The sequence below is a fragment of the Rhodanobacter sp. A1T4 genome (assembly GCF_014207185.1).
Classification (GTDB): domain Bacteria; phylum Pseudomonadota; class Gammaproteobacteria; order Xanthomonadales; family Rhodanobacteraceae; genus Rhodanobacter.
Map to the genome: position 1 here is coordinate 115,344 of NZ_JACHCP010000008.1, position 115,343 is coordinate 230,686.

Sequence of the window (115,343 nt, forward strand, 5' to 3'; positions counted from 1 at the left end):
GCGTGATATCCGTTTTGCTGATACCGATGACGAATTTGAGGTTCGGGTCGATGTGCGCCAAACTTTCAACGACGGCACAGCAATCGTCGCTGAGCGATGAAGATGAGGCATCGAGCAGCAATACAGCTCCGAGTGCGCCGCGTCCGACAATCGGACCCATGAAATCAAGGTAATCCTGACCAGGCAGACCATAGACGTGCAAGGTCTCATTCGGGCTCAGCTGGATCGTGCTGTAGTCGAGGGCGACGGTCGTTGTGACTTTCCCCCCGGGCCTGGCATCCATCCATGGCCTCTCGGAAGAGACGGGTGCGGTATCGGAGATAGCGCGTATGGCTGTCGTTTTGCCGGAACCGACCGGGCCAACAAATAAGAGTTTGATCGTTTTTTCAGAATCAAACATGCGAATAACCGAGCTTCAACCCGAAATGCCTTGCAACGCGCTGAATGACGGAGGCAGTGGCGGGAGAGGGGTGAGATTGAGTGAGCGTTGTGGCGATATTGCCGTCGTCGCACACCAATGCGCCACTGGCCAGCGTCGCCCAAAGAAAAGCGTTGATGCGTTTTGCGGAGACATTGGTGTGTTGTTTCAACGCTTCAACAGGCCGGCCCGAACGATAGAGCAAGGAAGAAAGGCGCAACGAGTCCAGATCATCCGTAACATTGCCGAGATCGGGCCATCGAGTCAGCCGATACATGTTCCCCCCCAAGGTTGGCAAACTGGACTCATGCCGCAGGCAGGCGTTGACCAGAAAACTATCCAAGCTGCGGGAGACCAGCCATTCGTGTTCATGGGTATCCATGGCAGGTTTCGTACTGCATAACCACGTGTTGTCCAGCAGGCGTGCTTCTGCTGCGTGCAGATCGCTGACCGAGCGCGCATGAATACGGCTGGCCACATGCCGCAATACCAAAGCAATGCCGCTGCGTCTGACGAGCAGATCCTGGCCGCATTCAACCTCTCTCAGGCAGATGCCCAGCAACCCTTGAAAACTATCGGGCGAAGTCGTTGATGCTGGCAGCAGCCTCTCCTGCAACGTCCGGGCGAGAACTGCCGCTGGGGCTTGCCGGTCCAGTCGCGACTCGCTCGCATGTTCGGCGCCATCGCTGCGTGCAAAAACGAGTACAGGCAGCTTGCGCCGCGTTGCTATTTCGTGCGCGAGTCGTCCATAGCCGCTGTCCAGATCGACGATCAGGATGTCACTTTCCCGCCCCTTCCACTCTTGTACGTCGACATGAATATGGGAAGCCGCCAACAGTCCACAAGCCAGCGACAAGCGAAGCTCAAGCTCTTCCGGTAGACCTGCTACACCTATCTGGATATTCATGATTGCCTTCCTTACACCCGTATTACAGGGTGCTTATCTCAGGAGAAATCCAGCGCTTTCTCGAAAGCCTTGAGGTGGTGCCTGGCCATTGCCAGGTTCGACTTCTGACGGTCGATGATCACGTACAGGAAGACATTCTTGTTCGACACTAGCGGGCGAATAAGGTGATATTGACGCTCAAGACTGATGAGTATGTCTTCGATCGTGTCATTGAGCTTGAGGGATGCAGCCACCTTGCGCTTGGCACGTACGACTTCAGCATTGCCGGCCGCCGCCAGTTCCAGATCTATGCTGGACACACTGTCGCCAGCCATCAACATGCCACTGTCCTCGTCGACCAGGGCGCTGGCGACATACCCATCTATGCTTCGTAGCGACTCAAGGCTGAAATTTTTCATGTGATGCTTTCCATAGGGAATAGAACGAAGAGAGTACGTATCTGATCAGGCTCACGAGGAGCCATACATGCGCGAGGAAATACGTGTGGCCAGATCCAAGGCAACGCGGCGTGAAAGCGCGAGCATGATGCTATGGTCAACACCGATCGCTAGAACCAACGGATACTGAGGTCCTTCGATATGCACAATGATGCAGGTATAGTCGTCCATAGAGACAATGGTGGACCGGCAAGCGCCCGCCGACAGTTCCCTGGCCATGGATTCACACAGACCAAGTAATGCCCCGGTCATGGCTGCAAGGCGATTGCCATCTCTCGTTATTGCCGACTTGAAACTGATCAATCGAGCATCAGCACTCGCTACTACGGCCAAACTTATTTCAGGGTAGTTCTGAGAGAGTTCGGCCAGCTCTCTATCGCAGATAACACGAAGCTCCGCCATTTCTTTATTGGCGCTAGTGGTGGTGATGTTTGAATCATGCATGGGTGTAACCGAGCGATAGTTATCGCTGTGAGTGACGTCGACGAATGCGGTGACGCTTGGTTTATCCCCACCTCGTTATCCCGATGTCTTGGTAGGTCGGAATGATCGCGTTAGACCTTCAAGTTGACCATCGCATTTGAGGGTCGAATAGCTGTCAATTGAGGTCACCTTTATTCCGAAGCGTGAGATACGTCTAAATTGCACTGTGTCGTATGTCTCGCGATGGCATACATTGGGTTGCGCACCGGCATTGAGCGTTTCGCCAATGCAGGGATGTGGTATCCAAATGTAGAAAGCCGGGAGCCCGAGGACATCGATGGTCATATCGGAGAACTTCTTGCGTAGCTCACGGACGACCTCTACGCCTGGGCTGCCCTCGGCGAGTATTTCGAAATCGAAACGCACTCGGGTTGCAAACGACCAACCGACTCTGTGCAAGAGTCCGCTTTTTTATATTTCTGGCAATTTCATTAGTTGAGTATCTCGCGCCAGTTGACGCGCTTTATCTGATTTTGAACCGGACTGATACTGAGATTCTGCAGTCCGTTCTGCCCTGACGATGTACTCGATGAAAGAGTGGCGGCCGTCGAGCCGCTGCTGGTTGTCCCCTGCAGCAACTGCACACCGGTCACGGCGGATTGCGTCGTGAGATAGGGTACCGCCGCGCCGCTATTGCTGAGCAACAACGATTCGCCCGCGAAACTCGTAGCGTATACCGCACCTTGCAGCGAGCAGGGATTGCTGGACGGTATGATGGTGCCCCATGCAACGATATTCAGTCCGGCGGTGGCTGTCGGATTGACCACGATGCGTTCGGTACCGCCGCCGCTGCCGGCCGTGCCAGTCAAGTCGTAATACCAGCCGAGCGAGCTGTCGCTCAATGTGAGGCCGGTGGTTAGATTGGTATTGGCGACCAGGTTACTTCGCACCAGCGGCAAGCCGGTCGTCGACGGTGTGGTGCCGCTGCCATCGCGCAGTGCATACATGGTCTGCTGCTGTGTATTGGTGAGGTCGGTGATGTTGAGGAACTGGCCTGTGCCGACAAACACCCATCGGAGTGTGCTCAGTTGATTGGAGCTGAGACTCAGCTCGATGCGCGGCGCGGTAGTGATCGGCTGCGGATTGCCGGACGGATCGGCCAGCGTGGCGAGCAGTGTCGGCGAAGGATAGTTTCCTGTGCCCGCGCCTTCAGTCAGATCGAAACGCCAGACATTGCCCAGCAGATCGCCCGCATACACCTGATCGATGGTGCTGTCGGTGACATCTTGCGTATAGGCCGCGGCCTGGGCGAGGCCGGCCGGATTGCTGGTACCGCCTACACCTGTATCGATCTTTTGCAGCAGCGCACCGGTTTTGGCATTCAGTACGTACAGAATGCCGTGGCCTTGCAGCGCATCCGAGCCTGACGTGTTGTCGTAGCCCGACGTCATGATCACCACCCAGCCATACTTGCGAGTTTTCACCACCAGAGGCGCGCCGTAGCTGTAGCCCATGTCGGCATCGGTGAATTCCCACAGTACCTTGGCCGCCTGCGTGCTTTCCACGCTGTTGCTGCTGGTGGTGTCGAGCGCCTTCGGTACATTGGTGATATCCAACACGTAGATACCCTTGCCGCCCTTGCCAAGTCCGCCGACCAGGATCGTGTGCCAGTTGGCGCTAGCTGCCGTGCTAGTGGGCGCGGTACTGCCGCTACCGCTCAGGGTAAAGTCGACATCCGCGACTTGCGGCGTGGCGTCGACATAAAAATGGTGCGCGAAATTGTTGGTGGATACACCGTTGAGATTGGCCAGGGCAGGGAGGCCATCGACCAGCGGCGTGCTGTTGGGGCCGTTGTAAAGCAGGCTCGGCACGTAGGCAAACAATTCACTGCCGCCGCCGGTCACCGGATTGGTGCTGGTGGCGGACTGGAAGTCCGCTTCGAACGCATGCAGCATGCCGTCGTTGCCGCCGACGTACGCTACCGGCTCGCGGTTGGCGATGCTGGTGGTAAAGGCGGTGTATCCCGGATTCGTGGTTTCCGAGTAAGACGGTGACAGCGCGCTTTGCACCAGTACGGCAGACGAATTCACGATGTCGCCGAGAATATGGCTGCGTGCACGGAACAAGGTGCCTTCGTTACTCTTGTCGCCGCGCAGGTAATTGACCAGCGCAGCGCCGTTGCCGGTCGTGTTGACCGCCGATTGCTCGGACGCCGAAAGGCTGCTGTAACGGAACGGTACGCCCGCGGTTCCATTCCACGTGACGATGCGCCGGCCGGTATTCCAGCCGATGATCGTGGCGCCTGACGAAGACGTGCTCTGGGTCAGCGTGTCCAACTGAAGTTGCGCATGCCATGGCGTACTGCCGGTCGCTGCCGTCACGGTGCTGCCTACTGTGCTGGTTGCTACGAAACCGGACAGGTCACCCGTCCACACCACGGGCGTGTATTGCGTGGTGTACGCGGGAAAGCCCGCCACCGGAGCGTAGTAGGGCGCCGTGCCGGCCGTGATATTGGCAAGGCTGCGCGTCGAGTTGACGGTAAGGCCCGAACCGGTCTGCGAAGCCGTCGATGCAATATTGTTGAAAATCTGCTGCAGGCCAGACTGGATCAAGTTCGCCTGGTTGCCGGGCAGATAATTGTCCGGGCGCAGATTCTGGGCTGCTGCAGTCGTGCTATTGGTATGCCAGGTGAGGATATTGGCCGGAATACCGTTGTTATTGATGTCGTTGAAGCCGCCGTACTTGGCCGCCAGCCAGTACATGTTGGGTCCGGGACCGCTGCCCAGCGAACTAGGGTAATAGGTCCATTCGTTGGTTTGTCCGTCGTAGCTGCCGGGTTCCAGCACGTCGATCGTATACGTGGAGACTTTCTGGTTGCCGGAGACGTCGCCACGAATGTCGTTGATGTGTGCGTAATAGGCGAGGCCGGCCATGTTGTAGGTGGCCTGTCCGGTGTCGCTGACTTCGAAGGTGGTGCCCAGAGATGTCACGCCTAGATACTGCGCCATGGTTTTGGAAGCGGCCGTCGTGCCCTGCGCCTCGATCAAGGGCAGATTGCCGAGCTGCGTGGTATATGACGATGCATCCAGTCCTACGGCGACGGTGCCGCCGACACTGAGTGGCGTAAGCGGCGTTCCTGCCGCGCCGATCTGGCTGGCCGGCGCGCTGGTCGGTACGCGCGTGTCATACCAGGTGTGCGCATCGCCGATCGTAACGATGGCGTTGTTCTGGCAGGTGTACTGGATCGGATCGTTGACGGTCGGGTGCGCGGACGAGTTGGCCGGCGCGCCGGTAAAGACCGGGAAACTGGGATCGGCACTGTTGGTTGAGCTGAGGCCGGCGGTATAGGTCGAGTCGAGTGGCACCTGCATGTAGTAGGCCAGCGTTGCCCAGTAGAGATCGCTGACGGTATCGTATAGCTCGTAATTAACCTGATAGCCAAATTGGTTCAGATAGTTGATGGCACCGCTCTTGGGAAAGGCGCCACCGCCCGGTGCGGTGGCGTAGATGGAGTCGGCCGCATCTGGATTCGTATAGAAAATACCGGTTTTGCTGTCCCATTCCGCGTAGCTGTTGGTTTGGCGGGCGCCGTAGCCGTTGTAGGTGGTGGGACCGTTGTCGCGCAGCAGCGCACGCACGGCGCCATTCGGCTGGCTACTACCATTCAGGAAGGCATAGGCCGACGCGCCTACACGGATCTTGGTGTAGTTCTGCTGGATCAAGCCTTCGGGCTTGTTGTAGGCGCCGGCGCCTACGTAATCAGTGGACTTGTGCGCCGAGTTGCAGTTGCTCTCCAGCATGCTGGCTACGCAGACCGCCACCTCCGCATTGTAGGTGGTCGCAAGGTTGTTGATGCCGTTGGTCTGGCCGCTGTTGCGGAAGCTGCTGTTGTTGGAAATGATGAAAGTGATACCTTGCCCGGCCGACTCCAGATACACATTCGTCAGCGAGGAATAATTGCTGTCACCGATCACCGTCGAGGGCGACACGTTTACCGAACTGCCGATCTGCTTGTTGGGGAAATTGCTGGTACTGCTTTGTATCGCGTTGAGGTTGGAGCGCTCCAGCACCGTCGTCGATGACGTGTCGACGATGCGATTGCCACCCGTAAGCGCTTGGCGAAACTCGTCCAACGAGGTCATCAACGCCCAGTTGAGCATGTTTCCGCTCCAGTGCCCGCTGCAGGCTGGGCCAGAGGTGTTGATCGGCATGAAATAGCCCGCGCCGGTATTGTTGTTGTAGTCGTAGCACTTGGTCGGATCGAAATAGCCGAGATAAGTGGTACTCGGCGCGTAGCTGCTCGCATTCGTATAGGCGCCGACCGTGCCGGTTGGATATTCCACCGACAGGGCCAACATCAGGTTCGCCGGCACGTTGGAGGTGCTGTAGACCGGTGTATCGGAGAGCGTCGTCTGCGCGGCGGCTTGGCCGATGACCAGCGAGGTGGCCACACAGGCAAGCAGTGCGCGATCAAGATAAAGCCGATGTAGTGCGCGAAGTAACTTGGACATGGACGCTTCCGTAATGCCGATAGATAGTTGGTCGTGCTGGCGACGATGCCGCCGTTGGATCAGCGCAGAATGGTCTGCACGTAGGCGGTGGTTCCTTTTGGGCCATTGACGCGCACGGTCAGCCGAAAGGCCGCATAGGCGCCGTTGTCGAAGGGCGTCAGGTTGTCCGATGTCTGGTTGGACGAGGTGGCGCCAAGCAGCGAAGCGCCGGGCACGATGCAGGCCGTGACGGTGGCAGCACCGGATGTCGGGCACAGCCGCTCGACCACATAGGTCACGCTGTTGTCGGTGCTGTTGAGTGGCGTGACGCTACCGATGCTACCGCTGACTGCGTTCACCAACACGTTGGGCACGTCGCCGGCGGATCGCGCGGTGGCAGGTTGCGGCTCGGCGTAATAGCCGAGCGGGGCGTTATCCGCATCGCTGGTGGGTTGGGTAAAGGTGATCTTTTGCTGGGCGTCCACATAGGCGCGCTCCGCTTCCTGCAACACGCTCTGGCGGAAGGTGAGGCTGCCGGCGATGGTGTTGCTGGTGTCCACCGAGCGCATCAGCGCCATCGCGGCCAGCAACGACACCACCAGCACAATCAGTGCAATCAGGGTGGAGACCATGCCTTGTTGCCGATACCGGCGGCCATGGCGGATCGAATTCGTGATGGGAATATTCATGTCGTTTAGTAGTGCATGGTGACGAGTGCGTTGCGGATCGGAATCGTGGTGTCGTAAACCTTGTAGCGATACTGCGTCTGCGTGGTCACGGTGTATTGCAACGACGACGACAGATCGGGAAACAGCGTCAGCGACGTGCCGCCGACGTAATCCGTGGAACGTTCCGACAATCGGCTTTGTGCGACTACGGCAACGCGGATCGCCTGGATCTGCGACATAGCCGTTTGTGCCGCAGCCGTGCTCGCGGTGAGCGTGCCGATGTCCCAGGTGCCGGTGGGCTGTACCCATTGATCGATCTGGTTGGGATTGGTATCGCCAATATTGTGGATGCCGTACAGCGCCTTGAGCTGCACGATGCCATCGGCGATCGGCATGACGGTGGCGGCATTATTGTTGATCGGCCGCTGCAGCAGGTCGTACGACACCAATGAGTTGGTGCTGGGATCGACGCCGAACAGGGTGAAAGCGGGAGAGGGGCCCAGATCGAACAACTTGGTGGCCGTGATCAGGCCAGTCGGCGCACTGTTGGTCATATCCAGCGCGATGTTGGTACTGCTGACCTGCGCCGTCGGCGATGCGCTGGGGGTATGCACCAATGCACAGGTGCCATTGGACAGCGTGCCTATAAGATAGTCGCCCGTCAGGATGCCCAGAGCATTACTGACCACCACGCTGCTTGCCGAGGGTGTGCTGCTGACGGTGATCTGGAAAACCTGCAACGCCGAGTTGCCGCTGACCGTACCGATGACATCCGCATTGCTGCCGCCGGCCGCAATCAACACCGGTACCAATCGTGCAGTCAGCGGCCAGCTGGAGGTGCTGAATGGAGCGGGCAGGGACGTGGCCGGCAAGGTTGGCGTCGTGCTGCTGCCCGTATAGCTATACGCACTGACCGGGCAGCCCCATAGACTGTAGTTAAAGCCCTGCACGATGCCCGAACCGGCCGTACGCAATTGTCGCTCCATCGCATACAACGCATAGCTGCCGTTTTGCTGAGCATCGTTGCCGCTTGTCGTGGTGCGCTTATGGCCTTCGTAGACCGCGAAAGCCGACATGATCGCCAGGATGCAGATCATGCTCACCAACATGCCGACCAACAGTTCGATCAACGAGAAACCCTGCTGTCTTAAGCGACGTAGTCGTAAGCGAAGCATGGGATCAATAGCCAATGTCGGTAATGGATACATAGCTATGCGGGTTGCTTTCACCGGGAGCCTGCCAGTTGATCGTGATCGTGACTTGGTATTGGGCATTGCTTGAATTGGTGATGGCCTGTTGGCTTACCTGGATGCTGGGAGGATTGGCCGGGACGCCGGGCAGGCAGCCCGTCACGTGCAATGTCGACGTGCAATCGATGCTGCTGAGCCAGGTCATATATTTGGTATCGCCTTTGCCGCCGCTGCCGACGTAATCAGTCAGCAGCTGACTGGGATCGCCATTGGCCCACATCTGCGCGATAAGCTGATCGGTCAGCATGGCTGCGTCGATGCGATAGCCGGCGGCGCCGGTCATCTGCATCGCCGCCCCCTGCAATGCCACCAGTCCGACAATGCCGATCGAAAAGATCACGACCGCGACCAAGGCATCCAGCAGGACAAAGCCACGGCGTGTTGTGGCGGGCCGCGTGCGGCTCCATCGAGGGTCTACGTATTTCATGGGCACCCCTGCGGGCTGTTAGCGCTTAGCGTGAAAGCGGGGTCGCACATGTTCACCATCCCGCCCACCGAGATGGTGGTGACGAGACGTCGGCTGGTCGCTTGCATTGACGCTTCGGCCGCGGTGACATCAATGCGCAGAATCGATGTATTGCCGTAGTCGGACGGGCGGCCCAGGGAGGTGAACGTGATGCCAGCCGGAATGCCGCCGCTGATGATTCCGCTATAGGCACTGGTGGCTACCTTGCTGGTGGCCGTCGTGGCGCCGACCTGCACGTTGCTGGCGCTGCCGGGCGAATTGACCGTCTGCAGCACCGTGCTCGAGGCACTGCTGCAATCGGTGGCGGCAGCTGCGCTGGCTGCACTGGCAGGTAACGTGCAGACCTGCCAATTACTGCTGGAGATCAACTGAAAGCGCACGTCGGCGCCGCGCTGCGATGCTTCGTTGCGGGCGAGCCGCAGCCCGTTTTGGATCGATTCGGTGACGCTGCGGATGCGCGTGTTGAGCATCCACTGCTGGAAGCTGGGAATGCCAAGCATGACCAGGATGGCCGTGATCGTAATCACGATCATCAGCTCGATCAGGCTGACACCAGGCTGCCCGGATCGACTCATTGGCACACACCCGGAGCGGTAACCCAGCAAGTAGTAGTTGGGGTGGTGTACCAGCTGCCAGCGTAGGAGGTGCCGCGCGCATTGGCCTGGTTGATCGTGAACTGGAAATTGATGGTAGAGGGAGAAGATCCGCTGGCCGTGATGGTGTAGCCCGCCGAGGTCAAGGCACAGGTGTAGCTGAAATACTGCGATGTGGGCATGCTCGCGCCGCAGTTAGCCGAGTTACTCGTGCTCGGGTATTGCCGGTTGTCCTGGTAGTACTGTTCCATCAGGACACGCGTGGCACTCAGCCCGTTCTGCGCATCGGTAAGCTTGCTACGCGTGACGTAGTTGCTATAGATCGGCATGGCGATGGCGGCGAGGATCGCAATGATCGCCACCACGATCATCAGCTCGATCAACGTAAAACCTGCCGCATGCCTGCGATGCAAGCATCTGTCATTCATGGATTGCCCCTGTAACGATCGGGAGCCCGTGCGTGGCTCCAAAAGATTGCGTCATGTGCAATCCGCACCGAATTGACATCCATGTGGCCGTGTCTGCCTGTTATCAGACATTGCGATCAAATCATCGCGTTTTGCGGACAGGCCATCTATCGCCGCAAGGTGCCAGATGTTTGTCAATTTAGGACGCCGCCGCCGCATTGCGACCTATTGCACGTGACGAAGAACACGTTGGCCCCAATAGACAGGCATATATGGGGATCAGCCGGAAACCCACATTCGAATCTCGGAGCACGGAGGCCGCAACGAAAGTCGCTTCGGCCAAGTCATCAAGTCCCAACCGAAGCGACTCGCCCTAACTGGCAAGCTTGCGTTCGAGCGTGGCGTTCTGGATATTCAGCACCCAGGCTGAGCCTGTATCTTGCATCGCTGAAATGGCAAGCCCTTCAGGCCTATGATTCACCGCATGGAAGCCAAGATTTACAAGTTCGGCGATTTTTGCCTCAACCCTGTTGCCAGAGAGCTGAGCCGAGATGGCGAGCCGCTCTTTGTCCCTGCCAGTGCTTTCGATTGCCTGGTTTATCTCATCGAGCACCGCGAGCGTCCCATCGGAAAGGACGAATTGATTTCCGCCGTGTGGGGACGTACTGACGTAAGCGAGAATCTCCTGGCCCAGACCATCGTCCGCTTGAGGCGCACGCTGGGCGATGTCGGCAATGAGCAACAGCGCTGTATAAAGACCATCGCACGCGTTGGTTACCGCTGGATGCTCGATACTACGGTTACTTTCGGTGCGCCGGCTTCGGTGAAACATGATTCGGGCGTCGAACCATATGGCCTCGTTTCGGAAGCTGCGGGTGACGTGGATGACGGTGACGCGATCGGTATTTTGCCGCATGTGAGGCCAGTCCGTCGTTACCTCTTTGTTGCTTTGATTCTCGCGCTCGTTCTTGCTGCAGGCTACGCGGGAGAGCAGAGGCTTCGCCCAAAAAAGGCTCAAGCGGCTATTCATTTCAACAAAAGTGCGGCGATCGTGCTTCCCGTGGAGGTCAATGCACCCGAAGATTGGAAATGGCTGCATTTCGGCTTGATGGATCTGATATCGACAAGACTGCACGAGGCAAAGATTCCCACAGAAACCAGTCAAGCCGTATTGGAACTACTTAAAGAGCGCGCCGATGCTTCGGGTGAAGGGCTTTCTTCATTTGCTTTAGTGATACGTCCACATGTCGAATTGGCAGGTAACCGCTGGCGTGTTCATCTGGATGCGAGGAGCCAGGATGGACATACATGGCGAGCTGAGTCGTCATCCAGTGATGTATTGGAAGCGTCTCGTGCTGCCAGCGATTTGCTGCTTGCACAGCTTGGCTACGCTGCGGGAGCGAGCGGACCGCGTGTTGCCAGTGACTCGCAATTGGAATACATGCAGCGTATCGATGCGGCAAGGTTGGCCGGCCAACCATATGCCGCGCGCGAACTGATCGATATGGCACCGCCCGACCTGCGTAACAAGCCGGAACTTGCCTACACGGTGGCTTCGCTCGATTGCGATGAAGGGAAAAAGGACTCGTGCGAACAACGCCTGTCGACCTTGTTGAAGCAGTTAACCGATAAAAAACAAGAACCCGTCTTGCGTGGGGAAATCCTGACAAAGCTCGGAATGATTTACAGCGATAAAAACCAAGACGTCGAAGGCGAGGCCAAACTCACTGAAGCGCTGCATACGCTGCAGAAGCAGAAAGACACTGAGGCGCTGGCAAACGCTTATTTGGATCATTCCTATGTGGAACAGATGCTGTGGAGATTGGATGATGCGACCTCTGATCTCGGCTTGGCCCGCGTTAACTACGCGTTGTCGGGCGATGCCGTAGGTGCCGCCAAGGCGGATTTCGAGATGGGACTTCTCGCTGAGCGCCGGGCGCAGCCCGACGCGGCGGTATCTTTGCTGCAGAATGCTTATGATCAGTTCCATGGAATGGGCATGCGATCCATGTTGCCGTCTACATTGGATGGTTTGGCATACGCGCAGCAAATGCTGTTGAAGTTCACCGACGAGTTGGGCACGACGGATCGCTTCTGGCCCGTGAATGAGAGAGATTTTGGATTCATCGACGCTCCGATGCGCCGCGAATTAACCATGGTTCGTGCTATAGCGCTGGCCGATAACGGACGAACATCCGAAGCCGCTACATTTGGTGAGCTGATCGTCAACGAAGCAGATCCCAAGAACGATGCCGCACAGATTGCCGAGACAAACAAGTTGCTCGCCAGGGTGGCTCTGGACCAGGGAAATAACGAGCGCGCCGCGTCATTGGCTTCGAAAGCGCTGACGCCTGCACTGGCGGAAGGCGATCGGCGAGATTACGCAGAAACCTGGCTTATTCGGATATCTGCCCTTCAGCGTGCAGGTAAGGCCGATGAGGCCAAGCATGACGTCTCGGCCATGGTCGAGTGGGAAACCCACTTATCGGTGAAGGATGATTGGACCCACATCTATGTGATACGCGCGATTGCCGCTCAGTACTGGATCGAAGGGAATCATGACAAGGCTGTCGAGCAGTTCAAGCTGGCCATGGCATCTGCGGAGAAGCTGGGTGTACCAGAAGTTATTGTAAGTGTCGGTAAATCCTACGCGCTGATGCTCCTGGACATCGGGCATCTCGATCAGGCTATAGCAGTCAGTGGCAGTCTTTCCATGTGGAGTAATACGGATTGGCGCGCCGCCTGGGTTGAGGCACGTGTATACCAGGCGCTTGGCCAAACATCTTCCTGGGAGAAGTCTCGGAATAAGGCTGAACAGCTTGCGGGTGATCGATTACTGCATGTGGGTGCGTCTTCTGACTATGGGCCGTAGCTTAGCGCTGGGATGCACACAACACCGCTTGATTTTGGCAATGTGGAATGGACGAGACATCGACAACGAGAACAAGCACATAACGCTACGTATTGAGCAGGGTAAAAGCCACACGCTGATTCTCTAATGCCACGGCAAATGGACTGCTCAAGACAAGTATCTTGGCCTATGAGGCGATGCCGCTTTGAATCGCGTTGGGTTACCGTGACCGTGCAGAAGGCAGTCACCGAAAATTTCGAACTGTCTCATCGATGCCCCAAGCTCGTACCACATGACAGTTGTTTCATCGGCGACCTGTTTTCTGCGCTAGCTAGCTGGAATTGCCAATGAGGGGAGGGTGTTTCCGGCCTTGCCCTCCCCTCAGAGGTATTGCACGCATGTATTCGCACCGCCGCTGGAAGTCGTAACTCTTGTAGCAACGTCGTAGGTTGGAATATGCCTAACGACGTATCTGCCGATTGCCGTGTTGTCGGCCTGAAACATGCGACTTAGCCTGTCGCGTGTTCATCCACGTTACGCTTCGATGTTTGCGATCAGTGCAACTGAGTCGGTGTGAACAATGGCGTTGGCGAAGACGCGTTTCATAGTCGAGTCACGCGACTCGCCTCAGGCATCATAGTCGCCCTGGACGCGATAGAGCGCTGGAACCCGGAACGCGCTGTCGCGTACTGGAGGACTCCCGCCGTCCCTATTTTTGGCAACGTTCTGATTTTAGGATTCAGTGCGAGGCTGGACGTTGACCTGATAAGCCATCTTTCAAACGCTGACGTCTTGTCGCCTGTCTTGGCGCAGCGCCAGAAGCCCCAAAGTATCGTCACCCCACTGTCATATCGCACACTTAACCTGTCAGTTCCGCTCGGAGAGGGGATGTGGCGCGTCATCGCGTAAATAAGAGTGCAGCCAAACAATTTCAGCACAGACTGATGCTGTGTATTGTGGGGCTGATGCTCTCGGAAACGTGTTTGGCATACCAGGCATTGCCGTATCAGGTTCCTGGGGTGGACAAAAAAAACCAAATCGAAAAGGTGAGTTTCAACATCCCGCCACAGCCGCTTCTATCCGCGCTCAGGCAGTACAGCGAAGTCACCGGACAAGCGGTATTGTTTGATGATGCAATGACTGCTGGGGTACGTTCCAAAGGGGTGCTCGGAGACTTCAACAAAGTGGATGCATTGCTGAAAATACTGATAGGGACCGGTCTCACAGCAAGCTATTCTTCCGATCAGGCTTTCACTCTGAAGGTGGTTGATCCGGGTGCTCACGCCAGTCCAAACAGCACATTGGGTCAACTCGATGTTGTCGCAGAAGGCAGTGAAAGCAGCATCAGCCACTATGCGGCACGGATACAGAAACCGATCGAGTTGGCGCTCTGCCGGTCTCCGCAGACGCGCCCAGGAAATTACCGCCTCGCACTGCAGCTATGGATAGCCGCCGATGGCCGCGTGAAGAAGACACGCATATTGAGCGAGTCAACCCAGGCGCGTAACGCTCGGGTCGTGAGAGCATTGGAGCAACTGACACTCGACGCACCTCCCTCGACCATGCCAGAACCATTAACCGTGCTGTTGATACCGCGAAGCGCTGAGTCGGGCTTGGGTTGCGCGACAACCGACCACGCAGCGCAGTAGAAAAGAACTGCCATGGAGCCTTCGCCGTTTTCGTTGCTTCGCTTGTTCCTCGAACAGCGCTCCGAACTGCGGCGGCGCCTCAAGTATCGGCTCGGTTCCGATGATCTCGTCAACGATGCGTTGCAAGAAACCTATCTGCGCATTGAGCGAATGGGGGACAGTCGATCGGCACTCAGCAATCCGATTGGTTACCTTTTCCGAATGGCGCTTAACGTCGCCGCGGATCAGCGCCAGGTCGATGCGCGCTATTTGACGGGGAGCGAGGTGGAAGAATTGCTGAACGTTGGCGCCGAAACCTTGGATCCCGCGCGGATTGTGCACGCACAGTTTGAAGTGCACGCGCTGGAAAAGGCGTTGAGAGAGCTGAGTTCCCGTCAGCGGGAAATTCTGACCGCAGCGCGGCTGGACGACGTTCCGCTGAGTGAGCTCGCGCTGAGGTTTGGCATCTCCGTGCGCATGGTTGGGAAAGAGCTGAGAAAGGCACTTTTCCATTGCGGGCAGCGGCTTGATCGAAAAATCACCCAACGGTTCGGTCCCGGCGCTGGAAAAGAGTCTTAGAAGCATGAAACTGTTCGATAACGTCCCCAACCACGGAGCGGGCCTGCGTCGCGAAGCGCAGCGTTGGCTTTTGCATCTGAAGTCGGACATGGTCACCACAAAAGACGCGCGCGCATTTGAGCAGTGGTGCGCGCAAAGTCGCGCGCATGTGGAAGCATTCGCCCAGACCCGACGTCTTTGGGAAAACCTTGGGCCCGCTGCGCAAGCGGTGTCTCCAAGTGAGGCGGCGCAAATCGCTACCTCTGTCACTGCCATCTCGTCGGAGCCGCGCATGCAGCCTAGGCGAATGACGCGTCGGACCTTTCTCGGTGGCGCTGTAGCCGCCTCGGCGGCGCTCCTCCTGGTGCGACCGCCGTTGCAACTGTGGCCATCGTTATCGGACATGTCGGCGGACTACCGCACCGGCACGGGCGAGCAACGGCAGGTTGAACTGAGTCCGGGCCTGATCGTCGAGATGAACACGCAGACCACGATGAATTTGCGCAAGGCCGCAGGACATGCCGTTGGCCTCGACCTGATCAGCGGCGAGATCAATATCAAGACCTCTGGTGCAGCGCAAAGTCAATTCACGGTTTACGCCGGCGGAGGACGCGTGCAGGTATCTGGGCAAACACAATGCAATATTCGCTGCACGGGATCGCAAGTGCAAGTTACGGGTCTGGATGGCGTGACAACACTCGAGTATGGCGGCAAGCGCGCATCTCTGATGGCAGAACAGCGCGTGGATTACGGTCGCGGCGGAATGGACGCATTGAGTCACGCCGATACCGATCTGACCATGGCATGGCGACGACGCGTACTGATCTTCGATGGTCAGCCGCTCTCGGATGTCATCGTGGAAATCAATCGTTATCGCCCGGGAAAACTCATCCTGGCAAACGATCGCTTGGCTGCACGGAAGGTACAGGCCAGATTTTCGCTCAACCAACTCGGCGACGTCGCCGCCTTGATTCGTGACGCCTATGGCGCCCGCGTGATCGAACTGCCCGGCGGCATCGTCGTTCTCAGTTAAGTCGTATCTGGAAGGCCAAATCTTTCTAACTGTATGACGCTTTGATGTCTCAAGGCGTCGTTTTCGCGTGGATTGGTGTCGGCAAATTAAATTTTAATGACACGGTTCAGTCGCACACGCTGTCATCTGTCTATCCATGCAAGGACGATGACTGGAAGGCATGGACGCCTGGTACAGCCAGCAAATACACCGCGAGCGGTTCGACGACTGCGTGGGGATCCTCTATTTGATCGATGGACGGCATTTCGCCGGCCCTGAAGGGTAAATGTTGTGTGGCCAATCGAATCAGAAAAACCAGGCGCGTGAATGGATCACTTACCACATGCGGAAATAAAGCTGCGCGATCGTTATGGGTATCAACGCCGTTTGGTCGCCGGGTCTTTTTGCCGATCACTGAACACCCGTGCGAACGGAATGGCCGTGCAACGGTTCAGGCCTTGAGCGGCCATTACGGCGCATCGCGAACCCATCTGCGGGGTTTTCAGGGCACTGCTGCCAACACCGATTCATTTGATGTTTTGAGTCCGACACGTGCTTGTCGTGATTCGGTTATCTACCTTGCGCTAGCTTCACCAAGTCGCTTTGCACATGGAGCTGAATCAATGACTCAGGATCAGGGCGAGGCATGAGCATGCGGAAGGGAATTTGTGCATGGGGGGGCGTGCGTTGCCCGTTGGCGCTTGCCGTTGCATTTTTGTTGCCTGTTTACGCCACTGCGCAGGATGCAGCAAAAGGTGTGCCGACACCGGCACCGTCGACCTATCAGATCAACGAATATCTGGTGCGTGGCAATACGTTGCTCGGTGCCGTCGATATCGAAAAAACAGTAGAGCCTTTTCTTGGTCCGGGCCGCAGCATGACGGATGTGCACGCCGCGCGCGACGCGCTGCAAAAGCTGTATCAGTCGGCCGGGTATCAATCAGTCGTGGTGGAAATTCCGCCACAACAAGTGAAGGGTGGTGTCGTTTTGTTGAAGGTCTCGGAGAACGAGATCGGTCATGTGCGCGTCGTTGGCGCCAAATATCATTCGCCACAAGCCATTCGCGACGCGGTGCCTTCGCTCGCCGAAGGAACGGTGCCTAATTTCACCAACGTTCAACAACAATTGACCGATCTCAATCGACAGCCTGGGCGGCAAGTCGTTCCGGTACTCAGTCCCGGTAGCCTGCCCCAGACGATGGATGTGACACTGAAGGTCGATGACAGCAATCCGCTGCATGGCAGCGTCGAAGTCGATAACGATCACAGCGCCGATACGCCCGATTTGCGCACGATCGCCAACATCCGTTACGACAATCTCTGGCAGCTGGGCCATACCATTTCGGCGTCCTATATCGTAGCGCCGCAGGATCGAAGCGCGACGGAGGTCTATGCGCTCTCCTATTTGGCGCCACTCAGCAGCGACTGGAGTTTGCTCGGTTCGGGATATAAGTCCAACAGCAACGCCAACACATTGGGCGGTACCACCGTACTGGGCAAGGGCGAAGCGTTCAGTTTGCAGGCGACCCTGCAGTTGTCAGCACTGGGCCAATACACGCAGTCGGTGTCGTTTGGCGTTAGCCGCAAGCACTTTGACCAGAACATCACGCTCGGCGGCGAGACTGAAAAAGCGCCCCTGACTTACGTTCCGCTGACGCTTGCTTACACCGGTCAACATGTTGGCGAAAAATCGACAACCGGCTTCACCCTTGCCGGAAATTTCGGCCTGCGCGGGGCGGGAAGCGAAAACTCGGCCTTCGACAATCAACGTTTCAACGCGCGCGACAACTTCGCGTACCTGCATGCCGACTTCAATTACTCGCGCCTATTCACCGGCGACTACTCACTGGTCACGCGTTTCAGCGGTCAAGTGGCGGATGCGCCATTGGTATCGAGCGAACAATTTGCCGCCGGTGGCGAAACCACCGTGCGCGGTTACTTATCAGCCGAAGAGACCGCCGACACCGGTGGCGTCGGTTCCATTGAACTGCGCAGTCCATCCATCAATGCATGGTTGGGTAGCTTTGCCAACGATTGGCGCTTCCATGCCTTTTTCGATGGCGCGCACCTTCAGTTGATCGATCCGCTACCGGGACAGCGCGGGCGCTTCACGCTGCTGAGTACGGGCGTTGGTACGCGCTTCACCGTGTTTCATTACTTGGATGGCCAAGTCGAATACGCCTATCCGCTCAGAAATGGCGTGCAGACCAAGGCGCATGACGGGCAACTCCTTTTCAGCGTCAAGGCTGGGCTCTAAGAAGTCTCGACACCGTAAATACATCGCCACATTCGGACAGAGGTTCACTGACCATGCGTTACCTGATCTTTGCATGCGCGCTTCTTCTCGCGCTGATGCCGCGGCTGAGCACTGCAACCGACACGTCGTGGTGGAACGACGATTGGTCATACCGCAAACCAATCACGATTGATACCACGGCGAAGGGAGCGGACCTGGCCCAATCGGCGGGCCGTATGCCATTGCTCATTCGGCTGCATCCGGGCAACTTCCAATTTGACGGTGTGACAAAGACAGGAACTGATCTTCGCTTTGTCGCCAGTGACGGCAAGACGCCGCTCAACTATCAGATCGAAAGCTTCGACCCGGTCATGGGTGTGGCGCAAATCTGGCTGGATGTTCCCGAACTGCCGGCCAGTGGTCAGCAAACCGTATGGATGTATTACGGCAACGACAAGGCACCCGCGCTGAGCAGCGGAGCGGCGACGTTCGATGCCGACTACACGCTTGTGTACCACTTTGACGATAAGACTGGCACTGCGCCGAAAGACGCGACCGCCTATAGCAACAACGTCGTCGGCGGAACTCCTCGCATTGTTGATGGCGGCGTCATCGGAAGCGCTGCGCGTTTCGAGGGGTCAACTGTGCTGACACTTCCGGGTAGCGCGTCGCTGAACACGACGCAAGGTGGCAGCTTCACGTTCAGTGCCTGGATCAAGCTTGACGCGTTACCAACCACACAGACGTTGTTGTACGGCCATCGACAGGATGGTAAGGCACTCCTTATCGGCATCAACGCCGGCGCGCCTTTCGTTGAAGTGGACGGTGACCAGCCGCAGCGCAGTGTCGCGGGCACTCCACTGAAGCCTGCGGTGTGGACTCACCTTGCCGTCACTGCGAACGGCAACGATGTCGTGCTGTATGTCGACGGTAAGCGCTACGCCAATCTGTCCGCGACGTTGCCCGCATTGAATGCCGGCGCGACGATCGGCGGTGACCTTGCCAACCTCAGTACAACTGCAGTGCCTTACGCCTCGTTCGTGGGGCAGATGGACGAGGTCAGACTTTCGCGTGTCGCGCGTTCGCCGGTTCTCATCGCAGCCGATGCACTTTCCCAGGGCGCTGAATCAAAGCTGGTTGCTTATGGCGAAGACGAGAAGAAATCTGGATTCGGTTTTGGTTACTTCGGCATCATCGTCAAGTCAGTCACGGTCGATGCGTGGGTGGTCATCGGCGCACTGATGATCATGGCCCTGATCTCCTGGGTGGTGATGTGGCAGCGCGGGCGTTATGTGTCGCTGGTGTCTAACGCCAACGATCGTTTCCTGCGCCGTTTTAGAGAGCTCGGTGGCGATCTGCTGGGACTTGCTGACGGAAAGGTGACCCCGAGTGAGCAGCGGGGGCTCATGGGTTCCTCGCTTTACCGACTGTATGAAACCGGCGCCAAAGAAGTGTGGCGTCGCCGCGATAGCCATGGCCGACTCGTGATCGCAAGCGAGTCCATCGAGGCCATTCGGGCGGTGATGGATTCGACGCTGGTGCGCGAAAACCAGGCATTGTCGCGTTCGATGGTGATGTTGACGATTGCCATCTCCGGCGGTCCCTTCCTCGGCCTGCTCGGCACGGTCGTCGGCGTCATGATCACGTTCGCCGCCATCGCCGCCGCCGGTGACGTCAACATCAACGCGATCGCACCAGGTATCTCTGCCGCGTTGCTCGCGACGGTAGCCGGCTTGTTCGTCGCGATCCCTGCGCTGTTTGGCTACAACTACCTGTTGACGCGCAACAAGTCAGTGACCGCGAACATGCAGGTATTCGTGGACGAGTTTGTTACGCGCCTCGCGGAGCTTCACCGCGCCATCGATCAATCCACTGTTGATGGTTAGGAGAAACGCACATGCGAGCCCAGGAAGAAGACAAGCCCTACGACGATATCAACATCACGCCGATGCTCGATCTGGCCTATGTGCTGTTGGTGATCTTCATCATCATGACTACTGCGGCGGTGCAAGGCGTCAAAGTCAATCTGCCCAAGGCTAGCGCGTCCGTCAGCCTGGCCAAGGCACAGACCAAAGCGATCACGGTGTCGGAGAGTGGACAGATCTTTCTGGACGCCTTTCCGGTGACGATCGATGAGCTGGAGCAGCGGCTGCGCCAGCAGAAGGCGCTCACGCCGGATTTCCCCGTCATCGTCAAGGGTGACTCGAATGTCCAATACCAGAAAGTGGTGGACATCCTTGACCTGTTACGTCGCCTCGATCTCTCGCAGGTCGGGCTCGTGACTGGCAAAAAGTCCAACTGACCCCGGAGCGCTGTGATGCATGAGTCCGGGTATCCAGAGCAATCGCGTTGGCGCCAGTGGCGTGGGCGCATCATCGCGCTTGCGGCGGTGTTTATTGCTGCGTGGCTGATCTGGACGTTTGCCCGCCATCAAGTAGGCGTTCGCAAAGAAGCGCCGCGCATCGCAACGATTACGCCATTGCCGCCACCGCCTCCGCCAACCAAAGAAAAGCCGCCCGAACCCAAGAAGCTCGAAGAAGTCAAACAGGAGTTGCCCAAGCCAAACGAACCGGCCAAGCCGGTCGAGGCGCCGAAACAGGCACCCGATGTCGCCAAGCAAGTGAGCATCGATGCACCGGCACAGGCAGGCAACGACTCGTTCAACATCGCTGCCGGCGACGGTGGCGGCATGGTCGGCAGCAATGGCGGCAGTGGCGTGGGCGGTTCGTCCTACGAGCAATATTTGGGCTACGCGCTGCAAGAAGCGATTCAACGCGATGACCGCACGCGAAGGCTGATCTTTGACGTGCACGCGAGGCTATGGCTGTCCACCGATGGCAGTGTTACGCGTATCGAGCTGATCAATTCCAGCGGCATACAGGCCACCGATAACGCGCTACTCGACGTACTGCGTGGCCTGCACATCGACACGCCACCGCCGCCAAGCCTGAGCATGCCGGTGCGCGTTGCGATGCGCGGCCATCGACCGGGATGAATACAGCATTGCCACACTTTTCTCATTGAGCACGATCGCCGCGTAACCGTATTGGAGAATCTGATGAAGTCTAAAATTGCCGCCCGAGATCCCCGACGTCTACGCCGGGGATTGCTGTGTCTATCCATCGGCCTCCTGCTGAGTGGCGCAGCTGTTTCGGTCTTCGCCCAAGATGCCGCCGCGCCGTCGCCAAATGCAACGGTCAATCTCATTCGACTCATGGTGAAGCGAGGCTTGATCACCCAGGCCGATGCGGATGGCTTGCTTGCGCAGGCCAATACAGAAGCTGCACAGGCACGCAGCGCTGTTTCTGCAGCGCCCCCATCCGATGGCGCGCAGCCGGGTGATGTGCGTGTTGCATACGTGCCGGAAAGTGTGCGCAACGAAATACGCGATCAAGTCAAGCAAGAAGTGGTTGCGCAAGCCAAGACCGAACATTGGGCCACGCCTAACGCGATACCCGAATGGCTTGACCGTATCAGTTGGTATGGCGACGTGCATGTGCGCGACGAATCGTGGTTTTACAGCCGAAACAACTCCCCGTACTTCATCGATTACGGTGCGTTCAATCGCAATGGCCCGTTCGACATCAACAGCATCACGCAGGGCGCGAATCCGCCCATTCTCAATTCCCAGCAGGATCGCCTGAATATGCTGCGTCTGCAGGCTCACCTGGGCGTTGCAGTGAAACTGGGCGACACGGTAACCGCAGGTGTTCGCGTCGGCTCGGGTAGCGACGACAACCCGGTGTCCACCACACAGACGTTGGGCGGCGGCTTGACCAAGAAGGACCTTTGGTTGGATCAAGCCTGGATTCGCTGGCAGCCCACCGATTGGGGTTCGCTCACGGCTGGCCGTATGGCGCAGCCGTTTGTGGTGTCGGATCTTATTTATTCGACTGAGCTGAATTTCGATGGCGTTGCGGGCCACTTCGATCTGCCCTTTACGGATAGTCTCAACTCGTTCGCAACGGTTGGCGCATTTCCTATTGAATACACCTCCTCTGACTCACCGTCGGAGGCGTTTGGTTACGACAAGAACGTGAGCAATGAAAAGTGGATGACGGCCGCTCAAATAGGTGCAACATGGAAGATCGATAACGATACCCAATTTAAGTCGGCGCTGGCCTACTACTACTTCGACCACATGCGCGGCGAGCTCTCTTCACCGTGCGCCCTTTACACCGGGATCAACTATTGCAGTACGGATGACACAGCACCGCAGTACATGCAAAAGGGCAACACCGTATTCTTGATACGCGACATCATCCCGGACCCTTCATCGCCGAGCAATTACGCACAGCCGCAATTTGTCGGCCTCTCTTACAACTATCACGTTGCCGATTTCTACAACCAGCTCGACTTCAAGTTAGGTGAGACGTCGGTCCGTCTCCAGGCAGACTATGCACGCAATATGGCCTACCACGAAAGCGACGCTTTGAATCGGTATCCCGGTGGCTTGGGCCAACCTATCAACAACTATCAAAGCGGTGCAACGGCAACCACTCAGGGTCCCTACAAAAGCGGGCCGGTTGCGTGGTTGGTGCGCGGCATTGTCGGCACGCCGCATCCCATGGAAGCCAACGAATGGAACATCGCGCTCGGCTACAAGTACGTACAGCCCGATTCGATGCTCGATGGTCTGACAGACGCGAACTTCGACCTTGGCGGCACCAACAACAAAGGCTTCATTTTCACCGCCGACTACGGCATTGCACCGCGTACCTGGCTATCGGCTCGCTATTACGATGCCAAGCAGGTGTACGGCCCACCCTTGGCCATCGATGTGTTGCAGATTGAGCTCAGCACGAAATTCTGAGGATCGAATGATGAAGCGCTTCGTGATTTCATTAAGCATCCTATGCTTGCTGATGCTTACACATCCCGCCACGGCCCAAACCCTGGAGGAGCAGTTGCGCGGCCAACTCAGCGACACACGCAGCCAGCTACAGAATCTTCAGGACCAACAAGCGCAATGGCAGGCGCAGAAGGCTACATTGGAGCAGGAGCGCGATGAGGCACGCAAGGCGTTGGCGGCAGCGAAAAATGAGCTGGCAAGCAAGCAATCACTCGCCGGGCGCGACGCATCGGAACTGACTCGTGAACACGCCGCGCGAGCGGCAGACGACGCAACGTTGCAACAACAACACCAGACACTTGCTCAGTTGAAAGTGCAGATGCAAGCGCAGGATGCAAGTGAAGCCGATCTGACCAGCCAATTGAAAGTGGCGCAAGGCCAGGTAACCACATGTACTGCGAAAAACGTCCAGCTATACAAGGTGGGTAGCGAAATTCTCGATGCGTACAGTCATATAAATGTGCGCACGGTTTTATCCAGCCGCGAGCCGTTCGCTCAATCGTCGCGAGTCAAGCTGGAAAACGCGGCGCAAGGGTATGGCGATCAGCTGTACGAACAACGCTACGACCCCAATGCGGTGAGTACGAAGAAGCCGTGATGACGCCGTTGTAATGCAACGACTCAAAGCGCATTTTTGTTCACTATTCAAACCAGTGTTTCCACGAGGGTATGCCATGCGTTTCGATATCACTTTGTTGATGGTTGCCAGCGTAATTTTTGGCAGTACGTCGGTATCGCCTGCGCATGCCCAGAACAGCGCGAGCCAATCATCAAGCGGTCCGGCCGTCGCAGGGGTCTGTTTGCTGTCTCGCGAGGCGATATTCGCCAATGCCAAGATCGGCAAGGCAGCTTCCGCGCGATTGAAGCAACTTTCCGATCAGGCGCAGGCCGAGCTCGATGGAGAACGAAAGCCGATTGATGCCGACGTACAGGCTTTCCGTTCGCAAGCTGCGTCGCTAAGCCCCGATCAGCGTCAGGCGCGCGAGCAGGCCTTGTCGCAACGTGTACAGACGATGCAGGCCCATGCCGCCACAGTCACCAAGCAAGTGGAAGCGACGCGCGTGAAAGTACTTGCTCGCATCGCGCAGGACGCGCAGCCGGTTATCAATAGCGTTTATCAAAGCAAAGGTTGCGGCTTGTTGCTCGATCGTAATGTTGTGCTGGGCGGCAACATGTCGAACGATTTGACGGCAGTGGTCGTGCAGGGTGTGGATGCGAAAGTCACGACGATCTCGTTCGACCTGGAAGCACCTCCGGCAGGCAATAACACGCGTTCGTCACCCTGATTCGAACCGAGGTGGTATCGGCGATGCGGATTCACGTCCACATACTGTGCCTACTTTGTGCGGCAGCGGCACCGGCAGTCGGGCAGGTCGAGCCCAGTGTCGATGTGCCGCCAGGCGTCGCTGCGTCGTGCGTAGACGTGAGCGTCAATGGTCACCAAGCGCTGTCTTACGATTGCCTCAATCGTCAATTGATGTCGGCGGACAACAGATCGCCGACCCGTCAAGCGAGCGAACTCGACGCCGTGACACGCGAACCGAGTAATCGCCAGGTCGGGCAGTTTAATTTTTCCGCACTGAGCAACCGGATGGGAAATCATCTCGGCCATTCAGTGACACCACAGCGACCACCACCAGCGCCGCCGCCAACAACGTTGTTTGGTTTTCCGATTGGCGTTCACTAGACGTGAATGCTGACTTCCTATTGCCACAAATTCGCTCATGGCGCGACGTCATGCGAAACCGGTGTGAAACGAAAACGACAGTGCACATTAAATTTTGATGACATGGTTCAGTCGGTGTCGCAGACATCGGTCTAACCGCCGAAGGCTTGGCTTTGTGTTGTGCGACATACACCAGGGGATATGTTCTCGTGATTCAACCGATCGGTTCAGGCAAACGTCTACGTCCATCGTCGCGCACGATGAGCGCCAGACATCCCTTGGCGTCCGCGATCGCATCGGTCCTCTCGCTGGCAGCCATGCAGGCACATGCCAGCGGACCGCCGGTACTCAGTCAAGCATGGTTAGCGCAGCAGCAAGGGCAAACAACGGCGCAAACAGCGGTCAATACCGTACCCGGGTCGACCATTCAGGGGCTAGCGGCGCAGACACCAGCGCAACTGCTGCAGCAAAAGGCGGTGCAACAGTCGCTGGCTAACCTCAATAATGCCGCCCAGGCCGTCGCCGCTCAGATAGCGATCCAGCAAGCAGCACAACAGGCTGCGCAGAAACTGAGTTCGCCGGTGCCTAATGGATTGGTCAAGGGTGGCCTGCAGGTGGCCGCCGCCGCGGCCACGGATCCAACGCTATGGCAGAACGCCAACGCGCCGACGCAATCCACGGCCAATGGGCAGGTGACCGTACAGGTCAAGCAGACCGCGCAGAAAGCGATCCTGACCTGGGACAGCTTCAACGTCGGTCGCAATACCACGCTCTATTTCAATCAAAGCGGCGGCAACCAGACCAACGGCTCCAACAACAATTGGATCGTGCTGAACCGCATCGTCGATCCCAGCGGCGTGCCCAGTCAGATCTTCGGTCAGATCAAGGCCGAAGGCACGGTCTATCTGCTCAATCGCAACGGCATCCTGTTCGGTGCCGGCAGCCAGGTGAATACGCAGTCGCTGATCGCCAGTTCGCTGGATCTTTTCAGCAGCGACCTTGCCACCAGCAACAGCGAATTTCTCAGTGGAGGCATCAACGCCATTTCGAACGCTACACCTTTCCTGGTCAACGGCGTTTTCACCGACGGCAAGAACCACGATGTGGTGGTGCAGAATGGCGCCTCCATCACCGGCGGCACGCAAGGTTTTGTGCTGCTGGCCGCGCCCAACGTCTCCAATGCCGGCAGCATCGTCGACGACCAGGGGCAGGTGATCCTGGCGGCGGGCGCAGAATTCGTAAACTTGAATGCGACCAAGACCACGCTGCCGTTGTCCGTGGTGCCCTCGGGGCCTGGGAGCCTGGCAACGATCTCGAGCTACCCGGAAGGCACCGCCACGAATACCGGCCTGCTGCAATCACGCCGCGGCGAAGTGGAAATGGACGGCTATAACGTGACCCAGGATGGCGTTGCACTGGCCTCCACCAGCCTCAACTATCCGGGCAGCATCGTTCTGAACGCCCAGGATGATTACTATGGCCAAGAATATCCTCGTAGCGGCACGCTGTTACTCGGCCCCAACTCCATCACTGCGGTATTGCCGGAAGAAGATGGCGCGACCACCACGTCCACCGCCGCGGCTACCGCCGCCTTCACCCGCAGCAGCCTCACCCTCAGCGGCAATATCATTGACTTCCAGTCTGGCTCGCTGCTGGAAGCGCCTGATGCCATTCTCACCATCAATGCCAAGGACGATCTCACTAATGGCTACACCGATCCGCTGGGTGGCCGCGTCTATGTCGACAATGGCGCGGTCATCGATGTCTCGGGGCTGGCCAATGTCGAATTGCCGATCTCGGCGCTACTGGTCACCATTCCACTGGTGGGCCAGAACGAGCTGGCCAACTCGCCCCTGCTGCGCGATAGCTTCCTCTACCATACCGAAAACCTCACGGTAGACAGCACCCAAAGCGGTACCACGGTCAACGGCCTCGCCTGGATAGGCAGCTCTGTCCTCAATCTTTCCGGCTATGTCGACGATGTACCGCGCACCGTCAACCAGCTGATGACCAATGGCGGCACCATCAACTTCAACGGTACCCAGGTCATCGTGCGCAGCGGCGCCGAACTGAACCTGGATGGCGGTTACGTTGCCTATCAGCCCGGCTGGATCACCACGCCCAATCTGCTGGCCTCCGATGGTCGCGTCTACAATATCGCCGACGCCGATCCCAATCTGGACTATGTGGGTTTCGCCGGCGAATACGATGTTATCGACAACCGCTGGGGCGTCAGCACCAACTTCAGCAATCCTTTGTTGACGGGCGCCACGCGCTGGGACAACGGCTTTGCCCAAGGCGGCAACGCCGGCACGCTCAATATCACGACGGGCTATGCCCTGACGCTGGATGGACAGATCAGCGCGCAGGCGTTTGCTGGCCGCAATCAGGTAGTACAGGGCGCGCAGCCCAACGGCGGCATGCTGGATATCAGCGTGGTCAATGGGACGAACACGGCTGGTCAGGCACTTGGGCTCAACATCCTGCTGCAGCAATCGGTAGCGCCGATTGAGCAGATCGACCCAGGCTTCCAGGTCGATACGCCGTGGTCGGTCGTGCTTGGCAACGACGATCTCGCCGGCACCAACCCATATGACCTGTCGCGCTGGGTGCCGGTCTCGGCCAATCTGGTGCAGCAGGGGGGCTTCAGCACGCTAGACCTAAGTTCCACTTCGAACGCTACTAACACTAGCGGCCCCTCAGTGGGCATCGGTGGCGAGATTCTGGAGCAGGCTGGCACCGTGCTCAGCGTGCGGCCGGGGGGGGCGGTTCAGCTTGCGGCAAACGCCATCACCATCCTGGGTGAAATCAGCGCACCCTCGGGCGCGATCACCTTGACGGGATCGGGTCAAGGTTACTTTGTCGATCCGACCAGCCTTGCTGGCACGCTCGTGCCCGGCGACATCACCATTGCCAGCGGCGCGGTGCTGAGTACCGACGGGCTATGGATCAACGATGCGCACGCTTCGGCCGGCAATTACATCGGCGATAGCTACATCAACGGCGGCAGCATCAGTCTCATTCAGGACCAATCTGATATCGCGTTTCGGGACCAACCTAGCAGTCCTGCAGTTCAAACCGATGAAACCGGTGCGATCGTGCTGCAGTCCGGCAGCCTGCTCGACGCATCGAGCGGCGGCTATGTCAATAGCACCGGTCAGTTGCAGTTGACCAATGGTGTACCCGATGGCAGTGGCGGCAGTATCAGTCTCATCGACTACGCCGATCAGGGGGGGCGTAGCTTCAACGCCGGAGATTCGTTCCTGCCTGCATCCCTCGGGCGGAGCAGCAAGCTTGTGCTGGACGGCAGCTTGCGCGCCTACGGTTTCAGCGGCGGTGGCACGCTCAGCTTGCAGGCCATCGATGTCCAGATCGGTGGCAATGCCAACGATCTGGCGCTGAGCAATGGCCTGTATCTGTCGCCCTCTTTCTTTGCGGGCCAGGGTTTCGACAACTACGCGATTACGTCATTGACCGACGCCAATATCGCGCCCGGCGCGATGGTGCAGATCAGCCGTGACAATCTGCTGCCCAATGTCAGTGCGCTGCTGGCCGCGCCCACCGGCACAGACATCTATGGCGAGAGTGTGTCGACCGATAGCGCCTATGTCAGCGTAGGACAGTTGGCGCCCTATCTGCGTTATCTCTCCCGCGACGCCAACGGCTCTGGCTTCTCATTGAACGCGGGCCTGTATCTGAATTACGAAACAAGCGGTGGTGTGAGGGTCCCCGCGATGTATTCCGGTGTCACCGGCGCGCTGACGATGGGCAATGGGGCGGTGATTTCCGCCGATGCGGCAGCCAACATCATGCTGGCGGGGGCTGCGTCCACCACAGTGGACGGCACGATTGATGCGCCTGGCGGCACCATCAATATCACTACTACGCCAGTGTCCGAGGATCCCAACGTGCCGCAGGTGTGGCTGGGATCGAATGCGGTCCTGAATACTGCCGGGATATCCCTGATCGATCCCCTGGCGGCGGTCGTGCCCGGCGACAATCAGGGCCTCGGACTGGCGACGCGTTATATCCCTCGCACCGGTCTGGTGCTGGACGGCGGCAGTGTCAGCCTGACCTCTGCCCAGGGCTATGTGGTTACCCAGCAGGGCAGTCTGATCGATGTGTCGGGCGGCGCCGATGTCTATGACCTGCCTGTCGCCAATGGCGCGTTCAACGCCGAAACCAGCTATGTACCCACGCCGGTATGGAGCGATGCCGGTTCGATCGTGCTGGGCGCTGGAACAGGTTTGTACGCGGATGGCAGCCTCTTGGCGCAGGCGGGTAGTTCCAGGGCCGAAGGCGGAAGTTTGCAAATCGTTGGTATGGGGGGGGCGCCGACCGACTATCAACCGATTGCCGCCACGGCCATCGTGTTGCAGCAATCTGGTCTGCTACTGCCCGGCTCTGGCCTGCAGCCGAGTGGCGAGATAGCGGGGACTGCCAATGCCGGCGTGCTGTATTTCGCGCTGGATCACCTGGATGGTTCGGGCATTACCAGCCTCAGCCTTGGTCCCAATGTTTTGGCGGGAGCAGCCATCAACAATGGCAATTTCTATTCCGTTGTACCAATCGGCTTTGCCGGCAATATCGCTCTCTCGCTGGGTAAAGGCTTTGAAGCGTATGCGTCGACATTTACCGCGTTACCAGCGGGCAGCAAGAACCTGTCCAACGTCAGCACCAGTGCCTACAACTCGGGCGATGGCACGGTACAGATCAGCGCGCCCTATGTAGAAGTTACCGGCCTTATAGGCGTAACGGTGGCCGAACACAGCCCGGTGGCGGGTGACGGCACCTTGGACATCCACGCCGATTTCATGGATCTTGGCGGTCAGATCAATTTGCAGGGCTGGGCCAACAGCAACCTCGCCGCCAGCAACGCCATCCGCTTCTACGAACCCATCGACCTTGAATACGCCAACGCCAGCGTGTTTCCCGGTTCCCTCTTCAGCACCGGCAACATCACCTTGCAGGCGGCCGAGCTTTACCCGGTCACCAATTACGCCTTCGCAATCGACGCCAACCCTTCGGGCCTGACCAACGCCCAGGGCCAGGCGCTCAGCACCACGCTTACCATCCTCGGCAACGGCACCGCCAGCGCACCGCTGTCGGCGGGCGGCAGCCTGTTGCTGGATGCGAACAACATCGTCCAGAACGGTACGGTCTGGGTGCCTTCCGGCGACCTCATCATTGGGGTACAGAACCCCAGTGCCACGCAGGCCGCCTTCGGCCTTGTTATTGACGGTCGGACGCTGGTCGCCACGCAAAGTGTCACGCTCGGCGCCGGCAGCCTCACGTCGGTGTCGCTCGATGGCGAAACGGTACCCTATGGCAGCACCACCGATGGCCTGGACTGGAACTATGCCGGCGCTCCCGGCTTTGCGGTTTCGCCACTGACCGCGCCGCCGCCCAAGTCCATCACCATTGCCGGTAACAACGTGTCGCTGAACAACGGCGCTACCATCGATATCAGTGGTGGTGGCACCTTGCAGGCATCGGAATGGGTGCCGGGCACGGGTGGCAGCGTCAACGTACTGACCCAATACGAAACCAGCTATGCCAACAGCACCGCCGGCGTGCAGGTGCCGCAATACGCCGACGGGCGGGCGATCTATGCGATCGTGCCTGGCTATAACGCACCGGTCAGCGCGCAGGATGCGGCCACGACCAACGCCCCGGATACAGGCGCCGGCCCGGCCGTAGGCGAATCGGTTTACCTGTCCGGCATCGCCGGCCTGGCTGCCGGCTATTACACCCTGCTGCCGGCCGGCTATGCGACCTTGCCGGGCGCCTACCGCGTGGTGCAGAACACCAGTTCGCAGAACAGCGTGCTGGGCCAGAATGCTGTGCTGCCCGATGGCACGCTAAGCATCACGGGTTATTTCGCGGATGCCCTGGACGGTGCGCATCAATCCACCAATACCACCTTCCTGGTGCAGTCGGCGCCGGTTTGGCAGCAGTACTCGCAGTACACCTTTACCAGCGCGGACAGCTACTTCACCAAGCAGGCCGCCGGCAACGGTACGGTCACGCCATCGCTGCCTGCCGATGGCGGGCATCTGGTGCTGAGCGCGACTCAGCAATTACAGTTGAACGCCACCCTGGATAATGCGCCCGCCAACGGTGGGCGCCCTGGCATGGTGGACATCGCGGCGCAGGCGATCCAGGTGACAGGGGCCGATTCCACATCACTGGGCAGCAACTATCTGCAGATCTCCGCCGATCAGTTGACTGCGCTGGGCGCGGGCAGCCTGATACTGGGCGGCACCCGTCAGCTCACCAGCGACGGTTACCAGCTCACCAGTATCGCCGACAGTGTGGTGTTGTCCAACGACAGCGCCGATCCGTTGCAAGGGCAGGAGATCCTGCTGGTCGTCAACGGCAATGGCGATCCGGGAGCGCAAGGCATCGTGCTGCAGCCGGGCAGTTACCTCGCTGCGACAGGGGCCGGCATACCCAATACCACGCCTCTGTTATTCGGCAGCGATGCGGGCACGAACAGCAGCGGCGCCAGTATTGCCGCCGTCAGCGGCAACGGTGCGCTGCTGCGTGTCTCGCAGAACGGCGTAGCCCCCATCACCCGCGATGATGTTTCAGGAACCACCCTGGGCAATCTCACCATTGAGGCGGGCGCCACCGTGCAGGGCGGCGGTTCGCTGACCATGGATACCACCGGCGCGACGAGTGTCGATCCGAACGCGATATTCACCGCACAGAATATCCAGGCCACCGCCAACCAGATCAGCTTTATCGGCAGCGGCGCGACGGCCGCCACTGGCGGCCTGGTGATCGGCCCAGACACCTTGAGCCTGTTCAACGATGCCAGCCAGGTCACCCTGAACAGTCGCGGCGCCATCGACTTTCTGGGCAATGTCAGCATCGATCTGCCGCAGACCCTCGACCTCAACGCCGATGCCTATGTCAGCGACGGCGGCACGGTCAGCATCAAGGCGGGCACCCTGGGTTTAGGCAATGCCGTCGGCACGGGAACCGTTGTGTCTGCAGCGGGCTCGGGCCAGTTGACGCTCAGCGCGAACGAGCTGGATTTCACCGCTGGCAACAGTGTCATACAGGGCTTTGCCAGCGTAACCGCCAATGCCGGCCAGGGCATCACCGGCCAAGGCAACGGTGGCATGGATTTCGGCGCTGCCAATGTCAGCTTCAACACACCGATCCTGCTGGCCGAAAGTGGCGCCGATACCGCGCTGACCACGACGGGAAGCTTCGCCGTCAACAGCGCCAACGGTAGTGGTACTGCGCTGACCGACAATAATCTGGGCGGGACGCTGGCGCTCAGCGGCGGCACGCTTACCCTGGGCACGCACGTGGATGCACTGGCGGGGAGAGTTGGTCTCACTGCCACCAGCGGCGACCTCACGCTTACCGGCGGCGCCAACGTCGACGCTGCTGGCGTGAATAAAACCTTTTACGACGTCACGAGCTATGCGGCGGGTGGCAACCTTGCGCTCACCTCGAACCAGGGTTCTGTGATCGTGGATTCCGGTGCGGTGTTGAATTTCGCTGGCGCGCCGCTGGGCGGCACGGCCGGCAGCCTCAGCATTGCCGCGGATAATCTCGCGACGCTGAATGGTACCTTTGAGGGTGGCGCTGTCAGCGGCTATCGGGGCGGCGATTTCAGCTTGAGTAGCGGCGGCGCGCTGGATCTGGATCGACTGGCGCAATTAACGCGCAGCGCGGGCACCACCGGCGGCATCTCCATCACCAGCGGTGCCGGCAACTTGCTGCTCTCCGCCGGCCAAAGCCTGGTGGCGCAGGATGTATACCTGACCGCCAATGGCGGCAGCGGTGCCATCAACGCCAATGCCGGCGTGGTGGATATCGAAGGCACGGTCAACGTCTCCGGCAACGCCGCCGGTGAAATCGAGCTGTATGGTCGCAATGGCGTCACCGTCAACGGCAGTTTGCTCGCTACCAGCAGCGTGCCGGGGCAATTCGGTGGCATCGTGGAGATCGGCACGATCGGTACGCCGGATGGCACGCTCAACACCACGTATGGCTACGAAAACGTGCAGCCGGGCAGTGCAGGCTGCATTACGTTCGGACCCAATGCGATCGTCAATGTTGCCGGCAGCTCCGCCAATGTGGGCGGCATAGTGAGCCTGCGCGCGCCGCTGCTGGCCAATGGCGATGTGCCGGTCACCTTCGCCAACAATGCAACGATCACTGGCGCCGACAATGTGTCCATCGTGCCGTATGCGGCGTGGAGCACGGATGACACCAGCTCCAATGCCGCCCAACATTTCGATGGCCTGATCGATCCTGCCGGCTGGTACGCAAGCTTAGTTCCCGGCGCCCCGGTGCAAATGGTTGCAGGCACCTGGTACAACGCGGCGGGCGGTACGCTGACGGCGCCCACCACGGCCGCAATGCTGCAAACCTATCTGAGCAACGACTACTTCGTGCCGGATGCAGTCAACGCCGCGCATCAGGACTTCTACGGCTATGCCGGCGGCAACGCCGGCGATCCGGGCACGCTGATGAGTTATGTGGAGCAGCCGGGTTACAGTTTCGGCAATCGCTACGCAGGCATTGCCAATCTGCAGATCAGCCCTGGCATCGAGCTGATCAATCCCGATGCGACCATCAACGGTGGCGACATCTCGGTACTTACCAATTGGAACCTGGGCGCCGGTATTATCGCAGCCGATGGCACGATCCAGCTAGCGTATCGCTATGGCGCCAATCCTGCCGTTTCTGCTTCGGGCACCGCGCCCACGCTGACGGTGCTAGCTCTGCACAACGTGAATATCGATGCCAGCGTCAGCGATGGTTTCTATCAGCAGAATGATGGGGCATCGACTGCGCTCGCCGTTCCAGAACCAACGGCAGGCGGAAGTAATTCCTTGTATGCCACGGATTTGCATTTGTATGACGCCACGATCAACTATCTGGAAAACGACAGTCTCGAAGTTCAGGACGGATACGAAACTTCTTATTATCTGTGGAATGGCGGAGTGACCTTTTTCTATAACCCAGTTACCCTCGGTATAAATCTTAATCCAAGTGACATAACGAATCTCAGCAGTCCCAATTTCTACGAACCGGTAACTGCTCCGCAGCCAAACCAATCCACGGCCTACTACGAAAACTACGAGACCTATATCCAGACCGTCGGCGCAGGTCAACCCGGAACCTGGTCGAATGCCTTCAACCAGGCGGATGTGGCCGCTTTCCTACCTTATAATCTGCAGAACCTGTCCTGGCCGCAGATCGGTGCTTATGCGAGCTACGCCGCCTATGTGACGGCCTATCAGCAATGGTTGACCGGCAACTTCAACAGCAGTAATGACGATGCCACCCTCAACCTTCCGTTTGCACAGATTCAGACTCCGGCGCCTCTGCTCTCGCCTCTGAATTCGGAGGCGGCCAGCAGTTACGCGCAGTATTCGACGGATTACGGCACTTATATCAATGGATACGACGCCTATTACAACTATGTCGTCTCCAATCTGGGCAATGGTAGCGGTAGTTCACAGTTCTTCTATGCGCCCTTCTCGCCCATAAGTGGCGCAATTCTCATCCCCCAGGCGGCAAACAACTCGCCGTCCAATATGCCAAGCCTGGGCAATCCGGTTTCGCTGGCTTCGGCCACCTTGCTGGGCGGATCAAGCAGCACGTACCAATGGGTCGCCGGCGCCAATTTCTCCAGTGCGAACCCGCTTTCCGTCGTCGCGAACACCAGCGCGGGCAATGTCAATCTCAACGGCGACTTCGCCGTGCAATACACCGCTGCTGGCGGCAACGGGCAAACGCTGGAATTCCCGACCGTGGTGCGCACCGGTACCGGCTCCATCGATATCGTGGCGGCAGGCGATATCGACTGGCAGGATTCCATGGCGCCTGCTGCGGTCTACACGGCGGGCGCACCAGCGACGGGAACCGCGGCAGGCACCGGGGTGACGGCAGTCGTCCCCTCTAACGATGGAGTCGTACCCGATTGGCTGGTCACTGGCCAGGTCAATCCCGCCAATGCGGGCAATGTTGTGCTGAGTGCCGGTGCCAATATCAATGGCATCGAGCAGGTCTACGACACCACCGGCAGCATCACCGGCACGGCGGGCACGTTTATCGGCCAGTTCTGGTGGCCGTGGCTGGAAACCGGCAACAGCGCCACCAGCTCGTCGATCAATTTCGCCAATTTCGATCAGGGTGTGATGAGCGTGGGCGGCAATGTCACTGTTACCGCCGGCGGCAATATCAGTGATCTTTCGGTCTCGCTGCCCACGACCTGGTACGCCAACGCGGCTGATACTGCGATCACCACCGTGGGCGGCGGTAATCTGACTGTCAGCGCGGGCGGCAACATTCTTAGCGGTAGCTACTTCGTCGCCAATGGAACAGGCAGCCTGTCCGCTGGCGGCTCGATCGGATCCGATTTTTCTTATGTGCTACCGAGTGGTAGTACGAGTCCCGCCGGATTTTCGATCAGCGGCGCAACACCTGTTTCCACCTTGCTTGCGTTGCAGAATGCGCAGTGGACCGTGCAAGCCCGCGACGGTGTGGATATCGCGGATATTCTCGATCCGTCCTATGCCTCTCCCGAGAATCTAAGCCCGGATGAGCAAAGCTACAGCGCCAGTTCGGCGGTCAAGGCGATAACCGCCTCCGGCAACCTCACGCTGGGCAGCCTCGCCTGGGAAGCCCAGGTACTGGGTGACAATGTGAGCGACACTGACCTCGGCGTACTGCCCTCGACGCTCGATTTCGCCGCGCTGAACGGGAATATCAATGTGCTCACGGCGGGCGGTCTGTATCCCTCCACCACCGGTAATCTGAGCCTGCTGGCTGCCGATTCGATCCAATTCACCGGGCAGAACTACGATATTGAGAGCAGCAGCGGCGGCAACCCGCGGAGCTTTGGCCTGATCGATGCGAATGCCTCAGTATTGCCTTCGCCGTTGCAGCCGCAAGGTTCCTCTGCTAATTACGCAAATGTATCCGCGCAGAGCTATCTGGACCAGGGAGCTGCCAGTTATTTATCGAGCGAGTTGCATCAAGCCGGACTGCATGACGCCGACACGACGCCGGTACGCATCTATGCGCTCAATGGCAGCATCACTGACGGCACGGCGGCACCCAATGGCATCCAGATGGACGAAGTGCTTATCGAGCCGGACAAGCCGGCGCTGGTCTACGCGGGCCAGGATATCGTCGATCTTTCGTTTATCGGCCAGCAAACGCATGCATCGGATATCACTCGGATCGCGGCGGGCGGCAGTATCTACGATACCGAATACAACCCCAATGTGTTGAGTGTTTTCACTCCTGCGGGCCTGAATTACCAGTTGCTACCTGTGCTTGAACTGAGTGGCGTAGGCACGCTGGATGTGGAGGCGGGCCACAATATCGGGCCGCTGACCAGCCAGGCCGATATTCTCAACGCAGGTGCCTTCGAGGGTTCAACCGGTATCGAAACCATTGGCAACGCGCTCAACCCCTATCTGCCGCAGGATGGCGCCAGCATCGATGTGTTGTTCGGTGTGGGGCCTGGCATCGAAACCAGCAACTTCCTTACCCAGTATCTGAGTAACCCCAATGGCGTGGATGGTTTCGGCAGCCTGCTGCCGGACCTGCTCACATTCACCGAACAGCAGGAAGACGGCAAGGCGGTCGATACCGGTTTCGCCCAGGATCAGCTCAACGTGGTGTTGACCACGTCGCAGGCCGAGTCCGCCTTCCAGCAATTGCCTACCTATGTACAACAGCAATTCGTGCAGCAGGAGTTCTTCAAGCTGCTGGCCGACGTAGGTGTGGATTACAACGACCCCAGCAGTCCCTACTACCATCAATACGTGCGCGGCTATGCCGCCATCTCCAGCCTGTTTCCCGCTTCGCTCGGCTACACCGACAATGGTACGGGCGTGGGCGGCCTCAATGGCGAAGCGCAAACGGTGGATACGGGCGATCTGGATATTCGCAGTTCCACCATCCAGACCCAGCAGGGCGGCAACATCAACATTCTGGGTCCGGGCGGGCAGGCCTTGATCGGCAGTGTCGATGCGCCACCCGTTATTACCAACTCCAGCGGTACTGTCGTCGCTGGCCCCAACAGCATGGGCGTGCTCACCCTGGAGCAGGGTGATGTAAATATCTTCACCGACCGCAGCCTGCTGCTGGCGCAAAGCCGCATCTTCACCGAGCAGGGCGGCAACATGGTGATCTGGAGCTCCAACGGCGACATCAATGCGGGCCAGGGTGCGAAAACCGTAGCGGTAGTACCGCCGCCCACGTACCTGTGCGACCTGGATGCTTTCTGCCTGATCGATGCCCAGGGCGAAGTCAGCGGTGCCGGTATTGCCACCTTGCAAACCATTCCGGGTGCAGCAGCGGGCAATGTTTACCTGGTCGCGCCGCGTGGCACGGTCGATGCCGGCGATGCGGGCATTCGTGTCTCCGGCAACATTTACGTGGCCGCTGCGCAAGTGCTGAACGCCGTCAACATCCAGGTGCAAGGCAGCAAGATTGGCGTGCCGGTAGCGCAGACGGTGAACATCAGCGGGCTGACCGCCGCCAGCGCCGCTGCTGGCGCGGTGAGCAAGGTGGCGCAGGACATGGTGAATCAGCAGCAGAACGATGCGCTCAGCAAATTGCCATCGATCATCTCGGTCGAGGTGCTTGGTTTCGGCGACAGCAGCTCAAGCATCATGGGTGGCGGCAGCGACTACGACCCAAACAGTCCTGTGCAAGTGCTTGGCGCGGGACATCTCAGCGATGCGCGCAAGCAATCGCTGACCGAAAGCGAACGTAAACGGCTCGCCGAATAGTCGTAGCCGTCGCTTTCACGGAAATCGACATCGAGGGAGGCGATGTGCTCCCTTCGCAGTGAACCGGTTCACAGCAATGGATTGAGGTGACTCACATTGAACCAGAGTGCGCTCCTGGAAACGCTCATCCAGCTTTCCAATTTCCGACAGTACGACAGGGCCGAGTCGGTGCTTGCCACCTGTGAAATGGAGCAGCTTCGTCAATTGCTTATCGTCTCGGATCGGGCTTTCAGCGCACGCCTGACGTATTCGCTGGAAAAGCAATGGCAACGCAGTCAGGACGCTGCATACAAAGGGAGGAAATCTCCATTGAAAGCCCTTGTCATCATTTTGAACACCTGGTGCGCCGAGGGCAGACGTAGCGCTGTTCGCTGCGTGCTGAGCGAAATGCAGGAGAGTGATCTTGCCGTATTGATGCAGCAGGCCAGTCTTGATCGCGAGATCTACTCCATGCTGCGCGAGTACATCATTCCGCAGTAGGCAAATCGCCAAAGCAATGCAAAGCATGCGCGCACGCCTCATTGGACGTGAGACGAGATTTATTTGGATAGATGCCGATACATATAACTCCCCGAAGGATTATAAAACAATATTGATTGAAAAACGTGAAATTAGTCATAAAAATAAAGTTTAATTTGAATATTCGTGCGAATGGTGCACGTTAAATATATTACTGAAAATATGACATGTCAGATTTGTTCTATAAAAAATAGTGTAATTCAATTGGAATATTTGGCGACATTAATACTTAATGGCGTTGTCATTGCCGGGATGTACAAAGTGCTGGCCTCTAATTCGGAGGTATATGCGTAATTGGGGAAAGACCATGAGATTCGGACTTACTAAGTTCAGCACCCGCACCAAGCTGGTGGTTGGTGCTATCGCGTTGGTTCTAGCCGGACTTTCGCACGCTTCTGGCACGCTAGTCGGTGGTGGCGCGACGCTGCCGTCGGTCGGCTATGTGGGCAGCAATGCTGCCTCGGGCAATTTGCAATTTTTCGGTACCGGCACCGGCACCGGCATCGCTGCAGGTTCGCTCTTCGGCGTGTATGCGGCACAGACAGGCAACCCCGGTGTCTCCTACTGCCTGACCGGCAGTGGCGCGGGCAAGGATGTCCTGGCTGGGGGCACCATCGGAGCCAACACGTATGGCGTGCAGACTAACTGTGCGAAGAACACCAATGGTGTCGTGAACGGTTTCGGTGCTCCGGCAGTGAGCCGCACGGATCTGCTCCAGCCGAGCTTTGCGGCGGCCGATTCACCGCTGGCTGCGACGGATGTGGCCAATTACCAAACCGGTCATGGCTCCACTTCCGACTTTCCCACGCAGTTTCCGGTCATTGCGGGCGCAGTAGGCATTGGCTTCAATTTGACGGACAGCACGGGCGCCCAGGTCACAGCCTCGGAAGCGAACTTCAGCACTGTGCAGGTCTGCCAAATTCTCTCGGGCACGGTCACCTCCTGGAGTGACTCACGTTTGACCAGCGCCTTTACCTTGCCTTCGGGGCGCACGATTCCTGCCACCGCGATCAACGTGCAGTACCGCTCGGATGGCAGCGGCACCTCCTTCAGCCTCAGCAACTATCTGTCGAATAACTGCGGCAGCGCCGGGCTCAGCAACGTTTTTGAAACCAGCCAGAACTTCACCGGCACGGGTGGCGTAGTCTCCAATTTCACGTCGTTACCTTTGTCCAACTGGACCGGTTCCAGCGGTAACGCAAATGTCGCCAACGCTATTGCAAATACGGCCAGCAGTGTCGGTTACGTGGAAACAGCCAATGCCCTCGCACTGAACTTGGCGAAGCTGCAGCTTGCCGATGTGGCCGGCAAGAGCCCGACAGCCAACTTCGGCACCCCGCTTGCCATCGCCAGCACTGATGTGGTCTACAACGAAGTCATTAACCCCACCAATGCCACCAACGGTACCGCTCAAGTCGAGGCACTCACCAGCCCCCCCAGCACGGAGTGCATTGCGTTGGTGCCGCCGACGGATTATGCGATTCCCGGTAGCCGCGGTGGCATCGTGCCGTCGACCAGCTATCCGATCGTCGCCGTTTCGTATTTCCTGGGTAACGCCCAGGGCAATATATCGACGGACCTGACCAGCACGGCAAATCTGGTGGACGCACCGTACAACGCTACCATCACCGGTAGCGTAACCACCGTCGGAGCGGGTACGGGCCTGGCATTCCTGAACATCACCAATGCCGGTACCAATTTCACCGCGACCTCTCCGGGTGCTTGCCTGCACTAAGTTTCACGTTTCATAAAGCACGAGAGGAGAGAGCCATCGCTCTCTCCTCTTTTTGCCGGTTTAAAACGCGAAACGCGGCACGAGCAAAGATCATCAAACCGAAACCTTCATTAACGTCGTCGCAGCGATTGCTGCGTTATTAAAACGCCTTCTCGATCAGAGGACGTTATGTATTTCGAGTTCTCGTGATTCATTCGATCCGAATAAAAGTCGCAATGACAAAAATGTGGCAATTAACATAAATAGCTGTTTTTTTCGTCATGCCTTCTTCATGGCGTAAGCGCACAGTTTGCAAGTGCCGCAGTGTGATACGAGCGGGTCTCGCAAGCATCGGCACTTGTAGTGATCGTGAGCATTACCGCTGTAAACGTTGAGCGACAACACGTGCACCAATGAAATGTTTCGCGTTGCAGTCCTCGTCTGAGGCGTGCGCGACAGGGGGCAACAACAAACAAGCTTCCCGGTGAAGACATCTTCAACGGTACGAATACCGACGCAACGAGATGGTTTCTTGCCGGGCGCTGCGTAGCGCCCATAACTTTCAATTGAGGAGTTCCATGATGACTGATCAACTAAGATTCAAGACGCGTGCCTCAGGGCGCCGGTGGTCCGCCGGCGTGAGCCGCTGCGTGCTTCCTCTGCTGATGGCAAGTGTCGCGCTGCCTGCTGCAGCCAAAAACAACAATGCTTACGTGGCCAATCAAACTGACAACACGGTCTCGGTGATCGACACGGCCAGCAATGGCGTGATGGCCACCGTGCCGGTAGGGACCAATCCTGCGGGCGTAGCGCTCAGCCCCAATGGCAAGCAAGTCTACGTGGCCAATCTCAGTTCCGACAATGTGTCCGTGATCAACGTCGCTACCAACACCGTGACGGCTACCGTGGCGGTAGGCAGCTCTCCTGCAGCCATCGTGATCACTCCCAATGGGGCAGAGGCTTATGTGGCCAACGCGAATGCCGGCAATGTCTCCGTCATCGACACGGCCACCAATGCCGTGACCGCCACAGTAGCGGTGGGAGACAGCCCTTCCGGCATAGCGGTGAGCCATGATGGCGCACACGTCTACGTGACCAATGAACAAGACGGCACCGTCTCGGTGATCAATACGGCCACCAACACCGTGGCCGCCACGGTAGCGGTGGGGATTAATCCTTTTGGCGTAACGGTCGGACCCTTCGGCAAACAAGTGTATGTAGCCAATTTTGGTTCCAACGACGTCTCCGTGATCAACACAAGCAGCAACACCGTGACCGCCACGCTCGCGGCAGGCTCGGGTGCGAATGCCGTAGCGGTAGGGCCCTTGGGCGTTCGTCTGTATGTGGCCAATTTCAACGACAACACCGTCTCCGTGATCAACACCATCAATGGCAAGACGATTGCCACGGTGCCGGTAGGGACGGCTCCTCAGGCCGAAGCGTTAAGCCTTGATGGCAAGCGTCTCTACGTAGCCAATGTTAATTCCGCTAATTTATCCGTGATCGACACAAGGAATGACACGGTGACTACTACGGTAGCCGTTGGCAACTCTCCTGCATCCGTTGCAACCCAGCCGGATTGCCTCTGAGGATGAATGAAGCGTGTGGCGTTATTCGCTGACACGCTCTGACACATGCTGTTATTCCGGGAGAAGAAACAGACGGCCATCTCTGTCGAGATGGCCGTTTTTATAGCTGATTCGCTTTGGTAATCGCTCGGCAGTCGGCGATCTTGTCGATGAACGGTGTCGCCACATGGCGAACGTACAGCATTCGACGTTACGCCATCCCTCGTTTCACGCTGCAGAAAGCTGAAGTGGGTACATCTATGCGTCTTTTTGCGACCGTACACCCAACAGTATGGCCACTGTCGATCAAACCGCAACAGCGATGATCGGGTGATTATATTTTTTATGACATCGCATATGAAATTTGGACGAATTTTATTTGAAGTAATTAAAAGTACATATTTATGGACGCCAATATTTCAACGTATTGTCATTGCGCATGCCTATATATAGAACTCCTTCAGCTCGGAGGGATAAGCGCAATGGAGATATCTCATGATTAACGGACATGCTACGCAAATCGCTCGTGCCAGGATGGCATGGAGTGCTCTTGCATTATTGATCATCGCAGGCTCGGCTCACGCTGGCACGCTGGTGGGTGGCGGCGCGACGCTGCCATCGGTTGGCTATGTGGGCGGCAATGCTGCCTCGGCCAATTTGCAGTTTTATGGCACCACTGGAAACTACGCCATCGCTGCAGGTTCGCTCTTCGGCGTGTATGCGACACAGACGGGCAACCCCGGTGTCTCCTACTGCCTGACCGGCGATGGCGCGGGCAAGGATGTCCTAGCTGGAGGCACCATCAGAGACAACACCGAAGTCAACACGTATGGCGTGCAGACTAACTGTGCGAAGAACACCAATGGTGTCGTCAACGGTTTCGGCGCTCCGGCAGTGAGCCGCACCGATCTGCTCCAGCCGAGCTTTGCGGCGGCCGATTCACCGCTGACAGCTACGGATGTGTCCAACTACCAAACCGGCCATGGTTCCACCTCCGACTGGCCCACGCAGTTTCCGGTCATTGCGGGCGCAGTAGGCATTGGCTTCAATTTGACGGACAGCACGGGCGCCCAAGTCACGGCCTCGGAAGTGAACTTCAGCAGTGTGCAAGTCTGCCAGATTTTCTCAGGCACGGTCACAGAGTGGAGTGACTCACGTTTGACCAGCGCCTTTACCTTGCCTACAGGCCACGAAATTCCTGCCACTGAGATCAACGTGCAGTACCAGTCGGATGGCAGCGGCACATCCTTCAGCTTCAGCAACTATCTGTCGAATAACTGCGGCAGCGCGGAGCTCAGCAACGTTTTTGAAACCAGCCAGAACTTCACCGGCACGGGCGGCGTAGCCTCCAACTTCTTCACGACGCTGCCGGCCAACTGGACTGGTTCCGGAGGCGACGCGAATGTAGCCAAGGCTATTGCAAATACGGCCAGCAGTGTCGGTTACGTGGAAACAGCCAATGCCCTCGCACTGGCCTTGACGACCCTGCAGCTTGCCGATGTGGCCGGCAAGAGCCCGACAGCCAACTTCGGCACCCCGCTTGTCATCGGCAGCACTGATGTGGTCTACAACGAGGTCATCAACCCCACCAATGCCAGCAATGGTACCGCCCAGGTCGAGGCAATCACGTCCCCTCCCAGCACGCAATGCATCGCGTTGGTGCCGCCGGCGGATTATGCAATTGCCGGTAGCCGCGGTGGCATCGTGCCGTCGACCAGCTATCCGATCGTCGCCGTTTCGTATTTCCTGGGTAACGCCCAGGGCAATCTATCGACGGACTTGGCCAGCACGGCGAATCTGTTAGAAATTCCCTACAGCGGCGGAAGAGTGACGGTGAAAGTAACCACCGTCGGACCGGGCACAGGCCTGGCATTCCTGAACATCACCAATGCCGGTACCAATTTCACCGCAACCTCCCCGGGTGCCTGCCTGCACTAAGCTCCACATTTCATAAAGCTATAGGAGGGGAGAGCAAATGGCTCTCTCCTCTTTTTTCACTGGTTTGAAAACGCGAAATGCAGCGTGCGTTGCGCCGTGAGCATGTTCGTTCGCAGCCAATAATGGACTTTGAGAAGCGGAGAGGGAACAGTGCCTACGCGGATTTTTCGTGTAAGCGATGTTCGCCCACGTTAGGCTTCGACGTTTGCCATCAGTGCAACTCAGTCGTGTAGTTCACCGGAATCCACTGCCACGCTTTACCGTTCGCACTCACATGACCGAGGCCTGGGAAAGAGAGATGGGCGGCGCCGACAAGCGCACCGTCCTTGTAGGCGCGTGTAAACACTTTGGCTCGCGAGTCGGCGGCTTCCTTCGCATCGGTATCAAAAGCAATCGTGATCGACGGATTGTTGAACTGCACGGATCCGACGTGGATCGAGTCACCTACCAGCAGTAGATCCTGGCCCTTGCTCTCGACGAGGTAGGCGGTATGGCCCACCGTGTGGCCGGGGCTGGCCATCGATCTCACGCCGGGTACGATTTCTGCGTTGCCGTTGAACGACTGAAATTTCCCTGCGTCGATGTAGGGCTGTACCGAGGCCATGGCACCCTGGAAAAAGCCCTTGGAATCTACGGGAGCCTTGTCCATGTTGGCTTTGTTGAGCCAGTACGTTGCTTCATGCTGGTCGGCGTGAACAATGGCGTTGGGGAAGACGCGTTGTCCATTCGCGACGAGGCCACCTACATGATCAGGGTGCATATGCGTCAGCAGGATGTCGTCCACCTGCTCGGGTGCGTAACCTGCAGCGCGCAAGTTGGCGATGAGTTTGCCAAGGGTAGGGCCGAACAACGTGCCTGCACCGGTATCCACAAGCACCAGGCGTGAGCCCGTATTGATCAGGAAGGCGTTGTCGGACACTTCCAGTGGCGAGCCCAAGAACGATTTCTTGAGCGTCGCATCGGTCAGTGCCGCCGGTTCACTCAGAAGCTTGTCGACGGGCAGATCCACGGTGCCATCGCTGATGACGGTGATTTCGAAATCGCCCAGCATGGTGCGATAGAAACCCGGCGCTTGGGTTTTGACCATTGGTGCCGCTGCGCTCACCGGGCCGGCAGTGAAGGCAACGCCGAACGTGCCCAGTGCCAAAGCGAGCACCGTGTTGCGAAGGAAGCGGGTAGGTAAAGACTTGAGGTTCATTGCGCGAGCTCTCCGTTAGCCCGACAGGGTTGGGTTTGTCGGTCGGCGAGAGTTTGTATCGTTGCGATAATTGGAACAATAAGAAAATATGCAAATATCTATTGCGAAATACGCAATAATATTTGGATAGAATGGCAAGCCTTATGATCGATGCGCTCAATGATTTTCTGGCAGTCGCCGCCTGCGGAAGCTTTTCTCAGGTAGCGAAGAAGCAGGCTGTTGCCGTGTCATCGGTGACACGCAAAATTGACTGGCTTGAAGCGGAAGTCGGTTCTCGGCTGTTTCACCGCAGTTCGCGTCGGGTCGTGCTCACCGATGCGGGTGAGCAGTTCATGCCTCGCGCACGTAACATCCTCAACGAACTCGCGGAAGCGAAAGAAGCCATCTCGTCGGCCAACGACGATCCGCGTGGACTGTTGTCCATAACGGCGCCTACGATCTTTGGTCGCCTGCATTTGGCGCCGGCGATCGCGAATTTTTTGAGGCGCTATCCCGGTGTGGAGATCGAGCTCCATCTCAGCGATCAAGTCATTGACCTCGTAGAGCGTCGCCTTGATGTCGCGATTCGTATTGGCTTGCTTCCCGATAGTGATCTGCACGCAGTGACCTTGGCGCCACTACGCCAAATTACGTGTGTGAGTCCCAGCTACATCGAGCATGCGGGAAAGCCTGAAGAACCTGGCGACTTGTTGCACCACGACTGCATCACGGTGGCAACGATGCCGGCAGCGGCGGGAGCGTGGTGCTATGAAGGTGTCAACCGAAACCAGCCACTTCCGGTTAGTGGTTGCCTGCGTACCGACGACAAGGGAGGCATGCTCCAAGGGGCACTGGCCGGGTTGGGGATTGTGCAATTGCCCAGTTGGCTTGTCTTCGAGGATATTCAGGCCGGTCGGCTGATCCCTTTATTTGCCGATATACCCCAGCCTTCACAGCGTGCCCGGCCGGCCATCCATGCTGTCCGTCTTCCAGGGCGTTCTCATGAAGTGAAGTCAAAACTCTTTATTGCGCACCTTCAACAGGCCGTGGGAATCCCGGCGTACTGGGATGTGTTGAGAGGAGTTGGCTAATCACTCCAGCCCTTTCCGCCTTATCGTGGGCCATGTCGTGCTCTGGCTGCGGTGAATGTCTGTCCATAACGCGGTCCTACCGACATCCCCCGCTTTGAGTGACAGTCGACTTTAGAATACGGCCGTCACTGACCGCCTGCTAATTTCTGCGCAAAAAACCAGGAGCCCGCAGCGAGCGGACTCCTGGGCGTCGACTACTGCATTACTTAGGGATTGGTGGCCGTGATAAAGCCAGGGGTTGCGCCAATGAAAGTGCTTGCCGCCTGGATATCGAAACTACCCCAGCCGGTGGCGTTATCTCGTCCGGTGGTGGCCGAGTAATAGCCATTATTGCCAGTGGTGACATCGTGGAACGGGAAGCTGCTTGCATAGGCATAGAGCGCCGGCGCGGCGAAACCCAGACCGTTGTTATTCGCGGTCTCCAGGCGAGCCCAGGAACCGACGAACAACGGCGAGGCCAGGCTGGTGCCACCGTTTGTGTAATACCCCGACTGCGAGATACCTGAGGTCGAGCTCTTGGTGAAGTAGACGATGATCGGCGAATTCGTCCAGTCCGCGTCGAAAGCCACATCCGGCACTTCACGATGCGGATAGCTGCTCGACTGCCAGCTCGGCGTGGCTTCGGAACCGCTGATGCCGCCACCGCTGTAGGGCCAGGAGGCCTCCGAGGTGTAGACGTCGGACGTGCTGGTGCTCAGGGTCGTGCCGCCGGCCGCTACTACATAGGGCGAGCTCGCCGGGTAGTTCACCGAGAGCGTGGTCTTGCTGCCGTAAGCACCGTTTTCAGGAGCCGAACCGTTCAGAGGGCAAGGATAGGAGCCGTTATCGCCGGTCGCGGCTGAGAAGGTCTGTCCCTGCGTTACACCAAGCTGGAATGCCGAGTCCGCGAAGCCTGGCGCACCGTCGCACTCGGGTTCTCCCCAAGACATGTTGATCACCTTGGCGGTGTTGTCGCTCACTGCTTTGTTGATCACCTGCAGCAGGCCGCTGTTGCTGGCGCCACTGGAACCGTTGGTGCTGCTGTAGGTGCCACCATCGGTGTAGAAGATCAGCTTCTGCACGCCGCCGCTGACGCCGACGATGGCCTGCGCGTCCATGCCCCATTCGCCCTGACCGCTATCGTCGCTGCTGCTCTTGGTCGTGGTCGAGACGATCGAAGTCGGCACGGCAGTGACCTTCTGACCGCTTTCGAACTGGGTCAGGTCGTTCACTGCATTGGTCATGCTGCCCCAGCCGATGATCGCCACCGTTGTCTTGGTAGCTACCGCTGTGCTGCCCGCGTCGTAAACCGTGGCGAACTCCTGCGGATAATACGCGTGCGCCGACGAATTGCCGGTCACCGAAACAACGGTATAGGCAGGACGCAGCTGCGATGCCGGCAACGAGAATGTGTGCGCCTGATGCAGCGTTTGCAGGCCAAGTACTTGATCGACTTGCCCACTCAGAGTCGCCGGCACCTGGACATCGGATGTGTTGGCAATGCCGCTATGCCCGTTCCGGGTAAAGTGCCCGACTTCGGTGTGGAATGCGCTGCGCGCCGCACCCACCGTGCCGTCAGCCGTCACCAACAAACGGTTCGGTGCAATCTGTACATGGGTGAAGCCCTGCTGGGTGAGGTAATCCGCTACGGCTTGGGCCTGCTGCTGGGTCGGCGCGAAATTCGCCGCGCTCTCCTGGCTGGTCAGGAACTGGTGGTAGGACGGACCGGGATGGAACAGCTCTTGGGTATAGCTATCCAGCACATCCTTGTTACGCAGTTTCAACGCTACGGTAATGGACACCAGCTCCTGATCCGCCGCATAGCCGTTAAAGGCGGCATCGGCGGTATCAGGCACTTGCGTGCGGGTTGCCGCCCACGCCGCGGCATCAGCGCCGTGCGCAGCAGGGGCGACCATCAGGCCTTGCATACCGATCGCCAATGCCAACGCCACTGCTAGACGTCCACGTGTAAAAGTGCGCGACATACCGTTTGCAAAATTCGTCATATTGGAAATACTCCCAAAGTCAGTTGAACCAGCTTCTGTAAAATTCATCGCGGCTTTTACCCCGCGCCCCAACGAGCTCCCCACGGACGCCTTACCTTCGTGCAACCGCCTTGCAAAGCGTCCCATTCAATCTAGCAAATTCATTTGGCCATTTATACGGGCAATTGAATATGAGCGTACGGCGCGTGCGATAACTTCGCCTTATCGTTGGTTCTGATGAGGAAGTAGTCGCAATTAGTCAGGCGCCGCAAGACAGGTGATTAGGAAGCGTTATCGGGGGTAGGGCGCACGTTTGAATATCCGATGGCGTGATCAGATAGCCGCATTCATTGCTCGCTGCGGCTATTTGCACCAGAGCCAAAAAACTGGCCAGTCAGGGAGTACCAAAAATATCAGTTTTAGTTATTTATCGAAGAACCTCCCTTTTGCCGAGAGGCTCTCACAGGCAATGGTCGACGCGCATCCTTGCGCACTCTTCTCCTTGTGCACTCTTCACTATCAGAGCGATATGTTCCAGTTGTTCAACGTGCCGTGGTCACCGCTACCGTACAAGTCGAAGTCATACACCGTCAGCGTCCAGGTCCCGTTGGCAACCACATTCCCTGTAGTGGGAACTGTAAAGGTCGTGTTGAGACTACCAACGGTCGTGAAGTTAGGCTCTTGTATCCAAACGGTGTTGCCCGCCGGATCGGTGATCCCGACATACAGGTCGCCTGACATGTTATGGGTGATGTTGACGTGGACTTGTACCGTCGATTCGGTGTCGCCCGACACGCCGGAGACTGTGATGGGGCTGGTGACGTAAGCGTCATCACCGATAGTGACGGGCGAGGTACTGTAGAACACGCGGCCACCGCTTGCGGTAGCCGTCACCGAAGCCGTCTTCGAGCTGGTCTTGCCGCTCGTGCTGTCTGTCACCGTTTCGGTGACGTTATAGGTGCCAGCAGCGGCATAGGTGTGGCTCGGGCTGGCGACGGCCGACGTGCTTCCGTCGCCGAACGTCCACGCATGCGAGCCGATGGTGCCGCCCGAATCCGTGGAGCTATCGGTGAAGGTCGCCGTCAAACCGCTGACGGTGTCGGTGAAGTTAGCCGTCGGTGTGCCACCTGTGGCGCCACTGCTGACCGTCACCGACGCCGTCTTGGCGCTGGTCTTGCCGCTGACGCTGTCGGTCACCGTCTCGGTCACGCTGTAAGTACCCGCGGCCGTATAGGCGTGGCTTGGGCTGGTGGCCGTCGAAGTGCTGCCGTCGCCGAAGATCCACGCATGCGAGCTGATGGTGCCGCCCGAATCGGTGGAGCTATCGGTGAAGGTAGCGGTCAGGCCACTGATCGTGTCGGTGAAGTTGGCAGTCGGTGTACCACCCGTGCTGCCGCCCCCGGTAACGTTGGCCACGAAGTTCGCGATGTTGATCGAACCGAAGCCGCTGGCGTAATCCCAGCCCACGGCGGCGGTTTCACCCGGTGAACCATTCCACGCATTGTTGCCCGTGGTGACGTCGTGGAAGTCCGTCGCGTAGTTCTTCGCGGCATCCGCGTAGATCAGCGGAGCGGCGAAGCCAAGCGAGGACTTGGTAGCCAGCGTGCGTGCCCACACGCCCACAAACAGCGGCGAGGCAAGGCTGGTACCGCCGTACTGTGCGTTGCTACCGTGGAGGATTATGGTGCTGCCGGATTCCGGTGCGGCCTCCAACGCTATGTCGGGCATGCCACGATAGTTGCTGCCGTTGTTCGCACCGACATTCTTCTGCCAGCTCGGCTGCGCTTCGAAGGTGCTCACGCCGCCGCCACCGGCACCCTCAGCGGTGCTCCACACAGCTTCCGAGTCATACGTGGTGCCTGTGGTGTACAGGTTGGTGCCGCCCACCGCGACCACGTACTGCGAATTGCCTGGCCAGCCAACCGTGTTGGTGCCATTGGCGCACTCGTTGGAGCCCGTGTCGCCGGTGGCAACCGAGAACGTCTGGCCTTGCGCAACGGCCTGTTCGAAGATGTTGTCGCCGGTGTCGACATCATTCGTTTCCATGCCGCTCTCGCACTCGCCGAGTGAGACGTTGATGATCCGCACGGTGTTGTCGGTAACTGCCGTGTTGAAGGCATCGATGATCGGCTGGTCATTCATGCTCGAGGTGGCGTACAGGGTGAGCGACTTGACGCCGCCGGACATGCCGGCGATGTTCTGGGTGTCAATATCCCACTCGGCGTCGCCACTGACGTCGGTGCTACCACTATCCACCGGCACCACGTTCAGCGGGATATTGCCGAGACTGGGGTGCTGGCCCAGGAACGTGCTGAAATCGCTCTGCACGTTCGTCATGCTGCCTTCGGTGATGACGCCGACGTTGACGCTCGATCCGGTGACCGTGCTGCCAACGTTGTAGATCGCCGGGAAATCGGTCGGACTGTGCGCGCTCATGGTGCCGCTGGCGTTGGTGCTCACTCCACTTGTCGTAAGCGGCCGCGCATAGGTATGGAAGATATGTACGTTCTGCAGGCCCAGTACTCCCTGTACCGTCCCTTGCAGCGCGGCTGGAATCTTCACGTCGCTGGAGTTGGCGTAAGCGTCGCGGCCATCATGCGTCCTCACCCTCACGAATGACGTCTGGAACGCGGCGGCGGCGGTGTCGGCACGCCCCGTTGCGGTCACCAATTGCCGATTGGGGGCGATCGTGACATTCGAGAAGCCGGCTTTATTCAGATAGTCCGCCACGGCTTGTGCCTGCGCCTGGGTCGGTGCGTACGTCTCCGCGAACTGGGCCGACGTCAGATTGGAATGATGCGGATCGGCGATGAACGCATCCAACTGGGCCTTGTTGCGCAGCTTCAGCGAAACCGCTACTCGCATCGGTTGCGCCTGGCTCAGCAGGCCAGTGACCTGGTCACCTGTGTCCAACTGCGTTGCGTGACGTACGGTGGCGAACAGGGGGCTGGCCACCGCATTGCTTGCCGGTGCGGCAGACACCGACGCGGCCATGGTCATACTGATGGCCGCGGCCAGCAGCTTGAGGCGCGTAGGGTTGTGGCGTGTGTAGTTCGACATGAATGAACTCCGGTTGGTTTTTATAAGGACAAACGGGGCTGATGCGGCTACGTGAGCCCCATGCGCTAGTCTTTAATTCTTTGCCGCACGTCAGTGCGGCCCCTCCACTCAAGAATTGCCCGGCGACACGCAAAACCCAAAAACGCCGACGCTCCCAACTCTCCATGTACCTCGGCATCGCAATCGGTCAATTCAGTGCATTACTTTCTGACTGAAGCATCCATGCGTATGGCAAAGTTTCCCTAAGTAACACGCGATTAACCGCATCAAAGAATTCCCCAGCGCTAATCGCCTGCAAAGAAATAGCATGAAAACTTGGCGGGAATTGGCCATGGCTGATTTCCGCCTTTTATTGACGGATAATCGCCATGACGGATTACCGTCAGCGAGAAGACTTGAGTCCCTCGTTGACCTAACGAAGGCCGGAAGATCCGTTACCTCGATTTGCTTACCGCACGCATTGCTGCGTTCCAGCCAGCCTGAAAACGCGTGTTGGCTTTCAGTCGTTTTTGCAACAGAGAGATGCGACGCTCAAACGTGCGTTCGGATATTTTTAGACGATTCGCGATCACCTGGTCTTTCAGGCCATTCGCGAGAAATGCGACGAGTTGCTCCAACTCGGCGGACTCGAATTTACCCGCGTTGGTGTCGAGTGCACCATCCGCTCTGATTGGTACGGCGAGTTGCCACAACATGTCGAAATGCGCGCACAGCGTATCGAGCAACAGTGATGGTCGAAGCAGCAGACCAGAGTCACTAGCGCTTTTTAAATGCAATGGCACCAACGCCATGCGACGATCGATGATGGCGGCCTTGATCGGCACCCCTTCGTACAGCCGCTGCTCCTCGCCAGCGATGAGGCAGTCTTGAATATGTTGAGCACCCGCGGGCCAGTCCAACTTCGTGGTGTCACATATGGTCCGGCAAATCACTTTGCGGTCTTTCATGGACACATGCGTGGCCATGTGCGTTTCGAAAGGATTTACATATGGAGGGCGGTCAAATTCGAGTATTTCGTACTTTGCATTTTCGTAGAATTGACTGATGACGCGCGTCAAGGCATCGCGTCCGGTAATCAGTTCGACGGTCAACTCGTCACCCTTATCGGCGCTGCTCAATGGCCGTATCTTCGCTAAGCGTTCGCCCAGGCCCAAGGCGGCTTGCAACCCACTCTGACGTTGGGCGACCAGTGCACCAAAGGCCAGGTCAGGCGCAACCGCGTGGTACTTCGCTACGCGTTCAGGAGAGCGAGTGACGAAACCCTTGGATTCGAGGTCGCCAAGCAAGCGGCGAACGTGACCCGCAGAAAAATTGCTTGCGGCGACGACATCGACAGGCGTAGATCCAGGGCGTTCGAGCAAGCTTTCGTAAACTTTAAGCTCGTCCACCTTCATGTCGAGCGCCCGTAAAGCGTCCGTCTCGGTTCGGCTAGATTGATTTTGCAAGTCGACTCCCATTGTTAGCTCTGGTGCAAATTGAGATGAGCCAGTGATTTGCAAAGGACCTGGACTAATACTGCTGCGTGGTCACGCTCAAACACACGTGATATCGGATCGCGTGGCCGAGCGGATGCCGAGCAAGTGATCAGGGAGCGTTATCGGGGGTAGCTTTGTCACCCGCGATAACGATCATCTTGTGGACCTAGCGAACGATGCCACCAGGGGCTTTTCAAAGGCTATCAATCGTAGACATTGGTGATAAGTCGCGGTGTGGCTGCGGGTTGGGCCGCACGGAGATAGTCTCTGAAGTAGCTGAGTAAGCGTTCCTGCTCCGAGTCTGTGATTGGCTCTATGCGCGTTGTGTGTTGCACCGATGTCGTTGTGCCAGAGCTCGTGCACTGCATGTTCGTAGGCGCGGCTGGAATGCTTTCGGTCGCTGTTGTGGCCGACGTCGCCACGGCACAGGTGGGCACGGTAATGGCGCCACCGAAAGTAATCTTTCCATCGAATGTCGCATGAGCATTTGATGCGATGGCCATGGTTGTGACCCAAAGAGAGAAAACAGCGATTTCACGCATCAAACAATTCATAGTTACCTCCATCGATCAACTGCACGGCGCGCCTCGCGCACGGTCAGTGCCTCAGGATAGGTATGCGTAAATGTCCGGGTGTACACGACACCTTCAAGTAAAATGTTTGAGTACGCATCGCAGCGTCGTCGCCACTCTGCCGCACACTGCGATGGTTTATCGCTGGCAAGGCGCGTTGCGCTTGGGAAACAGTTACAGGCGGGCCAGCACGGTCGCGCCTGTCTTGCCCTCTACTGCCATCCTTTCGGCGTCCCCCGCGTTCTGCTTGGCGGTCGTCAGCACCGTTACCGTGCTGACTGTGCCGTCGCTCGCGCGAACCTTGAACTGGAAGGTCTGACGGGCCGGATCGGGACGGTTCACCAGGAACTGCGCGTACTTGGCGATGCAGGCGTTGAGTTCAATGTCACGAACGTCGCAAAACGCCACGTGCGGGGCGTGGACCCACTTCGGCTCGGTCGCGCCATGGCAGAAGAAACCTTGCTTCAAGAAGCTCGCGGCCTGGCCATTGTGCGGATCGAAAGTGCAGGCCTGGGGCTTGGCCTCGGATTGGATGTAGGCGCCGCAGGTATCCGCCTCGTCGGGCTTGGCAATGCACAGGCCGCGGATATCTTCCGGATCGCCCGGCTCCATGGCCAGTGCGGTCACGGCAGCGCTCGCCTTGATCGGCAGCTTGAACGATGACGGCAGCGGGACGGTCTTTTGGTCAGAATCGAGAATGGAACCGGCGATCCGCGAAACAGTCTGCGCAGTCTGAGTTGCTTTCGGCGCGACGGCCGCAACGGGCTGGGCGGCATGGGCCGCAAACGATGCCGTAAGGGCGACCCAAACGACGGCGGTAGTGATAAAGGTTTTCATGGTGTTGCTCCTGGTGAATGCGTTGTGTTGTGTGCGGGTTCCCGCAGGAACCCGATGATCTGTTCTTCTAAAAAAATGCCTCTCCGTATCCGATCGCCTCGATGCATGGGGTCGGGCTCTAAAGGCTTCGTGCTACTCAATTCCGTGGAAACGTCACGCTCATAAGGGCGGCGTGCGCAAAAATGCCGCACGTCCATGAACCTAGAGACGACGTTGGATACCCCACGGCCACGCTATGACTGGATGCATGTCGAACCACGCGGCGAGGTCATTCTTCAGTTCGTCGGCCGTCGCGTAGCGATCGGCTGGATCCGTCTTAAGACAGCGAGCGACAATCGCATCGAGGTCTCCCTTGAGGGAGCGAGCGAGCAGGCGTGAGGACGACCACCAAGTGGCGGCTTCTTCGCGACGCATTACCCTGGCTACTCGCGACATCTGCCCCGGGATGTAGCGCGGGGCCACATTGTCCATATAGCTGATGGCGAGAGTGACATGATCGAACGCGTGCTGGCCGCACAACAGGAGGTGGAGGATGAGCCCGAGGGCATAGATATCGATGCCTGTGGTGACAAATCCACCCTTGAGTTGCTCGGGTGCCGCGAAGCGCGGTTTCGCGCCGTGGTTGGCCAGTCTGCGCTCCGGTATCAGGCGCTCGGCGAGCAGAGCCGAGATACCGACGTCGAGAAGTTTCACATTTCCTTCGGCGGTGACCAGCAGATTCGAGGGTCTGATATCTCGATGCACAACCAGCCGGCTATGCGCGTAGCAAACCGCGTCTGCCACAGCCATCATCAACCGTACGCGCGATTTGATGGTGAGTTTTTTCCGCGTGCAGTAGACGTCGATCGGTTCGCCCTGAACCAGCTCCATGGCGAACCAATGGGTCGTTCCACCTTCCATACCGCTGCCCAGGAACGCTGCGATGTTTGGATGGGCAAGGCGTGCCAACTGTTTTGGCCCTACGCGGAAGCGATCGCGCGCATTGGTTTCATCCATCTCGATCTGGACAACCTTGAGCGCGCACGGATGTTCGAGAAGCCCGTCGACACGATGGGCTCGATAGACAGCGCCCACGCGCCCATGCCCGATGGCGCTCTCGATTTGCCATGGTCCCAGGCGGCTGCCCAGCATGCCGGTCATCGCGGTCGCACGCACGTTCGACAGGGTGAAGTCGGGTACGCCATGCTCCAGACGCCCGTCCGTGTCGCGGTCGGCGGCGACCAGGGCGTCTACGACGGCCGTGAGTTCCGGCGGCTCGTCGCACCGCAGACGGGCGAGCCAGTGGGTCCGCCGGAAATCCTTCAGATTCAGGTATTCGTCAAACAAGGCCATGGCGCGGAGACGAAGCGCTGCGCCGGATGCTGATGTCTTCATGGTGTGGCGGCCTATCCGCAGGCGAGAATTGACACGAGGTACGACCTACGACCTATACGCCGGCAGGAGGGCACGGAACCGAGGCCTTGGGCACTCACGAATAGATGCGCAAAGCCGCCGGCAAAACCGACAGGCTTTAACGTATGCGTCTTCATCGATTCAATGATTGGGGCGGCCGCCTGACGATCCGCACGCGGTCGCGGACACCTCCTGCAGTGCCAGCCACGAGAGCAACGGGCGCAGAGTGTGGCGGCCTATCCGCAGGCGAGAACTGACCCAAAGCACGACCTACGACCTATACGCCGGCAGGAGGGCATGGAACCGAGTGCGATTTAGCTGAGGCCTTGGGCACTCGCGAATAGATGCGCAAAGCCGCCGGCAAAACCGACAGGCTTTAATTCGTCTGCGTCGATTCAGTGATTGGGATGGGCACCTGACGATCCGCACACGGTCGCGGACGCCTCCTGGAGTGCCAGCCACGAGAGCACGGGGCGCTGATCCCAAATGGCACGGGTGATCGGGCTACACGTGCCATAGCGGGCCAGAGCAAGGGTCGCGGCGGCGTCAAGGCGCGCCTGGCCCGCGGGGGCAGTGTCCGCTCGTGCAAGCATCGCCACGGCAATGCTCCGTTGCAACAGCAGGTCGGCCGGCTGGCTGGCGGTTTGCGTTCCGCCATAGGTAGCCGCTTTGAATGTAGCCGCGGCAAGTTCGCCCTCGCGGATTGTGCAGGCAAAATCCGCATCGACGAGGCAGGACTCCGCCTTGATTTCGTGGAGTGTCCCTCTGACCATGACGACATCCTCCCTTGTTGTCGCCATGGCGGCGACGAGGGCATCTGCCTCATGAAGCAGGGCGGGTACCTCGGTCACGTCGCCGGTGTAAAGATCATTACGGGCTAACAGGGCCAGCGCAGAGGCAAGAACGACATCGTATCGAGGACCATCCGGCGCGCGCAGCTTTTCGAGGAAGGGCCGAAGAAGGATCGATGAATTGGTGAAGTCTCCGCTCATCTGAAGGGCCTGGGCGAGCGGTACTTCCGCGCACATGGGGCGACATAGGCCGGCCTCCGGATGGCTCTGCAGGAGTTTGTTTTGGATGCGCATGGCTTCACGTGATGCATCGACAGCGTGGCTGAACATCCCGGATCTCTCCAGGGCGTCTGCATACTGCGTAAAGGTGACGACAAGTCGTGGCGCGTCGGGGTAGGCTGCCTTCCAGTCTCGGATGGCTGCTTCGAAGTCAGTGCGGGCCATGTCGAGCTTGCCCATGCGCAGGTAAATCGAAGGGAGCAAGGTTTCCGCCGTAAGCGCCGCCGTCGAGCGCCTGAGGCCATGTCGTGTCGCCGCATCCAGGGTGGCGGTAAGTTGTTCAGATGCAAGTTCTAGCTTCTCAGAATAATGGATCAACAATTCGGCCACGGCAACGCGGGTTGCGATGACCTCGCCGACGAAGACGTCCGGATGTCTATCGATAAGATCCAGAGCCCTGTCGATATTCCTGATGTACACCGAAGGCGGAAAATTGCGCAGAATCACCTCCATCGCGGCTCTGCGAATGATGATCTTTGCACTGAGAATATCGTTCAGTGGGCTGGACGGAAGCGCGTCGACGAGGGCCGAGGCCTTCGTCAACATTTCGAGCGCCTCCCCTGGCTTGCCCTGGTTGTATGTATAGATCGCCAAGTCGAGGAGGGCGTTGGCCTGGTCCGTGCCGCCAGGTGGGGCAACCGCGACGGCTCGGCGGAGGGCCTCACATGCATTGTCGAGCAATCCTAGCCCATAGTAGATTCGACCCACGTTGAGCAACATGCGACTTCGTGACACGGCGTCAAGCGACGTATCGGACAAGATGCGTGCAAAGCTGCGGTCGGCAGCGTCTTTGACAGTGAATGTCCGGTTGCCATAGCCGAACGTGTCGGCCTGGCTGAATACATCGTTGAACACGTTGAGCATCTGATGGACTTGTTCGTTGTCCTTGCGCACCGTGGCCGCGTTATGCCATGCCGAGGTTAGGGCAACCACGCCAACGACAAGTACCAGCGTGAGTACAAGAATGGGCCACCGATTCCTCAACAGGAAGCGTTCGGTGAGATACAGGAAGGTACGGGGCCGCGCGCGAACCGGGCGGCGGTCCAGCCACGCGTAGAGATCGCGTTTCAGGGCGTCGACCGTGGTGTAGCGTCGCACCGGATCATGCTCAAGGCATCGCGCAACGATGGCATTGAGGTCGCCATGCAGCACGCGGGCCAGTGCGCGCGGACTGGACGACCAGGCGGCCGCTTCGGCTGCGCTCAGCCCGCGAGCGGCGCGTGACATGTGCCTTCCCACCGGTCCCGATGCGAGACTGTCGTTTGGGCTTCTCGTGTTGACGAAGGCGCCACTCGCGTGCCGTCCGCAAAGGAGCAAATGAAACAGCAGGCCGAGTGCGTAGATGTCGATGCCGATGCTGACCGGCCCCGGTTTCATCTGCTCGGGCGCGGCAAAGCGAGGTGTACCAAAGATGCGCCCTCGACCTTCATTATCGGGATGTTGGCTGGTGACGAGTGTCGAGACGCCAAAGTCGAGGAGCTTCACCTTTCCCTCGGCGGTGACGAGAAGGTTGGACGGCTTGATGTCCCGATGAATGACCAGTTGGCTGTGGGCATAGTGAACGGCGTCAAGCACGCCAAGCATCAGCTTGACGCGCGAACGGACATCGAGCTTTCGTTGCGCACACCACTGATCGATCGGCACGCCATCAATGAGCTCCATCGCGAACCAAGGCACCAGACCGTTCTCAATGCCGCCATCGATGAGAGAGGCGATGTTGGGATGACTCAGGTGAGCGAGGAACTGGCGTTCTTCGAGGAAACGTTCGCGTGCGCCGGGGTACGCCATGTCGACGCGAACGACCTTCAGGGCGCACTTTTGCTCGAAATGGCCGTCGGCACGTTGCGCCTGATACACAGCGCCCATGCCGCCGTGACCGAGGATGCTTTCGATGCGCCATGCGCCCATGCGCTGACCGAGTATGTTTTCGAGATCACGCCCTTCGGTAACCGACATGGTGAACTCGGGAAGACCGCGATCGAACCGATCGTCGCGCTGCTCATCGGCGGCAATCAAGCGTTCCAACTGCGCCGCCGTCTGAGGATCGCGCCTGCGCAAACGGATGAGGCGAAGCCGTCTAGCCACACCGCCGATCTCGAGGTATTCATCGAGCAGGCCCAGCGCTCGCAGGAGCGCCGAAGAGGGCTCTGGCTTGTCCATGTCAGGTTCGCCGAATGAGATGTCGTGGAAGACGAAGATCGATCGCCCTGTATAGCGATCATCCGCCCGACTCCGGGTGTCGTAAAGCGGCGTGACCTGTCGCTCCAAAGAGGTCAGGGCGCATCCAACCACGAAAAAAACGCTAACAGGGGCCACAGAAGGTAGGCCGCCAAAAGCACGATGGCTAAGGGCCGAAGATGGTAGGGCGGACGGTCAATAAGGCGAAACAGGAAATAGACGGCGACGCTTAGTACGCTCTGGACCAGCGTAACAGCGGATCCCAACAGGATGCCCCAGCCGGAAAGCGCCCCCATCGCCTCCCCCGCGCTCGGGTGGCAGCCGTTGCACAGGCCTCCGGTCGATTGCACCAGAACGATGGCGATGAAACAGCAGCCCACCTGGATGATTAACGCATGGGTGACAAGCGCTTTGATCAGCCAGCGATAGTTGGGATAGACGGTGAGACTGTCCGGGAACGGGGAAGGCCTGGGCGCGGTCATCGAGGGCTTCCATACATCTGACGGAGGCGGGGTCATAAGCTTCCATTCCGGATCCAACACGTTTCACGATCTGGCTGGCAGGTGCCAGCCAGGTGATCGCGGTCATCCGATCAGTGAAGGTCGTAGCCAAAGCCGGCGCCGACCGTGCTTTGGCCGTCAGAGAATCAAGCGCCGAAGGCTACGCTGGGGGCTGGTTGTTGCCGATCTCTGCAAGTTCGTGTCCGAAAAAAATTCCGGTCCAACATGGTGTCGCCATGCCAGACCGGATGCACGCTTCAGCGATTACAAATCAAGTCCAAAACCGGCGCCCACAGACGTCTGCGAGCCGCTGGCCGTGGCACCGAAGCTCACGTGTGCCTTGCTGCCGATGGACGTGGCGTAACCCACCGAAATGGCGCTGCGCGATGCCTGATAACCCACACCTGCGGCGATTCGACCATTCCCCGTCGCACCGGCCGCATTGATCGCCATCTGCGTCGATGCCGCGCTCATGGCACCCTGCTGTTCGATGCGCTTGTCCACCGTCTGGAACTGGTCGCTCACCTGGCTTTCGAAGTTGGTGAGATTGCCGTTGGCTCCCGTGATGGCCTGGTTGGTATAGGCATTGGCGGCCGAAAGCGTCTGCTGTGCGCTCGTATCGGTATAGGTTTTGGCCGTAGCCAGTGCCGCATTGACCTGGTTGACGTTGGCCGCGTCCGTCGCCTGCACACCGGCCGCCACGTTGGTGATCTGGCGCTGGTTGGTGGCCGTGCCGACCGATACCGTATTGGCCACGTTGGCCACCGAACCCTGGCCCAGTGCCACGGCATTGGCCGCCGTTACCGACGCGCCCTGGCCAATCGCCGTACCCGAAGCGACCGTCACCGATGCGCTCTCGCCGACGGCCACTGCATTTGTCGCTACCGCGGCGATGGTGGTGTTGGCGCCTACTGCCGTGCTGCCGTCCGCATTCACCTGGGCATTGCCACCCAATGCCGTGTCGTTCGGACCTGCGGCAAAGCTGTTGCCACCGATCGCCGTGCCGTTGGTGCCGCCGGCCTTTGCGCCGCTGCCCACCGCTACGCCACCCGAAGCGGTGGCGGTAGCGCTACCACTACCATCCACTGCAATCGTGCTGGGCGTGCCTGTACCTGCCGGAGTCTGTTGCAACGTGGTGATGTCACTTTGAGCGCCAGTCATCTCGCCGGTAAGCGTTGTGATCTGCCCGTTGACGGTCGTCATCTGGTTGTTGACGGTCGTCATCTGGCTATTGAGGTTGTTGATTGCCGTGACGTCCTGACTCTCCAGGTCGCTCAGCGTGTTGAGCTGGCTCATGTTCACCGCATCAGTGGCGGCGCTGCCCGCGGCGACGTTATGGATCACCGTGCCGTTGGCTCCCCCCAGCGTGAGGTTGCCCTTGTCGGTGGCGTCATAGCTCACCGCCAGCGCGGTCGCCTGACCAACCTCGGATGCGACGGCTGAATCGACCTGGCCAACATTGGCGGCATCGGTAGCCAGCGTACCGGCGGCAACGTTGTGGATCACCGTGCCATTGGCACCACCCAGCGTGAGGTTGCCCATGTCGGCAGCGTCATAGTTCACTGCCAGCGCGGTGGCCTGACCGATGCTCGAGGTGAGCTGGCCGAGATTGACGGCATCGGTAGCCAGCGTACCGGCGGCCACCCCGTTGAGCTGACGTGCGCCCGCGGTACCCGTGAAGTTGACGCTGGTGCCGCCCGTGCTGGAGCCCATCGTGATCGCACCGTTGCCCGGCGCGGCGCTTGCCTGCTGCACCAGGCCCAGGGTGCCGTTTGCGATGCTGCTCGACAAGTTCGCGATACTGGTGGTCGTGGTGGTCATGCCGGCGGTCAACTGCGACACGGTGGCCGCGTCTTGCGGCGCGGAGCCATCGGCCACGTTGGTGATCCGGCGCAACGCGGTGGAGCTGCCTACCGATACCTCGGAAAGCGGCGCCGCCGTGCCCGTCAGGTAGCCCTTGCCCGTGGGCGCAGCCGACCCGGTGACGCTGCCCGTGCCGAGCGCCACACTGTTAGCGTAGATGGCGTTACTGTTATTCCCAAGCGCGACTTGCCCAGATGAAACCTGACCGGGCAGGCCGGCGGTGGCTAGCGACCCCAGCGCGACAGAGGCCGTCCCATAAGCCACGGCATTTGACCCAAGAGCTGTTGAGTTGCCGGCTGCCGCGTTCGCCCCCGAGCCTATGGCCGTGGAGTTGACAAGACCGCCAGCGCTAGCTGACGTGCCAATCGCGATTCCATTGACTGCGGTTTTCACACTAGCGCCAGTTCCAATGGCCAAGGAAGAGCCGACGGTAACGATAGCGCCCGTACCAATCGCGATTGTGTTAGACCCATTCGTATTGGCCGAGGCTCCTATTGCGATAGCACCCGTGGCAGGAGTAGTAGTCGTGCCGACGGCGTTGGTAGCGCCCGTGCCAATCGCAATTGTATTTGCCGCCAGTGCTGAGGACGATGTTCCTATGGCAATAGCATTCGCGCCGGAGGCGGTACCTACGGGAATGGTGGTGGACTGCGCATACGCGGCGTGACTCTGCACTAAAGACATGGCTGCCAGCGCGACCGCACCAAGCACCTTCGCCTTGCCCGGTTTTCCTCGCGCGGAGGCCAATTCCGATACGGCAACCCACGTGCCTAAGCTCTGGTTCCAAATAGATCGATATGCTCTGTTCATACGTTTTTACCTAAATAATAATGAGATTTAAGACAGAAGAAAGAGAACATGCGGGACATGTCGGCCGAACAAGCGTCGCTGCACGCATTCAATGCCAACACCGGAACAAATAAACGCTCGATACCTGGATCCATTCGATCGATGGCATCGATCCGCAACTGCTTGATTCAGCGGAGTCAGTTCGCGTGACAGGGGCACGCAAAAAACCGCAGCCCTACTCAGGCAGGAATAAAACATCAGAGGTTTTTTTAGGAAGACTCTGACTTCCTTGGTAATGCGCAAAATCTCCAGCAAACCCGACACGACGGTGCATGCGTCGTTATTCCTTAAACGTGAGCACCGAAGAAAGTGGGCCGACCGCGCTGCCTTGATGGGAGCGGCCGATCGCGCGTCATGGCGGAGAACGATTCATCGCGCATGCGACGTCCGCCTCGACGCTGGTCGCTGCACAGGCCTGAGAGCCACGGAATCAGCGCGCCGATGGGCATGGCCTCGCCGAGAAGGTTTCCCTGTGCCAGGTCGGCGTTGAGGGCAAGGACGAAGTTCAGGTCATCCTCACGCGATACGCCTTCGACGGTCACCGCCGCACCGATACCGTGCACCATCGCGACGATGCCCTGCAGGAGCCGTGCGCCGCGTACGTCGTCACTGCATTTCTCGACCAACGAACGATCGATCTTGATGTAGTTCAGAGGCATATAGCGAAGGTGTTCGAGGGCGTTGTAGCCCGTGCCGAAGTCATCGAGCGCGAGAACAAATCCATGTGCCCGGAGGACGTTCAGGTTGCGCAGTGCGTGTGCGTTCCTGACCAGCGGGGCGCTCTCGACGATCTCCACGATCATGCGCGAGGGATGATGTCCGGCCTGTTCCGTGAGGCGAATCAGCTCGTCCACGTTCTTGCGGTCGACGATCCAGTCCCATGGGACATTCATGGCGACCGCGACGTCGCTGTGTCCGGCACGATCCAGGGTCGTAAGGCAGGCCAGGCACGCGGACATGACCTGCCGTGTAAGGGCTACGCCAAGGCCCTCGTCAACGATTTGTGTGAGAAAAGCGTCGGGACGCAGGATGCCCCGGGTGGGATGCCTCCAGCGTGCCAAGGCTTCGACGGCGACGACCTTGCCATCGGCAAGGCGGAACTCCGGCTGAAACCACAGTTCGATTTCTCCGCGTGCCAATGCGCCACGCGCGTCCACTTGTTCGACGGGAAGATGGTGCGGTGCGGACTGCGGTGCGGACGCGCCGCCCGGGCCCGCGGAGGGCACGGTGTGTGCGTGTGTGTTGGCCATGGGCGTTTCCAGGTGACTGCTTGACGTACTCACCTGGGAATGCGGCGATTTGCTGGGAAACCCGACAGCGGATGTAAAATATTTATGGACGGGACGGCCCTACGGTGGGACACATCGATGTAGATTGGCGATGGCGGGAACGGCAAGGGCGACGTATGAACGGAACGGACAGTGAGACGGATGGTTTCTCGGACTTGCTCGATCGGATCGCGAAGGGCGATTCGGCCGCCTTGGGCGAGGCATATTCAACCGTCTATGCGGAGATGAAGCGAAGCGCCCGTAGCCAGCTGCGCCGCGGCGGCGGCAGCTTCAACACGACCGCGCTCGTCAACGAGACCTATCTCCGTATCGTCAATTCCAGGATGGCGCCAAAGGATCGTGGTCACTTGCTGGGCATTGCGGCGAATGCCATGCGCCAGATACTGGTCGATCATGCGCGCCACGTGGGTGCGCAGAAGCGGGGAGGGGGGCTTATGCATCTCACCCTCGATGCATCCCAAATGCAGATCGCCGATCCGGCAGGCGAAGTCCTTTCGTTGGACGACGCGTTGTCGGAACTGGAGAAGATCGATCCCGTCCTGGCCAAGGTGGTCGAGTGGCGCTACTTCGGTGGTTACAGCGAACGAGAAATCGCCGAGAACCTCGAAGTCACTGAGCGTACCGTGCAACGCTATTGGCGTAAGGCACGTGCCTTTTTGCTCGTGCAATTGGCCGACAACCATGTCTAGCTGTCGTGTTTGGGTCCGATACCGCGCATTCATCCGGTAAGCGACATAGATCGTCTCTAAGTCGCTGCCTTGCCGGTTCCAAAGGCGCAACGACTGCCTCTGTCCCCCTAGCCCGAGGCAATCCCGTTGATCCGCACGGATGCGGACGGCTGCGACCGCCATGTCGTGAGGCACTGCATGAATTCAGCGGGGAGATATCCGGACTTTCTCCCCGCCATTTTTTGCGAACGCATTCGGGCGGTCATGTCGGGTTCTGCCGTGCGCTTGCGCATTAGGAGATACCTGAGGAGTTCTTTCGAGGCCGATTGCATGGCCGAAGCCCTCTTGTATGCCCATCCAAGGATGGGTCCGCATGAATTCGCGCCTGTATCGCATCGTCTTCAACCACGCGCTTGCCCTGTGCCAGGTGGTGTCGGGTCGGCGTCGGGGTGCTTCCCGGCGATCGATTGCGGTCGCTCCCCAAACATCGAGGACACGTTTGTCATGTTGGACGTAAGTCACCTCAAGCACTTCAGGCCGCTGATTGTCACGCCGACGCATAGCCACTCGGTATTCGTCAACTATTTTCAAAGCGTTCTGAATCTTATCAACGACGTCCGTCAGTTCGAGATGCCGGTCTGCGTTTATACGCTCGCTGGGGAGAGTCTCATTACGCGTGCGCGGAATCGTTGCGTGGCGACGTTCCTGGATGACCCTGCTTGGACACATCTGGTATGGGTCGACGCCGACATCGGGTTTCGTACGGAGGCCCTTTTGAGGCTCCTCTTATCCGATCGCGACATCGCCGCCGGCATCTATCCACTGAAAGTGGATCAGTGGCCGGCCGAGGGTCTCACGGTGGGCATGAACTATCGTGAGTTCGTCGACCGTTGCGCCCGTTACACCGTGAATACGGGACATTCCGATGACGCTGTAGTCCGCGTGGATGTCGACGAGGACGGGTTCGTCCAGGTGCGAGAAGCGCCGACGGGTTTCATGTGCATCAAGCGGGGCGTCTTCGACAGAATGAAAGTCGCCTACCCCGAGCTGAGCTACGTTCCGGATGGTATCGGGGAGATAGCGAGCCACAACTTCTTCAATTTCTTCGACACCTCAGTCGACCCCACGACGAAGCGCTTCCTTTCCGAGGACTATCATTTCTGCCGCCTGTGGGAGGCGATCGGCGGAACGATCCACGTCGACGCACTGTCCGATCTCACCCATCATGGGTACAAGACGTACACGGGAAACTTCGCCGAGAGTCTGAAGCATTCCGTGGCTCACGCCATCGGTGCGCCGACAGGTTTGCGTTACGAGATGAGTGGTCTTCATCATCTTGAACGCATTCCCGCGTAAGACACCCAAGCAGAACGCACCCCTGACAAAGCCGCGCAGTGCGCCCAGCGGAAGTCGTGACGATGACCGAGTCGCGGTGAGGTATCGCTGCTCGATGCGGCGGTCCATTTATCTGGATCTTCCGATTGATTCACCTTTGTCGTGTTGGCTGCGCCATCGATTCGGCTTCGACAAACTATCACTGCGTGTCGGGTTCTTGTATCCCAATCCGCATTCCTGATTGCTACAGCGTTGGCGGCGATCTGCCGTCGACGCGGGTGTGGCCTTTCCCTGGTTCCCCCCTTTGGGCCACGCCATCCTGCTAAGGATGTGCAGGACGTAACAGCACTGTCGTGAGACAACGCAAGCCGGCGGGGAGGAGTTTTTTTATCACTCCCCGCCACCCTTTTATACCCGCCTCAAACTGACCACTTGTGGGTGCTGAGTGTACGGCTCGCCGCAAGCCGGTTCGTCGTGTCCAGCCATGAGCTAAGCAGATCCAGGCAGATGGGAGGCGTTATGAAGGCGCCCTGGACGATGTCTGCTTGTGCTTGAGCGACGAACGCAGGTCGTCTCGGTCGTTGACACCGTCGACGGTCACTTTGATGTTCATCTGGCGGAGCATATCGATGAGTGATCGCACTATGACGGCATCGCGCAACGATCCATGCCTTGCCTCCACGAGGGAGGCGTCCAGCCGGATGCTTGCGACAGGAAGAGAACGAAGGTGATGGTGTGTATGGCGGGCCGAACCGAAGTTCGACAGACACACTTCGACCCCGTGCCAACTCAGCTCGGCGACGCCACCGATTGCCGATGGCATGTGCACAAGCGGTGTCTCGTCTGATATCTGCACAACCAGGTTGTACGGCACCACGTTGGCGTCGCACACGACCTGCAGCGCCAAACTGACTGCTCGGGCATCCTCGATCCAAGTCCAGGGCACCGTCACGCACACGCTAAGGTGGCGATGACCGTTGTCCGCCAGCGTCTTCAACACACGCGAAGCAGCCACGATGCCGTGATCCAGATGCTGGCGCCTCTCGTGAGCATGTATCTCTGGCATCCTCGGCATCCTCGGCATCCTCGGCATCCTCGGCATCCTCGGCATCCTCGGCAGCTTCGGCAGCTTCGGCAGCTTCGAAGCTGCGATCGGCAAACGCGAGAGGATTTCGATCGCAACGATTCGGCCCGTCGACACGCTTAGCTGCGGTTGGAAGCTGTCGAATGAGGAGATTCTTGATGTCCGGCTCTGGCGTTCGTCAGACCCGATTGGGAGAAGCCCTGGAGCTGGTATCGCCTTCCTATCCAGGATAAACCGGGTAAAGCGTGGATCGGACATCGCTGCTGTCGGCCATGGTCATGCTCGTAACGAAATCGGGAGCTCTCATAGTTGAGATGCGTGGAATGCGGCGGCAACCCGACAGGTTGTTCGGCCGACGGTAGTGCGTGCGGAAAACCTGTCGCCTTTCGCGGTCAGAGTTCGCATTACATGGATGAGACCTCCCGTCATTCGATTCGCTTTCATGAGGACGCGATCGAGTCGGGTTTGCTAGAGATTCTGCGCATTAGATTGAAATGGGATAAGCAATGGAGTCGAAGACATGAAAGCTGATCACATCGAATACCGCATCAGTGGCAGTCTTCAGAACACCTGGCAGATCTTCAGGCAGGACATGCAGATAGGCATCCGTCGCTCCATTTTAGATGCTGTAGGTTTTGCGACTCACCTCGCCGAGCGCGAGGCTACGTTGAGCTTCGCTTCGACGAAGGTCACCATCGATACGTCGCTTCGGGAACTCCGGGCTTTGCATTTCGCCTGAGTTAGCTTGGAATTCATTCATCGCTGCGCGGAGGTATTTGTCATGCCCAAAGGCATCACGCAAGAGCAGGTCATTGCCGCGGCTGACGCGTTAGTCGCCGCTGGCGAGCAAACGACGTTCAAGAAAATTCGTGCGCAGCTCGGCGCAGGCTCTCCCAACTATGGTTAGCCGCATGTTGGAAACATGGCGTGTTGCGCTCGCTAGGCGGCTGGGCCAGATGCTCTTATTGCCCGATGTGCCGGTGGAAGTAGGGCAGGCGTTTGCCGAGGCATGGCACCTCGCCATGGCCCATGCGGAGTCTGTTGCCCAAGCCTCATTCGATCAAGAGCGGAATGTCCTCTTTAACGCGATGGCCGATGCACGAATGCTGGCGCGGAGTGCGGATCAAGCCCGTGAGGTCGCCAATACGCGACTGGCGGAAGTCCAACGTCTCGTGGAGCAACAGGCCGGTCAACTCGCGGAGCTCTTGCAGCAACGCAATGAGCTGCAGCAACGTGCGGATCAGCTTGCCGAGGCCTTCGATGCATATAGAAGGCAGCATGACGACCGAACGCGAAGCCAAACCGGCGCATGTTCGGGTTGCGGAGAATCGAGCGCACACTGAAATCGATAGCCCGTTGGAGCGGTTGAGAACGGCGTTGCAGAAACAGGGCAGACATGCACGACGCAGACATGCACTACTTTGATTCCAGATATTGGCCAGGGGAGCAACCGATCATTTTCCGGAAGTCGTTATACAAATGCGCCTGATCGAAGTAGCCCATGTTCTGTGCGAGTGTCGCGCCCGCTACAGGCTCGCCTGCGGTGAGCTGAGTGAGTACGTCATACACGCGATAGCGCTTGATGACCCAGCGTGGGCTCGCGCCTATATATCGATGGAATAGTCGCTGGAGTTTGCGTTCTGGCAGGCCAAAACGGGTGGTGAGATGCTCCACGCGTGTCACTGCACAGTCGTTCGCTATGGCCTCAACGATGCGACACGCGATTCCCACGTTAGGGTCGCGCGCAGGCAAGTGGGTGATCAAGAATTTTGCAGCAGCCTCCACCATGGCGTGATCATCGCCGCACATCAGTACACGCTGCTCAGCGGATACAGCATCGGGGAAAACGTGTTCTGCGGTCACAGACGAATTGGCGATCGTGCTGATGGGTTTTCCGAAGAATGGATAGAACGCGCCCGGGCGAAATTTGATGCCAAGAATGCTGTCCTTATCTTTCAATTCACGGGTAAAGCGACGCAACTGCACACCGTAAATCTTCGAGCGACCCGGTGCGAATACGAGATGTACGCTCGGATGCGGAAGCACGATCCGCGTCTGTGGCGAGCACCCCCGAAGATCCCAGGTTTCCAACCAGAAATGCTCGACCCACTCGGTCAGTTCACTCGGTGGCGCATGGCGCCTGTGCTGATAAGTCCCTGGCGAAGGCGAATGGTGCAATACACCACAGCCCTGTCCAAATGCACTCCGATCAAGCGGGCTGTCTGGGGCGACCTGCTGCGTATTCGGATGTCGGCTTTTTCCAATCATCTTCGCGTGACTCGCGATGCAATAAGAGGGCAGATTTCCGGGGAGGGGGCGCAAGGATGAGGTTGTTCAGCGATGTGCAACCTCCCTGGCGCTCATCCTACTACCACACGAACCGAGAGCTCATGCTTATGAAAATAGCCACGATGATTCTTCTCTCTTGCTTTGCTTGCTTTGTATGTAACGTAACGAGGCCGGCGTCACTGGCCGTCGCAAGTCCGGTTACGTCAGGCTCCGGCACATCAGAGCTTGAGCCGATAAGGACGGTTGAGTTGAAATTTTCGGCATTCAATCGACACGATGCTGCCGCTATCGAAAACCTCTACGCCAGCGATGCAATCCTGCGTAGCCCAGACTATCCTGAGCTCCTTGGCAACTCGAAGATCGCCGATACATACCGTTGGATTTTCGACGCCATACCCGACGCGAAAGACAGCATCGTCACCATCGAAAGTGCGGCGAACCATGTCTACGTTCAGTTTGTCCTGTCCGGTCATCTGAAAGATGCAGGAAACAAACCCATCAGCGTTCGAATCATGTCGGTTTACACGATCAAGGATCACCTAGTTGTGAGCGACTCAACCTACTACGATCGAAAAGCGCCGTAGCTATGGCCGCTTGCTCTACTAGCCATGCCGGGTGCCTTTTTACTACCTTCCGGCGCATCTCTGAGCGCTCTATTTGGCCTTCCAGGCGGTGGCACTAATGAGAAGGCCGTTCACTGCAGTACAAAAAAGATGAGGTGACATGCGCTTCTATTGATTGCGTATCGACAACTCACGCAAGGACCGAGTTGTGCAGGCGCTGCAGGATCAGTTCGGCCAGGCGAGTCACGGCTGGTGACGGTTCCGCTTCGCTGCGATACAGCGCAAGGCCAAGGGTTGGCAATGAGGGAAGATGTGCGTTATGCGCATCTAGCGCACGCAGCTCCGACGGCAAACCTAGTGGTGTGCGCACGCTGATGCCCAGGCCAGCTTTCACCGCAGCCCAGGTTCCCGCCAGGCTCGCGCTGGTGAAAGCGATACGCCAGGAAATACCCGCGCGATCCAGCGCATCAATCGCCGCCGTTCGCATCAGACAAGGTGCATCGAGCACCACCAGCGGCAGCGGCTCGTCACTTTCGCGCAGCGTGGCAATTTGTTCGCTATCACCGATGATCCATCGCATCGGCAACGTGCATATGTGCTCGGCATGCGCCGTGCCAGGCTCGGTTTCCCAAGCCAAAGCCAAGTCGAGCTGGTCCGCGCCCAGCGACTGCAGCAATACCGCATTGCGCGCTATGTGCACTTCCACCCGCAATTTCGGATGCGCGCGCCTGAAGTGACCCAATATTTCCGGCAGCACGTTCTCGCCGAAATCCTCCTGCATGCCGAGGCGCACGGCACCATCGAGTTGAGTACCACGCATAGCGCTGACCGCTTCATCGTTGAGCTCTAGCAGACGTCGTGCATAAGCCAGCATGGTTTCGCCTGCTTCGGTCAGCGCCATACCACGACCTGCTTTGCGTAACAGCGGCGTACCGGCCTGATCTTCCAGCTTTTTCAGTTGCGCACTCACGGCAGAGGTCGATCGGGCGAGCCGCTCCGCAGCCTTGGCAAAGCTGCCCAGTTCGATGCCGGCAACGAAGCTGCGCATGACGTCCAGATCAAAGGTGATGCGTTGCATATAACCATCCTGCTTTACGGGATTATGAATTCATTAATTCCCGATTTTCAGCATCATGTTGGATCGCTAAGGTAGGTTCCGTCAAACCACTCAGAGCCACCCATGTCCCTCGATCCTCACTATGGCCAACAATCCCTGGGCGACCTGGCTCCCAAGCTGGCCGAACTCACCGACCAGACGCTGTTCGGCGACATCTGGCTGCGCCCCGGCTTGACGCCACGTGAGCGCAGCCTCGCCACGGTGTCGGCGCTGATCGCCCTCAACCGGGTCGAACAACTCCCGTTTCATTTGCGGCGTGCGCAGGACAACGGCATCGGTCGCGACACGCTGGCCGAGTTGATCACCCATCTTGCCTTCTATGCGGGATGGCCAAATGCGGCATCGGCAGTATCGGCACTGCGCACCGTGATGAATGAAGCGAAGACGCCATGATCACGATGCAGTACCGCATAGTTCTGCCTGCCGACTACGACATGGAGATCATTCGGCGGCGCATTGCGGAGCGGGGGCATCTCACGGACGATTTTCCGCAGTTGTCGTTCAAGGCTTACCTCTACGCTGATCGCAGCGCGGGCAATCGGGAAAACCTGTATGCACCGTTTTATCTGTGGCACGACACGCAAGGCATGAATACGTTTCTTGGTGGCACGGGGTTCGCCGGTGTCGTCGAATCGTTTGGTCGTCCCATCGTGCATACCTGGTCGGTGTGGTGTGCGGAAACGGCTCCCGATCTGTCCATCGCAACCCATGCGACGCGTGAAATACTGCCCATCGCCGCGCATGCCTCGCTGGGCGAGCTGCGCAATTCGGAAAGCATCGGTGCGCAGATGGATCTTGAGCGTGGTGCCATCGCAACGATTCGTGCCTATGACCCCACTACCTGGACGTTGCTGCGCTTTCGACTGTGGCAAAGCAACATCCATCCATCGGTGGAAGATGGTGTTGATGTTTACATGGTCGGTCATCTTTCCCAGCCTTCAGCAAAGCACTAACCATCAGGAGATTGCTCATGCCCCTCGTTCGCATCGCCATGCGCCGCGGCAAACCCTCGGCCTACATTGCTGCTGTACGTGACAGCATCTACACCGCCATGCGTGAAAGTTTCGATGTGCCAGAAAACGATCGTTTCATCTTGGTTAGCCAGCATGATGCCGATGAATTCGACTGCGATCCTCGTTATATGGATATCGTACGAAGCGATGATCTGGTCGTCATTCAGATTGCTTGCCGCGACTCTCGCTCGGTAACGCAGAAACAAGCATTCTTTCGATGCGTAGCAGAGAAACTCGCCATCGCTCCGGGACTTCGCCCCGAGGACGTGTTTATCAATCTGCTAGAGACGGCCAAGGAAAACTGGTCGTTTGGCAACGGCATCGCACAATACGCATGATCCGCTTGGACGAGTAGTTAGACGCCACTACTCGCTGCCTGAGGAGGCAATTGAAAAACCTATGGCTCGTGATGCAAAAGTAATAATCACCAGCACGAGTAGCGTCGAGAACGGATCCCAAAGACCCTTCAACATTGTTGCTAGTAGTGCCATTGGGATGACACCGCCGCCAAAAAATAGGAGGCCGATGATGACTGCGCCTAAGCCCCAGAGAGAATAGGTCAGGACGAACCCTAGCAACCACGTGACCAAGCCAAACACGTAGGAAGATATGAAAATTACAGAGCCCGTGAAGCCGCGAAGCCGTTTGAAAATGGAAAGCGGCATAAGTATCAAGATATCCAGCGCCACGGCCAGCCAACCAATAGCGATGAGAGGAGAGAGGAGATGATCTGAGGCCCATGTACTGCCAAGAATGAAAACAACTGGCAGGGCGAGGATACCGACGAACACTACGATGCCGAACAGGGCACCGTCTGTCTGCTTTAGTGTGTCAACCATTTCGTCTGTCCCTGTGCTGACGTGTAACTGCGCTATACATCCTTGATGCGCTTGGATGCCCCACTCAATGCGCTGATTCCATCGCAGCTTATCTCTGTCCAGTCCGGCTAACAACCGGATGGGTACTGACGGCGGGTCTCGATGTGGTAATTTCACTGCCGGTGTCGGCGCAAATCTGTTTCACACAGCCTGGACCCACAGCGAACATTAGCAATCCCGCGACGCAATGCTGAGAAAATTGCTGGCGCTAACCGACCGACAACAACGCTGTTGTCAAAGAAATTCCGATTGAAAACACGCCGCATGTTCAATCTGCTCGTTACCGATTCACATCGGAGCGACAGCCAACTTGCCCGCTTCGGTTAACTCGCCACAACGAAAAACGCTGTCCGCCGCAACGGATTTGGACCACGGGTCGGAATCCCAGGAAAAGTAGGTGAATCCAGCCAAACGCTTTTGTGCGACGACCGTTGTAAAGTTTGCGCGCATTTCCTTGACGAGCAGGGTGCGACTTTCATCATGGATCGGGCACGTTGCACTTGAATTGGGAAATCCCCATTCCGTGATCCAGCATGGCTTGCCGCCACCGGCGCCTCGCGGACGACATTCGGCCATTGCTACATTCATGAAATGAGCGGTGCGCTGCGCCGCCGCTGACGGATTTCCAGGTTGGCCAGGCGAAGGATACGTATGCACGCCATACGCATCGACAAGCGAATCGAGGCCGTGCTGTCGAAGAAAGGTGAGGGTGGCCGATAGACCCACCATGTCTTCCTTTTTGTTGTTGTAAAGCTTGGCGCCATCCACGGCGTCAACCATGCCCGCGGAAATGATCGGTGTATGTCGATTCAACTTTGAATGATCGCGAACATCTTTCAGTACGGTTACTACTTTCAGGTACTGCACAAACCCTTTGGCGATTTGCTTGCCTTCCGGATCATTCGAAAGATCGGAAAGCGTAAACGTTTTTCCTTCGCCAGGTAGCGGAAATTCCGGATTAAAAGCGGCCCAATTTATCTCATTGCCCAACTCCACGCCGGCCAACCCAATGCCGTTGGCATCCAGACTGTTGAACAAGGTCTGGAAAGCGGCCTTTGAAAGCGTCGGATCGGCAGAAGACAGCGGGTGGCCGCCCCACATCTGCGGGAATTCGTCGGGTTTGTAGGGCCGCACCGGCGCATTCGGTGAATATTCGGGGCTAACGATCAGCTGGATCTTGATCCCCTGCGCATACAGACGCTTTGCGAAATCGATACCTTTCGCATCGCTACTGATGCCACAGCGAATAATCCGCACGTGGGCAGTCTTAAGTTGCGCAATAAGTGCATTCTGATCGGCAACACTCGCGCGCAGAGGATTGACTGCATTCACGCCAATGACAACGGTTTGCGCGTGGGCTATGTCAAAAAGCGATAGAAGTGCCAGAGAAGCCGCGAGTAGGGTGACGGCGCGAACAATCCTTATTCCGCACATAGACGTTTTCCGATAGAAGATAGATGTCTAAATAAGAAGCATCCAGCGCGGACCACTACATCGGGCTCAATGCCAGCGTTCCTGTGCATCTGTAAGTGCGCCGCATCGGAAGATAGCAGAATGGATCGGGGACATTTGAAAGTGAAACTCAGGCTACCCTCCATTCGCCGGGCCAAGTGTTTGGCTTAGCTCACGATCCGTCTCAAATGGGTTGTAACGAAGCGGCGGCTTACTCAATGTTTAGGGCTTTTAAATGGATTTGAAAAGTCCTTTGAGTTCGGAAACAGATACAGTTCATCTGCGGCATAGTTGGTCATTAGATGAAAGCGGCTGAAAATCGGTATACCCAAATTGCCTTTAACCCGAAGCGAATTCTCTGTAGTTGCGGCTTCCGCGGTAAAGTTCGTGGGTACGTCATGGAAAGTGAAATTCGCGAGGGATACCGTCCGTAGCGTAGCGACAACGACTGGTTTCTTGCCTCCAGCTCCGCCGGTTTCCGAATCTGTATGAGGCCGGTTGCTCAGAAGATGTTGTGGCTTCCAATACGAAGGGAAGAGATCAAGCGGAGATCCGTTCCCGAGATCAAAGAAAACAGGAATCGGTGATTTTCCTTCCACAGAAATGTCGAGTACGCGATTGCCCGCGATCGGTTTCAGAACCACGCGTTGAGCGCCTATCGGCACTTTGAACGAGTCTGGGGCGAGAAAGGCAATTCTTCGCTTCTCAAAGTCAATGTCTACAACGAAGGCGTTGAAGGCTTCTTGTCCAAGAATCGCTGCGATCGGAACGCCTACGGTCCGACCGATGGCATCGAGGTCTAACTTTGTCGCTACAATCCCGTTTATCCTTGCATTGCCGAGTTGGATTGAGATACCTTTGCAAAGAGCGGCATTGTCCGATCCGCCAGCGCCCTCCATTCCAATCTCGCCAGAGCAACGGATGCCAGCGGCATCTGCAACCTCATGCCCAACAACTGTCGTTTCTGCTCCGCTATCCAGCAGAAGCATCGCCTCTCGTCCATTAACCCGTGCGGGTATGAAGATGCGTTTGGAATCGACGAATTTGAAGTCGATCCATCCACTCGAATTGGACGGAGATGAAAATGTCTTTGTGACGAGGTCCTTGGGCCGATTCAGAAGTTCGATTGGAAATGCGGCATTCAGAACGACATGGCTGGCATGCAAATCCGTCTGACTGGCCTCGTTTCCCGATTTGACTTTCTGCGCAAATGGCTGCTGCACGCCCTGGATCATCTTCCAATCGGAATAGACAACAATACGGGAACGTCCATCCTCGGTCATGCGGATCGCACCGAGTTGACCCGAGGACGGCTGAATGAAGAAGTCAAACGTATCTTCGTCACCAAACGAAACTCGAAAGATATGCCATAGCGTCTTGTCGTAAAACTCGTCGGGCCTTGCGCTGACGCCCGCGTGCATTTCGCCAACGAAAATTCCAGCAAACAGCAGCGCCGATTCACGCCGCATCGTGGTCAATTCACTGTTCGACAGCGTGATCGCCTGACCGCTCAGGTTCGTCTTCCACCCGCCACTTTCAGCGACAGCAACAGCGGTCTGAATTGAGTCGAGGTCCTCGCGCTCCCAGTACAAACCTCGACGAGTCGTCCAGACTTCCTTCGTTCCAGGAAGGCCTCCATCAACGATGCTGCCGGATATATGCGCAGAACTCATTTTCTTAAATGCAACGCCGCCCCGCCAAGTCAAGTACTGATCGACGGCTTCAATCTTCACCGGCCGAGCAACCGTCGTCGGTCCGGCTGTCACAACCAGTGCGATCGCGGGTGAAAAGGCCAGCCATCCTATAAGAATCAATAGGGCCGCCGATCTTGCAGATACGAGAGCTGCACGAACAGAGAACATGGCCATAGAAAATCTCACTTCGGGGATGCTCGAAGAGGATTTAAAGTTATCCCTTTGAGGATAACAAGCTAGACAAAGGGGGCTAGACAAAGGGCTCAGAGTCTGAAGCATCCTCACAATTCCCGGCGCCAGCCATCCACTCGTTGAGCTGCTGGAAGCGTGTCCGCAGCGGTTGCAGCTTGTTGACCGCGAATACTTGAGCGACCGGAATCACTGAGCCGAAACCGGTCGTACCCGTTGACGCCAGGCCGAGCAGCTGCGGCGGCACGCGATGCGCGGCCTCAACTTTTCCTCGAGGATGGTGAGGGCGTGGATGGATGGTCGCCACGCCAACTGTGCGAACGGTTACTACGCGTACCCAATGCCTCATGGCATGTTCTGGGATGCGTCCGACGTCCACGCCGGATCGATCCACCAAGTGCGATCAGGAACTGCTGATGATCCCGATCGTTGGGATAGCCATCGCATGCCAGGGCGGGCGAATGACATTCGATTCGTTGAGGAACTTGTTGCTGAAGAATCATCTCTGCGGCACGGTCCATCCAGCACGATGCCGCTGATATCGCGGGCGGGAATAAGACTTCGGACTTTTTGGAATCGACGAGTATGTCGTTAGCGCGCAGCGGTTGACACGGTGGAGCGGCGATAGCAGACTCAATGTCAAGGAGCGTAGAAACTCCTCTAACAGCGGTACCCACCTCCGACAAATCGGTGGGTTTTTTGTGCCTATGTGTCTTATGGGTACAACCGACGCGATGCCTGCGTCGGGAGGGCGGCTAATACAACACCCGCAAGGGGAATACGCCCGCCGTCTGTTAGCGGTTTCTAACCTCCCGACTTCCCGTCCGGCGTAACGCTGTGGATGGGCACTTCTACGGAATGAGGAGGCGGCCATGTCAACGTTCGATTCGGATGATCGGGAAACGGTGGGCTATTTTCTGCCGGAGGACAGCCAGCTCCGGCTGCAGAAGCTGCGCGAGTACGCCGAGTTCCTCTCGCATATCGCGCAACCGCGCACGCCGGACGTGCAGCAGGAATGGATCCCCGCGATCCATGTGGGGCAGGTGGCGATCTGCCTCGAATTGCTGGCGGAGCAGGTGGGTCTCGTGCTGGACGACCTTTCGTTTCCGGCCTACCGATCCGAAAGCGACGCGGCGGCGATGCCCGACGACGCACATGGACGCTACCTCTTCGGCATGACCCTGGAGCAGGTCGATACGCTCAACCAGCTGATCGACATGATTGTGGCCCATGGCGACGTGGTAACCGCCAGCCATGACGCCGAGCTGGCCGACCACACACTGTCGCTGCTGGGGCATGCCATCTTCAGTGACGCACGCGCCGTGCGCGAAATCATCCGCCAGCTGGAATCGCAGCGGCTCAACCCGCGCAATTCGCAACCCGGCGTAAGCGAAGAGCAGGGCGTCTACCACATCGCGCGAAAACGCTCTCGGGTTCACTGGCTGAAGAACGCAAGCACGGGTCAGATTCAGATGTTGCCAAGGAGAGCGACAGTGCATGTGTAATGTCAGGGAGAGCCTTGCAAATATTGGCGTCTGTCATTGCGCAGCTCGGCATGAAAACAGTCGAGCGAACATAACTATCTCTCACGTCCTGTTGACTGATCGAAGACTGATCGAAGCCCGAAAGATCAGGTCGAGGAAATAGCGAAGTCTCAGACTCGCGAAAGTTCGTCGCGTCAAACAGAAATCGCCGAGGGTATGCCGCCTGTCGATGATCAAAGACCACGCACATCTGCTGCTCAGCGTGGTCTGCATGTGAGCTACGTGGCCCATGTCGTGGGCAGCACCTTCCGTGGAAGATGACGGGCTCATCGCTGCTCTCAACAGCGCCGGTCATGCTCTTTTTGTTTCCGCCCTTACCGGCAGGCCCGCATCGCGCTATGGTCTGAGAGTGTGAGCCGTAATGCGGATTCCGATCGGTCTGAACACTGATTCCGGTGAAGGCTGAACACGCCGCAAGCACGAAGACGCTGGCCGTCATGACCGGAGCTTCGCCGCCTTTGAGGGTCACATTTTGAAGGTAAGTATCCCCCGGCAAAGCCGCGGGATACTTCTAGGACGGTGACCATTTGAAGGTGACAGCCGCGCCGGCAGGAAGCGTGTAGTCGAAGGTTTGGCTATTCCAGGCTACGGTGAAGATCGTCGACGAACTGCCGCCGTTGAATGCGACGAGTACCAATGTTCCGTCGGGATTGACGAAACCAACGTCCTGAATGCCAGTCGAATCTTGCGTTGTGGTGGAAATGACGTGGGCTCCAGGCGTAACAAATTTGCCGATGTGTCCCAACGCGTAATAAGTGGTGTTGTAGTAGATGGAAGCAGGGCTGGTGCTGGAATCCACAGTAACGATACCCACACAGTTGTAGCATCCACCATTGGTCGGCCCTTCGTTCTGGTTCAAAGCCAGGTTCCATCCCAGGATGCTTCTCCCGCTGTTCTGAGGAACGCCGATGGTGAGTTCTTGCATCTGGGTCTTGAACCCCGATGCAGAGAAGGTCGATCCGGTGAGCGTTGGGCAAGTCCCAGCTCCGCCGGGACAGCTTACGGTGCCACTTGCTTCAGTAAACCAAACCCCCTTGGTCGTATCCATGGCCTGCACAGTCTGCATCGACGAGACGCTTCCGTTGTACCAATGGAACGAGGTGCCGACGAGATAGCTGGAGGCACTGGAACCGAGCAATGTCTGCGCATAACTTGAATCGGCGAAGTTGTCTTCAAGGCCAAATATCTTTACGGAGCTGAGACTCGCATCTGCCAACGCGGGAGCAAGATTGTTGACGATGAAGCTGGCTTCGTCGTTTGCCGTAAGTATCGCGGAGGGATATCCGCCTTGCGTATTGAGCGGTTCATTCTGCGGTGACACCGCGGAGATCTGCAGCCCCTGGTTTGCATAGGCCTGGATGAATTTGACAAAGTAATTGGCGAGGTATGGAAAGTCCGCGGCGATGATCTGCGATGTGCTATTCGAGGCGCCGCTGACTCCATCCATGGAACTGTTCGTCTTCATCCACGCCGGAGGACTCCAGGGCTCCGCCAACAGTTTCATATTGGAGTTCAATGAGGAAATGTCCTGCAGGATAGGAACAATCGCATTGAGGTCATGTGCGATGGAGAAATTCGCAAGCTCCGGGTCTGTCGCCCCTGCGGGCATGTCGTCATAGCTGTAGCTGCCCGACGCGCTCATGTCGCTCGCTCCCATCGGTACGCGAACCATATTGAAGCCCACACCACTCTGCGTGTAGAGCTGTTGGAGCAGAGGACTTAGCTGTGAGGAAGGCAGCGCATCGAGAACTGTGGCGGCTGAGTCGGTAAGCGCCGCCCCTACGCCATCCCATGGCTGTAGCACGGAAGATGGCGTGACCTGAATCGTGTACGTGCCGCTGCCGCTGCCGCTACCAAAATAGACGAGCGGTTGAGAGGCCAGAAGGTTGGATTTATCGCCAGTCGTCATGGTGACGGAAACTGCAACTTGCGCAGAAGTGACGGAGGGCACGCATGCTCCGAAAATGAGAATCACAGCCATTGCGTGGGCGATTCGTTGAAATGTCATCGTTCTTTTTTTCCTTATACCCGTTTACATGGATGCCTTGCAGTGAACGATAGCGGTGCTGTTGATTGAGTACCTCTCGACGCTCCTCAAGATTGTGTGGCACGACGCTTAAGAGTCCAGCATTACTGTGACCTTATCCCCGTAGCTGTCTTCAGTGACGACTACCCAAACGCGATACTTTAATCGCGTGTTGCGGATACTCGAAGACCTTGGCCGGATCGAGGCGAATAATTTTAGTTCGGATTGGCGAAAGATCGTATCGCTCGACTTTGGCTTCGATCTTTCCTACGGATTGGGACCACGCTTGAAGCTCGTCAAAGACCCTGAGTTGAGTAGCGCTGAGTCGAGAGAGTTTGTAAGCGATCTTGATCAGGTCCTGCAGTCTCCCGCTAGGATTATGAGGAAACAGAACCGGCCAAAGCAGAGGCTCGGGTATGGCAATACTGACGCGGAGAACAGCCCATCTCCCGCTTGAAGGCAAAGCTGAACGCGCTGTCGGATTCGTAACCGAGAGAAAGCGCGATGACTGAGACAGTATCGTGCGAGTTCATGAGCCGATCGCCTGCGAGGAGCATCCGCCACCGAGTCAGGTACCCCATGACTGAGACTCCCACCTTCTCCTTAAAGCGCAGCGCGAAGGCTGACCGCGACATGCCGGCCCGCCCGGCGAGTTCGTGCAAGGTCCAGCGATAGCCAGGGCGCTCGTGCATTGCCGTCATGGCTATAAACAACTGCTGATCAGCGAGCGCAAAGAGCCAGCCGACTCTTTCCGTTTCTTTCTGTGTCACATGCAGCCGGAGCAACTCGATCAGCATCATCTGCGCGAGGTACTCGCCGAGGAGCACACCTCCCGGCTGCGGGTTCTGCAACACTGCAATCATGCGTTCCAAATACCACTGCATGACGGCACGGTCCGCATGACTCCGGATATGTAAAAGAGACGGAAGCAAACCCAGCAGGGTGCTCGCGTGTTCTGTGGCAAACGTAAAGAAAGCTGTGAGACCCAGGCATGCCCCACCGCCTTGCCACGAAACAATGCCCCCATTCAGTGGCTCAGTAACGACAGATCGGACGTCGACTGGGGTGACCGCGAGATCGCTTCCGAGGCGGAATGCCGGCCCGTGCGGTAACGCCACAAAATCTCCCGCTTCCAGCCGCACAGCCTCATCGACACCTTCGATTGAAAGCCAGCAGTGGCCTGAGACCAGCGCAAAGCACAAGAAGCAATTGCTTCGCTCGAGCTGGAAGGACCAATCTCCTCCCGCGTCGATTCCGCCGGACATGTAGCTGCGCGGCTTGAGGAGCGAGAGCACGTCAGAGAGAGGGTCAGCCCCGACGCTGGACGATCTCGATATATTTGAGGACTGCATCTCATAGATTGTATCGTCAGGTCCTCCTAATATGATGCGAAGAAGACCTGCGATATGCATGTCTTTGTGACCGGCGCTACAGGATTCTTTGGATTTGCGATCGTTAAAGAGCCTATTCCGGCCGCCCACCTGATGACTGGCTTAGCGCGCTCTGAGGCCCTGGGAAGTGACTCGGATGAGAGTTGGGTTCTGATTAGGGATGGGTCTTATGGAAACAAGAATAGTCACGGTGGTGGGAGCTTCGGGAACCCTGGGGTCGGAGATCGTTCGGGCCTTGCTTGAAAAAGGTGCCCGGGTCAGGGCCATGGTTCGGGCCACCAGCAACCGCACCAAACTCGAATCCCTCGGGGTGACGGAATTTGTGGTGGCCGACCTTATGGACGCCACTTCGCTACAGCGGGCTCTGACAGCCGAACCCCGGGCCGAGGCTGTGGTTACCAGCGCCGCGGGCTTCACCACCCATTCGGCCCGCACTAAGGGAGACAACTCACGGACGGACACCGAGGGGTATCGGAATCTGGTGGACGCGGCCAAGAATGCGGGCGTGCCTCGCGTAATCCTGATCTCGATTCTCGAATGCGACAAGGCTCCCGATGTGCCTCATTTCTCTCAAAAGTTCGTGACCGAGAAATACCTGGCCGAGAAACGCCAGCCGTACCTCGCCCTGCGCGCCGGGGCCTTCCTTGACCGAGCCCAGGACGTCGTGGCCCTAAAGGTTCGCAAAGGAGTCTTCCCTGACATTGTCCCTGGCGTCGCCCTCGACATGATCTACTCTCCGGATCTCGCTCGATACGCGGCCGAGGCCGCCCTCGACCTGCCAGCCTCGGCCCTGAACCAGAGCGTGGATATACGCTGTAATGTTCCCGCCACCGGACCAATGGTAGCTGCGGCCTTCACCCGGGTCTTGGGCCGACAGGTGGTCGCCAAACCCGTCTTTCCACCCCTCTTTGTCGGCATATTGCCGCTGGTGGCCTGGTTCGTCCCGCGCCTCCAGGACCAGGTCGCCGTGCTGGCGTGGATCCGAAGGGGAGGCTATGTAAGCCACGAGAGCCAAAAGCAGAAGGACCTCTTCGGCGAACTGCCGACCATCGAGGACTCGGTGGCCCGCTACTGCCGGGACAAGGGTCTAATCAAGCCAACAGCCTCCTGAATGTTTCAGTGCGTGCTGCACATTGAAGGTCATCGAGATCAACGGAAACGGGTGCCGTACTGCAGTACAAACTGTTGATGGATAACACGCCGCGAAAGAGACGTCGAGTTTTTGAAAGCACGGTTTAGCATTTTGAATGGCTCGTCACGCGATATTCCCTTGCGTCAGCCCAAAATCAAAACTGGTCATTTCGAAGTGACCTAAGGATGACGAAATAAGCGAGATCGAAACTTATTCCTGGAGTTACCAGGATTTAGTGGACGCGTGATCGGCCGCTTCGGTGTGCCGCTTCGAACTCAATTCGGACTAACGCCACCGAGATAGCTATGGCGGCGTGTCGGGTTGTAGAAGCCTTCGATGTATTCGGTTACGTCCAGAACAGCAGTCTCTCGGTCAGCATAGATGCGCTTCTTAATACGTTCCTTTTTCAGGCTGCTGAAGAAAGACTCTGCCACTGCGTTGTCCCAGCAGTTTCCTCGCCTGCTCATGCTTGGTTCGAGATGGTGACTCTTGCAGAAGCGCCGCCAAGCGTCGCTCCCGTACTGAGTTCCTTGATCCGAGTGTATGCGGCCGTCGGCTTCGAACGGCTTTCATAAGAGCTTCCAGAACCAGTTCCCGGTGGATCGTCGGCTTGGCTGCCCAGCCGACGATTTTGCGGGAAAAGAGATCGATGACCACTGCTAGATACAACCAGCCCTGCCAAAGCCAAGAAAAGCTGGTAACTCCAGATCCACAAAGTACATGTATTCGGAGAGGGGAGTTCGGCCACGCGAGTGTCAAAAAGTACATCCGCGTTCCTCGGCAGACATTCGAGGTCGCGCCGCTAATGGTTGGCAACGCCGCACTTATCCGGCGCCTAAAATTCAGCCTTGGCAAGGCAGCAACCATAGGCAGAACAGCACCTATGCCATCCATCATTGAAAGGAGCACCATTCATGATTGAGCAGAAACTACCGTCGTCCGCTTCGTCCCCCGCTAGAGTCGTCGACACGTTGCCGGTGTCCCTACCCGAAACGTCGCTAGCCGGCTTCGAACATCGTTACGAGACAGTTGGCGGAACGAGGCTTCACTACGTGGAGGGTGGGCAAAGCGATGGCGACATCGTGGTGCTCCTTGCCGGCTTCCCCGAAAGCTGGTTCGCCTGGCGCAAAGTAATCCCGCAGCTCGCTCCGAACTTCAAAGTTATCGCTATCGATTTGCCCGGACAAGGAGATTCCGATCGTCCACTAGACGGATACGATACCCAGACGTTAGCCATAAAAGTGCATGGTCTGCTTGAGCAGTTGAACATCAAGCGCTACTTCATGGCCGCTCACGACGTGGGCGCGTGGGTAGCTTATCCCTACGCGATGCTTTTTAGTGACGAGGTTGAACGACTGGCTTTGTTTGATGCAGGTATTCCAGGTGTCACCCTTCCCGATGCATTACCGATCGCGCCGGACCGTGCATGGCGTACCTGGCATTTCGCATTCCACGCAATTCCTGATCTTCCAGAGCTTTTGATAGCTGGCCATGAACGCGAATACTTAGATTGGTTTTTGCGCCGAAAGACAGCCAATCCAGCGACGTTCTCAGACGGCGACATCGAAGAATATCTACGCATCTTTAAAAAGGATGGCGGTCTGAGGGCGGGGCTTGCTTACTATCGATCGGCTGCCCAGTCCGCAATACAGAATAAGGCATTGTCCGGCAAAGGAAAATTAAAAGCTCCGCTTCTCGCTGTTGGTTCGGACCAAGGATCGATTGCGGACATGGCATCCCCATTACGGGCTTATGCGGATGATGTGCGTGGATTAATCATTGCCAACTGTGGCCATTTCTTGCCAGAAGAGCAGCCGAAAGCAGTCGCAGAAGAACTCATCGCCTTCTTTAGTGAGAAGCCGCACGACACCCGCGCAGTAGTTGACACCGTCGACCAGCGATAGCAGACTCGATGTCAAGGAGCGTAGAAACTCCTCTAAGAGCGGTACCCACCTCCGACAAACCGGTGGGTTTTTTGTGCCTGCGTGTGTTGTAGGCGCAACCGACGAGATGCCTGCGTCGGGAGGGCGGCTAATACAACACCCGCAAGGGGAATACGCCCGCCGACTCTTAGCGGTTTCTAACCTCCCGACTTCCCGTCCGGCGTAACGCTGTGGATGGGCACTTCTACGGAATGAGGAGGCGGCCATGTCAACGTTCGATTCGGATGATCGGGAAACGGTGGGCTATTTTCTGCCGGAGGACAGCCAGCTCCGGCTGCAGAAGCTGCGCGAGTACGCCAAGTTCCTCTCGCATATCGCGCAACCGCGCACGCCGGACGTGCAGCAGGAATGGATCCCCGCGATCCATGTGGGGCAGGTGGCGATCTGCCTCGAATTGCTGGCGGAGCAAGTGGGTCTCGTGCTGAACGACCTTTCGTTTCCGGCCTACTGGCGCGAAAGCGAGTCAGCGCCTGCGGCCGACGTCGCTGCGACGCGTGACGCCGCAGAGGTGATGCCCAACGACGCGAGTGCGTGCTACACCTTCGGCATGACCCTCGATCAGGTCGATATGCTCAACCAGCTGATCGCCATGATTACCGCTCATGGCGATGTAGTGAACGCCAGCCATGAAGCCGAGCTGGCCGACCACACGCTGTCGCTACTGGGGCATGCCATCTTCAACGACGCGCGCGCCGTGCGCGAAATCATCCGCCAGGTGGAATCGCAGCAGCTCAACCCGCGCAATTCGCAACCCGGCGTAAGCGAAGAGCAGGGCGTCTACCACGTCGCGCGAAAACGCTCTCGGGTTCACTGGGTAAAGAATGCAATCGCGAGTCAGATGCCGGTGTTGCCAAGGAGCGCGCCGTTCGGATCGAAGGCGTATAGTTTGGGGAGCTCGCTGCAACGGCGAGCTATGCGATGTACTCATTAACTTACGGGAAGAACGTTATGAAAATCGTTTCATCGTCTGCCGTGTTATCAGTGATCGTCGGTCTCGCTGCATTGGGCATGAGTGGATATAGCGGCGGAGCTCAAGCTCGAGCTCAAATACTGCCTCCACCCAGCGTGTGTGTCTTGTTATATCAAAGTTGTATTAAAGATGGTGGTACCCGGGCGGAGTGTGCACCGCTGCTCGTGGGCTGCAGTCCTTAGTACTCAGTACTTTGTTCGACAACCTTCGTAGAAACTCAATCCACAAATAGAGCACCAAGTCTCTCCGTGCCGAGCGCAGAGAGACGCTTGGAAATTTGCAGGAATTCGTGGATAAACGAAGGGAATTGAAAGATGGTGGAGCAGAGGGTATGAGGATCAAACTGACCGCCTCCTAAATCTTGAACCGGCCTACGGTAGAGAGTAGCCCCCTCAAATGTCCGCTTCCACTCAGAGCGGACACTAGTAGGTTTCAAGTAATGGCTCGAACTCGAAGAGCATGTGCTCTGGAATGTCCAGACGTCCGTCTTCGTAGGCGCAGGTGAAGATTGTTTTGTCCACCACATGGGCCAAGAACAAAACTGGCCCCGGTACGTTTTTCTACCTGTCGCCAAACCTGCAGCAGCTCATTGTGGGCGCGACATGGGAGCAAGAGACACGTTCCTGTCGTGTACCCTTGGAAGATCGTAGCAGCGGGGCGAGTCACGCCGCGTTTGCAGTAGTAGCTTGACTCGCGTCCGTTCCCTACGGATCGAACTTCTTCTCCACTCCTAGCAGGATCGACTGGTTGTCCTTGCTCGTGTTGTCCAGGTAGTTCTCATACTCGGCACGGAACGTCCAGCCTTGAACGGTCTGCAGGCCTATGCCGGCACCAAGCAACGTGTGGTTGCGTGACTGATTGAGCAAGGTCGCCTGATATAGCGGTCCGCTCAGCAGATCGGCATAGCGCATCGTGGCTTCACTCGATCCTTGCATGTCATGACCGAACTCCGCGCGCAGCTGTGGAGCCCATACACCGTAGTCGCTCTTGACCGACCACTGCGCCAGCACACCAAGAGTACCTGTGCTGGTCTTGACCGTCTGCCGCTGATACGCGAGCGAATAGGTCGCGTCGCCGTGCTCGGTGTAGGCGTCGAGATTCGCGTGGGCCAGGTCCAGCCGCCCATAAGGCGTGAACAGCAGGCCGTCGTCGGTATGGTGTTCGTAACCGACCGAAAACGATCCGAACCATTGCTTGCCATCGCGATTGCCGAACACGGTGTTGCTGTCATCGGTGACATAGCGACGCGCATCGAACGACAGCCACTGATAGCCGAGCAATGCATCGGTGTATAGCGCCTCCGTCGGACGGAAGCTGGCGTAGATCGCCCCGTTGTAGCTGTTGACGGTACTTCGGCTGTCGTGCTGACCGACGTCCGAATCGTCGTGGCCATAGCCGGCGCCTACGCCGACCGCCAGTCGTTCGGTCACCTGTTTATCCGCACCCACGCTCAAACCCTGCGTCGTGAAGTCGACGCCGTTGTCGCTGGTGCCCGGCTGGGTCTTACCGAAGTTCACGGCACCGCCGGTCCAGATCGAGAAACCACCCAGCGTGGTGCCGCCGCCGCTCGGTCCCATCAGCGGACTGGTCGACGTCGGCGCGTCCGGCGAGACCAGGAAACGGGTCGTTCCGTTCTGGGTATCGTTGTTCAGATCGCTCATCGCGTCGGGGCGGCGCATGCTGTCCGCCGAGCTCGCGGTGATGCCGTTGCTGAAGCCACCGCCACCACTGCCGCTGTGCAGTGCTTCCAGACGACGCTGGAAGTTGCTGATCTGCCCGATCGCCATGCGACGTGTGGCATCCGCCTGGGCATCGAGCACGCCGAGCACTTCAGCGTTCTTCGATGGATCACTGCGCAAGGTCACGTTGACGGTCACCGTACCCGGCGCAGAAGTGGCATACGCGTTGGCGAGCGTATAACGCAGCACCGCGGCACCACCGAACGTCGGTGCGGCCGTGTACGAGAGCATGTAGCCCGTGCCACTGGCTTTGATCGTTGCCGAACCGGCGTTAGCCGGCGAAATCGATACCAGCGTCGCCGCCGTAAACGGACCGCCGTGCGCGCTGGCGGTGAGATCAATCTGCACCGTCGAGCCGGCGGTCGTCGTGGCCCCGAGCGTGGGTGCGACCGGCACCGCATTGATCGTCACGGTGACATGCGCCGGCTTGGAGGCACCGAAAGGGTTAGACAGCGTGTAGTCGAAACCGACCGTGCCAGATGCATCGGCCGCTGCGATGTAGACCAGATCGGTGCCTTGGACGACCACCGTGCCGGAGGGCGGTTGTGTGGTGATCGCTGCGGCAGTGAAGGGTCCATTCGCGGCCCCTGTGGTGGCGTGCAACGTGACCGACTTGCCAGCGAGCACCGTGGCGGACTGCGCAGTAGCCACCGGCACGGCACCGGCAACGACCGTGATGCTTTCCGTCGCCGGCGCGGACGTGCCACCTGAGCCCGTCGCGGTGTACTTGAACGCATCGGCGCCGAAGTAGTTCGATGCCGGTGTGTAGACGATGCTCAGCCCGTTGACCGTCGCCGTGCCGTGCGCCGGTTGCTGTGTCACGGCGGCGCTGGTAATCGGCCCACCTGCGCTCGTCACCGGGATCGTCACGGCGGTGTTGGCGTTGGTGCTGGCGGCGCCGTTAGAAACAATCGGCACCTGCTGTCCGATCACAATGGTGTAAGCCTGAGCGCCCGCAAAGTTGAATTTGTCGGTGGCCGTTACGGTGACGTTGAACGAACCGGCGGTCGTCGGCGTACCGGACACCACGCCAGCTGGACTGAGTATTAACCCGGCAGGCATCGAACCCGAGGTGACTGCATAGGAGTATGGGGCTGATCCGCCGGAAGCCGACAAGGTGGCCTGTGTGTAAGCAACCGCCACTTTGCCTTGCGGCAAGGTCGTAGGCGTCAGCGTGAGGCTCGGCGCATTCACCGTAAGCGTGTAGTTGCGGCTTGCCGAGAACGGCGCACCGGTGCCGGTACTACTGTCGTGGGCGGTGACGCTGACGACGAAGGTACCGGCCACGGTTGGTGTGCCGGCGAACGCACCCGTTGCGGGATCCAGGCTCAGGCCGGCCGGCAGCGCGCCGCTGCTGATGGAATACGTGTACGGCGCGGTGCCGCCAGTGGCGCTGAGGCTTTGCGAATAAGCCACCTCGGCGGTCGCCACTGGCAATGTCGCCGGGTTCAACGTCACGGTCGGCACGGCGATGGTCACCGTATAGCTTTGCTGGCCGGAACTGCCATTCGCATCGGTGGCGCGCGCGGTTACGTTGAAGCTTCCGGCTGCCGTCGGCGTACCGCTGAGCGTGCCGCTGCCGCTCAGGTTCAGGCCAGCGGGTAATGTGCCGCTGATGATCGAGTAGGTGTACGGCGCAATGCCGCCACTGGCCGTGAGCTGGGTCGATGTGTAGGCCGTACCGACACCACCGGACGGAAGCGTCGCGGGAGCGAGCACGATGGTGGGTGCGGCGACTGTCACCGTGTAGTTGTTGGTCTTGGAGAACGGACCGCTACCGGTGCTGCTATCGGTCATCGTGATCGAGACGGGGAAACTGCCCGGCTGGGTCGGCGTGCCCGACAACGTCGCCGTGGCTGGATTCCAGCTCAGACCGTTCGGCAGCGTGCCGCTCAGCACGAACGTGTACGGTGCGGTGCCGCCGCTGCCGGCGAAACTCTGCGAGTAAGCGTTGCCATATGGCGCATTGAGCGTGCCGGCCGCCGGCGTGAAGTTCAGCGTCGGCGTATTCACCACCAGTGAATACGTGGCGCTGCCGATATTTGTGTTGGCATCCGTCGCGGTCACGGTGAAGTTGGCCGTACCGCCCGCCGTAGGCGTACCGGACAGTGCGCCGCTGCTATTAAGCTGCAATCCAGCCGGCAGATTGCCGCTGGTGACTGCAAACGTATAGGGCGCCGTGCCGCCGGTTGCACCGACGCTCTGACTGTAGGCCGTACCGATCGTAGCCGCGGCTACGTTGGCGGGTGTCAACGTGATGGTCGGCGCACTTACCGTCATCGCGTAACTGCGGGTGCCTTGGTAGGTACCGTTGCGGGTGGAGTCGGTGGCGGCGACCGTGAAATTGAAGGTGCCGCCAGCGCTCGGCGATCCGCTCAGGGTTCCATCGGTGCCCAGCTGCAGGCCGGGCGGCAGAGCGCCGCTGGCCACGCTGAAGGTATACGGTGCTGTGCCGCCTTGTGCGGCGAGCGGCTGCGAATACGTCACATGCAGGGTCGCCGTGGGCACGGTCGCCGGCGTGATGGTGATCGTCGGCGCGGCGACGTTCGGCGAATAGGTACGCGTCGCGGTCGTGCCGGCGGCGTCGGTGACCTGGACCGTGAAAGTCGCGACACCGGTGGCGGTGGGCGTACCCGAGAGCGTGTTGCCGAGCAACGAAATCCCCGGCGGCGGGTTGCCACTGCTGATCGCAAACGTATAGGGCGGGTTGCCGCCGCTGGCTGCCAGCGTCTGGCTGTAGGCCACGCCGGCGACCGGATTGGGCAAGCTGGCCGGAGTGATGGTCGGCACGCCCGGATTGATCGTCAGTGTGTAGCTGCGATTGCCCGAATAATGCGTGCCGCCGCTGCTGTCCGTGGCGGTGACGGTGAAGTTGAAATTGCCATAGACAGTCGGCGTGCCGCTGAGCGCGCCGGTGCTGTTATTTACGGTCACGCCGGTGGGAAGCGAGCCGGCGGACACCGCGTAAGTGTAAGGTAGGGTGCCGCCACTCGCGGTGATGGTTGCGCTATAGGCTGCTCCTTGCGTGCCGGCTGCGAGCGTGGTCGGCGTCAGCACGACAGTCGCCGGTTGCACTGTGCCGCTGTAGGCGAGCGAGCCGGTGCCGCCGCCGCCATCGTGCACGCCGATCGTGAAACTGTAGCTGCCGCCGGCCGTCGGCGTGCCGGACAGCACGCCGGTCGTGGTGGGCAGGCTCAGGCCGGCCGGCAAGGTACCCGCGCTGATGCTGAAGGTATAGGGCGATACGCCTGAGCCGCCGCTGGGTGTGATCGTCTGGTTCACGGGCACGCCAACGGTCAGCGTGCCCAGCGTGGACGGGCTCAGCGTGATCGGCGGCACCGCGTTGACGGTCAGCGATGCGGTCACCGTGCCGGAGAAAGTAGAGAGGCCGGTGGTGCTGTCTTGTACCGTGAATTTAAAGCTGGTCGTACCGACCGCAGTGGGCGTGCCGGTGATCAGGCCGCTGCTGGAGAGGCTGAGGCCGGCGGGCAGACCTGACACCAGCGCGTAATTCGAATAAGGTGGGGTGCCGCCACTGATCTGCAGTTGATAGCTATAGGGAATATTCACCGTTGCCGCAGGCGGCGGTGCTGCTGTCAACACCGGTTCGGCGATGGTGAACGAGTAGTTCTTGTTGCCAGTGAAAGCGGTCGGCGTGGTCGAATCGGTCACGACTACCGCGATCACGAACGAGCCGGTGCCGGTAGGCGTGCCGGAGATGGTGTTGGTATTGAAGGTCAGCCCGGGCGGCAACCCAGTGGCCGAAAAAGTGTAAGGTGCCTCGCCGCCGCTGGCGCTCAGGGTCTCACTGTAAGACTGGCCGATCACCGGCGTAGGCAGCGATGCCGGCGAAACCGTCAGCGGTGAGGTGGCCGGCAAGACGGTAACGTTGAAGACGATCTGACCGTTTTGGTCGTCGTATACGGTGAAGGTATCGCTAAGCGCACCACCACCATCGTTAGTGTAGTTGACTACGCTTTTGTTGCCGCTAATGGGCGACTTTGTGAAAGTCACTATTCCATGAGACGGACTTACGGCAATGCCATCCAATCCAAATACACTGCAACCGCCGAGGTCCGTCGAGGAAGTGCTGCCGGAGGCTACGGTTACGGTCTGTGGCGACGGACATTCCCCGGCGCGCGCCAAGCCCGGCCACAGCGGGCCACCGGCAAGCAGCAAGAGCAGCGCTAAACGCGTCAGCAAACCGGATAGATGATGTCCGCTCGTCTTCGAGCGAAGTTGGGAGAACCTGCCTGCACGCGCCATGGCGCGCTCAAACAAACGATTCAACATATTGGCCCCGGTTCCCTGTTTTCTACAGCGTTTGACATCATTGCAATGTCACTGCAGTAACGAGTCCGGGAGACCTTGGTAGTCGAGCGCTCCCTGCCTCGACCCGCGACAAGCCTTCCAGCTTTCGTTATTCCCCAGTCTATTGAAGCAGGGAATTGGCACAAATAACAGTGCCTGTAAATATTTACGAAACTTGCTTTTTACGCAAGAAAAAATGTCCTTGTAAGTGCGACAAGCCTGGAGCACATTTAGCGCCGCGCCGGGGAAGCGCATCCTACAGGGGGGAATATCAATGGCTCAGGTCTATCTCGGGCAAATTATGCTCGCGGGGTTCGGTTTAGTGCCTCGCGGCTTTGCGGCCTGCAACGGGCAACTATTGCCCATTAGTCAAAATCAGGCACTGTTCTCATTGCTGGGAACGCAATATGGCGGCGATGGCCGAACCACCTTCGCATTGCCCAATCTGCAGGGGCGAACGCCGGTAGGCGCGGGGAGTTCCGTCGATCCCGCCTGGCAGCCTACGCCGTATGTGCAGGGCGAGCTTGGCGGCGTCGAAACGGTCACGCTGCTGTCGCCAAATCTTCCGCCGCATACACATACAGCGCTCGGCTCGACCAATGCCGGCGCGGTCAAGAATCCAACGAACGCGTTGTACGCCGGTAGCGGATCGGAATCGATCTATGCGCCGTCCTCGGGACCGCAGGTACCGCTGAACGGCCAGACGATCGGGCTCACGGGTGGCAATACGCCACACGCGAACATGCAGCCTTATTGCGTACTTAATTTCAATATCGCGTTGAACGGCATTTTCCCGTCGCGTAATTGACACGTTTCCGCATCCAAGTTCGCACTGGAGCCAAACCATGAGCACGCCTTATCTCGGAGAAATCCGGCTGTTCGCTTTCCCACGTATTCCAAGCGGCTGGTTTGCCTGCGATGGCAGCCTCAAGCCCATTGCGGAATACGAGGCGCTTTACACCTTGCTGGGAACCACTTTTGGTGGTGACGGCATTAATACGTTCGCCGTTCCCGATCTGCGCGGGCGGCTTCCGATAGATATGGGAAGGGGGGCTGGTCTGACACCACGCGCTCTCGGCGAATCCAGCGGTACTGAGAACGTGACGCTGCTATCGCCTAATCTACCGTCACACAGTCATACCTTTATGGCGACGACCTCGCTGGGTACGACGAACGCGCTGTCGAGCAGCGTTGAGTTGGGTACGGTCAGCGGCGATCTCATGTATGCCAAAGACCTCACTGGCGCTCATGCATACGGCATGTCTCCCACGGCAATCAGCGCAACCGGTGGCAACCTGCCGCACGACAATACGATGCCGACGTTGACCGCATCGTTCTGTATTGCCTGGGCCGGCATTTACCCGTCGCAGGGTTGAATCGAACACATGGATCGAACCGCCGCGATGCTAAAATCTTGAGGAGAACGATGTGACCGAACCTTATTTGGGCGAAATCCAGTTGTTTGCATTCAACTTCGCGCCTGTGGGATGGGCGTTGTGCAACGGTGCGACCTTGCAGATCAGGCAGTTCAGTGCGCTGTTCTCGCTGATAGGAACCTACTACGGCGGCAACGGAACAACCACCTTCAATCTGCCCAATCTCATCGCGCGAGCGCCATGCAGCCAGGGCACGGGGCCGGGCTTGAGTCCGCGCACTGCCGGCGAGACTTTCGGGGAAAATGGGGTGACGCTCACCCAGACCACCATCCCTTCGCATATCCATAGCTTGAATGTATTCAATCAACCCGATACGACCAAGCGAAGTGCGTCGCCCGCTGCGAATTACGCACCGATACCGCCGGAAAATGTAAACCCGTTCGTAAGCGGCGTAACGCCCAATACCAGCTTTGCGCCGATAACGATCGGTGTGACCGGCGGCGGACAGCCACATGAAAATCGCCAGCCTTATCTCGCGTTGAACTACTGCATCGCTTTGCAGGGCGTATTCCCAAGCTTCGGTTGAACGGCGTGGCGCTACCTTCATTCCCAGACGCGCGTGGCGATAGGCTGCGCGCGTCGGCGGAACTTGGTGTGCGCGCTATCACCTTGCGCCCCATTGTGGATGCTGATATTCCATTCCTGCGCATGCTCTACGCGCAGACGCGCGCCGCCGAACTGGCGCCCGTGCCATGGCCGTCCGAGTTCAAGCAGAAGTTTCTGGACGACCAGTTCGACTTGCAGCATCGCCATTACGTCGGCTTTTTCGCTAACGCGGATTTTCTGCTGATCGAGCGTCAGGGCGAACCGATCGGACGGCTATACCTGCTGCGCGAACCGCCCGGATTCCTCATCATCGACATCGCGCTGGTCGAAGCGGCCCGGGGCCGGGGAATTGCCAGTGCGTTGATCACGCACGCTCAATCCACTGCCGCCTCGCTTGGGCTAGCCATGAGCTTGCATGTGGATCGGCGCAATGCCGGTGCACGTAGCCTCTACGAACGATTGGGTTTCGTGGTGGTCGACGACGAGGGCGAAAATTCTTCGCACCTAGCCATGCGCTGGTCAGCGGATTAGTTGAAGACCGCCTGATAGACCACTCCCTTCGCATTCCGGTCGATAGGCACGAGGAAGACTCCGAACTCGCCAATGCTGGAATGCCTTAGCTGGTAAATGCTTTGTGGCATAACTTCCGTTCCCTCACAAAAGAACAGGAGACTAAAGGGCTGACGGGAGGTTGATGACGTGCCTAGCGGCTTTGCTTCCACCAACACGAAGGACAGTGATTCACTATTACGGGTGGCCGCAAAGATCTCGTTGAGATGCGGCAAGAAGTGATGCAGCTCAAGATAATTCATAGGGCTTCCCCGTGTCAGGCCGCATAGTGGCTTGAGCAAGTTTAATGCGCAAGACGGCCAGTGCTTGATCACAGCCAGCTACTTATTGGAGAGGGGTTCTATCCCGATAACACGGACACTTTGCCCCCTAACGCTGGACATGTGCGCGACGTCCGATTCCAAGGGCGCAAGTTCGCTAGGGCAAGACGATTAGCCAGTGTTATCGGGGCTAGGGCGGGGTGGATCTTCGATCCTCAATGGAGTGAAACACTGATGTGTCACATTCCTTGCCAGTCAATCTCGTAGCTCGGTCGCGACAGTCTAGCGATGGTCATCAGTCTGTCGTGATGCGCTGGTTCTTGTCTCTGTCTGGCTGATCGTCGACCTTCATTTAATCGACGCATTCACGCTATTTTGCAAGTCGGTAAGCGTCGCTTGTGCCTTTTCGGTGGTGGCGCTCATGCGGCGCTCGTAATCACTCAAATCGAACCGCCAAAAGCCCAGTCCGCGCCGCACGTATTTCAGGACGGGGGCGGACAAGCGCGTCAATTCAGCCACTGATTGCACGGCGACGCCGATCCTGTTGTTTGCCGATATGTTCCCTTGCTGGATGTGATTTGAGGAAATCGACGAACGCGCGAAACGTGGCAGTCGGGAGATGTTGCCGCGGGTAGTACAGGCAGATGCCGGCAAACGGAGGTGTCCAGTCTGCGAGTAGTTGCACGAGTTTGCCTGCCTTGACCAGTGGCTCGGCATCGCGCGCCAAAACGTATGCGATACCTGCGCCCGCCACGGCTGCTTTGAGTGTGAGTTCGGCGGTGCCTAGAATGAGTCGACCACTGACATTCACCCAGCTTTGTTCACCAGCCTTCTGTACTTCCCATCGCATCATGCTTCCGCTAGGTAAACGCGCGCAGATACAGTCGTGCGCCAGCAAGTCAGCGGGCGCCTTCGGTTTACCGTGTTTCTTCAGATAAGCCGGTGCGGCAACGATGATCAGCGCCTCATCGCCACCCAACGGTAACGCGATCATGTCCTGCGGTACCGCTTCGGCCAGTCGTAGGCCGGCATCGAAGCCCTCGGCGACGATGTCGATCAATCGTCCGTCAGCCACCACATCCACTTTCACATCAGGATACTCGTGCATGAAGTCGAGAATGATCGGCAACACCCGGCCAGCCGCCCATGCCGACGAGTTGAGTCGTAGCTGCCCAGTGGGTTTATCGCGAAACTGATTCACGCTATCGATGGCATCAGTCATCTCGCGCAACGCCGGCCGCATGCGCGAAAGAAAAGCTTCGCCTGCTTCGGTAAGGGAAACGTTACGAGTATTTCGTTGAAATAGCCGAATGCCGAGTCGCCGCTCGACGCTGGCAACAATGTGGCTCAGCGAAGATGGGGATACTTCTAGGCTCGCGGCAGCGCTGCGGAAGCTGCGATGGATGGCGACAGCGTTCACTGCCGTGAACTCGTGCAGGCCGAAGGTGTTCACTGTACGGTAATTCTCATCATCTTGTATCACATTGTACGGGTTCTAATATCAACGCGCGGCGCGTAGCCTGAAGTTTGAATCTTATTTTCAGGAGCATGAGCATGACCCGCACCGTACTGATCACTGGTTGTTCCTCTGGCTTTGGCGAGGCGACAGCCCGTGTCTTTGCCGACCGCGGCTGGAATGTGATCGCCACCATGCGCCGGCCTAAGGCCGGCGCCGACCTAGCCAGACTCGAAAGAGTGCTGGTAACGCGCCTGGACGTGCAGGATCAATCCAGCATTTCAGCCGCGATCGAAGAAGGCATCGCGCGTTTCGGCCGCATCGACGTGGTGGTGAACAACGCAGGCTTTGGTATGAATGCCGTGTTCGAAGGTATCCCCCGCGCCAAGGTGCTGGAGCAGTTCGAGGTGAACGTGTTCGGCGCGATGGATGTTGTCCGCGCGATCCTGCCGCATTACCGTGCCAAACGTTCGGGTGTAATCCTCAATGTCAGCTCAGGCGTCGGGGTGTTCGGCTTGCCGATGGCCTCGCTCTACAACGCGTCGAAGTTCGCATTGGAAGGTTTTTCCGAGGCGCTCTCCTACGAACTGGCCGCGGTCAACGTGATGGTAAAGATCGTCGAACCCGGTGCGGCGCCAAGCACCGGATTCCCGTCACGCAGCGGCTCTGAAGCCCAGCACTCGACTACACCGGATGACTACGATGCCTTCCTCGTAGACATGGGCAGGATCTACAGCGGCTTCAGGAACGGTGCCGACGAGGACGCGGTGGAGAAGGTTGCCGCAGGCATTTTTAATGCCGCCACGGATGAATCCGATCAGTTGCGCTATGTACTGACCGATGACATCAAACCCTTCATCGCGGCGCGGCGTGAAACATCCGAAGCAGAGTACATGCGTTTTATGCGTGGCTTCTTTGCCCCTAGGTCGGAGCATGCTGCCGAGCTCCCTTAACCGTGTCAGTAGCCAAGACCCTCCCTATTGCCTCCAAAAGGCCTACCCTAAGTAAAATCACACAGTTACTCTCGGGGCGTTTCTCCTTGATGTGAGACGCACCATGTTCGAGATCAGATCATCGCCAGCAGGCTTCGTCGTTTCAACACGACAGAGCAGGAGACGTTTGATAGCAAGGCCGAGACTGTAGAGTTGTGTCGGCCTGCACCTGAATCACGTCCCAGCCGTTAGTTGACTAAATAACGATCGTTATTTATGATGAAATCACGATCGTTATGTATGCGCTCGTGAGGGTCACGCATTGTGTGTGTCCCTAACTACTATCGGGAGACTCCCATGCCGCTCACACTGACCCTCACCGAAGGCGTTCTGCCGAAAGGAACCGAAAAGGCAACGTTTTCCCGTCTCTCCGATTGCATGCTCAAGTGGCATGGACAGTCTGAAAATTTGGATCTGAAGCGCAATATCGTCGGTTCGATCCACGTGGTGCCCAAGGACCATACGTTCTCTGGGTCGATGGAAGGCCCGGTAGTGTTTATCGAATGGAAAGTTCCGGGGTTTGCCTTTGCGACCCGTGAAATCCAGCAGGGCTATATCGAAGAAGCCACCGATATCGTCCATGAGGCGTCCAAGGGTAAACAACCTAAGGATCGTATCTGGGTGAATGTCGTACATGCCGTGGATGGGGCGTGGGGCATTGCTGGTCACGCGTTGACCAATGCACAGCTGACGAGTGGCGCTCCGGCCGCCTAATAAGTTGCAAGCATCTAGCGAAAGGCCCCATGTATGAGGCCTTTCGCTAGTTAGCAAGTTGTTCCAATGCTCAATCCCTAGCTGAGGTGTGAATTTTTGTAGGGCTTCGTCTAATTATTTATCAGCTTTAAAGTCCAGCTAACCGTTGTAAAGCACTTTGGCGGAATGGATAGTAGCTAATACAAATATTCGATGCTAATAAAATACGGATTCGTCTCAGCGATTACACGGTTCCTTAGCCCAACACGACGGAAGTCGGTGTTCCTCCACAGCAGTGAGGGGGCGATGCTCTGGCAATAAGTGCCTGAGCTCCGACTAGCGGCAACACAAGCATCATCTTTTGCTGAGCCCGTGGCAACGCCAGTCACGGGCTTTTGGTTTGCGAAATCAGTTAGCCCGAAATCTTCGGCTAGGGCACTATGGTGTAAGGCTTATCAGCCTGGACGCTGGCCACGATCAGAAACCGTAGCACTTTGTTTTTGTCGGGGTTCATGAAAACAGTGTGCGGCACATCGGCCTGATCCAGGAACGTTTCGCCGGCATGATAGAGCTTGGGTGTTTCGTTGCCGTAACCCGATTCAGCCGTGCCTTCGATGACGTAGTTGAAGCCTGCATCGGTATGGTGATGCGGCGGCGCGATCACCCCCGGTTGAAAGGCGACGAGGATGACTTCCCGTTCCAGATTAGTGCCGAGTATCGGCCGTCGTTCAAGTATTGAGCGAGTGATCGGCTGGACCGCGGCTACTTCCGAAGCATGCGAAAATCTCGCATCAAAGAGTAATGTCACGCATAACATCGCGACGAGCAATAGCGTTTGTGCGGGCAGTCGGCGCGTCTTCAGTCCAGACATATTGCGAGTGAAGAGAGTTTGATGATTATAAGTAGTTCGCATGGATCCTCCTGTGGCTTCCTCTAATGGACTGCAATTTGATACTTTTTGTGCTTGAAAAACGATGGATACAGTCACGTCCACCTTATTGAAATGTTCCGTAATCTGTTTTTGAATGCCGCAAAATATGCGACAGGTGTAAATATTTCGTATACAAGCCATGTGATGCGCATCACAACATCCATCTGATCTACCAGATGTTGTTTTATTCGATGGCGTGAAGGCATATCCACATTACAGTGATATGGCCAAAAGCTCTCGAATCATCAATTGTCACGATCTAAACGTCGATTTTTTAATCTTGCGCGCCAATCCGATTTTTAATGCACATTTTCTATTGACTAGATGTAAATCGTTATCTATAGTCAAATAACTATCGTTATCTTCTAGAAAGATAACGCAAGTGGGGGCACATTGAAATGAGCGTTATGCGAGACATCAAGTCACGCATGGGCAACTGTTGCCTAACGTAGACAAGTACGGCCGAAAGCTGAAAGGGGCTGGCCCAGCGAGCTGATGCGTCGCAGCCGCTCTTGCGAAAAACAGACAAACTTTTTCCCACACAGGAGGTGATGTTTATGTTTTCCCGAGTTGCTTCACATGTTGAAGGATTTGTGGCCAGCCCCGGGCGGAAAGCCTTTTCGCTGTTGATAGCCACGGCTTTGCTGGGAGCTTGCATAGTTCCTCAAGCAGGCTATTGCAATGACTCCAATGACCCTTATGCGACCTATTTCATTAGCAGCTTTGGTAGCAACCAAGTCATGTCGTTCAATGAGGATACCGGCAAGTTTCTCGGCGTGATTGCCGCTGTATCCGGACCGGTCGCATCGCAGATCGGCTTTCGCGGCGACCTGTTCCTCTCTGCATCCGGATCGGGGCAGGTGCTGCGTTTTGATGGGTATAGCGGTGCGTATAAAGGTGTGTACATCGACAAGGGCAACGGTGGGCTGATCTCACCTTCGGCCCCGAATTTCGGACCAGATAACAAGGTGTACGTTGGCGACTCGACCTTAAATCAGATATTGCGCTACGACAGCGATGGCAAGTTCATCGATGTCTTCGCCACTCACGATCAAGCGGACGGTGGCCTAACCCAGCCCTTCATGCAAACGTTCGATCAGACATCCATGTATATGGCCAGCGGCGGCACCAACAGCGTCCTGCACTATGACCTGCAGACCAAGAAATTTCTCGGTGCGATCGCACCTCCGAATCCCAGCGATCTGGTTCAACCGATTGGATTGGAGTTCGGTCCCGACGGTAATCTATATGTAGGGAGCGCGGGGACCAACGCAGTACTGCGTTTCAATGGCAAGACCCTGGCCTTCATGGATATATTCGTTCCGCCTGGATACGGCGGCATTGTCGATCCGCACGCGATTCGCTTCGGTGGCCCCAACAGCAATTTGTATGTAGTCAGCACCGGTACTAACCAGGTCATGGAGTACGACCGTGTCACCGGTAAATTCCTGGGCATCATCGCGGACGGAAATCCGGATGGATTGTCGGAGGCTAGGGGACTGACCTTTACGCCGCGTCCGATCTTCAATGTGTTTTCCCACGTGGCGGGGAGCAGTTCACTTAGCGCTATGCACGACTTCAGGCACGTTTTCATCGAGCACCATCTCAAGGACTACAGCGATCCGTCGTCGCATGCCGAATTGATGTCCATTGTTTCTTCGGACAAGAATGTCGACATCAACAAGTCGGTGCGGAACGCGCATATCGGCGAAGCGGATTACAGCTTTGATCTTGATTTCTCGAATAAGAGCGGTACTGAGCAGTACTACACGATTACCTATATCGCTTCTAACAATCACGGTCTTACGACTATCGCTACGACCGAGGTTGATGTTCCTCCCCAACGTTGAGCGCAGCCGCTCGTGATGAGCCGGATGGATATTCCTATTTTGTGGGTTGTTCTTATCCACCGAAGCGGAATGCTCCGATAACTTTAGCTAGGAGGGTTATGCAAGCATCGATCGATGTATTGATGAGTGATCAACGAAAGTAGCTGAAGTTGTGCGTGTGTTTTGCAATGCTTCAGGCCCCGTGGGCGGAGCGCCGCCCACGGGCAGGGGGCTTAATTTGCGTGATCTAGGTCAAACAGTCGGCGTGATGGCGCAGGGCAGCGCGGACGTAATAGGCAAAGGTTGCCGCATAGCGTTTCTCAGTGGTCATCCAGGTCCTGGCTTCCAATGCGAGCTCCGGCGCAAGGTGTTTGATTTCTCCTGCGGCCATGGCGAGTAGCTGGGCTTTAGCGGCGCGCTCGATCAGAAGGGCAAGAATGCATGCTTCTTCGATGGTTCTTCCCGCAACCAGGTAACCATGATGGGCAAGCAGTACCGCGTGTTTGTTGTCGAGTGCGAGCGTGATGATTTCACCTTCTTCGTTTCCGACCGGCACACCAGGCCAGGACGACAGGAATGCGCAATCGTCGTAAAGCGGGCAGAAATCCATGTGCGACACCACCAGAGGAGTCTCCAACATCGATAGCGCCGAGACGTGTGGGGAATGCGTGTGGACGATGCAGTGTGTATCCGCTCGGTGCCGATAGATCCAGGCATGAAACCGGTTAGCTGGATTTGCCATGCCCCTGCCGTCGATCACTTCGAGGTCTTCGTTGACGTGAACAAGATTCGATTCACGTATCTCATCAAGTCCCAGGCCGAACTGCTGGGTATAGAACGTGCCGTTAGGCACGGCGCGGGCACTGACTTGTCCGGACAGTGACGAGCTGTGGCCGGCATCGAACAGAATGCGACAGGTCAAGGCCAATTTTTGACGCAGGGTCCATGTTTGATCGACAAACACTTGCTCCATCGACGCATGTGCTTTGTCGATAAGTTCGGATTTCTGCAGAGCGATGGTTGATGCCATGGTTTTCGCCAAGGTGACTGGTTAATGATGGATATGCCTTATATCAAAATATGCGGACAAGTTCGTTTATAGGTCAAAAATAATTCAATCTGATTGAAAGAGCGAAATTCAAGAAAACGAGGGCACGGATGGCTATTCCCAAGATCAAGCATTACGAGCTACCTACCGATGTTGCGCTTGCTCGTACGCCACTTCCATGGAAAGTGGACGCAAACAATGCAGCGTTGCTAGTCCATGATATGCAGAATTATTTTCTAAAGCCCTACGAGTCGACCGATTTCGTCAACCGGATCGTGATGAACATCGATGTCATTAGGCAGGCATGCCATCGGCTTGGAATTCCCACTTTCTATACCGCGCAGCCCGGCGGACAAGCCATGGAAAGCAGGGGACTGCTGTTGGATTTCTGGGGTGCTGGGATGCCGAGCGAAGGCGAGGCGCAGGCGATTGTGCGCGGGCTAGCGCCTGTTGAAGGGAAAGATCAGGTGCTGGTAAAGCATCGCTACAGCGCTTTTGCTCGGAGCGATTTACTGGATCGGTTACGGAAACACCAGCGCACCCAGCTCATCATTTGCGGCGTATATGCGCACATCGGTTGCCTGGTTACCGCGACGGATGCATTTATGGCGGATATCAAACCATTCTTCGTTTCGGACGCACTAGGCGATTTTTCGTTGAATCATCATGAGATGGCGTTGCGGCACGTTGCGCATTGCTCGGGACGTGTTTTGTCGTCGGCTGATGTGGTGTTCGAGTTGACTGCATAGCGATCGTTATGTAACATCCTGAAATATCATTTTTTTGATGGCGACGATTATTTGGCACATTTAATGTTCGTATTTAAAAACGGACATTGGTTATTTTTGCCGTCATCCCAAGTAATGAACATTGGCTTCGCTGGGAAGTTTTGTGAAAGCTAAACGAATCAGTTGCGGCGAAGCGTCGCCCAAAGGTGCGGGATAAAAATAGGGGTGGTCAATGCGACAACGATTCGCAGGGAAAACGATCGCCGTGACCGGCGCTGCGCAGGGTATTGGCGAAGCTGTGACCCGCCAGCTGATTGATGAGGGAGCGTTTGTTTACGCATTGGATATCCATCGAGAGCGACTGACACAGCTATCCATCGAGATGAATAAGGCCGGCCCCGTCATGGAGGCTGTTGCAGTTGATATCTCACAAAGGGATAGCGTCGATGCAGCTGTGGACCATATCGAAAGCAAGCGCCCGATTGATGGCCTAGTCAATGGCGCCGGCGTGCTGTTTACGCGTTCCTTCGAGGCCGTAACGGAAAAGGAATGGGCCGATACATTCAACATCAATGTGCATGGTACGTTTTTCGTATCGCATAGCGTCACCCGCCGGATGATTTTGCGAGGCGGCGGCGTAGTCGTCACCATTGCGTCCAATGCAGCTGCGACACCGCGTATAAACATGTCGGCGTACTGCGCATCGAAAGCTGCCGTCGCGATGCTTACTAAATGCATGGGTCTTGAACTTGGCAAGCACGGTATCCGCTGCAACGTTGTTTCTCCTGGCTCGACCAATACGGCCATGCTGGCAGCGATGGCTGGGCATCCGGATGAGCGGCACCGCAAGCTGATTGACGGCGACCAGAATTTGTATCGAACAGGTATCCCTTTGCGAAAGATTGCAGAACCTGAGGATATCGCCAAGGCTGTCGCGTTTCTGCTTTCCGACGAGGCGAATCACATCACCTTGCATGACCTCGTTGTCGACGGCGGCGCCACCTTCTGATCGATCCGACCTAACACGCGATCCACTCTTTACTCTTCTCCATACGGGCGAAAGGATATGAATAGTCATGAGTCGCAGGAACACGGCCGATGGCTTCCGAACGGGTGGCGTGACAAGGAACCGAAGCATATGCCCTCATACCCGCAGGAGGAGAACCTCGCCACGGTCGTGACGAGCTTGTCGCGCCTGCCGGGCCTAGTGGACGCGGCGGAAGTGCACGCGCTTAAGGTCGAGCTGCGAGCGGCGGCAGAGGGTCAGGTGTTTGTCCTTCAGCTTGGCAATGCCGAGGAGTGTTTCGAGGATGTCGGTTCCGGTCTCGTGCGCGAACAGGTGAAGAACCTTGAATCGGTGCACAAGTATCTGACCATCATGCTCGACATGCCGGTGCTGCCAATCGGTGTGCTTGCCGGCAATTATGCGCGATCTTGCGTGCACCCGACTGAAGTCATCGACGGCATCACGATGACGAGTTACTACGGGGACATGGTGAATGAAGTTTCGCCAGATCCGCGCGGACGCAGCCCGAACGCCAACCGCATGCTGATGGCCTACGAGGCTTCGCTGCACGCATTGAGGGCGATTCGCCACGGTAGATTCAAGCCGTACATCTCACACGAAGGTGCGAACCTGCACTTCGAGGAGGCGCTGGTCCGTCGTGGCAGCATCGCTGATGGATTTTACGCCTCCAGCGCGCATTTGCTGTGGCTCGAGAGCATCAATCTCTTTTCGGGTAGCAGCTATCTGGAATTTCTGCGGGGCGTGCTCAACCCGATAGGGATACGTGTTGGTCCGCAACTTTCGGCAGCACAGCTTCTCGACATCTACATGCAACTCAATCCTACCCGGGAACCGGGCAAGATCGTGCTGGTGACAAGCCTTGGGAGGCAATTGAGCGGGTTGAGACATCTAATACAGGTGCTGCGAGAAGCGGCGGCGCCGGCGGTATGGATGTGCGATCCATGGTGGGCAAATTCGGTGGACCGACATGACGAGACCTGCCCGCTGATAGACGATGTCATCGCGGAGGTCGAACATACTGGGCTGCTGCACGCCGACGAGGGCAGTGTGTTGGCTGGCCTGCGGCTGGAAATTGAACATGCCACGCAAATACAACATGAAAAAGGTGTTGCATCGCGTGCTTCGCGGCTCGATTTCCTCCAGGTACTTCATGTCTGTAGCGATCTGGCGCGTGCGTACAGGGGCATTCAGTGACTACGCTGCAGCACCAAACTTTCAACAATCCACATCCGGACCTGGCGACAGGTGTCGTCGGCGCAGCCATCGCGCAACGGTTTGAGATTCTGTACCCGGGCCTGTCAAACGAATTCCTTGGCTTATTCAGTTATGTATCGCCAGAAGAAACGCTCTCGATCATCGGGGTGGGCAGTGAGTTCCAGGTCGAGACGCACAAGGAGGGCAGCACGCTTCGCATGCGGCTCATGCATCGGGATGTCGTCGAGCGTGAATCTACCTATCGGCTCGACGGCGGCGATTTGCACGAGGAAGTGTTTCGCCATGCGGCGAGCTTTATCGACGAACTGCGTTCCTTTCTCTCAGGGCATCATCGATTGCCGCCTTCAACCGTTCTGCTTGGCGGATGGCGATGCGGCACTCACCCGGAAAACCTGGAGGAGCCGCTGATCTTCACCATACCGCGCATAACGTGCCGGGTGAGTGCCGAAGAGTGTCAATTCAGTTTTTTCGACAGCAAGGAATGTCCGTATCCCGGTGGAGCTATCGTCGACCTCCCGCGCGACATATCGCCCAGTAGCCAGCTTAGGGTGAGTCGTCGCAGGGACATACCCGAGTGCAGGGAGTACATCGATAACCTGGTAGATCTTATAGGCGAGCTCTCGCAGGAAGCGTTAGACAAGGTGGTGATCTGCCGCGAGGTGAGGCTGTTCCACCAATCCGAGCTTTCGCCTGTCGAGCTGTTGCAGATGGCTGCCTCAGGGAAGAAAACTGCTCATTACGAATACGTCTTTCGATGGTCCGGTGGCGATGCATGGGTCGGGGTTTCGCCCGAAATGCTGGTAAAGAAGCAGCGCGAAAAAGTTGTGGTGGAACCGTTGGCGGGTACGCGAAAAGGCTCTAACTTCAAGGACAAGAGCGAGCGCTATCGTAACGAGCTGCTTAGCGATGGTAAGGAAATCGAGGAGCACGAGACCGCGGCACGCATGTTCTACGATAATTTGAGTAGCGTATGCATTCCCGAGTCAATCGAGCAGCTTGAATCGCGAGGCGTCCTCGATCTTGGTTATGTGCAGCATCTCAAAAGCACCATAACTGGTCAGCTTAGACCTGACATCAACGTGTTTCATTTGCTGGCCGCGATTTATCCACCGGCGACGATCTGGGGGAAACCAGTGCTACTGAGTGGAGCGCGCATACGCAGTCACGAACAGATCGAGCGCGGTTTCTTTACCGGTGGCTTTGGCTTTTTCACTTTAGGTGATGACGCCAATTTTGCGCTGGCTATTCGCACAGCGAGAATGACCGGCGATGAAGTGCGCGTTTACGCGGGCAGCGGTATCGTCAAACGCAGCGATCCGTACCGGGAATGGCTTGAGACGTCGAACAAGATGCAGCCGTTCCTAAATAACGAGTTTGCGGTGTATTTGTAAACGGAGGCGGCGATGCAACTTTCAAACTATCTATTTTTTACGGTGCACTGCGAAGAAGCACTGCGGTTCTATACCGAGTGCGGTATGGGCAAGGTCGTCTCCATGGTCCGCCATGGCGAGAACGGCATGCCGGTGCGAACGGAAGCGATGCGCGGAAAAATCATGCATGCCCAATTTACGGGGCAGGGAGTCAATTTATTTGCCTCGGACAATGACGATGCGGAGCCTATGAGGGGCTCAGCCATGATCTTCATGCTCGAAAATCGGGCGCAAACGGAGCTTCTTTTCAATAGCTTGTCGGAAGGAGGCAATGTCACGACGCCGCTAGCGGTGCAGCCCTGGGGTGACTATTACGGAAAATTCACCGATAAATTTGGCGTGCAGTGGATGCTGAACTGCACAGCGAGGGCTTAGCTTGGGATGCTGGGTTACCCCAGATCAAGTCCGGGTAACCCAGCTTACGCAGGCGCAATACTTAAGGATAAAAGCAGCGAGTCGATTATTTCTTTTTCTTCTTCGCCGCCACTAATTTCTTCTTTGCCGATGTCGGCAGCAGTACGCGCAGAGCGCCTTGCGCGATCTTTTCGGCTAGATCCTCGCTGGCAACGGCGCGAGCCAGAGTGACGGCGCCGGTGAGCAAGGCCAGGGCCGCGCAAGCAGCATCTTCGTCTGCAGGTGTCATCGGTGACGAAGGGCCTTCCACGATGGTCTTGGCAATGCGGCGCAGGCCGGCTTCGAATTCTTCGCGCAGCGAGTCGTCTAGTCGGGCGACTTCCGGCGGCAAGCTTTGCAAGGCGCAGCTATCAGAAAGGTCGCAGGTGCGCTTGACGCTCAGGTAGTAGCGCACGAACTCGGGCCACCACGCGGCACCGTGCTCGGCTTGCAGATATTTCACGCCATCGTGCAACTCGGCGATCCCCAAGAGCATCGATTCCCGGAATGCCGCTTTCTTCGAATCGAAGTGTACGTAGAACGCACCGGAGGTCATGCCAGCTTCTTTCGCCAGCCCATCCACGCCGATGCCGCCGTAGCCGCCTCTGCGAAAACCGCGACCTGCGGCGTCCACAATGCGCTGACGCGTCAACTTCTTTTGTTCGTCTCTATAATCCATGGCTTGCAAATCGCTGTAGATTCAGTCGTAGATATTGTTGACAGCATAACTATCGTTATGTAAGATCGGATAACGATAGTTATGTTGCTATGGAAAATTAGTGGATGGCTTCAACGGCCATCGACGGGGATGGATTTGTTGGATTTTCCCATTCATTGGGATGGTGGTGCTTTTATTGCGTTCGAAAAATGGTTGCTGAAGAGCGGTAAGCCTCGTTCTATGCGCCATAGGCTGCACCTTAAGCACTCTGTAGGTGTGCTCTATTTGAAATAGTGAACTGATGCGTTTCATGTAATTCGATCGTAACATCGAGAATTATGTAATGCAATCCAAATCGTTTCTTTTTTTTATTAATCTGTAATGCTTTTTGAGTAGCATATTTATGTAAGTTGCCTAGCTGATCCGGCGGTAACATATTAGTAACCGGTGATGTTTGTGTCGTTTCATATGTAAATCTTAATAATACGGATCATGGCAGCATGATTCGCAGATGGCGCGCGGAATTTTTTGGTTATTCGAGGCAGGGATTGATAGTCATTCGGAATAATGACGACTTCGTCCGAAGCTGAGGGTTTGTGGGGGCTATATAAAAGCCGAACACCGCGGTGATGGTTGCGCAAGGCGCAGGCACGTATTGCCATGCATGGCGGGAGGGGCTCGCTGGATGATATGCAGGCATTTAAAACTTATTCGGCTTAAAGGGATTGGCCATATGTTTCACGCATATATGAGTGTTGTGCATAAAGTCAGCCGCTATGCGTTGCTGTTGTTAGGCGTTGCGTTGCATGCGATGGTGTTTTCGGCTTATGCACAGAGCTCCCGCTCAACTGACCTCGGTGGCTTGAAGTCGAGTTATTCGAGTCCGATAGCACTTAGTTCGGACGACTTGTTTCTGTGGTCGGTGAATTCGGACTTCGATAGCGTAACAGTCGTTCGTACCGACACCCAGCGAGTGATTGCAACAATTGCGGTAGGCAGGGACCCTAGGAGCGTAGCCGTATCGCCTGATGGACGATACGCCTATGTGGCCAACGCTGCCGATGGCACGATTTCCGTGATCAAAGTGATTAATGCCGACCCGAATCGATTTTTCGCTGCGTTGGATCGGAGCGCAGCTCAGGACGGCAGACTGACAACCGGGTCGGAACCGAGAAGCGTCGTGGTCTCGCCCGACGGCAAAAGAGTGTTGGTCGCAAACCGCAGCCAAGACACCATCACCTGGATCGATGCCAAAGACCAACGCATCCTGGGTACTTACGACCTGAGAAACAGTGCGTGCAATCAACCCAATCATGAAAGGCACTTTCAGCCGGGTGCGCTGGCCATCACAGGGGACAGCCGCTATCTGTTAGTTACGCGCTACCTATCGTTCACCTCCACCGGTGGCGTGCAGCGCGACGATATGGGGAAAGAGGGCGTCGTATGCCGACTAAGCATGGACACCTGGAGCACAGCGGCGACTGCGTTGGCAAATCCGGTGGTCGTCCGCATGGCGCCACAGAACAGCGGCTTTCTTGATACGAAAGGGAATGCTACCTACGCGTTCCCTAATCAGCTGCACAGCATCGTGATACGTGGACAGGCCGCATATCTTCCCAATATTGCGGCGTCTCCTTCAGGTCCTTTGTATTATAAGACCGACACGCAGGCTTTCGTTAACGCGATTGATAACGTTGAAGGCAAGCCTGGCGACGATGGCGACCTTAATCTTCACTTGGGTGGCAGGGTTCCCGAGTCCGGCAAGCAAGAGCTTTATTTCGCCAACCTGGATGCGATTGCCTTTACCACGCAGAGCGGTGGCGGCTATGCCTATGTGGCTTCCGGCGGCAGCGATCTGCTAGTGAAGCTGCGAGTGCTCGATAACGGTGCGCTTGGCTTTACCGTCAATGGCACAACCACCCGTTATGTCGATCTCAATGATCCAGATGTGCTGGCAACCAGCGGCGAGAATGCTGGCAAGAATCCGATCGGCCTGGTAATCAATAAAGCGGGCCGTCTTGCCTACGTGCTGAATTATGTCTCGCGCAATGTGTCGGTGGTCGATCTCGATGCCGACAAAGTCGTTAAGGTTATTCAAACAGAAAGCCTGCCGACGCCGGGTTCGGAAGCCGAGAAAATACTGGTCGGCGCGGAGTTGTTCTTTTCTTCGCGCGGCAACTTCGTCAATCCCTCAGGAATTGGATCAAGCAGGAATCGCATGTCCGAGAAAGGGCGGCAGAGCTGCGCGAGCTGCCATCCGGTAGGACTGACTGATGGAGTGATCTGGCAATTCAATACCGGCCCGCGAAAAACCCTGGCTCTCAATGGCACATTTAATCCAAGAAATCCGCTTGATCAGCGCATCATCGACGCTTCGGCAATCTTCGACGAAGTGCAGGACGCCGACTTCAATACGCGGAATGTCTCGGGTCCCGGTCCGTTGACCGAAGCTTTGCCTTGCGTGGTGACGCCGGGTTATCCGTCCGTTACCGAAAGCACGATCGATCCCGACCATGGATTAGTCATCGGCCAGTGGCACGACTTTGCCGAAGCTCCGTGCATCATGACGGCTTTCTCGGTGCCGAATGCGGGCCGACCCCAGCCGACGGTGGAGTTGCCGGGCAGCACGGTCGAAGTGCCGGGACTGGATGCAATGAAAGAATGGCAGCATTACGGCATTCGTACTCCCAACCGCCCGCTGACGAAGCAGGAGTTGTTGATGCGCGGCGGCGATCCGGCTGGCGGTGTCGACGAAGCGGATATCGCCGCGGGCCGGCAACTTTTTCAGCGCGCCAGATGCAGCAGTTGTCATTCCAGTGGTAAGTGGAGCGCAAGTTCCAAGGATTTCATCTCACCGCCGGCTGATAGCGATATCGAGACGGAGGCCGCGTCCACTGGCGCCAATCAATCGCAGTTCCTGTACCGATACTTGAAAAGTATCAATTCGTACAACTTGAACGTCACCGGTTCCGGCAATGCAATCGAAGGCTATCCAGCGATTGGCGGTGTCGAGACGGATTCGGGCGGGTTGAAGGCACTTGGCTTCGATTTCAACGGCGACGGCAAGGGATCGGGCTACAGCATCTCGTCCATCCTGGGGACTTACAACCTACAGCCGTATTACCACAACGGAGCCTGCGAAACGCTGAGATGTGTTGTTTCCGATGTCAATCATCGCAGTGCAGGATTGTCGGCACAAACGGATTCGCTATTCGATCCCAAAGCACAGGCTGTGTTGGTGAAATTTATCGAATCGATCGATGCAAGTACGGATCCGTTTTAAGCGCGTAGCGGTCTGTTCCATCGTCATGCTCTTCATAAGATGTCATTGCTCGTCAAATAAGCCGTTATTTTTTAGAGGTGGCAAATGAATCGATTGGTATGGTTGGCGGTAGCCCTATGCGCGCTCGGTGGCGAAGTACATGCACAGCAGCAATATGAGCTCCCGTTGAATCTTGCGTTACAAGCGGCGCAAGGGGCGGTTGAATATTGCGCAGCGCGCGGATATCACGTTGGTGCCGCTGTGGTCGATATGAGCGGTGAGATGCGCGTCCTGTTGAGGAGCGACGGCAGCACGGTTCACACCAAGGACACCGCGTTCCGCAAGGCTTATACGGTCGTGACGCTGGGGCCGGTGTTTAAATTTGACACCAGCTCCCAGGCTGCCGCCGCCTTCAACGGAAAGCCGAGCGAGCCGTCCTTTTTAACCATCCCCAACATCGCTTTATTGCCCGGAGCGGTCGCGATTAAGGCGAATGGCGCGATCGTCGCTGCGCTGGGTGTCGGCGGTGCTCCCGGTGGCGATAAGGATGAAGCATGCGCCGCGGAAGGCGTAAGGACGATCGCCGGAAAATTACCTAGATAGCACCGAATAATCGCTATTCGAAGAGTTTTTTCTATTTGATGGATCGAGAGGAAACGACGTGAAGAATACGCACTCCTTTGTGAATTTGACTCCGGTTACATTCCTGGAGCGATGCGGCCGTTATCTATCAGATAAGGTCGCAGTGACGTCCGGTAATGGCGATATCAGTTTTGGAGAACTGTTGCTGCGTGCCCGCCGCATGGCCGCGCTATTGCGAAGCCTGGGTATCGAATATGGTCACCGGGTGGGGCTTCTTACCCATAATTCCACGCGATCCATCGAAGCTCATTACGCCATTCCTGCGGTCGGCGGCATCATTGTCTCCTTCAATCCGTGGCTTCCCTCGCAGGACATCCGCAAGCAGATTCTCTACAGCGGAGCACGCGTGATCCTGGCGAGCGGTTCACTTGTTCGTCAGCATCGCGAGCTGTTTAAGGAATTGTCCAGTCACATCGTGGTGTTGCTTGACGCGTCGTCGGAACCAAATGATATCGACACCAAATCGCGGTGTTTCGACGTCGAGCAGCATAGGTACGATTCCGTTATCCCGCTCGATCGATACATTCGTTCGGAAAACGATCCGATCGCCATCAACTTCACGTCGGGAACAACGGGCGATCCGAAAGGGGTGATTTACAGCCACCGCGCGGCCTACCTGCATGCCTTGGGCGAAGTGATGATGATGAACCTGGTTTCGTCATCGGTGTACTACTGGTCGCTACCAATGTTCCACGTCAATGGCTGGGGACATATGTGGGCCGCGGTCGCTGTGGGTGCAAGGCAAATTGTTGACGAGCATGCGATCCAGCTGACGCCGGCTTCGCTGAAGCACGGCATTATGTCGAATCATGTTACGCATCTTGCAGGTTCGCCGCGGCTGGTACGCCATCTGACGGACGAGATGTTCAACGCGTCGATACTGCACGGGGTGACGGTCTTGACCGGCGGCGCCAGCCCGACACCGCACCTCATCAAAGCCATGAAGGGACTAGGCGTCGATCTAATTCACCAGTACGGCTTGAATGAAACCTGCGGACCTTTTGTCGTTTGCGAGGCGCGCGACGAATGGGATTACCTACCCCAGGAGCGTCAAATGAAGCTGCGTATACGCCAGGGTATCGCAGGGATTCATGCAGGCATCGGTCTTCGGGTTGTCGATCAGAACATGCGCGATGTGGCATGGGATGGCGAAACGCTGGGCGAGGTGCTGATGGCTGGCAACACCGTTGCGCAAGGTTATTTCGACAATCTGCGTGCAACGGAAAATGCCTTTAAGGATGGATGGTTCCATAGCGGCGACATGGCGGTGGTGCATCCGGATGGTTATCTGGAAATAAAGGATCGCATGAAGGATTTGATCTACGTAGAAACACCCTATGGATGGGAAAACATTTCATCAGTTGAAATCGAAAACGTAGCAAGCCAGCTCCCCGGCATCAAGGACGTGGCCGTCGTCGGCATGGACGGTGAGGGGCAAAAGCCAATAATAATTTTATTTTACGAGCGCGCTGTCCATGCGGAAGTCGATGAACAGGCGATCTTGGATCATTGCAGGAAGAATCTCCCCGATTTCAAGGTTCCCGGCCTTGTGCTGGAGGCTGTTATTCCGAAGACAGCGACGGGAAAAGTCATTAAAGGCGTATTGAAAGACGAAGTCATGAAGCGACAGACGGCCAAGCTGGGAGTGGTTTGACGTCAAATCGCTGCTTATCTCCCCCTATTTCATTTCTATTAAGGACTATATATGAAACAGTTGGCCAGCTATCCGCAAGCAAAATTCGACGTGATGCGATCGTTAGGATATATCGGCGAAGTCGACGGGATCGTTAGGGAGGCTCTCTCCAATAAAAGATCTCCCCTGTGGGGCGCGCTGCAGGAAACCTTATTCCATCTCAACATCAAGTTGATGTCGGAAGGTTTTGCCTTGGGCACCCCGCGAGGCGAGCTGGAATGGAAGATTCGCTCCCTAATTGAGAATGTCGAAAAAGAAATGGCCCCCAAGGCGCATATTCCGGCGCACATCGTCGACGCGGAAGAGTTCATCGAATGGCTCAAGGCTCGAATTCACGAGCATCGTGTCACCGATCACGAATTGTTTGTCTATTTCGACAAAAATGATTTAAGCGATGAGGAAATTCGCTACTTTTTGTCGAACTATCGAGTGAACATGCAGCGTTTCCATCTGCATGTTGCTGCATACAGTCTGTTTGTGCCATTCAAGATGCGCGAGGAACTGTACGAAAACCTGCACGACGAATTCGGCCAAGGCGATTTTGAGCAGGCGCATCCCAACCTGTTCGAGCCGCTGATGGAGCACTTCGGCGGTGCGCGAGAGGACGACTGGAATCCGGAGACCTATCATCTGCTCAATACCAAGATGAACCTTTGCTGGTTCGCGGATGGTCTGCAGTATGGCCTGGGCGGTATGGGGGCACTCGAGCTGACGATTCCCGCGCAGCAGAGGAGGATTCTGGCGAATCTTCGCAAGCGTGGATTGAGCGAGAAGCTGGTCAAGTTTTTCGTAGTGCATTGCGAATTGGATGAATCGCACGGTGATGGATGGTTCGCCGCGGGCCTTCCCTATATCCGCTCTCGTTCGGATTTCGAGAAGACTTACACCGCCGCCATGCGCATGCTGGATGCCCGCGCTGGCGTATACGACGGTATTTTGTCAGGAATTCTTCGGCGCAGGCTTGAGTCGCAGGGCCGGAAGATCGCTGCCGATCAATTGGAGCCGCAAGCGCAGACCGCGTAGCAGCCGACTCTCTATTTACGCGATCACGGAACTCCGCCGCAAAGCGGCGGAGACGGATCGGTGTAGCCAATCGTCACGAGGATCTTGGTCATGAAGAAATATGATGTCACGGTTATCGGCAGTGGAATGGGCGGCAGCGCGTGTGCTTTGGTGCTGGCAAAACTCGGCTACGAAGTACTGCTAATCGAGAGAGGGACCCATCGTCGATTTGCGTTGGGGGAATCCGGCACGCCGGCGCTGAGCAGGAAGATGCGGTACATCAGCCGTAAGTACGACATTCCCGAAATCGACCAGATGTCGACCTACGACAGCATCATCGCTACGCAGAAAGATGTCGTATGCGGTCCAAAAGAATTGTTCCAGTACTTTGTGCACAAGGAAGGTCAGACGACTCCCGATCAATACGGTCCGTTTCCGGAAGTGATCGTCCAGACGCCGGAAGTCGATGCGCAATACAACCGTGCCTATTCAGACGAGCGCATGGTCCATATCGCCATCAAGTATGGCGTTGAGTACTCGGACAAGACCTCGGTGGAAGACATCGTGTTCAAGAAGGAATGCGCGGAACTCGACTGCAAGAAGGGCGAGGAGAGCTATACCGTCGTGACAGACTTTGTGATCGACGCCACCGGCTTCAATTCCGTGATCGGCCGGAAATTCGATCTCAAGCTGGAAGGCGACGCTTTGGATACGCCGCTCAAGAGCCGGTGCATCTTTACCCATTTCAAGGATATCGGCGCCTTCGACGACACCATCAAAAAGCATCCTGCCTACGCGGATCGTTCGCCGGTGCCAAGATCACGGGCGACCCAGCATCATTGCTTCGATGGTGGCTGGATATGGTTCATTCCATTCGACAACGGGGTGACCAGTGTCGGCGTCAATCTGGACATTGATCTGTATCCGATGAACGATAAGGAAGCCAGCGCGGAATTCTGGGAAATCATCGACAAGTACCCCATGGTTTCGGAGCTGCTAAAAGGGCGCGAAACCCTGATGCCGTTTATCAAGACCAAGCGGCTGCAGTTTATCAACAAGGAACTGGCTGGAGACCGCTGGGCGATGTTGCCGGCATCCGCTTACGGGCTGGATGCGTGGTTCAGCACGGGTCTGGCGGCAACATTCATGTCCGTGCACCGGTTGGTCGACATCCTGCACACGCAGATGTTCCCCAAGAAGCATTTCGAACGAAAATTGCTGCTCGATTACGAAAAAGCCATCAAGACGGAATATTTCCATGTCGCCAAGATGGTGGACGGCATGTACAAGACCTTCAAGCACTTCGAGATCTTCAAGAACTACTGCTTCTTCTGCTTCATGGGTACCGAGAGCTATCTGGAGAAGGGCGGTGCGGGCAAGGCCATGGACCTCAACCATCTTCTGTTGAGCGCCGGCGATAAGGAATTCGTCAAGAAGTTCGAGGCGATCTACAACAAGGTCATCGAGTACTCGAAGCTCGACGTGGTGAGCCAGGATGATGCCGAGGCGCTCGCCAAGTTCATTCGCGAAGACATGAAGCCGTTTAACTTCCGCAAATACGGCGATCCCGATATGCACGGTGTGCATCCGAGAAGGGTCATGCACATGTATGAGTATGACGAAGAGCCGGCGGAACTTGCGGCGATCGGGTAATTCTGCCGAGCAAGGGTTGCATGCCGGAAGCGGCATGCAGACGTGCGAATACGATGATACGAAGGGTGGCGCTATGGACCTTGAGGAGAAGCAGTATCGCAATGCTTTGGGCCGTTTCACGACCGGGGTTTGCGTCGTGTCGGCTGTCAACGACGTGGGTGCACCGATCGGCATGACGATCAATTCCTTTTCGTCTCTGTCACTGGATCCTTCCCTGATTCAGTGGAGCATCAAGAAGCAATCGCTGTGCTATCCACTTTTCTCACATCTGGAAAGCTACTCGATAAGCGTGCTATCGGATCGTCAGGCACATATATCTCATCGGTATGCGAGGGCGGGAGACCATGTGATGAGCCCGGAGGATTATTCGAGCTCCGGGAACGGCGCGCCCTTTATCAAGGGAGCGCTGGCACATTTCGAATGCTGCAGTTGGGGAAGGATGGAGGCTGGCGATCACGACATCCTTATCGCCATCGTCGACAAATTTTCCAGCGATACGGAAGGCAAGCCGCTGGTGTTCTTTGGAGGCGCTTATCGGCCCTTGCTAATTGAATAGGTGCGGCGTGCCGATGAGAGGTGCGCCGTACCTGGGGGCTATAGCGTTTGGACTTCGGTGTCTGACAGGAGTTTGTTGTGACATTTCATATCACGCAGCCAGAAGCATTCTTGATCGCGATGCTGATCATATTCAGTATTCCGTTCCTGATCTGGCGTTATTTTCGAACCGACTATTTCGCCCCGATGGTAGTGGTGCAGATCGTTACCGGGATTGTGCTTGGGCCCGGCGCGTTGGGGGCGTATTTCAAAGACTATTACAGACAGGTTTTCAGTGAAGTCACGATTCAGAATTTGAACGGCATAGCGTCCTGGGCTGTCATGATTTTCGTATTCGTGGCCGGCTTGGAACTGGATCTTAGCAATGTGTGGCGCTACCGGCGCGAGAGCGGCATTACGGCAGGCCTCGCGCTTGGCGTCCCCCTTTCGCTAGGGTGCATTGTGGGATTTCTTCTTGCGCAGCATCCGGGCTGGATCGGAGTGCAGGCGCATACCTGGCAATTCACGCTCGCTATAGGCATGTCTTGCTCGATCACCGCCTTGCCGATTCTGATCGTTTTCTTGGAAAAGATGGAATTGCTCCGCCAGCCCATCGGTCAGCGCGTTCTGCGCTATGCCAGTTTGGACGATGTTCTGATCTGGACTGTGTTGGCGGTGGTCATGCTCGATCTCGAGCGACTCAAAACCCAGTTGCTGTTTCTGGTGAGCTTTGGGGTGGCGACTGTTCTTTTCCGCAAGCTCATGGCAGCCATATCGGAAGTTGATCGCTGGTTCGCGGCGATTATATGGCTGGCTACTGTTGCGTTCAGCGCGGAATGGGCGGGGCTACATTTCATGGTCGGCGCATTCATGGCAGGCGCCGTGATTGATCTGCGCTGGTTCGATGAAAAGAAGATGGATCTGCTGCGGCATTACGTGCTGTTGATGATGATGCCGGTGTTCTTTCTCATTACTGGCTTGAAAACCAATTGGTCGATCGGTGGTTTGACAGTGTTTGTGGTGGCCGGCTTGCTGCTGATAGCGGCGGTGCTGGGCAAATTGATCGGCGTGCATATTGCCGGCCGCATCTTGAAGTGGGGCGAGGGCGAAGCGTCGATCATCGGCTGGCTGCTACAAACCAAGTCGCTAATCACCATCGTGTTCGCGAATATCCTGCTCGACAAGGGGATCATTTCGAATGATGCCTTTACGGCGTTGTTGATCATGTCGCTAGTGAGCACGATGCTGACCGTTCCAGTCGTTTCTCCGAAGCTGGCGTTGGATCCGGATCTGGCGACCAAGACGAG

Annotated in this window: 84 protein-coding genes and 1 pseudogene (2 of these 85 cut by a window edge); 48 read left to right on the forward strand and 37 right to left on the reverse strand. The window is 57.5% G+C overall.

The window, feature by feature from the left end:
* The 10 genes from HDE80_RS16685 to HDE80_RS16730 all read right to left on the reverse strand — a co-directional run.
* A protein-coding gene (locus HDE80_RS16685; protein WP_184672778.1) for an ATP/GTP-binding protein crosses the window boundary here: on the reverse strand, positions 1-400 show its 5' portion. The gene continues 128 nt to the left of window position 1, outside the view; only the first 400 of its 528 coding nucleotides appear in the window; the start codon lies at positions 398-400; its stop codon lies beyond the left edge, outside the window.
* Positions 393-1,325 (reverse strand): hypothetical protein, encoded by a 933-nt coding sequence (locus HDE80_RS16690; RefSeq protein ID WP_184672780.1) that lies wholly within the window; start codon positions 1,323-1,325, stop codon positions 393-395. The genes HDE80_RS16685 and HDE80_RS16690 overlap by 8 nt, the downstream gene beginning before the upstream one ends.
* A gap of 38 nt (positions 1,326-1,363) precedes the next feature.
* Positions 1,364-1,723: a roadblock/LC7 domain-containing protein gene (locus tag HDE80_RS16695; RefSeq protein WP_184672781.1), complete on the reverse strand. Its 360-nt coding sequence runs from the start codon at positions 1,721-1,723 to the stop codon at positions 1,364-1,366.
* Positions 1,724-1,774: 51 nt separating this feature from the next.
* Entirely contained in the window at positions 1,775-2,206 is a 432-nt protein-coding gene (locus HDE80_RS16700; protein WP_184672782.1) for a roadblock/LC7 domain-containing protein, read from the reverse strand.
* Positions 2,207-2,676: 470 nt separating this feature from the next.
* Complete coding sequence (locus tag HDE80_RS16705) at positions 2,677-6,696, reverse strand: PilC/PilY family type IV pilus protein (protein ID WP_184672783.1); 4,020 nt, start codon at positions 6,694-6,696, stop codon at positions 2,677-2,679.
* A gap of 59 nt (positions 6,697-6,755) precedes the next feature.
* Complete coding sequence (locus tag HDE80_RS16710; protein WP_184672784.1) at positions 6,756-7,364, reverse strand: hypothetical protein; 609 nt, start codon at positions 7,362-7,364, stop codon at positions 6,756-6,758.
* A 5-nt stretch (positions 7,365-7,369) separates the two neighbouring features.
* On the reverse strand, positions 7,370-8,617 hold the full coding sequence (locus tag HDE80_RS16715) for a PilW family protein (RefSeq protein ID WP_345776470.1): 1,248 nt from the start codon (positions 8,615-8,617) through the stop codon (positions 7,370-7,372).
* Positions 8,523-9,020, reverse strand: coding sequence for a hypothetical protein (locus HDE80_RS16720; protein WP_184672786.1), 498 nt, complete (start codon positions 9,018-9,020; stop codon positions 8,523-8,525). Before HDE80_RS16720 ends, HDE80_RS16715 begins: the two co-directional genes overlap by 95 nt.
* Entirely contained in the window at positions 9,017-9,634 is a 618-nt protein-coding gene (locus HDE80_RS16725; RefSeq protein WP_184672964.1) for a GspH/FimT family pseudopilin, read from the reverse strand. Before HDE80_RS16725 ends, HDE80_RS16720 begins: the two co-directional genes overlap by 4 nt.
* Positions 9,631-10,080, reverse strand: a complete 450-nt coding sequence (locus HDE80_RS16730; protein ID WP_184672788.1) for a type IV pilin protein — start codon at positions 10,078-10,080, stop codon at positions 9,631-9,633. The genes HDE80_RS16725 and HDE80_RS16730 overlap by 4 nt, the downstream gene beginning before the upstream one ends.
* A gap of 463 nt (positions 10,081-10,543) precedes the next feature.
* Here HDE80_RS16730 and HDE80_RS16735 point away from each other — a divergent pair, with 463 nt between their 5' ends.
* The 16 genes from HDE80_RS16735 (at position 10,544) to HDE80_RS16810 (ending at position 43,383) form a co-directional block, all read left to right on the forward strand.
* The gene (locus tag HDE80_RS16735; protein ID WP_184672790.1) at positions 10,544-12,931 is read left to right on the forward strand and encodes a transcriptional regulator; all 2,388 of its coding nucleotides are present in this window, start codon (positions 10,544-10,546) and stop codon (positions 12,929-12,931) included.
* Positions 12,932-13,800: 869 nt separating this feature from the next.
* Complete coding sequence (locus tag HDE80_RS16740; protein WP_184672792.1) at positions 13,801-14,559, forward strand: STN domain-containing protein; 759 nt, start codon at positions 13,801-13,803, stop codon at positions 14,557-14,559.
* Positions 14,560-14,571: 12 nt separating this feature from the next.
* On the forward strand, positions 14,572-15,117 hold the full coding sequence (locus HDE80_RS16745) for an RNA polymerase sigma factor (RefSeq protein ID WP_184672794.1): 546 nt from the start codon (positions 14,572-14,574) through the stop codon (positions 15,115-15,117).
* A 4-nt stretch (positions 15,118-15,121) separates the two neighbouring features.
* A complete protein-coding gene (locus HDE80_RS16750) occupies positions 15,122-16,129 on the forward strand; it encodes a FecR domain-containing protein (protein ID WP_184672796.1) in 1,008 nt (335 codons plus the stop codon).
* A 625-nt stretch (positions 16,130-16,754) separates the two neighbouring features.
* Complete coding sequence (locus HDE80_RS16755) at positions 16,755-18,365, forward strand: ShlB/FhaC/HecB family hemolysin secretion/activation protein (protein WP_184672798.1); 1,611 nt, start codon at positions 16,755-16,757, stop codon at positions 18,363-18,365.
* A gap of 215 nt (positions 18,366-18,580) precedes the next feature.
* Positions 18,581-20,230: a MotA/TolQ/ExbB proton channel family protein gene (locus HDE80_RS16760; RefSeq protein ID WP_221437668.1), complete on the forward strand. Its 1,650-nt coding sequence runs from the start codon at positions 18,581-18,583 to the stop codon at positions 20,228-20,230.
* 11 nt (positions 20,231-20,241) lie between these two features.
* On the forward strand, positions 20,242-20,646 hold the full coding sequence (locus HDE80_RS16765; RefSeq protein ID WP_184604336.1) for a biopolymer transporter ExbD: 405 nt from the start codon (positions 20,242-20,244) through the stop codon (positions 20,644-20,646).
* Positions 20,647-20,661: 15 nt separating this feature from the next.
* Positions 20,662-21,339: an energy transducer TonB gene (locus HDE80_RS16770; RefSeq protein WP_184672802.1), complete on the forward strand. Its 678-nt coding sequence runs from the start codon at positions 20,662-20,664 to the stop codon at positions 21,337-21,339.
* Positions 21,340-21,402: 63 nt separating this feature from the next.
* Complete coding sequence (locus HDE80_RS16775) at positions 21,403-23,157, forward strand: putative porin (protein WP_184672804.1); 1,755 nt, start codon at positions 21,403-21,405, stop codon at positions 23,155-23,157.
* Positions 23,158-23,167: 10 nt separating this feature from the next.
* Positions 23,168-23,794 carry a hypothetical protein gene (locus HDE80_RS16780; RefSeq protein ID WP_184672806.1) on the forward strand — a complete coding sequence of 209 codons (627 nt, stop codon included), beginning with the start codon at positions 23,168-23,170 and terminating at the stop codon, positions 23,792-23,794.
* A gap of 76 nt (positions 23,795-23,870) precedes the next feature.
* Positions 23,871-24,482 carry an OmpH family outer membrane protein gene (locus tag HDE80_RS16785; RefSeq protein ID WP_184672808.1) on the forward strand — a complete coding sequence of 204 codons (612 nt, stop codon included), beginning with the start codon at positions 23,871-23,873 and terminating at the stop codon, positions 24,480-24,482.
* 589 nt (positions 24,483-25,071) lie between these two features.
* Positions 25,072-37,644 carry a filamentous haemagglutinin family protein gene (locus tag HDE80_RS16790; RefSeq protein WP_184672810.1) on the forward strand — a complete coding sequence of 4,191 codons (12,573 nt, stop codon included), beginning with the start codon at positions 25,072-25,074 and terminating at the stop codon, positions 37,642-37,644.
* 96 nt (positions 37,645-37,740) lie between these two features.
* Positions 37,741-38,124, forward strand: a complete 384-nt coding sequence (locus HDE80_RS16795) for a hypothetical protein (protein WP_184672812.1) — start codon at positions 37,741-37,743, stop codon at positions 38,122-38,124.
* Between the two features lie 346 nt (positions 38,125-38,470).
* On the forward strand, positions 38,471-39,898 hold the full coding sequence (locus tag HDE80_RS16800; protein WP_184672814.1) for a substrate-binding domain-containing protein: 1,428 nt from the start codon (positions 38,471-38,473) through the stop codon (positions 39,896-39,898).
* A gap of 560 nt (positions 39,899-40,458) precedes the next feature.
* Positions 40,459-41,466 (forward strand): beta-propeller fold lactonase family protein, encoded by a 1,008-nt coding sequence (locus HDE80_RS16805; RefSeq protein WP_221437669.1) that lies wholly within the window; start codon positions 40,459-40,461, stop codon positions 41,464-41,466.
* Positions 41,467-41,940: 474 nt separating this feature from the next.
* A complete protein-coding gene (locus tag HDE80_RS16810) occupies positions 41,941-43,383 on the forward strand; it encodes a substrate-binding domain-containing protein (RefSeq protein WP_184672818.1) in 1,443 nt (480 codons plus the stop codon).
* Positions 43,384-43,594: 211 nt separating this feature from the next.
* On the opposite strand, the gene HDE80_RS16815 is transcribed toward HDE80_RS16810, so the two are convergent.
* Complete coding sequence (locus HDE80_RS16815; protein WP_184672820.1) at positions 43,595-44,581, reverse strand: MBL fold metallo-hydrolase; 987 nt, start codon at positions 44,579-44,581, stop codon at positions 43,595-43,597.
* Between the two features lie 143 nt (positions 44,582-44,724).
* On the opposite strand from HDE80_RS16815, the gene HDE80_RS16820 reads away from it, so the two are divergent.
* Positions 44,725-45,651 (forward strand): LysR family transcriptional regulator, encoded by a 927-nt coding sequence (locus HDE80_RS16820; protein ID WP_184672822.1) that lies wholly within the window; start codon positions 44,725-44,727, stop codon positions 45,649-45,651.
* A gap of 206 nt (positions 45,652-45,857) precedes the next feature.
* Here HDE80_RS16820 and HDE80_RS16825 read toward each other — a convergent pair whose 3' ends face one another.
* The 9 genes from HDE80_RS16825 to HDE80_RS16865 form a co-directional block, all read right to left on the reverse strand.
* The gene (locus tag HDE80_RS16825) at positions 45,858-47,636 is read right to left on the reverse strand and encodes a S53 family peptidase (RefSeq protein ID WP_184604353.1); all 1,779 of its coding nucleotides are present in this window, start codon (positions 47,634-47,636) and stop codon (positions 45,858-45,860) included.
* A 498-nt stretch (positions 47,637-48,134) separates the two neighbouring features.
* On the reverse strand, positions 48,135-50,675 hold the full coding sequence (locus HDE80_RS16830; RefSeq protein ID WP_184672824.1) for a PKD domain-containing protein: 2,541 nt from the start codon (positions 50,673-50,675) through the stop codon (positions 48,135-48,137).
* A gap of 434 nt (positions 50,676-51,109) precedes the next feature.
* The gene (locus tag HDE80_RS16835; protein WP_184672826.1) at positions 51,110-52,120 is read right to left on the reverse strand and encodes a helix-turn-helix domain-containing protein; all 1,011 of its coding nucleotides are present in this window, start codon (positions 52,118-52,120) and stop codon (positions 51,110-51,112) included.
* A gap of 776 nt (positions 52,121-52,896) precedes the next feature.
* The gene (locus HDE80_RS16840; RefSeq protein ID WP_184672828.1) at positions 52,897-53,559 is read right to left on the reverse strand and encodes a hypothetical protein; all 663 of its coding nucleotides are present in this window, start codon (positions 53,557-53,559) and stop codon (positions 52,897-52,899) included.
* A gap of 201 nt (positions 53,560-53,760) precedes the next feature.
* Positions 53,761-54,891, reverse strand: coding sequence for a serine/threonine-protein kinase (locus HDE80_RS16845; protein ID WP_184672830.1), 1,131 nt, complete (start codon positions 54,889-54,891; stop codon positions 53,761-53,763).
* Between the two features lie 455 nt (positions 54,892-55,346).
* Positions 55,347-58,181 (reverse strand): serine/threonine-protein kinase, encoded by a 2,835-nt coding sequence (locus tag HDE80_RS16850; RefSeq protein ID WP_184672832.1) that lies wholly within the window; start codon positions 58,179-58,181, stop codon positions 55,347-55,349.
* 113 nt (positions 58,182-58,294) lie between these two features.
* Positions 58,295-58,681: a hypothetical protein gene (locus HDE80_RS16855; RefSeq protein WP_184672834.1), complete on the reverse strand. Its 387-nt coding sequence runs from the start codon at positions 58,679-58,681 to the stop codon at positions 58,295-58,297.
* Positions 58,682-58,963: 282 nt separating this feature from the next.
* Positions 58,964-60,826 carry a hypothetical protein gene (locus HDE80_RS16860; RefSeq protein ID WP_345776471.1) on the reverse strand — a complete coding sequence of 621 codons (1,863 nt, stop codon included), beginning with the start codon at positions 60,824-60,826 and terminating at the stop codon, positions 58,964-58,966.
* Between the two features lie 872 nt (positions 60,827-61,698).
* On the reverse strand, positions 61,699-62,661 hold the full coding sequence (locus HDE80_RS16865; RefSeq protein ID WP_184672838.1) for an EAL domain-containing protein: 963 nt from the start codon (positions 62,659-62,661) through the stop codon (positions 61,699-61,701).
* Between the two features lie 155 nt (positions 62,662-62,816).
* Here HDE80_RS16865 and HDE80_RS16870 point away from each other — a divergent pair, with 155 nt between their 5' ends.
* Both HDE80_RS16870 and HDE80_RS22250 read left to right on the forward strand, forming a co-directional pair.
* A complete protein-coding gene (locus tag HDE80_RS16870) occupies positions 62,817-63,389 on the forward strand; it encodes an ECF-type sigma factor (protein ID WP_184672840.1) in 573 nt (190 codons plus the stop codon).
* 309 nt (positions 63,390-63,698) lie between these two features.
* Positions 63,699-64,724, forward strand: a complete 1,026-nt coding sequence (locus HDE80_RS22250; protein ID WP_255483875.1) for a hypothetical protein — start codon at positions 63,699-63,701, stop codon at positions 64,722-64,724.
* A 496-nt stretch (positions 64,725-65,220) separates the two neighbouring features.
* Here the strand turns inward: HDE80_RS22250 and HDE80_RS16880 are convergent, their stop codons facing one another.
* Positions 65,221-66,045 carry an EAL domain-containing protein gene (locus HDE80_RS16880; RefSeq protein ID WP_184672842.1) on the reverse strand — a complete coding sequence of 275 codons (825 nt, stop codon included), beginning with the start codon at positions 66,043-66,045 and terminating at the stop codon, positions 65,221-65,223.
* 262 nt (positions 66,046-66,307) lie between these two features.
* On the opposite strand from HDE80_RS16880, the gene HDE80_RS16885 reads away from it, so the two are divergent.
* Together HDE80_RS16885 and HDE80_RS16890 are read left to right on the forward strand one after the other, a co-directional pair.
* Entirely contained in the window at positions 66,308-66,526 is a 219-nt protein-coding gene (locus tag HDE80_RS16885; RefSeq protein ID WP_184672844.1) for a hypothetical protein, read from the forward strand.
* 42 nt (positions 66,527-66,568) lie between these two features.
* Positions 66,569-66,694, forward strand: a complete 126-nt coding sequence (locus HDE80_RS16890) for a DNA-binding protein (protein WP_184672846.1) — start codon at positions 66,569-66,571, stop codon at positions 66,692-66,694.
* Between the two features lie 145 nt (positions 66,695-66,839).
* Here the strand turns inward: HDE80_RS16890 and HDE80_RS16895 are convergent, their stop codons facing one another.
* Together HDE80_RS16895 and HDE80_RS16900 are read right to left on the reverse strand one after the other, a co-directional pair.
* On the reverse strand, positions 66,840-67,067 hold the full coding sequence (locus HDE80_RS16895; protein WP_184672848.1) for a hypothetical protein: 228 nt from the start codon (positions 67,065-67,067) through the stop codon (positions 66,840-66,842).
* Positions 67,068-67,203: 136 nt separating this feature from the next.
* Positions 67,204-68,055 carry a helix-turn-helix domain-containing protein gene (locus tag HDE80_RS16900; RefSeq protein WP_184672850.1) on the reverse strand — a complete coding sequence of 284 codons (852 nt, stop codon included), beginning with the start codon at positions 68,053-68,055 and terminating at the stop codon, positions 67,204-67,206.
* A gap of 269 nt (positions 68,056-68,324) precedes the next feature.
* Between HDE80_RS16900 and HDE80_RS16905 the strand changes: the two genes are divergently transcribed.
* Complete coding sequence (locus HDE80_RS16905) at positions 68,325-68,660, forward strand: nuclear transport factor 2 family protein (RefSeq protein WP_184604355.1); 336 nt, start codon at positions 68,325-68,327, stop codon at positions 68,658-68,660.
* 169 nt (positions 68,661-68,829) lie between these two features.
* On the opposite strand, the gene HDE80_RS16910 is transcribed toward HDE80_RS16905, so the two are convergent.
* On the reverse strand, positions 68,830-69,717 hold the full coding sequence (locus HDE80_RS16910) for a LysR substrate-binding domain-containing protein (protein ID WP_184604356.1): 888 nt from the start codon (positions 69,715-69,717) through the stop codon (positions 68,830-68,832).
* A 102-nt stretch (positions 69,718-69,819) separates the two neighbouring features.
* Between HDE80_RS16910 and HDE80_RS16915 the strand changes: the two genes are divergently transcribed.
* From HDE80_RS16915 to HDE80_RS16925, 3 genes are read left to right on the forward strand one after another with little or no spacing between them, the layout of a single operon-like run.
* On the forward strand, positions 69,820-70,149 hold the full coding sequence (locus HDE80_RS16915; RefSeq protein WP_184672852.1) for a carboxymuconolactone decarboxylase family protein: 330 nt from the start codon (positions 69,820-69,822) through the stop codon (positions 70,147-70,149).
* Positions 70,146-70,709: a DUF4865 family protein gene (locus HDE80_RS16920; RefSeq protein WP_184672854.1), complete on the forward strand. Its 564-nt coding sequence runs from the start codon at positions 70,146-70,148 to the stop codon at positions 70,707-70,709. The genes HDE80_RS16915 and HDE80_RS16920 overlap by 4 nt, the downstream gene beginning before the upstream one ends.
* A gap of 17 nt (positions 70,710-70,726) precedes the next feature.
* Positions 70,727-71,107, forward strand: coding sequence for a tautomerase family protein (locus tag HDE80_RS16925; protein ID WP_184604359.1), 381 nt, complete (start codon positions 70,727-70,729; stop codon positions 71,105-71,107).
* A 27-nt stretch (positions 71,108-71,134) separates the two neighbouring features.
* Here the strand turns inward: HDE80_RS16925 and HDE80_RS16930 are convergent, their stop codons facing one another.
* The 3 genes from HDE80_RS16930 to HDE80_RS16940 all read right to left on the reverse strand — a co-directional run bounded on the left by HDE80_RS16930 (position 71,135) and on the right by HDE80_RS16940 (position 74,967).
* Positions 71,135-71,608, reverse strand: coding sequence for a hypothetical protein (locus HDE80_RS16930; protein ID WP_184672856.1), 474 nt, complete (start codon positions 71,606-71,608; stop codon positions 71,135-71,137).
* Between the two features lie 327 nt (positions 71,609-71,935).
* Positions 71,936-72,979, reverse strand: coding sequence for a hypothetical protein (locus HDE80_RS16935; protein ID WP_221437672.1), 1,044 nt, complete (start codon positions 72,977-72,979; stop codon positions 71,936-71,938).
* A gap of 335 nt (positions 72,980-73,314) precedes the next feature.
* A complete protein-coding gene (locus HDE80_RS16940; protein ID WP_184672862.1) occupies positions 73,315-74,967 on the reverse strand; it encodes a retropepsin-like aspartic protease in 1,653 nt (550 codons plus the stop codon).
* 887 nt (positions 74,968-75,854) lie between these two features.
* Between HDE80_RS16940 and HDE80_RS16945 the strand changes: the two genes are divergently transcribed.
* Entirely contained in the window at positions 75,855-76,487 is a 633-nt protein-coding gene (locus HDE80_RS16945; RefSeq protein WP_184672865.1) for a hypothetical protein, read from the forward strand.
* 550 nt (positions 76,488-77,037) lie between these two features.
* Here the strand turns inward: HDE80_RS16945 and HDE80_RS16950 are convergent.
* Both HDE80_RS16950 and HDE80_RS16955 read right to left on the reverse strand, forming a co-directional pair.
* On the reverse strand, positions 77,038-78,534 hold the full coding sequence (locus HDE80_RS16950; RefSeq protein ID WP_184672869.1) for a glycoside hydrolase family 30 beta sandwich domain-containing protein: 1,497 nt from the start codon (positions 78,532-78,534) through the stop codon (positions 77,038-77,040).
* 395 nt (positions 78,535-78,929) lie between these two features.
* On the reverse strand, positions 78,930-79,964 hold the full coding sequence (locus HDE80_RS16955) for an AraC family transcriptional regulator (RefSeq protein ID WP_221437673.1): 1,035 nt from the start codon (positions 79,962-79,964) through the stop codon (positions 78,930-78,932).
* A gap of 148 nt (positions 79,965-80,112) precedes the next feature.
* On the opposite strand from HDE80_RS16955, the gene HDE80_RS16960 reads away from it, so the two are divergent.
* Positions 80,113-81,054: an NmrA family NAD(P)-binding protein gene (locus HDE80_RS16960; protein WP_184672878.1), complete on the forward strand. Its 942-nt coding sequence runs from the start codon at positions 80,113-80,115 to the stop codon at positions 81,052-81,054.
* A gap of 253 nt (positions 81,055-81,307) precedes the next feature.
* Here the strand turns inward: HDE80_RS16960 and HDE80_RS16965 are convergent.
* A pseudogene (locus tag HDE80_RS16965) lies at positions 81,308-81,777 on the reverse strand (IS3 family transposase); the annotation flags it as partial.
* A gap of 212 nt (positions 81,778-81,989) precedes the next feature.
* On the opposite strand from HDE80_RS16965, the gene HDE80_RS16970 reads away from it, so the two are divergent.
* Both HDE80_RS16970 and HDE80_RS16975 read left to right on the forward strand, forming a co-directional pair.
* Entirely contained in the window at positions 81,990-82,979 is a 990-nt protein-coding gene (locus tag HDE80_RS16970; RefSeq protein ID WP_184672880.1) for an alpha/beta hydrolase, read from the forward strand.
* A 244-nt stretch (positions 82,980-83,223) separates the two neighbouring features.
* Positions 83,224-83,949 (forward strand): hypothetical protein, encoded by a 726-nt coding sequence (locus HDE80_RS16975; RefSeq protein ID WP_184672882.1) that lies wholly within the window; start codon positions 83,224-83,226, stop codon positions 83,947-83,949.
* Positions 83,950-84,692: 743 nt separating this feature from the next.
* On the opposite strand, the gene HDE80_RS16980 is transcribed toward HDE80_RS16975, so the two are convergent.
* Positions 84,693-89,741, reverse strand: a complete 5,049-nt coding sequence (locus HDE80_RS16980) for a putative Ig domain-containing protein (protein WP_184672884.1) — start codon at positions 89,739-89,741, stop codon at positions 84,693-84,695.
* Between the two features lie 571 nt (positions 89,742-90,312).
* Between HDE80_RS16980 and HDE80_RS16985 the strand changes: the two genes are divergently transcribed.
* From HDE80_RS16985 to HDE80_RS17000, 4 genes are all read left to right on the forward strand, one after another.
* Positions 90,313-90,846, forward strand: coding sequence for a tail fiber protein (locus HDE80_RS16985; RefSeq protein WP_184604370.1), 534 nt, complete (start codon positions 90,313-90,315; stop codon positions 90,844-90,846).
* 37 nt (positions 90,847-90,883) lie between these two features.
* Positions 90,884-91,414 carry a tail fiber protein gene (locus HDE80_RS16990; RefSeq protein ID WP_184604372.1) on the forward strand — a complete coding sequence of 177 codons (531 nt, stop codon included), beginning with the start codon at positions 90,884-90,886 and terminating at the stop codon, positions 91,412-91,414.
* A gap of 52 nt (positions 91,415-91,466) precedes the next feature.
* On the forward strand, positions 91,467-92,000 hold the full coding sequence (locus HDE80_RS16995; protein WP_184604374.1) for a tail fiber protein: 534 nt from the start codon (positions 91,467-91,469) through the stop codon (positions 91,998-92,000).
* Positions 92,001-92,068: 68 nt separating this feature from the next.
* Positions 92,069-92,551, forward strand: coding sequence for a GNAT family N-acetyltransferase (locus HDE80_RS17000; RefSeq protein ID WP_345776472.1), 483 nt, complete (start codon positions 92,069-92,071; stop codon positions 92,549-92,551).
* Here HDE80_RS17000 and HDE80_RS17005 read toward each other — a convergent pair.
* The 3 genes from HDE80_RS17005 to HDE80_RS17015 all read right to left on the reverse strand — a co-directional run bounded on the left by HDE80_RS17005 (position 92,548) and on the right by HDE80_RS17015 (position 94,072).
* Positions 92,548-92,832 (reverse strand): hypothetical protein, encoded by a 285-nt coding sequence (locus tag HDE80_RS17005; RefSeq protein WP_184604375.1) that lies wholly within the window; start codon positions 92,830-92,832, stop codon positions 92,548-92,550. The two genes, HDE80_RS17000 and HDE80_RS17005, sit on opposite strands and share 4 nt — an antisense overlap.
* Positions 92,833-93,198: 366 nt before the next feature.
* Positions 93,199-93,351, reverse strand: a complete 153-nt coding sequence (locus HDE80_RS17010) for a hypothetical protein (RefSeq protein WP_184672886.1) — start codon at positions 93,349-93,351, stop codon at positions 93,199-93,201.
* 10 nt (positions 93,352-93,361) lie between these two features.
* A complete protein-coding gene (locus tag HDE80_RS17015) occupies positions 93,362-94,072 on the reverse strand; it encodes a LysR substrate-binding domain-containing protein (protein WP_255483877.1) in 711 nt (236 codons plus the stop codon).
* 332 nt (positions 94,073-94,404) lie between these two features.
* Between HDE80_RS17015 and HDE80_RS17020 the strand changes: the two genes are divergently transcribed.
* Both HDE80_RS17020 and HDE80_RS17025 read left to right on the forward strand, forming a co-directional pair.
* Positions 94,405-95,259, forward strand: coding sequence for an SDR family oxidoreductase (locus HDE80_RS17020; RefSeq protein WP_184672888.1), 855 nt, complete (start codon positions 94,405-94,407; stop codon positions 95,257-95,259).
* A 336-nt stretch (positions 95,260-95,595) separates the two neighbouring features.
* Positions 95,596-96,012, forward strand: coding sequence for a 4-oxalocrotonate tautomerase (locus HDE80_RS17025; RefSeq protein WP_179476494.1), 417 nt, complete (start codon positions 95,596-95,598; stop codon positions 96,010-96,012).
* A 409-nt stretch (positions 96,013-96,421) separates the two neighbouring features.
* Here the strand turns inward: HDE80_RS17025 and HDE80_RS17030 are convergent, their stop codons facing one another.
* The gene (locus HDE80_RS17030; RefSeq protein ID WP_184604381.1) at positions 96,422-96,904 is read right to left on the reverse strand and encodes a cupin domain-containing protein; all 483 of its coding nucleotides are present in this window, start codon (positions 96,902-96,904) and stop codon (positions 96,422-96,424) included.
* A gap of 569 nt (positions 96,905-97,473) precedes the next feature.
* Between HDE80_RS17030 and HDE80_RS17035 the strand changes: the two genes are divergently transcribed.
* The gene (locus HDE80_RS17035; protein ID WP_221437674.1) at positions 97,474-98,772 is read left to right on the forward strand and encodes a hypothetical protein; all 1,299 of its coding nucleotides are present in this window, start codon (positions 97,474-97,476) and stop codon (positions 98,770-98,772) included.
* Between the two features lie 226 nt (positions 98,773-98,998).
* Here HDE80_RS17035 and HDE80_RS17040 read toward each other — a convergent pair whose 3' ends face one another.
* Complete coding sequence (locus tag HDE80_RS17040) at positions 98,999-99,781, reverse strand: aldolase (RefSeq protein WP_184672891.1); 783 nt, start codon at positions 99,779-99,781, stop codon at positions 98,999-99,001.
* A gap of 128 nt (positions 99,782-99,909) precedes the next feature.
* Between HDE80_RS17040 and HDE80_RS17045 the strand changes: the two genes are divergently transcribed.
* The 5 genes from HDE80_RS17045 (at position 99,910) to HDE80_RS17065 (ending at position 104,574) form a co-directional block, all read left to right on the forward strand.
* Positions 99,910-100,548, forward strand: coding sequence for an isochorismatase family protein (locus tag HDE80_RS17045; protein WP_184672892.1), 639 nt, complete (start codon positions 99,910-99,912; stop codon positions 100,546-100,548).
* Between the two features lie 211 nt (positions 100,549-100,759).
* Positions 100,760-101,536, forward strand: a complete 777-nt coding sequence (locus HDE80_RS17050; RefSeq protein WP_184604387.1) for a 2,3-dihydro-2,3-dihydroxybenzoate dehydrogenase — start codon at positions 100,760-100,762, stop codon at positions 101,534-101,536.
* A gap of 57 nt (positions 101,537-101,593) precedes the next feature.
* Positions 101,594-102,748 (forward strand): 3-deoxy-7-phosphoheptulonate synthase, encoded by a 1,155-nt coding sequence (locus HDE80_RS17055; protein WP_255483878.1) that lies wholly within the window; start codon positions 101,594-101,596, stop codon positions 102,746-102,748.
* Positions 102,745-104,160: a chorismate-binding protein gene (locus HDE80_RS17060; protein WP_184604391.1), complete on the forward strand. Its 1,416-nt coding sequence runs from the start codon at positions 102,745-102,747 to the stop codon at positions 104,158-104,160. Before HDE80_RS17055 ends, HDE80_RS17060 begins: the two co-directional genes overlap by 4 nt.
* A 12-nt stretch (positions 104,161-104,172) precedes the next feature.
* Positions 104,173-104,574, forward strand: coding sequence for a VOC family protein (locus HDE80_RS17065; protein WP_184672894.1), 402 nt, complete (start codon positions 104,173-104,175; stop codon positions 104,572-104,574).
* An 85-nt stretch (positions 104,575-104,659) separates the two neighbouring features.
* Here HDE80_RS17065 and HDE80_RS17070 read toward each other — a convergent pair whose 3' ends face one another.
* Positions 104,660-105,271, reverse strand: coding sequence for a TetR/AcrR family transcriptional regulator (locus tag HDE80_RS17070; RefSeq protein ID WP_184672897.1), 612 nt, complete (start codon positions 105,269-105,271; stop codon positions 104,660-104,662).
* 790 nt (positions 105,272-106,061) lie between these two features.
* Between HDE80_RS17070 and HDE80_RS17075 the strand changes: the two genes are divergently transcribed.
* The 7 genes from HDE80_RS17075 to HDE80_RS17105 all read left to right on the forward strand — a co-directional run.
* Complete coding sequence (locus tag HDE80_RS17075; RefSeq protein ID WP_255483897.1) at positions 106,062-108,533, forward strand: beta-propeller fold lactonase family protein; 2,472 nt, start codon at positions 106,062-106,064, stop codon at positions 108,531-108,533.
* A gap of 84 nt (positions 108,534-108,617) precedes the next feature.
* A complete protein-coding gene (locus tag HDE80_RS17080) occupies positions 108,618-109,115 on the forward strand; it encodes a heme-binding protein (RefSeq protein WP_184604399.1) in 498 nt (165 codons plus the stop codon).
* 58 nt (positions 109,116-109,173) lie between these two features.
* Complete coding sequence (locus HDE80_RS17085; RefSeq protein WP_184672901.1) at positions 109,174-110,808, forward strand: AMP-binding protein; 1,635 nt, start codon at positions 109,174-109,176, stop codon at positions 110,806-110,808.
* 51 nt (positions 110,809-110,859) lie between these two features.
* Positions 110,860-111,870 carry an iron-containing redox enzyme family protein gene (locus HDE80_RS17090; protein WP_184604403.1) on the forward strand — a complete coding sequence of 337 codons (1,011 nt, stop codon included), beginning with the start codon at positions 110,860-110,862 and terminating at the stop codon, positions 111,868-111,870.
* Positions 111,871-111,960: 90 nt separating this feature from the next.
* Positions 111,961-113,502 (forward strand): tryptophan 7-halogenase, encoded by a 1,542-nt coding sequence (locus HDE80_RS17095; RefSeq protein ID WP_184672903.1) that lies wholly within the window; start codon positions 111,961-111,963, stop codon positions 113,500-113,502.
* Between the two features lie 34 nt (positions 113,503-113,536).
* Positions 113,537-114,058 carry a flavin reductase family protein gene (locus HDE80_RS17100; RefSeq protein WP_184604406.1) on the forward strand — a complete coding sequence of 174 codons (522 nt, stop codon included), beginning with the start codon at positions 113,537-113,539 and terminating at the stop codon, positions 114,056-114,058.
* Between the two features lie 77 nt (positions 114,059-114,135).
* A protein-coding gene (locus HDE80_RS17105) for a cation:proton antiporter (protein ID WP_345776473.1) crosses the window boundary here: on the forward strand, positions 114,136-115,343 show its 5' portion. Its footprint extends 4 nt past the window's final position; 1,208 of the gene's 1,212 nt are visible here — the first part of the coding sequence; its start codon is at positions 114,136-114,138; its stop codon lies beyond the right edge, outside the window.

Excerpts from the sequence above, each read along its gene's own strand:
- HDE80_RS17005 (WP_184604375.1), bottom strand. The coding sequence starts at position 92,832 with ATGAATTATCTTGAGCTGCATCACTTCTTGCCGCATCTCAACGAGATC.
- HDE80_RS16850 (WP_184672832.1), bottom strand. The coding sequence starts at position 58,181 with ATGGACAAGCCAGAGCCCTCTTCGGCGCTCCTGCGAGCGCTGGGCCTG.
- HDE80_RS16820 (WP_184672822.1), top strand. The coding sequence starts at position 44,725 with ATGATCGATGCGCTCAATGATTTTCTGGCAGTCGCCGCCTGCGGAAGC.
- HDE80_RS16870 (WP_184672840.1), top strand. The coding sequence starts at position 62,817 with ATGAACGGAACGGACAGTGAGACGGATGGTTTCTCGGACTTGCTCGAT.
- HDE80_RS17050 (WP_184604387.1), top strand. The coding sequence starts at position 100,760 with ATGCGACAACGATTCGCAGGGAAAACGATCGCCGTGACCGGCGCTGCG.
- HDE80_RS16960 (WP_184672878.1), top strand. The coding sequence starts at position 80,113 with ATGGAAACAAGAATAGTCACGGTGGTGGGAGCTTCGGGAACCCTGGGG.
- HDE80_RS16805 (WP_221437669.1), top strand. The coding sequence starts at position 40,459 with ATGACTGATCAACTAAGATTCAAGACGCGTGCCTCAGGGCGCCGGTGG.
- HDE80_RS16885 (WP_184672844.1), top strand. The coding sequence starts at position 66,308 with ATGAAAGCTGATCACATCGAATACCGCATCAGTGGCAGTCTTCAGAAC.
- HDE80_RS17045 (WP_184672892.1), top strand. The coding sequence starts at position 99,910 with ATGGCTATTCCCAAGATCAAGCATTACGAGCTACCTACCGATGTTGCG.
- HDE80_RS16745 (WP_184672794.1), top strand. The coding sequence starts at position 14,572 with ATGGAGCCTTCGCCGTTTTCGTTGCTTCGCTTGTTCCTCGAACAGCGC.
- HDE80_RS16950 (WP_184672869.1), bottom strand. The coding sequence starts at position 78,534 with ATGACATTTCAACGAATCGCCCACGCAATGGCTGTGATTCTCATTTTC.
- HDE80_RS16855 (WP_184672834.1), bottom strand. The coding sequence starts at position 58,681 with ATGACCGCGCCCAGGCCTTCCCCGTTCCCGGACAGTCTCACCGTCTAT.
- HDE80_RS17065 (WP_184672894.1), top strand. The coding sequence starts at position 104,173 with ATGCAACTTTCAAACTATCTATTTTTTACGGTGCACTGCGAAGAAGCA.
- HDE80_RS16920 (WP_184672854.1), top strand. The coding sequence starts at position 70,146 with ATGATCACGATGCAGTACCGCATAGTTCTGCCTGCCGACTACGACATG.
- HDE80_RS17035 (WP_221437674.1), top strand. The coding sequence starts at position 97,474 with ATGTTTATGTTTTCCCGAGTTGCTTCACATGTTGAAGGATTTGTGGCC.
- HDE80_RS16945 (WP_184672865.1), top strand. The coding sequence starts at position 75,855 with ATGTCAACGTTCGATTCGGATGATCGGGAAACGGTGGGCTATTTTCTG.
- HDE80_RS16715 (WP_345776470.1), bottom strand. The coding sequence starts at position 8,617 with ATGCCCAATACCAAGTCACGATCACGATCAACTGGCAGGCTCCCGGTG.
- HDE80_RS17075 (WP_255483897.1), top strand. The coding sequence starts at position 106,062 with ATGGTGTTTTCGGCTTATGCACAGAGCTCCCGCTCAACTGACCTCGGT.
- HDE80_RS16800 (WP_184672814.1), top strand. The coding sequence starts at position 38,471 with ATGAGATTCGGACTTACTAAGTTCAGCACCCGCACCAAGCTGGTGGTT.
- HDE80_RS17095 (WP_184672903.1), top strand. The coding sequence starts at position 111,961 with ATGAAGAAATATGATGTCACGGTTATCGGCAGTGGAATGGGCGGCAGC.
- HDE80_RS16975 (WP_184672882.1), top strand. The coding sequence starts at position 83,224 with ATGTCAACGTTCGATTCGGATGATCGGGAAACGGTGGGCTATTTTCTG.
- HDE80_RS17055 (WP_255483878.1), top strand. The coding sequence starts at position 101,594 with ATGAATAGTCATGAGTCGCAGGAACACGGCCGATGGCTTCCGAACGGG.
- HDE80_RS16990 (WP_184604372.1), top strand. The coding sequence starts at position 90,884 with ATGAGCACGCCTTATCTCGGAGAAATCCGGCTGTTCGCTTTCCCACGT.
- HDE80_RS16830 (WP_184672824.1), bottom strand. The coding sequence starts at position 50,675 with ATGTCGAACTACACACGCCACAACCCTACGCGCCTCAAGCTGCTGGCC.
- HDE80_RS17015 (WP_255483877.1), bottom strand. The coding sequence starts at position 94,072 with ATGACTGATGCCATCGATAGCGTGAATCAGTTTCGCGATAAACCCACT.
- HDE80_RS17090 (WP_184604403.1), top strand. The coding sequence starts at position 110,860 with ATGAAACAGTTGGCCAGCTATCCGCAAGCAAAATTCGACGTGATGCGA.
- HDE80_RS16785 (WP_184672808.1), top strand. The coding sequence starts at position 23,871 with ATGCGTTTCGATATCACTTTGTTGATGGTTGCCAGCGTAATTTTTGGC.
- HDE80_RS16880 (WP_184672842.1), bottom strand. The coding sequence starts at position 66,045 with ATGTCCGATCCACGCTTTACCCGGTTTATCCTGGATAGGAAGGCGATA.
- HDE80_RS16890 (WP_184672846.1), top strand. The coding sequence starts at position 66,569 with ATGCCCAAAGGCATCACGCAAGAGCAGGTCATTGCCGCGGCTGACGCG.
- HDE80_RS16845 (WP_184672830.1), bottom strand. The coding sequence starts at position 54,891 with ATGGCCTTGTTTGACGAATACCTGAATCTGAAGGATTTCCGGCGGACC.
- HDE80_RS16705 (WP_184672783.1), bottom strand. The coding sequence starts at position 6,696 with ATGTCCAAGTTACTTCGCGCACTACATCGGCTTTATCTTGATCGCGCA.
- HDE80_RS17030 (WP_184604381.1), bottom strand. The coding sequence starts at position 96,904 with ATGCGAACTACTTATAATCATCAAACTCTCTTCACTCGCAATATGTCT.
- HDE80_RS16815 (WP_184672820.1), bottom strand. The coding sequence starts at position 44,581 with ATGAACCTCAAGTCTTTACCTACCCGCTTCCTTCGCAACACGGTGCTC.
- HDE80_RS16915 (WP_184672852.1), top strand. The coding sequence starts at position 69,820 with ATGTCCCTCGATCCTCACTATGGCCAACAATCCCTGGGCGACCTGGCT.
- HDE80_RS17080 (WP_184604399.1), top strand. The coding sequence starts at position 108,618 with ATGAATCGATTGGTATGGTTGGCGGTAGCCCTATGCGCGCTCGGTGGC.
- HDE80_RS16720 (WP_184672786.1), bottom strand. The coding sequence starts at position 9,020 with ATGAAATACGTAGACCCTCGATGGAGCCGCACGCGGCCCGCCACAACA.
- HDE80_RS16925 (WP_184604359.1), top strand. The coding sequence starts at position 70,727 with ATGCCCCTCGTTCGCATCGCCATGCGCCGCGGCAAACCCTCGGCCTAC.
- HDE80_RS16725 (WP_184672964.1), bottom strand. The coding sequence starts at position 9,634 with ATGAGTCGATCCGGGCAGCCTGGTGTCAGCCTGATCGAGCTGATGATC.
- HDE80_RS17100 (WP_184604406.1), top strand. The coding sequence starts at position 113,537 with ATGCAGACGTGCGAATACGATGATACGAAGGGTGGCGCTATGGACCTT.
- HDE80_RS16940 (WP_184672862.1), bottom strand. The coding sequence starts at position 74,967 with ATGGCCATGTTCTCTGTTCGTGCAGCTCTCGTATCTGCAAGATCGGCG.
- HDE80_RS22250 (WP_255483875.1), top strand. The coding sequence starts at position 63,699 with ATGGCCGAAGCCCTCTTGTATGCCCATCCAAGGATGGGTCCGCATGAA.
- HDE80_RS16760 (WP_221437668.1), top strand. The coding sequence starts at position 18,581 with ATGCCATTGCTCATTCGGCTGCATCCGGGCAACTTCCAATTTGACGGT.
- HDE80_RS17020 (WP_184672888.1), top strand. The coding sequence starts at position 94,405 with ATGACCCGCACCGTACTGATCACTGGTTGTTCCTCTGGCTTTGGCGAG.
- HDE80_RS16730 (WP_184672788.1), bottom strand. The coding sequence starts at position 10,080 with ATGAATGACAGATGCTTGCATCGCAGGCATGCGGCAGGTTTTACGTTG.
- HDE80_RS16955 (WP_221437673.1), bottom strand. The coding sequence starts at position 79,964 with ATGCATATCGCAGGTCTTCTTCGCATCATATTAGGAGGACCTGACGAT.
- HDE80_RS16970 (WP_184672880.1), top strand. The coding sequence starts at position 81,990 with ATGATTGAGCAGAAACTACCGTCGTCCGCTTCGTCCCCCGCTAGAGTC.
- HDE80_RS16755 (WP_184672798.1), top strand. The coding sequence starts at position 16,755 with ATGAGCATGCGGAAGGGAATTTGTGCATGGGGGGGCGTGCGTTGCCCG.
- HDE80_RS16865 (WP_184672838.1), bottom strand. The coding sequence starts at position 62,661 with ATGGCCAACACACACGCACACACCGTGCCCTCCGCGGGCCCGGGCGGC.
- HDE80_RS17040 (WP_184672891.1), bottom strand. The coding sequence starts at position 99,781 with ATGGCATCAACCATCGCTCTGCAGAAATCCGAACTTATCGACAAAGCA.
- HDE80_RS16710 (WP_184672784.1), bottom strand. The coding sequence starts at position 7,364 with ATGAATATTCCCATCACGAATTCGATCCGCCATGGCCGCCGGTATCGG.
- HDE80_RS17070 (WP_184672897.1), bottom strand. The coding sequence starts at position 105,271 with ATGGATTATAGAGACGAACAAAAGAAGTTGACGCGTCAGCGCATTGTG.
- HDE80_RS16895 (WP_184672848.1), bottom strand. The coding sequence starts at position 67,067 with ATGCTGCCTTCTATATGCATCGAAGGCCTCGGCAAGCTGATCCGCACG.
- HDE80_RS16930 (WP_184672856.1), bottom strand. The coding sequence starts at position 71,608 with ATGGTTGACACACTAAAGCAGACAGACGGTGCCCTGTTCGGCATCGTA.
- HDE80_RS16900 (WP_184672850.1), bottom strand. The coding sequence starts at position 68,055 with ATGATTGGAAAAAGCCGACATCCGAATACGCAGCAGGTCGCCCCAGAC.
- HDE80_RS16775 (WP_184672804.1), top strand. The coding sequence starts at position 21,403 with ATGAAGTCTAAAATTGCCGCCCGAGATCCCCGACGTCTACGCCGGGGA.
- HDE80_RS17025 (WP_179476494.1), top strand. The coding sequence starts at position 95,596 with ATGCCGCTCACACTGACCCTCACCGAAGGCGTTCTGCCGAAAGGAACC.
- HDE80_RS16735 (WP_184672790.1), top strand. The coding sequence starts at position 10,544 with ATGGAAGCCAAGATTTACAAGTTCGGCGATTTTTGCCTCAACCCTGTT.
- HDE80_RS16825 (WP_184604353.1), bottom strand. The coding sequence starts at position 47,636 with ATGACGAATTTTGCAAACGGTATGTCGCGCACTTTTACACGTGGACGT.
- HDE80_RS16765 (WP_184604336.1), top strand. The coding sequence starts at position 20,242 with ATGCGAGCCCAGGAAGAAGACAAGCCCTACGACGATATCAACATCACG.
- HDE80_RS16700 (WP_184672782.1), bottom strand. The coding sequence starts at position 2,206 with ATGCATGATTCAAACATCACCACCACTAGCGCCAATAAAGAAATGGCG.
- HDE80_RS16840 (WP_184672828.1), bottom strand. The coding sequence starts at position 53,559 with ATGAAAACCTTTATCACTACCGCCGTCGTTTGGGTCGCCCTTACGGCA.
- HDE80_RS16910 (WP_184604356.1), bottom strand. The coding sequence starts at position 69,717 with ATGCAACGCATCACCTTTGATCTGGACGTCATGCGCAGCTTCGTTGCC.
- HDE80_RS16810 (WP_184672818.1), top strand. The coding sequence starts at position 41,941 with ATGATTAACGGACATGCTACGCAAATCGCTCGTGCCAGGATGGCATGG.
- HDE80_RS16985 (WP_184604370.1), top strand. The coding sequence starts at position 90,313 with ATGGCTCAGGTCTATCTCGGGCAAATTATGCTCGCGGGGTTCGGTTTA.
- HDE80_RS16750 (WP_184672796.1), top strand. The coding sequence starts at position 15,122 with ATGAAACTGTTCGATAACGTCCCCAACCACGGAGCGGGCCTGCGTCGC.
- HDE80_RS16695 (WP_184672781.1), bottom strand. The coding sequence starts at position 1,723 with ATGAAAAATTTCAGCCTTGAGTCGCTACGAAGCATAGATGGGTATGTC.
- HDE80_RS16690 (WP_184672780.1), bottom strand. The coding sequence starts at position 1,325 with ATGAATATCCAGATAGGTGTAGCAGGTCTACCGGAAGAGCTTGAGCTT.
- HDE80_RS16780 (WP_184672806.1), top strand. The coding sequence starts at position 23,168 with ATGAAGCGCTTCGTGATTTCATTAAGCATCCTATGCTTGCTGATGCTT.
- HDE80_RS16770 (WP_184672802.1), top strand. The coding sequence starts at position 20,662 with ATGCATGAGTCCGGGTATCCAGAGCAATCGCGTTGGCGCCAGTGGCGT.